The sequence below is a fragment of the Microbacterium candidum genome (genome assembly GCF_030315975.1).
Classification (GTDB): Bacteria; Actinomycetota; Actinomycetes; order Actinomycetales; family Microbacteriaceae; genus Microbacterium; species Microbacterium candidum.
In genome coordinates this window covers 1,140,980-1,256,322 of the sequence record NZ_JASXSZ010000001.1, presented here as the reverse complement: position 1 = coordinate 1,256,322, position 115,343 = coordinate 1,140,980, and the positions used below count along the sequence as shown (strand labels likewise).

Below are 115,343 nucleotides of genomic sequence, written 5' to 3'. Positions count from 1 at the left end.
TCGCCGACGAGCGCGACGACCTCGCCCGCGGCGACGTCGAACGAGACGCCGTCGACGGCGGTCCGCCGTCCGTCGCGGGTGGCGTAGGAGACGCGCAGGTCTTCGACCGAGAGGATGCGGGTCATCGTGTGCTCCGTCCGAGCGAATGGCTGATGCGGTTGGCGCTGAGGACGACGACGAGCACGACGAGCCCGGGCAGGGCCGTCAGCCACCACGACGTCGCGACATAGTTCCGGCCCTCGGCGATGAGCAGTCCCCACTCGGGGGTGGGCGGCGGAGCGCCGTAGCCGAGGAAGCCGAGAGTCGAGATCGCGAGCACCGCCGTGCCGAACTGCAGTGCCGCGAGCGCGACGACGGCGTTGAGCGAGTTCGGCAGGACGTGTCGGCGCAGGACGGCGAGGAAGCTCCCCCCGCTGCCGAACGCCGCCTCGACGTAGTCGGTGCGACGCACGCGCACGACCTCCGACCGGGAGAGCCGCGCGAACGCGGCGACCGACCCGATGCCGACGGCGATCGCCGCGTTCACGGTGCCGAAGCCGAGGAGGATGATCACGGACAGCGACAGCAGCAGTCCAGGGATCGACAGGAGCACGTCGACCACGCGCATGAGGATGTCGTCGACCGGTCCGCCGATCGCGCCCGCGATGACGCCCAGGAGCGTTCCGGCCGCAAGCCCGACCGTCACCGCGATGAGCGCTCCCGCAAGAGAGTTGACCGCGCCGTAGACGACCCGCGCGTACAGATCGCGCCCGATGGCATCGGTGCCGAACCAGTGCGCGGCGCTCGGCGGCTGCAACCGCTCGGCGGGAACCCCGGTCAGCGGGTCGTAGTGCGTGAAGAGGCCGGGCAGGAGCGCCCACACCACCGCGATCGACACGATCACGACAGCGAGGATCAGCGTCCACGACGCCCCGCGCGTCGCGAATCGTCGGCTTCGGGCCAGGAGGTTCGCCGCCGATGATCCCGGCGCGGGCTTCGCGGCGGGCTGCGGGGCGGGCGCTGCCGTATCCGACTGCGGGATGGGCGCTGCGGCGCCCGGATGCTGCGCCGAGGCCGCCGCATCCGTCGCCGCCGCATCGACGACGATCGCCGCGGCATCGCTCTCTTCGTCGTGGCGGGGTCGGGCATCGAGAGAAGTGCTCATGCGAGTGCCTCCACCGGGACGGATGCGGTCGCGCGCCGACGCGAAGGCTGTCGCAGGCGCGGGTCGAGAAGCGGGTAGAGCAGGTCGACGACGAGGTTCACGACGATGAACGTGAGGGCGACGAGGACGACGATCCCCTGAAGCACGGGGATGTCCTGCGCGGAGACGGCCTGTTCGGTCACGCGTCCGATGCCCTCGCGACCGAAGACGGTCTCGGTGACCACCGCTCCGCCGATGAGCTCGCCGAACAGCACCCCGGCGATCGTCAGCGTCGGCAGGAGCGCGTTCCGGGCGACCGACCGCCACAGCGCCCACGACTCGGAGGCCCCCTTCGCCCGGACGACCGTCACGAACGGCTGCAGCCGCACCTCGTCGATGCTGCGTACGAGGATCTGCGCGAGAGGAGCGGAGATCGGCACCGCGAGCGCGATGACCGGCAGGATGAGCGCCTGCACGGGGTCCGCCCCGACGATCGGCACCCAGCCCAGCCCGAACGAGAAGATCTGGATGAGGAGGATCCCGAGCCAGAAGACCGGCACCGATACGAACACGCCGGGGAGCGCCCGCAGAGCGGAGCGCAGCCACGCGAACGGCGACAGCGTCGAGAGGAAGGCGATCGCCACGGCGAGGATCGCCGCCAGCACGAAGCCGGAGATCGCGAGGGCCGCCGTCGACGGCAGCGCCGTGCCGATCAGCTGCACGACCGACGTGCCGTACTGCGACGAATAGCCGAAGTCGCCGTGCGCGTAGCCCGCGAGCGTGTGGAGGTACTGCTGCCACCACGGGACGTCTGCGCCGTACGCAGCACGGATCGCAGCGTACTGCTCCGGCGACAGCCCGAGGTCGGGGTTGTCGAACTTGATCAGCACCGCGTCGCCCGGCAGCAGCTGCAGGAGGATGAAGGTGGCCGTGAAGGCCGCGATCAGAACGATCGCGGCCTGCCCGGCGCGTCGGAGCGCGTAGCGCATGTCAGCCCTCGGTCACTTCTTCTTCGACAGCCACACGTCGTAGAACCACGGGCGCCCGACCGACTCCGCGGCGAAGCCGTGGACGTAGGGGGCCGCGCCGAACACCTGCGGCTCCTCGAACAGCGGGATCACGTACGCCTGCTCGGCGAGATAGTCCTGCACGGCCTGCGAGGCGGCGATCCGCTTGGCGGCGTCAGGCTGCGATGCCACGGCCTCCAGGAGGCTGTCGAGCTTCGCATCGTTCGAGAGCAGCGTGTTCCGGTTCTTCGTGTAGTAGTTGCTCTTGATGACGTCGAGGTCCGCGCGCCCGACCATCGAGTGCAGGAACGGGGTCTTCAGCGGGTCCTTGATGTCCTCCGCGTAGGTGCCCGCGTCCGACGACTTGACCTTGAGCTCGACGCCGATCTTCTTCAGCTGCTGAGCGACGAGTTCGAGCGTCTGCTTGGACTGCGGCTGGGGCTTCGACTCGTAGACCGCGAACGACAGCCGCTCGCCGCCCTTCTCGCGGATGCCGTCCGCCCCCGGCTTCCAGCCCGCGGCGTCCAGGAGCTGCTTCGCCTTCTTCGGGTCGTACCGGTAGCGGGCGGACTCGTTCTTGTAGCCGAGCGCGGTCGAGCTCAGGGTGGAGTTGGCGACCGGATAGTTCTTCGTGAAGAGCGTGTCGACGATCTCCTGCGCATCGACCCCGGCCACGAGGGCTTGACGCACGCGGAGGTCGCTCAGCAGCGGATTGGTGAATCGCAGGCTGATCGAGTTGTTCACGCCTCGCGTCTGCGGTGCGTACAGCTCGAAGCCCGACGACTCCACGCGCGACTCGTCGAACGCCTGAACCGGACGGATGACGTCCGCCTGCCCCGACAGGAGCGAGCCGATCCGCACGCTGTCCTCGGGCGTCACGATGACGTGCACGGCATCCACGTACGGCCTGCCCTGATGGCCGAGGCTCGGCGGAGCCGAGTCGTAGCCGGAGCGCGCCGTGAGCGTGAGCTCGGTGCCGAGCTTCTCGTCGGTGATCGTGAACGGCCCGGAGCCGACGATCTCGGCGGCGTGGCCGGCGCCAAAATCCTCGAGCTTGCGGTCGAGGGTCTTCGGAGACAGCAGGCCCGAGTTGATCGTCGACGTCGCCTGCAGGAAGCCGGGCGCGGGAGCCTTGAAGTGGAACGTCACGGTGTCCGCATCCACCACGGTGCTCGACGCGTAGTTGTTGATCGCCTCCGAGACCGTCAGGCCCAGGGCGGGGTCGCCGAGACCGTAGGTGTCGAAGTTCTTCGCGACGGCGGCCGCGTCGATCGGCGTGCCGTCGGAGAACGTGGCTCCCGGACGCAGATCGAACGTGTACTCGGTGGCATCCGCGTTGACCTTCCAGTCCTTCGCGATCCACGGCTCGATCTTGAGCGTCTTCGGGTCCTGGTAGGTCAGACGGGCCGTGATGTTGTCCACGATGCCGCCGTTCGGATAGAAGCCGGCCTGGGGCGGGTAGAGCGTCGTGTACGGCTGCTGGTCGAGATACGTGAGCGTGCCGCCGGAGACCGGCTTGGCGTTCGCGGCGGCGGACGCGGCGGGGGCGGCGCTCGCGCTCGACGCGCACGCCGACAGGCCCACCGCGAGGGCGAGCACGACGGCGCCTGCTGCGGCGCGGAGTGCGGGACGGTTCATGGTGTCTCCTGGTGTGTGCGGATGAGGTGTGCTGTCGAAGCTAGGGATGCGGCGGGCCCCGGCCCGAGCCGGGATGACACCGCCGTTCACCGCCGGACCGCGACGTTCACGGACGTTCACACGACGTCATAAACCTCGGCCGCGTCAGGCGCGCATGCCGTCCGGGGAGCACCGAGGCCGAGCCGATCGCGGAGGAGCGCACCACGGTCGGACGCGAGGAGCCCGCGCCGCCGCAGCTCCGGCACCGCGAGCCCGACGAAGGCCTCGAACTGGGCAGGCTGATAGGCGGAGAGGACGTTGAACCCGTCCGCGGCGCCGGCGTCGTGCCACTCCTCGATGTGGTCGGCGATGTCCGTGCCCGTCCCCACGACGAACGCCGTCGGGACGGCGTGCGCCGCGACGAGGTGGCGCCACGTGACGGCGTGATCGGTCTCGATCCTCCGGCCGGTGTGCGTCCGCACCGCGTCGAGGACGCGTGCGGCGCGCTCTGCGAAGACGGGGGCGAGCACAGCGGGCACGTCGTCCTCGAGCGACGCGCTCCGCACGGGGTGGTCTGCGGGAACCTCCGCGGTGTCGAGGAACGCGGCGAGCGTGCGGCCCGGCGGGAAGCCCTCCCGCAGCGGGGTGCGCCCGTCGTCGAGCGGGACGAGCCGCAGGAGATCGTCGACGATCGCGCGGGCCGCCGCATCCGTCTCCGCCACGATGGGGAGGACCGGGACGATGACCTTCAGGTCGTCCGGATCGCGCCCCGCCTCGGCGGCGGCGAGACGCAGCCCGGCGCGCTCGGCGGCGGCCGCGGCGATGCCGGGCGCGGCGATGAGGGCGAGGTCCGCCTCGGTCGCCGCGAGCGCACGCGACCGCGGCGACGTGCCGGCGTGCACGATCGGCGGGTGGACCTGCGGCGGGCGGGCGACGTTCAGCGGACCGCCGACACGCAGGGTCGACCCCTCGAACGCCGGCGCACGAAGGCGTGCGGCGTCGATGAGCACCCCCGACCCGCGGTCGGCGACCCAGGCGCCGTCGCCCCATGACTCCCACAGGAGCCGCAGCGCCCGGACGAACTCCTCGGCTCGGTCGTACCGGGTCGCGTTGTCGGCGTGCGCATCGCGGCCGTGGTTGGCCGCTGCACGCGGCTCCGCGCCGGTCACGAGATTCACCCCCGCCCGGCCTCCCGTGAGCACGTCGAGGGATGCGGTGGCCCGCGCGATCGCGTACGGATCTGCGTACGTCGTGTTCACGGTGGCGATCAACCCGATGCGCTCCGTCACACCCGCGAGGTACAGCACGGCGCTCAGGGGATCGATGCGGGCGAGGAGATACGGGTCGCCGAACTCGAGGTCGGGGCCCGTCGCGAGCCAGTCGCCGAAGAAGAGGTAGTCGAGCTCGGCGTCCTCCGCCACGCGCGCGATGCGGCGGAGGACCGCGGCATCCCCCGCCGGATCGGCGTGCGCCCCGGGCACGCGCCAGCCCGCGGGGTGGGCGCCGAGGGTGCGGACCATCGCGCCGAGGATGATGTGGTCGCTCATACCGGCAGCACCACCCGGGCGGGCGTCTGGCCGATGGCGGCGTACCGCCGTCGGCGCGACCATTCGCTCCACGAGCCGGGATACAGGACGACGTCGATGCCGGCGATCGCCCCGGCGAGAACGGTGTGGGATGCCGCGACCCCCGAGCCGCAATAGGCGGCGACCCGCGTGCCCTCGGCGGCGCCGGCCGCTGCGAACGTCGCACGGATCTCCTCCGGGCTGCGGAAGCGGCCCGCATCCAGGTGCACGGTGGTCGGCACATTCACCGCGCCGGGGATGTGCCCGGCCACCGGATCGAGCGGTTCGACGTCGCCGCGGTACCTGTCGGCGGCCCGGACATCCAGGAGGACGCCGCTGCGCGGCCACGCCTCCGCCTCGTCGATGCCGATCCGACTGCCGTCCGGGATCGGGTGGAGCTCGATCGTGCCGCGACGCGGCTGCACGTCGCCGAGGGCGAGCGGGAGCTCTTCGGCGATCCAGGCGCGCAGACCGCCGTCGAGCACACGGACGTCGGCCACCCCGCTGCGGGTGAGCAGCCACCAGGCGCGGGCCGCCGCGACGGACTGCACGTCGTCGTACGCGACGACGGTGTCGCCGGGATGCAGACCCCAGCGGCGGGCCGCCGCCTGCAGCTGCTCCCTCGTGGGGAGCGGGTGCCGTCCGCGTCGCGGGTCGCCGCGGTCCGCGAGCTCGTTGTCGAAGTCCACGTACACGGCCCCGGGCAGGTGCCCGTCGAGGTAGGCGGGCCGCCCTTCGGGACGATCGAGCCTCCAGCGGACGTCGAGGAGACGCACGGGGGCATCGATGAGCAGGTCGGACAGTTCTCTCGCGGCGATCAGATGGGACATGTCCCCCATTCGTCCACCGTGCACGTCGTCCGCGCGCGGAAAGCCGCAACACGGTGCGACGTTGCGCAACACGACGTGACGGGACGCAACACACGGTCATCGCGGGAACAGAACCCCGCCTTCGCACGGTTCACCGGTCCGCATCCGTCGTTCTGTACCCCCGAGACGACGAATCAGGGCGGGCGAGCCGCGACCCTTCACCCGGCCGAATCCGTCGCTTCCCACGGCGGACGCGACGATTCGGGACCGCGGAAGGCCTCCGCGGGCCCGCTCACACCGGCGGGTGCCGCGCGCCGGTCGCTGCAGAAAGGTGCTGCACGGCATCCCGCGCGTTCATCACCGCGACGAGGGCGTAGACGACAAGCGACGACTGCCGTGTGTCCGTCTCGACGTGGAGCTCGGCGTCGTTCTTCGCGAGGGTGAATCCGAAGTGGGTGAGGTCGCCGAGCGCCGTCCACGCGACGTGCGGGAGGCTCCCCTCCCCGTACGCCTCCGCGACCGGAAGCCCCGGATCGAGCGGCCGACGCACAGCGCGGGTCGTCACCCCGGCGGCGTGCGCGGCGGTGTCGATGTGGGCGAGGGCGGTCTCGCCGTGCTCGGCGAGGCGCGCCGCGAGCTGGTCGTAGAGCGCGGGCGGGATGCCGGCATCCTGCGCCTGCGCAAGCCGTTCGTGGTCCGCCGCGAACCGTCCGACGTCCGCGCGCAGCACCCGGGCGAACCGCTCGAGCCGCTGCTGCCGGGAGTCGGGGGCGAGCAGCCACGTGAGGGCGCCGGCGTTCTCGATCGCGCCGCGCAGAAGCGGCGGCAGCAGCACGAGGTCGAGCGACACCTCGCCGGGAGCCGTGCGCAGGGCGGATCGGTGCAGCTCGTCGAGATAGGTCGCCGCCGCCGCGGCACGCTGCTGCACGTACGAGGCGAACGCGAGCCGTCCCTCGGCGGTGCGTGTGGCGTCCTCGTCCTGGCGGAGCGGCGCCGCGGCGGGGATGGATGCGGCGGCCAGCCCCGCGAGCGCCTGCGCGAGCTCCCCGCATGTCGTGAACGCGCGGCGCAGCGCCGCCGTCAGGTCGCCGGCCGCGCCCGCCGATGCGTTCGGCACGACGGGCCGCTCGGCACGCGACGTGCCCTGCGGCTCGGAGGCTTCGGGCTGCGGCATCCGCTCAGTATGCCCTGCCGGATCCACTCCAGCGCGAGCCCGGGCTTGCGCTGGAGCGGATCCGGCTCTCGACGACGTCGTCCTCGTTCATCCCGCTCCGTTCCCGTGCTCTCGTTGCATGCGGGGCCCACGCTACTCGCGGCGACGACACCCTCGCGCCGGAGCCCCGGCGGACTTAGAGTGGCGCCGTGAGCAGTGGATTCGCGGGCTGGCCGCAGGCGGCGCTCGACTTCTACGCGGGACTCGAGGTCGACAACTCGAAGGCGTACTGGACGGCGCACCGGGCCGTCTACGACGAGCAGGTGCTGGCGCCCATGCAGGCGCTGCTCGCCGACCTCGAACCCGAGTTCGGCGAGGGCAGGATCTTCCGGCCGTACCGGGACGTGCGCTTCAGCTCCGACAAGTCCCCGTACAAGACCGCGATCGGCGCGATGCTCGGCAAGGGCGGATACGTGCGTCTGGCTTCGGACGGGCTCGCGATCGGCGCAGGAGCCCACATGATGACCACGGAGCAGCTCGCGCGCTACCGTGCGGCGGTCGCCGACCCCGCGATCGGCGACGACTTGGAGTCCGCGATCGCAGACCTCGCCGCCCACGACATCGGGGTCGTCGTCGAGGAGCAGCTGAAGACGCTCCCCCGCGGATTCGGGCCGGATGCCGCGCATCAGGAGCTCCTGCGCAACAAGGACATCGCCGCGTGGAAGGCGTTCCCAATCGAGCCATGGCTGCACAGCGCGGATGCGGCGGACCACGTCGCCGAGGCTCTGCGCGCAACGCGCCCGCTCACGGACTGGCTCGCCGCACACGTGGGCGGCCACGAGCCTGGCAGCAGCCGCAAAGGTCGCTGAACCCGGCGCATCACGGCCCGTCCGGTGGGACAATGGAGGGGTCGGGGATGCATCCCATGACAGCCGCCCCGGCCCACCGGGGAGGAGAACTGTCATGAGCTCACCCGCACATGCCGCCCACGGCCCGACTACGACGCACGGGCCGTGGGGCGCCGGTCACCCGCACCTGATCGTCTCGCAGGGCGGCACCCACCGCATCTTTCCGCTGGACCAGGACCTCGTGCGGATCGGCTCCGCACCGGCCTGCGAACTCCGGCTCGGCGGCATCGACGCCGTTCACGCCGAGGTGCGCCACGAGGAGCACGACGAATACGTGCTGATCCTGCACGGCCCGGCCACCACCAGCACGCCGCTGGTCCCCATCGAGTCCGTCCAGGCCGATGGCGAGGTGCTGCGCACCGGCGCGCGCTTCACGCTGGGCCCATGGGCCCTCGTCTTCGCGCGCGACGAGTTCGCGGACCACGGCCGCCCCTACGGCGGGCGCCAGGGCGGCGAGGGTGCGCACCAGCAGCGCCAGCCCCCGCGTCCCGACTACACAGGCCCGCATCCGGTCGTGCCGTAGGCCGCTTACGCGAGGAAGCCGCCGGAAGGGCCGACGGCCGTGCCCATCCGCGGCACGTACTGATCGAAGTACACGCGAGCGACGAGTTCGCGCCGGCTGCGCACGCCCGCCTTGTCGAAGATCGACTTCAAGTGGTCCTGGACGGTGTAGGCCGAGACGAACAGGCTCGCCGCGATCTCCTTCGTCTCGAAGCCCTGGAGGACGAGCCGGGTCACATCGCGCTCGCGTGCCGTGAGGCGGAACGCGGCCACCACGAGTTCGACGATCTCGGGCGGTCGCGCCTCCTCGATCGTCACGACCACATCGCCGGTGACGCCACCGCGTGACGCGAGCGGCGCCGCATGGATGACGAGCCATTGGCCGGATGCGGTGCGCACACGCGTGCGCGGCATCATCGTGCCGGGCGCGCTCGCGTGCCGACGGGCGGCGGCGACGAGCGCGAAGACGACGCCCATCGGATCGATGACGTTCGGCGAGGAGTGGAACTGGGCGAGCCTCTCCTCGGCGCCCACGCTGATCTGCGTCACCTCCCCCTCGCGGTCGACGATGATCACGGCGGGACCGCGGGTGCCCGCGTCCGCCCCATCCGACTCCGAGAGCCGCGCGAGGATGCCGCCGCGGACGCCCCGCGCGAGCGAATCCGAGAGGGATGCGAGGAACTCGACGTCCTCAGCGCTGAACTTCGGCGCATCCTCGTCCCGCATGATCGCCATGGCACCCCACGTGCCGACATCGTCCCGGAACAGGACGCGCGCCTCGTCGCCGAACCCGAAGATCGGTCTGATCAGGGTGTTCATGCGCTCGGATCGATCGACCTGGGCCGGCATCGTCTCGTGCATGCCGATCGCGGTCAGCTCGGTCTGCGCCAGCGCGCGGAACGACGACGGCTCCTGCATGGTGTACTCGAGCACCGCGAACAAGGCGTCCTCGGTGTCCATCCTCGCCAGCGCCCCGTACTTCCGGCCGCTCGTCAGGAGGAGCGACGCCGGGTCGAGCGTGCCGATGCAGATGCCTTCCCACGGCACGGCTCGATGCATGGTCTCGGTCATCTCGCCGAGGAACTCGTCGAGATCGAGGCCTGCACGCGAGAGCACGTCGACGTCCCCACGCACGCGCTCAGCAGTAAGTCCATTCCCCATATGAACAAGTATCGAGCGCAGGGCGACGGCGCGCCATCCCAGATATCTGGGAGGGGCGGCACCCCCGATCCGGGGATGCCGAATCCCCCGATCACCTGGGATTCACACCATGGACAGCGGCCCGCAGGCTGAGTTCGCCCACTCATCTGCGAAAGGCCGCTCATGTCCGCTTCCATCCTGTTCGACGCCGCCGTGCTGCGTTCGGTCCCGTGCATCGTGCTTCCCGACGAAGCCGGGTACGCCGAGGCATGCACCCCGTGGAACCTCGCGTTCCCGCTGCATCCCGCGGCCGTCGCCGTGCCGCGCTCGGTCGACGACGTGATCGCCGCCGTCACCGCGGCAGCCCGAGCCGGACTGCAGGTCGCGCCGATGAGCACGGGGCACCTGGCATCCACCATCGCCGGACGCCTCGACGAGGCGCTGCTCCTGCGCATGAGCGAGCTCACCGGAGTGAGCGTCGATCCGGTCGCCCGCACCGCCCGCGTGCTGGGCGGAACCCTCTGGCGCGACGTCGTCGCAGCCGCCGCCCCGCATGGGCTGACTGCGCCGCACGGCAGCGCCGGCGACGTCGCGGTCGCCGGCTACGTCCTCGGCGGCGGCATCTCGTTCTACGGCCGCCGGCACGGGCTCGCCAGCGCCTCGGTGCGCGCCTTCGAGATCGTCACCGCCGACGGCACCCTGGTCCGTGCGAGCGCCGACGAGCACCACGAGCTGTTCTGGGCGCTGCGCGGAGGCGGCGGCAGTTTCGGCACCGTCGTCGCGATCGAGCTCGACCTGCTGCCGGTCGCCGACGTCTTCGCCGGCATGCTCCTGTGGGACGTCGCACACGCGCCGACCGTCCTGCGCACGTGGGCGGCGTGGACGTCGCACGCCCCCGAGTCGGCGACGACGGCACTGCGGATCATGCGCTTCCCGGCGATCCCCGAGCTTCCGCCGTTCCTCAGCGGACGCAGCCTCGTCGTCATCGACGGCGTGATCCTGGACGACGACGCCACCGCGGCGAAGCTCCTCGCGCCCCTCCGCGCGCTCGCCCCCGAGCTCGACACGTTCACGCGGATGCCGGCCGCAGGCGTCCTGGACATCCACATGGACCCGCCCGCGCCGACACCCGGTGTCAGCGACCACGCGATGATGTCCGGCCTCCCCGAGGAGGCGATCGCCGTCCTGCTGTCAGTCGCCGGCCCCGGCGTCGAGACCCCGCTCATGGTCGCCGAGCTCCGGCACGTGGGCGGTGCGTTCGACCGGGAACAGGATGGCGCCCTCCGCCGGCTGCACGGCCGCTACGCGCTGTTCGTCCTCTGCGCCGCGCCGACGCCGGAGCTGTGCGCCCTCGGCGAGGACGTGACCTCCGAGATCGTCCAGCTGATGAGCCCATGGGCCAACGGGACGCTCTACAGCAACTTCGCGGAGGGTCGGGCCGATGCATCGGCCCTCTACGACCCCGCCGCGCGCGAACGGCTCGCGGCCGTGCGCGACCACTACGACCCCACACGCCTGTGGGTCGCCGCTCACGCGGTCTGAACAGCAACACGATCAGAGAGAACAAGAGAATGCGCACCATCACACGCACCGTCATCGGCGGCCTCGTCGCCGCGCTCGCCGTCGGAGCCGTCGCGCTCCCCGCACAGGCCGCCCCCGCGCCGGACTCGTCGTCGACCATGAACAAGCTCGTGGCTTCGACGCGGGCGGCAGTGGCGAGGTTCCAGCAGGTCGACGCCGCCCTCGCCGCGGGCTACATCCCGGTCAGCGAGTGCACCGAGAGCCCCGAGGGCGCCATGGGCATCCACTACATGAACCCCGCGCTCATCCACCCCGGGTTCGTCGACCCGGCGAACCCGCCGTTCCTCACATACGGACCGTCCGGCGATCTGTGGGCGGCGGAGTTCTTCGAGCCCGAGGTCGGCCAGCCGACCCCGATGTACGGCTCGCAGGCCTTCGACGGGCCGATGGCCGGCCACGGACCGGGGATGCCCACGCACTACGACCTGCACGTGTGGGTCGGCAAGCACAACCCCGCGGGCATGTTCGCGGAGTGGAACCCCAGCCTGCACTGCTGACCGAACTGCGAGAGGGGACGGTCGCCTACCCGGCGGCCGTCCCCGACGACGCAGGTCTTCCTCGATGGCGCAGGTCCGCGCTCGACCGTCCCGTGGGCCGGTCAGTGTCACAGCCGCAATTCGGCGCGTGTCGGCGGATCTGCACCGGGCCGCGACACGGTGATCGCCGCACTTTCGAGGGCGACTTGCAGCGCATGCGCCCACCCGTGGATCGGAGTTCCGCCGGCGACGACCTCCGCGGCCCCGGCCTCTTCCGCGATCGCGGCGAGCAGGCCCGACATGAACGCATCTCCGGATACGCGACACCGTGGATGATGTCGACGAGCGCCTCGCCGATGACCGCGACGCGCGTCACGCGACGCCTCCGAGATCACTCACCTCGAGGCTCTCCACGACCGCGTCGACGATCGCGACGTCGATGCCGCGGCGATCCCCGACGAAGACGAGATCCGTGAGCGCTGCGACCCCGGACTGGGCGAAGACCTCCACCGAGTAGGCGTCGACCAGGATCGTCAACTCCATGACATCGTCCGGGGCGGAGAGGCGCGCCGACTCTACGCCGGGAAAGAGAGGGGCGAACGTCCCGGCGGCCGTCCGGTCGAGGGACATCGCGTCGGGGGTGCACACGATCGACGCGCGACCCTCGTCGCCTGCGATCGTGAGGACGACCGACCCACCGTCGTCGATCCGCGCCCGCAGGTCGATCCGTGCGGCCACGGGCAGCGCGCCGTCCGCATCCACCGCCCGGCCGACTGGCAGCACCGGTAGCGACCGCAGGCGTGGACGACCGCCGGACGTCACGAGGCTCAGGCGCCGCGGGACGGTCATCGCACCACGCCACGGCGAGGTGGGGACCTCCCCACGCGCGTAGTCCCAGTTCCCCATCCACGCGATGAGCGTGCGCTCCTCCACGGGCAGGCCGCTGAACGTCACGCCCGCGTAGCAGTCGCGCCCGTAGTCGAGCCAATCGACGGACGCGAGGTCGTCGGGAACGGGCCGATCGGGCGTGAACGTCACGCCGTCGAACCGGCCCACGACGTACTGCGTGCCGGATCCGCCCGCGATCCCGCCGGGGTTGAGGCTGATGAGAAGCACCCACCGGACGTCCTCGGGGTCGCCGTCGACGAGGAGCGGGAAGAGGTCCGGGCATTCCCACACCCCGCCGACGGCGCCGGCGGGCCCGTACGACGAGAGGAAGGTCCACGTCCGGAGATCGTCCGAGCGATACAGGACGACCCGGTGCTCGGTGGCCTCGACCGCAGACATGACCCAGTAGTCGCCGGCATCCCCCGCATAACGGAAGACCTTCGGATCACGGAAGTTCTGCGATCCGCGATCGAGCACCGGGTTGCCGGCGTACTTCGTCCAGGTCATGCCGTCGTCGACGCTGTAGGCGAGCGACTGGGCTTCTCGCTCGGCGGTGTGCGAGGTGTAGACGGCGACGAGCGCGGAGTGCCCGAACCCGCTCGTGTTCTCCTCGTCGATCACGATCGACCCGGAGTAGATCTCTTCGTGCTCGTCGCACGGAATCGCGACGGGATGCTCCGTCCACTCCATGAGATCGGGGCTGGATGCATGACCCCAGCTCATGTGGGCATGGTCCGCACCGAACGGGTTGTGCTGGAAGAACAGGTGGTATCGGCCGCGGTGGAAGACGAGCCCGTTCGGGTCGTTCATCCAGTTCCGCGCAGGGGTGAAGTGGATTCGTGGGCGACCCGCCATCTACTTCACCGAGCCGGCGGTGAGGCCACGGACGAAGTACCGCTGCAGGGCGAAGAAGATCGCGAGCGGGACGACGACGGTGATGATCGATCCGGCAGCGACCCGCTGCCATCCCTGTCCGTACTGCCCGAGGAGGTCGTAGAGACCCTGCGTCAGCACGGCGTTCGGCCCTGTCCCGATGAAGATGTACGCGACGAGGAAGTCGTTCCACACCCACAAGAACTGGAAGATCGCGAAGGAGGCGAGCGCCGGCACCGACATCGGCACGACGAGCCGCCAGAAGATCGTGAAATGGCTCGCACCGTCCACGCGCGCCGCTTCGATGAGGGAGTTCGGCAGCGTCGACATGTAGTTGCGGAGGATGTAGATCGCCAGCGGCAGTGCGAACGCGGCGTGCACGATCCACGCCGCCGGGAACTCGCCGATGACCTGGATGCCGGTCACATTCTTCACCAGCACGAAGAACTGCAGGATCGGGATGATGGCGATCTGGACCGGCACGACCAGCAGCGCCAGGATCACGGAGAAGTAGATCTCCTTGCCCTTGAAATCCAGGAATGTGAACGCATACGCGGCCATCGCGGCGAACATGATGGGCAGCACCGTGGCCGGGATCACGACCGCGAGCGAGTTGAAGAACGCCGTCGGCAGGTTCAGTGCGTCGACGGCCTGTCCATAGCTCGACAGCGTCCACCCCGCGTTCGCCGGGTCGGTGAAGACGGTCCACCACGCGGTCGCGTTCGGTCCCTGCACCGCGTCGGAGGTGCGGAAGCTCGTGATCACGACCCCGAGCAGCGGGAAGAGCCAGGCGACGGCGACCACACCGAGGACGATCGTGAGGACGATGTGCGGCCGGCGCTTCTCCTCCGAGGCATCCCGGATGCGGCGCTTGCGCACACGCTCCGTGTCCACGGCGGGGGCGGTGATCTTCTCTGTCATGGTGCTCATCGCAGTTCCTCCTGCGCCTTGTAGCTGCGGACCTGGTAGATGATCACCGGGATCACGGCGACCATGAGGACGACCACGACAGCGGCCGCCTTGCCCGGGTTCTGGAAGCTGAACAGCTGGTTGTAGAACTCCACGGCGAGCACGCTCGTGTTGTACTGCCCGCCCGTCATCGCGTAGATGATGTCGAACAGCTTCATCACCGTCATGAGGATGGTGATGAACACCGCGATGATGGTCCCGCGGATCTGCGGCACGATCACATAGAAGAACGTCTTGCGCTCAGAGGCTCCGTCCAGGCGCGCGGCCTCGATCGTCTCCTCCGGGACGCCCTTGATCGCCGAGCCGAGCAGCACCATCGCGAACCCGGTCTGCAGCCAGATCACGATCGCCATGATGAGGAAGCTGTTGAGCCTTCCCGCGTCGATCGTGAGCCACGGGACCGGGTCGTTGCCCGTCAGCGCAGTGTAGATCGCGTTCAACAGGTAGATCTGCGGTTGGCCCTTCGGCGCTGCGCCGTAGATGAACCGCCATGCAACGGCCGCGGAGATCGCGGAGATCGCCATCGGCAGGAACACGATCGACTTGAATGTCTTCTCCCGTCGCGGTCCGACGCGGTCCGCGAGCGTCGCGATCAGCAATCCGAAGATGACCGCCAGGATCGGGACGAACAGCACCCACAGCAGGTTGTTCAGCAGAACCCCGAGGAAGTCCTGACTCGTGAACAGCGAGATGTAGTTGGCGAAGCCGACGAAACTGTCCCCCTCGCCGCGGCGCTGCCCGACCGTCATGAAGCTCGAGATGAATGTCCGAATGGACGGGTACACGAGGAACAACGCGATCAGCACCAGCACCGGGCCGAAGAAGACGTAGGGCAGCAGACGCGTCTTCCACTTGTGACCCGTCCGCTCGACGGCCCAGTTGAGGAGCCAGTAGATGAAGAACGTGATCGCGAGTCCCGCGACCACCGAGACCAGAGCACTGAGGATGGAGGCCATCGCCATACCGCCTGACTTCGCTGTGAGGGGTGGAAGGAGGTGTCGTCGAGGGGCGGCTCATGTGCGCCCGCCCCTCGACAAGCCGGATCAATCCGGTGGGGCTACTTCGACGGCCACGAGGCGTCGATCTGCTGGAACGCGCTGTCCATCGTGATCTGCCCGGCGAACCACTGCGTGAGGAACTTCCACTCCGTGCCGGAACCGACCTGCGCCGGCATCATGTCGGAGGCGTCGAAGCCGAACACGGTCGAGTTCTTCAGCAGGGTCTGTGCGTTCTTCTGCAGCACCGACGTGTACTTCGTCGAGTCGAACGTGTTGTGCGGCGAGAGGAAGATCGCCTGGCTCGCGTAGCCGTGCGTTCCGAACTCCTTCGACACGAGATAGTCGACGACCTTCGCCGTGTTCGAGTCCTTCGAGTACGCGCCGACGAGGTCGCCGCCGCCCTCCATCGAGTTCGCCTGGCCGGAAGCGCTCGGCACCTGGAAGAAGTTCACCTGGGACGTGTCGCCCTGCGCGATCTGCGCCTTGATGTTGTCGGGGAAGAAGTCGGCGATGAAGGAACCCTGCTTCATCATGAAGCACTGCCCCTTGTCCTTGCCGTCCGCCCACAGCTGGTTGCCCGCGGTCTGGAAGCTCGTCGTCGCTGCGGCCGCGCCACCGCCGTTGACCTGCCCCGCTGCGAGCAGCATCGACTGCACCTTCTGTCCGGCCGCCTTGATCGGGGCGTCGGAGAACTTGACGTCGCCGGCGATCCACTTCTTGTAGGTGTCCGCGCCGGCGTCCCGGAGGACGTACTCCTCGAGCCAGTCGGTGGCCGGCCAGCCGGTTGCCGCGCCGGACTCGATGCCGACGCACCACGGGTAGCCGAGCCCCTTGTCCGTGATCGTCTTCTCGAGAGCGGTCAGTTCATCGGCCGTCTTCGGAACGGTCAGGTTGTTCTTCTGGAACGCCGCCGGGTTGTACCAGACGAGGGACTTCACGTTGATGGAATAGGGCAGGCCATATGTCTTGCCGCCTGAGACTGCGATGTCGGCGAGCCCCTTCGCCTCGTCAGAGGTGACGCTCTTGACGTCGATGCCGAGATCCTCGAGGGGATACAGCGTCTTCTCCTGGCCGGCGAGCACGCCCGGCTGCGGGAAGATCGCGATGTCCGGCGGGTTGCCTGCGGCCGCCTTGGCGACGATCGCCGTCTGGAAGTCGGTGCTTCCGGAGTACTTCGCCTTCACGCCGCTCGACTTGGACCAGGCGTCGAGGTCGGCCTGGAACGCCTTCGCCTGGGCGTCGGTGAAGGCGCCCATGATCGTGACGGTGTGATTCGCGTCGCTCCCCGAGCTGCCAGAGCAGCCCGCCAACGCTGCCGCGGCGATGACCGCGACACCGCCCACCCCGAGCATCCGCTTGCGTTGCATCATGTTCGTTGTCCTTTCGCCATTGGAAGGTATCCAAAACGTTTTTCTTCTGTCAGAGTAGTGACTCGCATCTCTGATGCAAAACGTTTTTGATCACAGATTGGTAACGGTCGTCTCGACGGCCGGTCCTGTCGCCATCCGGGAGGAGAACGGCCTTGGGAGAGGTCCGCGTCTATCGCCACGCAGAGTGGCCCGAAACGATCCATCTGGCTGCCTCCGGCGTCGCCCTGGTCCTCGAGACCCCCGCCGACGCACTGCCGTGCGTCATCCACTGGGGCGCCGACCCGGGTCGTCGGCATGGTGCGGATCTGGCCGCCCTCGCCCACGCGAACCGGCCGCCGCGGTCGGCGAATGTGGTCGATGCGCCCCGGCGCGTGTCCCTTGTTCCCGAGTCATGGACCGGATGGCTCGGCACACCCGGCATCGCGGGTCACCGCGACACCATCGCCACCGCCACCGCCTGCGACGGGCGCGACCGTGCTGATTCGGCGTGGTCGCTTCGCCTGATGCCGCGCGAGCTGCGGCTCGAGGACCGAGGCACCGACGGCGGGAGTCTGCACGTGCACGCGGCAGACGCGGAGGCCGGCGTGCAGCTGGAACTGACGGTCGAGGTGCTGCCCTCCGGGATCGTGCGGCTCGGGTGCTCGCTGCAGAACGTGGGCGAGACCCCCTATCTCGTCGACGCCATCCGGCTCGCCGTACCGGTCCCCGAACGCGCGACCCTGCTGCACGATCTCGCCGGTCGCTGGGCCAAGGAGCGCGTACCGCAATCGGCGGCCTTCACGGTGGGTGCGCATGTGCGCGAAAGCCGGCATGGACGCCCGGGCGCTGATGCCGCGACCTTGCTGGTCGCCGCATCCTCCGACCTCGACTTCGACCGTGGCGAGGCGTGGGGCGTCCACGTGGCCTTCAGTGGAAATCACGCCGTCGCAGCAGAGCGCGCGTTCACGGGCGAGCGCCTGCTCATGGGCGGGGAACTGCTGCTTCCCGGCGAAGTGCGCCTCGCCCCGGGGGAACGGTACGCATCGCCCCTGATCTACGCCGCCTACGGTGTCGGCCATGACGGCGTGGCCGCGCGCTTCCACGACCACCTGCGCGCGCGACCCCGTCACCCGCGCGCGCCGCGTCCCGTCGTCATGAACGTCTGGGAGGCGGTCTACTTCGATCACGACCTCGATCGGATCTCGGAGCTCGTCGACCTCGCCGCGGAAGTCGGAGTCGAGCGCTTCGTCCTCGATGACGGGTGGTTCGGCGCCCGGCGCGACGACACGACGAGCCTCGGCGACTGGACCTTGTCGGAGGCGTGGCAGGACGGCCGATTCGGGGAACTGGTGGCTCGTGTGCGCGCACACGAGATGCAGTTCGGGCTGTGGTTCGAGCCGGAGATGGTCAATCCGGATTCGGATCTCGCACGAACGCATCCGGAATGGATCCTCCGGCTTCCGGGCCGCATGCCTCCCGAGGCACGGCACCAGCAGGTGCTCGATCTCACCCATCCCGACGCCTACGAGCACATCAGGGACCGGATCTCCACGCTTGTGCGCGAGTATCGGATCGACTTCGTGAAGTGGGACCACAACCGCGACCTCATCGAGGCAGGAAGCGGCCGAACGGGCGCGCCCGCGGTCCACGAGCAGACACTCGCCGTGTACCGGATGCTCGACGAGATCCGCGCTGCGCACCCGGGGTTGGAGATCGAATCCTGCGCATCCGGCGGCGCTCGCATCGACCTCGAGATCCTCGAACGGACCGACCGGGTATGGGCCTCCGACTGCATAGACGCGCGCGAACGTCAGCAGATCCAGCGATGGACAGCACAGCTGATCCCGCCTGAGCTCGTCGGAAGCCACGTCGGCGCCGATCGCGCCCACACGACCAATCGTCGTCTCGATCTCCGGTTCCGCGCCGCCACTGCCGTGTTCGGGCACTTCGGGATCGAATGGGACCTGTCGAGCGCCTCGACCGCGGAGCGAGAGGAGCTATCGGCCTGGATCGCGTACTACAAGGACGTGCGCGAGCTCATCCACACGGGAACCGTCGTGCGGCGTGACGCCGCCGACGGCGCTCTGTGGCTTCTCGGCGCGGTCCGCCCCGATGGTGGTGAGGCGCTCTTCATGATCACGTTGCGCGATCGTCCCGTCACCTGGCCTGTCGGCCCGGTCCGCCTGCCCGGTCTGCGGCGCGATGCGCGCTACGTCGTGGTCGCCGACGGCCCCGGAGCGCGGGACGAGGCGGATCCGAAGGTCGTACCGGCCTGGTGGCAGGACGGGGTCGTTCTGCCCGGGGCGATGCTGGCCGATGTCGGCATCTCGGTGCCGGCGCTGAATCCGGACAGCTGCGCACTCGTCCGCGTTCGCGCGGTCGAGTAGTCGGTCCGCACCGCCGCCGCGGGTTCAGCGCCGCGGCGGTGCGACCGACTCGCGGGTGACGAGGACGCCCGGCATCCGCGTGATTCCGGACACATGTGCTGCGGAGTCCTCACTCAGATTGGCGAGAGTGGCCTCGACGGCCCAGCGTCCCATCTCGTAATGCGGAAGCCCGACGGTGGTCAGCCCCGGCAGCAGTTCCGCGGACACCGGCTCGAAGTCGTCGACACCGACGACGGAGATGTCGGCCGGGATGCGCAAGCCCACCGCCTGCGCCGCCTGGTAGACACCCATGGCCATCTGGTCGTTGAAGCAGAAGATCGCGGTGGGAAGCTCGGCCGAGACGCTGCACAGTCGCTGGAAAGCCGTGCGACCGGTCGCCGCGATGCCGGGGTCGCCCCCTTCGACCACGACCGGCTGAAGTCCGTACTTCGCCATCGCGGAGCGGTAACCCTCGATCCGTCCGTTCACGGCGGGCCCCTGCGCATCCACGGTGACGTGGACGATCGAGCGATGTCCGGCTTCGTACAGGACCTCGGTCGCGAGTCGAGCGATCTGCTGTTCATCGGGGACGACGGATGCATGCATCCCGGTCGGATCGACGGTGTCCACGAGAACAGTCGGCACACCGTCGAGCGCCGGCGGCACGGTCGTCTCCCTGTGGAACATCCGCGCGTAGACGACCGCATCGACCTGCTGCGCGACAAGCGCCGCGATCTGTTTGCTCTCGACCGTCACGTCGTTGTTCGAGTTGACGAGGACGAGCAGTTGATCGTGCGCGGCCGCCGCATCCTGGGCTCCGAGGACGACCCGTCCCGCGTAAGGCGTCGTCGCGATGTCATCCGAGACGAACCCGACGATGTTGGAACGGCGGCTGCGTAAGGCGCTCGCGATGCGGTTCGGGGAGTATCCCAGCCGCGCGGCGACATCGTGCACGTGCGCACGCGTCCTCTCCGACACATGCCCCCGCCCGCTGAAGGCGTGGGACACGGTGGTGATCGAGACTCCGGCCTCTCGGGCGACATCGGCGATGCCGATGCGTACGCGCGGATCGGGTCTGGCCGACATGCGGTGTCCTCTCACCCAAAACGTTTCACCAATCGTAGCCCCCGGGCCCCGCGGCGAGTCGCGTCAGTCGAGGGCGGCTCCTCGATGGCGCCGCACCGGACGAGCGAGGCGAACAGCGCCGCATGTATGACGAGCACTGACCGGATGCGGAATACCCCCTGGGGGTATTGCCGTTGCCTCTGTCGAGACAATACCCCCTAGGGGTATCCGTACGAGGAAGGCCGAAGCATGACATCCACCATCCGAGACACCACGATCGTCCGCCGGCGGTGGTGGGGGCTCACACTCATCGCTGCGGCGCAGTTCGCGGTCATCATGGACACGTCGATCATCGGCGTCGCCCTGCCCGACATCCAGCTCGCCTTGGGCTTCACGCCCGAATCACTCTCGTGGGTGTTCAACGCGTACGTCGTCGCCTTCGGCGGTCTGCTGCTCCTCGGCGGACGCCTGGCCGACGTGTTCGGCGCCCGCCGCATGTTCGCCATCGGGTGGGCCGTGCTCCTCGTCGGATCGGTCGTCGCCGGCGCCGCAGGCGACGTCCCGATCGAGATCGCCGGTCGGGCCATCCAGGGCGCGGGCGCAGCGCTCATCGCCCCCGCTGCGCTCACGCTGCTGATGACGATGTTCGGCGGCACTTCCGAGCTTCCGCGGGCGTTCGCGGTGTACGGCGCCGCGGCGCCCATCGGCGGCTCGGTCGGCGTGTTCCTCGGGGGCGTCCTGACGCAGTGGGCCGGGTGGCCGTGGGTCTTCTATGCGACCGTCCCGCTCGCCGCCCTGGTGCTCGCGCTCACTCCCGCCCTGCTGCCGCCGGCCGCCGGCCGCCGCGCCCGGGTCGACGGCTGGGGAGCAGTGACGTCGACCGCCGGGCTCGGCCTGCTCGTCTTCGCGATCGTCCGCGCGCCGGAGGCCGGCTGGCTCACCGCCGCGACCCTCGTGCCGTTCGTCGCGGGCGTCCTCCTGCTCATCGCGTTCGTCGCGATCGAGCGGAGGGTGCGCGAGCCGCTGCTGCGGCTGTCGCTCCTGCGCCGACCGCTCCTGGGCGGCGCCAACGTCGCGCAGCTCCTTCTCGGTGCGACCTGGGTGTCGATGTGGTTCTTCCTCAACCTGCACCTGCAGAACGTCCTCCACGCGACGCCGTTCCTCGCGGGCGCCGCGCTCCTGCCGATGACCGCGCTCATCGTGGTCGGCATGACGACGGTCTCGCCGCGGCTCGCTGCGCGCTTCGGGACTCGAGCGATGGTGACATGGGGCTTCGTGCTCCTCGCCGTGGGCCTGGTCTGGCTCGCGTTCGCCCGCCCGGACGGCAGCTATGTCGTCGACGTGCTTCCGGCGACTCTGGTCGCGGCCTCGGGGATGGCGCTCGCGTTCGTGCCGTCGCTGAGCACCGCCATCTCGGCGGCCCCGCAGCAGGAGGCCGGCGTTGCCTCTGGTCTCGTCAACACGAGCTACCAGATCGGCTCCGCTCTCGGTCTCGCGGTCCTGACCGCGCTCGTCGCGTCGGTGACACCAGGCGCCGGGGCGGCGCCCTACACAGGCGGATTCCTGGGGGCCGCGATCGTGGCTGCGCTGGGCATCCTCGCCGGCTGGGGACTGCTGCGCGCCCCCGCGTCCCGCTTATCCGCGGGGCCGGCTGCCCGCTCGCGCGACTGACCCCTCGCGTCGACTTGCCGCAAGAGGCGGGATAGCCCGGGCTCGTAGCGACCATTTGTGGCAAGTCGGCGGCATGCGGGGCGCCCCCGCCGCCGACTCAGCCGAGGCCGAGGCCCAGGCGCGCGACGACCTCGTCCGCCTGGGCCTCCGGCGTGCCGGATCCATCCACGACGATCCCGCGCTCGTCCGGCTGCAGCGGCTCGAGCGTCGCGAGCTGCGAGTCGAGGAGGGATGCCGGCATGAAGTGCCCCGCCCGCGTGCCGAGCCGCCCCGACAGCACGCTGCGATCGCTCGCGAGGTGCACGAAGGCGACGTCGGGGCGGGCGAGGAGGTCGCGGTACGAGCGCTTGAGCGCCGAGCACGTGATGACCCCGTGCTCCCCCTCCGCCCTGTGGACGTCGATCCAGTCCGCGACGAGTCCGAGCCACGGCCAGCGGTCGTCGTCGGTGAGCGGGATGCCCGCCGCCATCTTCTCGACATTCGCACGAGGGTGCAGGTCGTCGCCTTCCTGCAGATCCCAGCCGAGCCGGTCGGCGAGCAGACGCGCGACGGTCGACTTGCCGCTGCCGGAGACGCCCATGACCACCAGCACCGACGGGCTGCCGGCATCCATCACATCACCAGCGGGCTCAGCGCCAGGACGCCCGCGAGGCCGACGATCGAGATGATGCACTCCATGATCGTCCACGATTTCAGAGTCTGCCCGATCGAGAGGCCGAAGTACTCCTTGATCAGCCAGAAGCCGGCGTCGTTGACGTGCGACAGGAAGAGCGAGCCCGCGCCGATCGCGAGCACCAGGAGGGATGCCGCGCCGCTGGAGAGGTGCATCTCGGACACGAGCGGCTCGAGGATGCCGGCCGCCGTGATCGTGGCGACCGTGGCGGAGCCGGTCGCGACGCGGATCAGCACCGCGACGAGCCAGGCGAGCGCGAGCACGATGGCGATCGAGCCGCCGAAGCCCGAGATGGCCTTCGCGATGACGGAGCCGATCGTGGAGTCCACGAGCACCTGCTTGAAGCCGCCACCGGCGCCGACGATGAGGAGGATGCCCGCCATCGGCGGAAGCGCGGCGGTCACGGAGCCCATCACCTGGCCGCGCGTCATCCCACCGCCGCGACCGAGCACGAACATGCCGACGATGACAGCGACGAGCAGGGCGATCACGGGCTTGCCGAGGAAGTCGATGACGAGCTTCACGGGATCCGTGCTCGTCGGCATGACGATGTCGACGACGGCGGCGATGAGCATGAGCGCGACCGGGAGCAGGATGCTGAACAGCGCGGCGCCGAACGAGGGGCGGCGCTTGGCCGACACGTCCTCACCGCGGTCCTCGTCGGTGACGAAGAGGTCGGGCACGGGCACCTTCACCCACCGTGCGGCGAGCTTGGAGAACAGCGGTCCCGCGACGATGACGGCCGGGATCGCGACGATCACGCCGAACAGCAGCGTGAGGCCGACGTTCGCGTGGATGAGGTCGATCGCCGCCAGCGGGCCCGGGTGCGGCGGCACGAAGCCGTGCATCGCGGAGAGACCCGCGAGGGTGGGGATCGCGATGCGGATGAGCGAGACGCCTGAGCGGCGCGCGACGAGGATGATGACCGGCACGAGGAGGACGAGGCCCACCTCGAAGAACATCGGCAGGCCGATGAGCGCTCCGACCAGCGCCATGATCCACGGCAGCGACTGCACGCTCGCCCGCGAGATCAGCGTGTCGACGATGCGGTCGGCGCCGCCCGAGTCCGCGAGCAGCTTGCCGTAGATCGCGCCGAGCGCGATCAGGACGCCGACGCCGCCCATCGTCGCACCGAAGCCGTTCGAGAAGCTCAGGATCGTCTGGGTCGCCGTCATCCCGGCCACGAGGCCCGTGGTCAACGAGCCCAGGATGAGGGCCAGGAACGGATGCAGCTTCACCGCCGTGATGAGCACGACGATGACGGCGATGCCCAGGACGGCGGCCAGGATGAGCTGCCATTCGGGGGCGGTCGTCGTCGGCGGAGCCGCGTCGGCGGCGTGCGCGAGCAGCGCGGGGACGGATGACGTCAGTGTCTGCATGGCCATGATCTTCCTCGGTCTGGCGGAGATGTATTGACGCCAGAATACGAATAAGTAGGACTTAATGCAAACAGAGCCTTAACACGCCCGCCATCTCCTCCCTCGAACCGAACGCACGCGGGCCATAATCGAGGCATGACGGAAACCGGGTCGGCGACGCCCTCGGCGCTCCACGAGCACATCCTCGACACGCTGGGCGAGGACATCGTGGCGGGGCGCCTCGCGCCGGGCAGCCGCATCCTGTCCGCCGACATCGCCGACCGGTTCGGCGCCTCGCGCTCCGCGGTCCGCGAGGTCGTGCGCGTCCTCGAGTCGATGGGACTCCTCGAGGTCCGCCGCAAGGCAGGACTCGAGGTGCTTCCGTCGGCGCGGTGGAATCCCTACGCGCCCCAGGTCATCCGCTGGAGGCTCGCCGCGCCGGACCGCCTCGAGTTTCTGCACGCCCTCAGCCAGCTGCGCTCGGCCGTCGAGCCGCTCGCCGCCCGGCTCGCCGCCGACAACGCCTCCCCCGCGCTGCGCGCCGCGCTCGTCGGATCGGTCATGGGGATGGTGGAGACCTCCCGCGAGGCCGACCAGGACGCCTATCTCGCCCACGACACCGCGTTCCACCGCTGCGTGCTCGAGTCGTCCGGCAACCCGCTGCTCGCGGGTCTCGCGGACGTCGTCGGCGAGGTGCTGCGCGGCCGCACGCGCCACTCGCTCATGCCTGCGGAGGCGAATCCCGAGGCGCTCCGCCTGCATCAGGAGGTCGCCGCGCGGATCACGGCGGGCGACGCGGCGGGCGCGGAGCGCGCCATGGCCGAGATCGTCACCGAGGCGGATGCCGCGGTCCAGATGCTCCGCGACGACTGAACCCATCGACGAAAGGCGGACGAATGCCCACTCCCCACATCGAGGCCGCCCCCGGCGACTTCGCTCCCGCTGTCCTCATGCCCGGCGACCCGCGACGCGCTCGCCGCATCGCTGAGACGCTGTTCGACGACGCCCGCCAGATCAACGAGGTCCGCAACATGTGGGCGTACACCGGGACGGTGCAGGGCCGGCCGATCTCGGTGATGGGGTCGGGGATGGGGATGCCCTCGATGACCCTGTATGCGACGGAGCTGTTCCGCTTCTTCGGCGTCGAGCGCATCGTGCGCGTCGGGACGTGCGGCGCCTACGCCGACGCGCTGAACGTCGGCGACATCGTCATCGCGAGCGCCGCGCACACGGATTCGGCGATCAACGACAAGCGCATCCCCGGCGTCCGGTTCGCTCCGGCAGCCTCCTTCCGGCTCGTGCGCGCCGCCGTCGGCGCGGCCGAGGCCCTCGACATCCCGGCGCATGTCGGTCCGGTCTTCTCGGGCGACCACTTCTACCTGATGGGCCAGGAGACCGTGGACGGCCTCCGCGACCACGGCACGCTCGCGGTCGACATGGAGACCGCCGCCCTCTACGGCGTGGCAGCGGCGGAGGGCGGCGAAGCCCTCACGGTGCTGACCGTCAGCGACCACATCTACCGTGACGAGGAGATGTCGTCCGAGGAACGAGAGCTGCGGGTGAAGGATGCCGCCTCCATCGCCATCGCGGCGGCCCTGAGCTGAGTCAGGACCGCCGTTCCGACGCGGCCGGCACGGTTCGGACCATCCGCGCTGGCCCCGACGTCTCTATCGGGCGTCGGCCAGCATCCGCCGGATCTCGACGATCCTGGACTCGGACTCCTCCAGCAGCTGCTCGAGCCGGGCGGTGTCGACAGAGGAAGCAGACTCGACTGCGACATCCCCCGGCGATGCACCGTCCGCGGGCTCGGCGGTCGCCCCGCTCTTGACCGCGCCCGAGACCCCGCCCGCGGCGACACCGCTCGATGCCGCCTGCGCGATGCCCTCGCGCGACCCGTCGACGAGGCCCTTCTTCCTCTTGTGGCGATGCTTCGCTTCCGTCTTCTCGGGCGAAGTCGCCTCCGCAGTGACGGAGACCGTGCCGTCGGCATCCGCATCCGCATCCTGAGCCGCGGGAGCAGGCTCCCCCTTGCCGGGGCCGAGGAACAGATTGGCGAGGTAACCGGTGAACGTTCCGAAGATGCCGACGCCGACGATGATGATGATCGTGCCGATCATGCGTCCCGTATTCGTCACGGGGTACTGGTCGCCGTAGCCGACGGTCGAGATCGTGACGATCGTGTACCAGAGCGCGTCGGACGCATTGACGATATTGGCGCCCTCCGCGTACTCCTCGACCTTGAGGATCATGAGGCTGCCGTACTGCATCACGATGACTCCCATGAGGAGCAGGGTCATCAGGGCGCTGTTCGCCCGGTCGCTGATCACCCGGTGGAAGATCGTGCGCGGACCGAGCTCGCGCATGAGCCGGAGCACCCGCAGCACGCGGAACAGACGCAGGATCTTGAGCTCGGCGAACGGCAGGCTCGCGAGGAGGTCCGCCCAGCCGAATCCGCGGAAGAAGTAGCCCGCGGCCGACGGCGCCGTGCAGATCCGGTACGTGAAGTCGATCAGGAAGATGATGCTGAACAGCCCGTTCATCACGAACAGGATCCCCTGCAGCTCCTGATCCTTCACGAGCCACTCGAGCGCGATGTTGACGATCGACATGATCGACAGCAGCCCGATGAAGATCTCGTACGAGATGTTCTTCAGCTCGCTGCGGGGCGGCTTGGGGGCGCGTGTTCTGGCCATGACTCCTCCGGTTCCGACGATCCGCCGTGCGGACGCGGGACCATTTTCCGGCATGGCCGGCCGGAATCAGTCGTCGTGCTTGCGGAAGATCCTCGGCGGGTCGTCGATCGAGGGCCGCTCGGCCACGACCGGGAAGGTGCCGGTATGCCCCTCGCGGGCCGCGGCGGCGGCCTCGATGCGCTTGCGGAACGAGAACCAGCCGATGATCAACAGCGGGATGATGATGACGAGCGATGCCAGCACCCAGCGCCCCGTCGGTGTGAACGCCATCGTCACCAGCACGAACGCCAGGAACGCGAGCGTCAGCCATGCGGTGAACGGCGCGCCGAACAGCCGGAAGGACGGCCTCTCGATCCGACCGTCGCGTGCCCAGCGGTGGAGCTTCATCTGGCAGAGGATGATCGTCCCCCAGCCGCCGATGATCCCGAGCGCCGACACGTTCAGCACGATCTCGAACGCCTCCTGCGGCACGATCGCGTTCAGCCCGACGCCGAGCAGCGTGATGCAGGACGTCAGCAGGATGCCGCCGTACGGCACGCCGTGCTTGCTCATCCGCATCGTGAACAGCGGTGCCGATCCGTTGACCGCCATCGAGCGCAGGATGCGGCCGGTGGAATACAGGCCCGCGTTCAGGCTCGAGAGCGCCGCGGTCAGCACGACGAAGTTCATGATGGATGCAGACACCTCCCCGGCCTGCGGCGACCCGATGTGGGAGAAGAACGTCACGAACGGCGACTCGTCGGCCGAGTAGGTGTTGTACGGGAGCAGGAGCGACAGGAGCAGGATCGAGCCGACGTAGAAGACCGCGATGCGGATCACGACGGTGTTCACGGCCCGCGGCATGATCTTCCTCGGCTCCGCCGTCTCCCCCGCCGCCGTGCCCACGAGCTCGATCGCCGCGTAGGCGAACACGACCCCGCTGATGGCCAGCAGCGGCGCGAACGCGCCCATCGGGAACATGCCGCCGTTGCTCGTGATGACGGTGATCCCGGTGGGGCCGACATCCGTGTGCCCCACGAAGACGAGGAAGATGATGCCGATGATGAGGAAGGCGATGAGCGCCGCCACCTTGATCATGGCGAACCAGAACTCCATCTCGCCGAACACCTTCACCGAGACGAGGTTGAGGCTCAGCACGATGATGAGCGCGACGAGGGCGATCGCCCACTGCGGCACCGTCTGCAGGAACGGCACGTACGGCGCCCAGAACTTCACGTAGAGGGCCACCGCCGTGACATCCACGATCGACGTGAACGCCCAGTTCAGGAAGTAGAGCCACCCCGCCGTGTACGCCATCTTCTCGCCGTAGAACTCGCGCGCGTAGGAGACGAACGACCCCGACGACGGACGGTGGAGGACGAGCTCCCCGAGCGCCCGCAGGATGAGGAACGCGAAGAACCCGCACACGGCGTAGACGAGGATGAGCGACGGCCCCGAGCTGGCCAGACGTCCGCCGGCGCCGAGGAACAGGCCCGTTCCGATCGCGCCCCCGATCGCGATCATCTGGATCTGCCGCGGCCGCAGGGTCTTGTGGTAGCCCTCCTCTTCGCTGGAGAAGTCCTGGGCCGCCAGCATGACGTCGCCGACGAGTTCCCTGCTGTTCTCGAGCTCCTGCTCCGGGTCGTGGGGATGCTGCTCGGTCGCACTCATGGCGCCTCCTCAGGGGCCCGCGGGCGCGCGACCCTGCTCCCCCGGTCTAGTGAATGCGGAGACGGTTGCGCAAGGGGTGTGCGGCGCTACAGCCCCATCGACTTGGCGATGATGGTCTTCATGATCTCGTTCGACCCGGCGTAGATCCGCGTCACGCGCGTGTCGGCGTACAGCCGCGCGATGGGGTACTCGTTCATGTATCCGTAGCCGCCGTGCAGCTGCAGACACCGGTCGACCACTCGCCCGGCCACCTCCGTCGCGAAGAGCTTGAGGCGCGCCGCATCCGCCGCATCCAGCTCTCCCGTCTCGAACAGCCTCGTCGCGCGGTCCAGCATCGCCTGCAGCGCCTCGACCTCCGCCGAGCACGCCGCCAGCTCGAACTTCGTGTTCTGGAACGACGCGATCGGCTGCCCGAACGCCTGACGCGACCGCGTGTACTCGAGCGCGAACCCGATGGCGGCGGCGGCCTGGGCATACGCGCCGGCGGCGCAGCCGAGCCGCTCCTGGACGAGATTGATCGCCAGGTAGCCGAACGCCTTCCCCTCCTCGCCGACCCGGTCGCCCACGGGGACCTTCACATCGACGAATGACAGCTCGCCGGTGTCGCTCGCATGCTGGCCGAGCTTGTCGAGGGCGCGGGAGACCGAGAAGCCCTCCGACGTCGTGTCGATGAACAGCAGCGTGAGCCCGCCGCGGCGGTCGCCCTCCGTCGCCGGCGACGTCCGGCAGACGGTGAGGATGCGGTCGGCCTGCACCCCGCCGGTGATGAACGTCTTCGCCCCGTTGACGACGTAGTGGGTGCCGTCCTCGGACAGCCTCGCGCTCGTGCGGATGCCGGCGACATCCGATCCCGTCCCTGGCTCCGTCATCGCGAGCGCCGTCATCATCTCGCCGCTCATGAACCCCGGCATCCATCGGTGCATCTGCTCGGGTGTCGCGAACGCCTTGAGATAGGGCAGAACCAGGTGCGTGTGGGTGCTCCACGCCCCGAGGATCACGCCCGCGCGACAGGACTCCTCCTCGATGACGAGCGCGTACGGCGGGCTGAACTCGCCCGCCCCGCCGTAGACCTCCGGCACATCGATCCCGAAGACGCCCAGCTCCCCCATGCCGAGATACAGCGACCGCGGCACTCTGCCTGCGCGCTCCCACTCGGGATAGGAGGGGGTGACCTCTCGCGCGATGAACTCGCGCATCGTCTGCCGGAAGGCCTCGTGCTCGGGTCCGTACACGTCGCGTCGCATGCGCGCATCCCTTCGTGGTCAGGCCTCACTGCCTGACGATTGCGAGGAGTATCCCACGCGAGGTCGTGATACGTCGGGCGGCTCTCAGCGCGTCCAGAGCGATCCGCCATAGGCTGAACCGTCCGACACAGCAGCCGGAGAGCTCCCTATGAAGACCAGCATCCCGAGTCCCCCGCCGGAATGGGCCCAGTTCCAGATCGGTCCGCTCACGATCCACACGTATGCGCTGTGCATCATCGCGGGGATCGTCGCCGCCGTGTGGATCACCGGCCGCCGCCTGGCCCGGCGCGGCGTCGACCCGGGCTTCGCGATCGACGCGGCGCTGTGGGCGGTGCCGCTCGGGATCATCTTCGCCCGGTTCTACCACGTGTTCACGCACGTCGGCGACTACTTCGGCCCCGGCAAGAACCTGTGGGACGTCTTCGCGATCTGGGACGGCGGCAACGCCCTGTACGGGTCGCTCATCGGCGGCGCGATCGGCATCTGGATCGCCTGCCGCCGCGCGGGCGTGCGCTTCTGGACGTTCGCGGACGCGCTGGCCCCCGCCCTCCTCGTCGCCCAGTCGCTCGGCCGGCTCGGCAACTACTTCAACCACGAGCTGTTCGGGCTGCCGACGACGCTGCCGTGGGGCCTGCAGATCGAGGCCACGAACCCGAAGTTCCCGCCGGGACTCGCTCCGGGGACGCTGTTCCACCCGCTGTTCCTCTACGAGATCATCTGGAACATGCTCGGCTTCGTCGTGCTGCTGCTGCTCGAGCGGCGCTTCACGCTGCAGTGGGGCCGCATGCTCGCGCTGTACCTCATCTGGTACGGCGCCGGGCGGAGCTTCCTCGAGTCGATCCGCATCGACCCGTCGAGCGACAGCTTCCTCGGCATCCCCGCGAACGTGTGGGCGTCCTTCGGCGCGGTCGCCATCGGTCTCGTCCTGCTGATCGTCCAGTCGCGCCGTCATCCCGGGGCCGAGCCGTCGCCGTTCACCCGGCCCGACTCCCGCGCCGTGCTGAAGAAGAAGGACGCGGACGCGGACACGGAGACGAAAGCGGCCGCCTGACGCGGAAGCGCGCATCCGCGCCAATATGATGTCCCTCATATCGAGCGGATGGAGGATGCCGTGGCCCGCGACACGCGCGACCTGATGGTTCTCGGCGCCATGGACCTGCTGGCGACGAACGGGCTGACCGGCACGTCGTTCTCCGACGTCCTCGAGGTCACCGGAGCGCCGCGCGGCTCGATCTACCACCACTTCCCGCAGGGCAAGGATCAGCTCATCGCCGCCGCGATCGACCTGACCGGCGAGCGCTACACCGCGTGGACGGAGCAGTTCGCCGGGTCCTCTCCGGAGCGCGTCATCGGCGGCTTCCTGCAGATCTGGCGGCACACGCTCGTCAACTCGGAGATGACGGCGGGATGCCCCGTCCTCGCGGTCACCGTCTCGACCGACGCCGAGGAGCTGATCGGCCGCGCACGCGCGGTCTTCCGCGCCTCGACCGAGCAGCTGGCGCGGATGCTGGGCCAGGCCGGCGTGCCCGCCGAGGAGGCGTCCTCCTTCGCCACGATCTCGGTCGCGGCCGCCGAGGGCGCCGTCGTGCTCGCGCGTGCGGAGCGCAGCATCCATCCGTTCGACACGGTCGCGACCCACCTCGTCGAGCAGGCCGCCCGGCTCCCCGTCTCCTGACGGCCGCCTTGCTGGCGGCTGTGCCTCACTCCCCGGCGAAGAACGAGCACGGGACGCGCGTCGACCAGCCGAGCGTCTCCCCGATCTCGACCGACGTCACCGTCGGGCGATCGCACTTCTGCTCGGCCGCGGCGATCTGCGGTCCCCAGGCCGGACCGTAGTCGCGACGGCTGAGGTTCTCGGGCGCCTGCACGAACACGGTCAGCACCACCGCCGCGATGAGGACGGATGCCGCGACCCGGCGCGGGCGCGACCGCGACCGAACCAGTGCGACCGCCGCCAGCGGCAGTTCGGCGAGCAGCATCATCGCGGGGATGACGCCGTATCGACTGAGCCACACATGGGTCAGCTCGGCCTGCGTGAACGTCGCGTACTGGTACCAGGGCGCCGGGTCGACGATCACGCCGGCGCACCAGATGAGGACCGAGTATCCGGCGAGGATCCAGGCGAGCGCGCGGTGCGCCGCGGTGCCGAAGAACGTCGTGACGGCGACGGCCGCCATCGGTACGAGGGCGAGGATCAGGATGACGGGCATCGACGCCGCGAGGATGTTGCCGAGTACAGGGATCGGCACCCATGACGTGAGGATCCCGTTGATGAACCATCCGTCGATGAGCGACGGGATGCCCACCGTGACCGGTTGGCCGGCACCGCGCGGCGCGAGGAGCTCTGCGAGGAACTGCCCGGCGACTCCGACGACGAGCGCGAGCTTGATCGGCCACGTGCGGCGATCGCGCCGGTTCCAGAGGAGCAGCGGCAGCAGGAAGACGGTCTGGATCTCGGTGAGGGCGGACACCAGAACGAAGAGTGCATACCCGATGCGGCCGGCGCGGGTGCGCGGGGCGGCGAGGAGCACCCAGAAGACGCCCCAGAACAGCAGGGTGTGCACGTTGGCGGCGTTGCCGAGCACTTCGCGTGGCAGGAGCGGCGTCAGCACCGTGAGTCCGGAGACGACCAGGCGCGGGGCGATCCCGGGTAGCAGGTCGCGGGATGCCACGAACACGACGACGGCCACGAGGCCCGCCACCGCGCAGCTGAGCGCCGTCATCGACAGCGCCCACCACTGCACCGGGACGAGGTCGACGGTCGTGATCGCCTCGAGCCGCGGCACCAGATGCAGGTAGCCGGCGTAGGGCGCGAACAGCGTCGTCCACTGCGCGTGGCCGGCCGCGGACTGCAGGAACAACGTGCCGTCCTCCGCCCACAGCGTGTCCCGCGCGGACGGCGCGAGGCGCAGCCACGCGAGCACCGCGAGCGCCAGTCCCCACGCGATAAGCAGCGGCCACGGGATGTCACGGCCCTCGTCCGCCCGGCTTTCGCCCGCGAACGACTCAGGGCCGGACAGCCCAGACACCGACGCCCCCGTGAACGCCGTCATGCGCAACAAGGTATGCGCCGGTCCTACGCACGGGCTGACAGTCCGCAAAGGACGCCTGGGACGGGTTCTCGCAGGGCCTGTCTCCGGCACCCTCATCCGGTGTCTACTTGAGGGGCGGCTCGCCCGGGGCGTGGGCCGCACGAGAACCGAAGGGACACACGCATGCGCGGAGTGATCATGTACGCACCGGGAGACGTCCGCGTCGAGGAGCGCGCCGATCCTGTCATCGAAGAGCCGACGGATGCCGTCATCCGCGTCACCGCCGCCTGCATCTGCGGATCCGACCTGTGGCCCTACCGCGGCACCGACACGCTCCGCGCACCCGCTCCGATGGGGCACGAGTACGTCGGCGTCGTCGAACAGGTGGGCGCCGACGTGAAGAGCATCACGGTGGGCGACTTCGTCGTCGGGTCGTTCATCGCCTCGGACGACACGTGCGAGATCTGCCGGGCCGGCTACCAGTCGCACTGCATCCACCGCGTCTCGATGGGCGCGATCGGCACGCAGGCGGAGCGCGTGCGCGTGCCGCTCGCCGATGGGACGCTCGTAGCGACATCGCGACAGCCCACGCCGCACCAGGTGCGCGGGCTCCTCGCGGCATCCGACGTCCTCGGGACGGGGTGGTTCGCCGCGGTCGCCGCGGAGGCGGGACCCGGGAAGACGGTCGCGGTCGTCGGCGACGGAGCGGTGGGACTCCTCGGGATCCTCGCCGCCCAGCGGCTCGGCGCGGAGCGGATCATCGCCATGAGCCGGCACGCCGACCGCCAGGCGCTCGCGCTCCGCTTCGGCGCCACCGACATCGTCGAAGAACGCGGCGACGAGGGCGTCGCGCGGATCAAGGAGCTGACGGGCGGACTCGGCGCCCACTCGGTCATCGAGGCGGTCGGCACGCAGGAGTCGATGATGCAGGCGATCCGCTCCACGCGGGCCGGCGGGCACATCGGCTACGTCGGCGTCTCGCACGACGTCGCCCTCCCCGGGCGAGAGCTCTTCTTCGCAGGCCAGCACCTGCACGGCGGGCCGGCACCCGTGCGGCGCTTCCTTCCCGAGCTCGTCGAGCTCATCATGAACGACGAGATCGACCCGGGTGCGGTGTTCGACCTCACCCTCCCGCTGGAGGATGCGGCCGAGGGCTACCGGGCGATGGACGAGCGCCGCGCCATCAAGGTGCTGCTGGAGACGGAGTCGGCATGAACATGCGCAAGGTCGTCGTCTACGAGCTGCTGTCCCTCGACGGCGTCGCCGAGGATCCGGACCGGTTCATCACGGACTGGGACGAGGCCCTGGATGCCAACCTCGCCGGCGTCATCGCGGCCCAGGATGCCGTCATCCTCGGCCGGCGCAGCTACGACGAATGGGCGCGGTTCTGGCCGACGAGCTCCATCCAGCCGTTCGCGGACTTCATCAACGGCGTCGCAAAGCACGTCGTGACCTCGACGCCGCTCGATGTCGAATGGGCGAACGCCGAGACTTCCGGCGATCTCGTCGAGACGGTGACGCGACTGAAGGAGCAGCCCGGCGGGGACATCGGCGTGCACGCCAGCATCTCGGTGGCGCGCGCCCTGCTCGCCGCGGGCCTCGTTGACGAACTGCGACTCGTGATCGGGCCGCACGTCGTCGGCGGCGGCTCCCGGCTCCTCGACGGGCTGTCTCCCATCCGGCTCGATCCCCTTCGCAGCGAGCTGTCGCCGAGCGGATGTCTCATGGTCGACTACCAGGTTGCGGGCTAGCGAATTCGGACCGGTTCACGCGATTCGCATGACGCTCCTCCGCGTCCCCGCCGCTTCGATGGTGTGCAGGGGAGTGACGGACGGCGTGCACTCCGCACGGAGGGAGTAGACATGACCGATGCCAGCGCTGATGAGGAGCTCGGCCCGATCGACTACATCGTGGTCGAACTGCCCGCAGGGCAGACCCAGCTGACGGGCGAGGCGCTCGCAGAGCTCGCCGCACTGGTCTCGGAGGGCACCGTGCGCGTCCTCGACCTGATGTTCGTGCACAAGGGCGAGGACGGCTCGATCGACGTCACCGAGATCGAGGACCTCGAGGAGCTCGGCGACCTCGGCATCATCGAGGCGACGCTCGCCGAGGTGCTCGCCGAGCAGGACCTGCTCGACATCGCCGTCGCGATGGAGCCGGGCAGCAGCGCAGCGGTCCTCGTGTGGGAGAACACGTGGGCGGCGCCCTTCGCCGTCGCCGTGCGGCGCAACGGCGGCCAGCTCGTCGCCTCGGGCCGCATCCCGACGCAGGCCCTCATCGCATCCATGACCAACGAAGGAGAATGACGATGCCCATGGGAATCGGACGCGTCGGACGCGTCGGAATGATCGGCGCCCCCGTCGCACGCACGGCTGCGGTCGTCGGCACGGCCAAGGTGGTCTCGAACGGCGTCGACCGTCGTCAGGACCGTCGCGAGGACCGTCGCGACCGCCGCTGAGCCACGGCGAACGGCGAAGACCGCACCACCGGAGCATCCGGGGGTGCGGTCATTCGCATCATCGGACGATCATCCGGGATGCACCCGGGGAGACTGGGAGGAAGACGACATGAGCAGCGACGACGTGAAGCCCGGATACAACACACCGATCCCGACCAAGATCACGACGCCCGACGTCGTGGAGACCCGGATCGGCGAGCTGCGCTTCGCCGACGGTGTCCCGACGAAGGAGACGACCGAGCAGCTGTACGACCACCTCGACTTCCTGCGCGGCGTGGAGGTGTTCCTGAACTGCGTCCCGGCCGCGTCGCTGGAGGCGATGCGGCGCGGCGTGGTCGAGGTCGCCGGCGATGCCGCGCACAAGGGGGCGATCACCGACAGGCTGCTCGATTCGAACCCGCTGTTCCTCACGGGCAACACCGATACGGTGTACGCGATCGCCGTGCTCGACATCGAACGCGACGGCCCGACCGTCATCGAGGTTCCGCCGGGCTCCGGCCCCGGGACCGTGGATGACGCGTGGTTCCGGTTCGTCGTGGACCTGGGCGCGCCGGGGCCTGACCGGGGCCAGGGCGGCACGTACCTCATCGTCCCGCCCGGCTACGACGGCGAACGCCCCGACGGATGGTTCATCGCCGAGTCGCCGAGCGCCACGAACCTCGTCATCCTGCGCGGGTTCCTCGTCGACGGCAAGCCCGATGCCGCCGTCCGGCTCTTCGAGGACGGCGTCAAGATCTACCCGCTCTCCGCCCGCGAGAATCCCCCGGCGATGGAATGGACGTCCGTGTCGGGCGCCGAGGTGAACACCGTCCACGCGAACGATGCGAGGTTCTACGAGGAGGTCGCCGACGTCCTCGCCAAGGAGCCGATCGACGTCATCGACCCCGAGACACGGGGGCTCCTCGCCTCGATCGGCATCACGAAGGATGTGCCCTTCGCGCCGGACGACCGGATGCGGAAGATCCTCACGGACGCGGCGGCCGTCGGCAACGGCACGGCGCGCGCGATGAGCTTCCGCTCGCGCGAGCGGGCCTTCTACCTGTACGACGACCGGCGCTGGGTGAACCCCTTCCCCGGGGGCGACTACCGATTCCTGCGCGACGGCGGCCGTGGTGGACGCTTCCAGGACGGCCGCACCACGTTCTTCTATATGGCGACGGTGAACACCCCGGCCATGGCGCTGAAGATGGTGGGCCGCGGATCGCAGTACGCGCTCGCCACCGTCGACGCGAACGAGGAGCCGCTGGACGGCGGCAAGACGTACCGCCTGCGGCTGCCCGCGGACGCGCCGGCCGCGGACTTCTGGTCGGTCGTCGCGTACGACCCGCAGACGCGGTCGGAGCTGCAGACCGGCCAGCCGCTGCCCAGCCGCAACAGCAAGCGCGACGCCCTCGTCTACAACGACGACGGCTCGGTCGACATCGTCTTCGGCCCGACGGAGCCTGCGACCCTCGCCACGAACTGGGTGCAGACCGTCGCCGGCAAGGGCTGGTTCGTGCTCCTCCGCCTGTACGGGCCGCTCGAGAGCTGGTTCGACGGGAGCTGGAAGCCCGGAGACATCGAAGAGGGATGACTCGTCGTCGGCCCGCCTCCACCGGGAGGCGGGCCGTCCTCGGGGTGTTGTACGCCCGGATACTTGTCGGTGTTTTGCTTGCGGGTGGCCCCGCCCCCCCGGGGGGGGGGCCCGACGTCGTATCAGCTCCTCGCTGTGACCGAGAACGCGTTGCCGTCGGGATCCCGGAACGCGAACATCTTCGGGATGCCGGGCCACGCCAGCATCTCGTCGACATCCACCCCGCGTCCGTCGAGCTCGGCGCGCGTCGCGTCGATGTCGTCACTCCAGAACCGGATGCCGATCGCCCCGCGCGTGACATCGGGACGCGCGGGTTCGAGCGTGAGGATCACGCCGCCCGCGACCGGCTCGAGCTCGATCCAGCGTCCGCCGTTCGGGGTGGGCGCATCGCGCAGCACGCTGAAGCCGAGGCGCCCGGTATAGAAGGCCAGGGCCGCATCCTGGTCGTCCACCGGGATGCTGACCGTGCGGACGCCTGTGATGTGGGTGTCGGTGCTCATGCTCGTCTCCTTCGTCGCGCCCGTCATGGGGCTCGTCGGTATGACGAATGACGCGCCGCTCGATCGACATCCGAGTGCCGCGCGACGAACTTCACGTCTCGTGGCGGAGAACCCGGTTCTCATTCAGCCGGAGACCACGGGCATGTGCGCCTCCTTCGCGGGGACGGTCACCGTCGACGGCTTCCGGGTCTGGACGGTGGTCCCGAGGGGGCCGTTCCCCTTGGCGGTCGCGGTGTCGGCGACGGACCCGAAGTTCAGATCCGCCTGCGTCGCCGTGTAGATCGCGGTGAACACCGCGGTCTGCCCGGGCGCCAGGGTGACGCTGGTTCCGCTGCATGCCGCGTTCGGTTCGGTGAGCTTCGCGCACGTGATCGCCGACAGGTCCGCCGGGCTGCTCGGCGCTGCGACGCTGTCCGTCACCGTGACGTCTTCAAGCGGGACGTTGCCGGTGTTGGTCACCGTGAACGTGTACGGGACCTGCTGGCCGACATGGGTCACAGTGGTCGTCGTGGTCGACTTCACGATGTCTACGGTCTGGATGACGCCGAAGTAGTGCGACGGGTCCTCCGCCGTCACCTTCGCTCCGGGCAACGTCTTGCCGTCGACGTCGGTCGTCTCCGGTCCGATGCCGGTGACCGTGCCCATGTTGGCGTACTGCCCCGCGGTCGCGGTCCCGGTCGCGGTGCACGTGAAGCTCGCGCCGGGTTCGAGCGGCCCCGGGATGACGTTCGATCCCGTCTCGTCACAGTCGATCTCGGATGCCTTGACCTTGTCGTCCGTGACCGTGACATCGGTCAGCGGGACCGTGCCGGTGTTCGTGACGACGTAGGTCCACGTGATGTCTCCGCCGACGGCGACGAGCGGACCGGGCGCCTCGTTCGCGTCCTCACCGTTCGTCGACTTCACGATGCTCACCTTCGGCTGGATGCCGAAGTAGTGCGACGGGTCCTCAGAGGTGACGGTCGAGCCGGGAACCGTGTTCCCGTCGACGTCTGTGGTCGTCGGCCCCGTGCCCACGACGGTTCCCATATTCGCGTACTGGCCGACGGTCGCCTTGCCGGTGGCGGTGCAGGTGACCGAGTCGCCGGCGGCGAGATTCGCGACGATGTTGCCGGCGACGCCCTCACAGACGATGTCGGAGGCAGCCACCTTGTCGTCGGTGACCGTGACATCCGTCAGCGGCACGTTGCCGGTGTTCTTCACGACGTACGTCCATCGCACATCGCTGCCGACGTTCACGATCGGGCCGGTGCCGGTGTCGGCGTCCTGACCGTTGGTCGCCTTCTTGATGGTGACCTGGGGCTGGATGCCGAAGTAGTGCGACGGATCCTCGTTCTGCACCGTGGCGCCCGGGACCGAGTTCCCATCGACGTCCGTGGTCTCAGGCCCGGTGCCGGTGACGCTGCCCGTGTTGGCGTACTGCCCGAGCGTCGCGGTGCCGTCGGCGGCGCATGTGAAGCTCGCCCCGGGCGTGAGCGGCCCTGCGATGACGTTCGAGCCGGTCCCCGAGCAGTCGATCGACGCGGCATCCACCTTGTCATCGGTGACGGTCACGTTCGTCAGCGGAGCGTTGCCGGTGTTGGTGACGACGTACGTCCAGCGCACGTCACCGCCGACGGTCACGTCAGGGCCGGTGCCCGTGTCCGCGTCCTGCCCGTTCGTGTACTTCTTGATGCCGACCGACGGCTCGATTCCGACGTAATGCGACGGGTTCTCTGCGGTGACCTTCTTGCCGGGGACCGTGCCCCCATTCACGTCGGTCGTCTCGGGACCTGTGCCTGTAACAGTCCCGAGGTTGGCGTACTGGCCGAGCATCGCCGTGCCGGTCGCGGTGCAGGTGAAGGTCTCCCCCGGCGCAAGAGGGCCGGCGACGATGTTCGACCCCGTGTTGAGGCAGTCGATGTCCGCGGCCGCCACCTTGTCGTCGGTGACCGTCACGTTCGTGAGCGGCACGTCGCCGGTGTTGGTGACGACATACGTCCAGCGGACATCGCCGCCCTTCGCGACGAGCGGCCCCGGCGCCTCGTCGGCGTCCTGACCGTTCGTCGACTTCACGATGCTCACCTGCGGCCGGATGCCGAGGTAGTGCGACGGATCCTCGTCGGTGACCGTCGCGCCGGGGACGGTGTTCCCGTCGACGTCGGTCGTCGTGGGGGCCGTGCCCACCACCGTGCCCACGTTCGCGTACTGGCCGACGGTCGCCGTCCCGTTCGCGGTGCACGTGAACGTCGCACCGGGCGCGAGCGGCCCCACGACGACGTTGCTCCCCGTTCCGCAGTCGATCTGAGAGGCGTCGACCTTGTCGTCGGTGACGGTGACATCCGTCAGCGGCACGTTGCCGGCGTTCTTCACGACATAGGTCCACCGGATGGCAGCGCCCTCATTCACGAGCGGCCCCGTTCCCGTGTCGGCATCCTGTCCGTTGGTCGCCTTCTTGATGGTGACGGCTGGCTGGACTCCGAAGTAGTGCGACGGGTCCGTGGCCGTGACGAACGTCGGAGCGAACGGGGTGCCGTCCAGCATGTACTTCTGCGGTTCGGTGCCTGACACCGTCCCCGTGTTCGCGTACTGCCCGACGGCCGCGGTGCCGGTGGCGATGCAGGTGAAGCTCGCACCGGGCGACACGGGCCCCGCGACGACGTTGCTCCCCGTCCCGCAGTCGATCTGCGAGGCGTCGACCTTGTCATCCGTGACGGTGACGCTCGTGAGATCCGTGCCGCCGGTGTTGGTGACGACGTACGTCCACTTCACCGGGCTGCCCACGGTCACGTTGGGGCCTGTGCCGGTGTCGGCATCTTGCCCGTTCGTGTACTTCTTGATCGCGATCCCGCTGACAGGAGCCATGGCGAGGTCGATCGTGTAGTCGGTGAACGACTCAGGCAGGTTCGCGGGGGTGAATCCCGCGACATCGTGGCCGGTGCCGGTGCCGCCGACGAGCCGGTTCGAGGCGTCACGCTGATACGCCAGCGTGATCGGCGAACTCGTCAGGCCCGTCAGGCTCGGCATGATCGTGGGCGTGTTGTTGTTCGAGACGTTCTCGTTCGCCCCGGCCGCATCGCCGTTGCGCGAGGGCGACGGGATCACGGACGCCAACGGACCACCGGCCTGGAACTCGGATGCGGGGATGCGCACCTTGTAGGTGCCCGCCGGGAGGTTGTCCTGATGCCAGCGACCGTTCGCATCGGTCGTGGTGGTCGCAACCACGGCGCCCGAATCGTCGAGCAGCTCGATCTTCACCCCGGCGATCCCAGGCTCCCCCGGCTGCTGCCGACCGTCGAGGTTCTTGTCCAGCCACACCAGATCGCCGAGCGAGAATCCGGGCACCAGCACGGTCGGCTCCGTCGACAGGAGCTGCTGATTCGCGACCGTACCGGAGTAGATCATCGCCCGGTTGACGTACAGGTTGCCGAGCTTCGCCTTCTTCGCGACCATCGGGACGGTCGCAGCCACCCGCGTCGTCACCGCGAGGGTCTCACCCGAGACGAATCGGATCGCGGTCACCGTCGAGAAATCGGTGATCTCGGCCTCGGTCAACCACAGGCCGCCGGGATCCGCCGGGTTGGCGTTGCTCGCGGATTTCGGGTTGGGGTCGATCGTCGCATACGGCGCTGTCGCGTAGTACCAGGTGCCCGGCACCACGCCGCTCTTGCCCTGCGTGTACGTCGGGGCCGGAAGCGCTCCGGTCAGCTCCGACGTGCCGTTGTAGTTCGAGGCGTACTGGTCGCGCTTCGAGAGCGCACCCGGCGCCGCGTCACCGTTCCACGGCAGCACGTCGATGACGTCGGGAGCGGCGAACTCGACCTGGCGGGAGGTGTTGACCCATTCGATCCGCCAGTTGTATGTCTCTCCAGACTCGATCAGCGGCTTGTCGACGGACTTGTCGATACCCAGCTGACCCGATCCCGACGCGCTGGTCGTCGCCTGCGCCGTGGGGTTGTTCTCAGAGCTCAGCGAGCTCGCTGACACCGTGTTGATGTACGACGTGCCAGGCTGCGCCGTCGTCGGGATCGTGGTGCAGAGCGAGAAGCTGTATACCCAGTAGTCGGTCTGCGCGACGGTGATGTCCGGAAGCGTGATGACCAGCTGCCGTGACACGGGGTTGTAGGACGTGGTGGAGCCTGCGGGGAGCGTCTGCTTCGTGCAGGCGTCGTTGTACGACAGCCCCGAGGGGATCGTGTCGACCACCTGAGGCCGCTCCATGAGAGCCCCGACCTGCCCCTTGTTGATGCCGAACTGGATGGTCCACTTCGCGTCGGAACCTGGGAGCCAGGTCGGCTGCTGTGCGGACTTCGCCACCGCCACGAGCATGCCCGTGTACAGGACCTGCTTCGTCACAGTCGACAGCGCGCGCGAGGTGTCGTTCTGCGGCCACGATCCGCTGTTCGTGATCCGCACACCGGTGAGGATCTTCTCCCCCGCGTTCGGACCGCCGTTGTAGACGCTGCGCACCGTCAGCGGAACGCCGATCGTCATCTCGAATCCGGCGTACTCGACGTAGCCCGTGGTCTTCGGGCGCATCCGCACCATGTTGACCTTGTCCTGCCAGTTCGCCCCGAGCGTCGTCGGGTCGGTGGTCCACTGATACGAGCTGTTGCGGCACGCGGCCGCGTCAACGGTCTGCGCGGTGGAGTCCACGGGGAAGTACCCGCCGGTCTTGGCGCCGGCCTGGGTGTTGACGGTGTTGGATCCCACGCCGTACTCGATGACGTAGTCGGACGGGACCTTCAGGTTGCTCTCGACGGCGATGCTGACCCGGGACAACTTCAGCGTCGACACGTCCCACGTGTCGCAGACCATCGGATCCGTGACCGGGAAGCCGCGGGTGTCCGCACCCTGCCCGCCGGCCGTCTGCACGCCCCATTGCGAGCCTGCACGCGCGGTGTTGGGCAGGTGAGGGCTGTCCGCGTTGAACGTCACGCGCGAGTACAGCTGCGTGCCCGGTGCGAACGTAGACCCGTCCGCCCAGAGACCGGCGCCCCACGGGTCGGTGCCGTACGTGTAGTCCTTCGCCCCGGACGTCGGGTGCGGCGGGCTGACCTGCCGCGCCTGGGTCACCCACTGGATGTTGCGGTTGGCGTCGTACTGCGGGAACGCCCCGACGTTGTTGAACTGGATGCCCACCGGGATCGTCTGTCCGGCGTTGGGCCCGCCGTTGTACTGCCAGCGCGCCTGGAGCGGCACGTACAGGCCCAGGGTGAACGGGCCCGCCTCGACCCGGGTCGGGTCCTTCGGCCGGACGCGCACCATATTGACCTGGTCGCGCCAGTTCGACCCGAAGGCGGTCGCCGGGTCCGCCGACCAGGGGCCCGGGTTGTCACGGCAGCCCGCCGCCTCGGTGGTGTTGATCGCCGCGTTCAGGCCGTTGCCCGTCCCGGTCTGGGTGTTCACGGAGTTCGTGCCCACCGCGTATTCGATGACGTAGTTGTTCAGATCGAAGTTCGGATTGGTGACGATCGCGTTGCCCGGCTGATTGACCGGGTTCTGCTGCAGATGCGGGTTCGTGCCGGTGTTGGTGACAGGGACGAGCGGATCGCCGACGGGCCGCCACACCGAGACGTCGAACACGTCGCACAGGCCGAGGTTCGGGGCGCCGACCGTCACGGGCTCTGCGGTCGCGGTCGTCCACACGTGCGAGTTGACGACGTCACCGGGGCTGAACTGGTTCCATGCGCCCAGGCCGCCCGCGATCCCCTCGTACTGCTTGTCGCCGGTCAGCGTGCCGCAGTTCTGCGTCGCCGTGTTGAAGCGGATGGACGCGGTGGTGATGTTGTTGCCTGTCGCCGGAGCCCCCGTCACCGGGTCCCACCCCGGCTCGAGTCCCGTGCGGTTGATCGGCCAGCCGCCGGCGGTCCAGCCTTCGGTGTCGCGCGCCTCGTTCGTGAAGTTGTAGGTCTTGTCCAGCGGGCTCGTGCACAGCGGAGGGAGCTCCGACACCGGGATGAAGAACTGCACGTCGAAGCTGCTGTTCTTCAGTGGCTGGGGGCTTTCGACGGCGAACCTGCCGGACATGTACCAGTCGTTCTGGTTCGGCTTCGCCGTGTAGGTCATCGCCGTCTGCCCGTTCGACGTCGCTCCACAGGTCAGGGTCCCGGCGTTGTGTGCCCCGGTCGTGTCGCCACAGCTGGTGAGGATCGCACCCTTCGTGAACCCGCCCACGTCGCTGAGAACGTCGGTGAAGTGCATGGAGTTGAGCGGGTCCGTGAGGATCGTGCCGTTCGACTCGGTGATCCCCAGGCGATATGTCACGAGGAAGCCGCGCACCGGCGGGGTCGCCGGGTTGAAGTCCGTGTCGCGCTCCTGATAGGCGGAACCCACCGTGGTCTTCGCGAGATCCCACTGCGGCTCGGTCAGCGTCATCGAGCTGGTCACGACGTTGTCGCCGGACGCGGTCGTGCCATCCCACCCGGGCTCGAATCCGGGTGCGGGCTGCGGGGTTCCGGTCGGATTGTTCAGCTGCCCGCCGATGAGGTGCCAGCCGTCGGTATCCGTGAGAGCGTTCTGCCAGTTCACCGTGCCCGACGGCGGCAGGTCACCCTGCTGCCATGACGGGTTCAGCTGGTGGTAGAAATCCGCCTGCGGGATCAGCACGTTGACCTGGAGCCGCACCCCGGCTGTGCTGCCGGACGCCTGACGGGAGAGCGACAGCGGCCAGCCCTTCGGGCCCTGGACCTGGTTCGTCGGGCACGACGTCGTCCACCCGCTCGCGCCGTTGACGGTCCCCAGGTCCAAGACGTAGCACGCCTCGATGATCGCGTTCGGGAATGCGGCGAGCCGGTCGTTGAACGTCGCGGGCCACTGCAGATCGGAGCCACCGCTCGTCGCCTTCTGGTTGGTGAGGTCGAGCCAGTACACCATCCGGATCCACGTGCCGTCGGCACGGTTCACGCGGTACGGGGCGTTCCATGGCGCGTCGGTGCGCTGCGTCTTCTTGATCTCCCACGCCGCAGTGCCCGTCACCGTGACCACCGGCCCCGTGACCTCCGGCGCCGGCGAGATCAGCGGGTCAGCCGTGTACGCCTTCGCGGTCACCTGCGCCGTCGCGGGGATGGGCGTGTCACCGGCGAACGCGTAGACGAGCTGCACCACAGCCACGTTCGACGACATCGTGCCCTGGTTGCAGACGACCGTGACAGACCCATCGGGGTTCGTCGTCTGGGAGGACGCCGGCGTGATCCCGGCACCGCTCAGGCATCCGTCCGGCATCCCGCCGCCCAGGGGGCCGGTCAGCTTGATCTTCGCCCCGTTCGTCGGGTGGATCGTGAACTCGAGGACGACATTCTTCGCGGACTGGCCGGCATCCAGACCCGTCAGCGACACCGAGTAGTTCTGGAAGACGGAGTCGTTGACCCGGACGATGCAGTTGCTTGAGCCCGAGTCCAGCCCCGGCCCGTCGGTCGCGTCGAACGGTGGCGTGCCCGTCTTCGCGAGCCCCTGGCAGGCGTTGTCCATCGGGAGCTGCTCGAGCACCAGCTGTCCACTCGCCGCATGTGCCGCCTGACCGCCGAGGGTCATCACGAGCGCCGTCACGACGGCGACGGCGGTGGCCGCCAGGAGACTGCGTCGCTCCTTCATGCGTGCCATGACCGCGGTACGGCGGATCTGGGTGCTCATGAAGTGGTCCTTTCGGTGTGCGTCGTCCGCTCATCTGCACATGTGCGGCGCGGCGTTTCGATCGGCTACGGAGTGATGGTGATCGGGGTGCCCAGAGGCAGGGCGTTGACTGCCTGGATCGCCGCGGCGGTGAGGCGGATGCAGCCGTGGGAGACGGCGCCGGAGTTCGTCGCGTTGTAGTGGATGCCGATCAGACCGCCGTCGCTCCCGCCATACGGCTCGTCGGCGGCGGACGAATGCAGCGAGGTCAGCTGGATCGGGTACTTCGTCTCGTTCTGCGCCGCGTCGAGGTAACGCTGCTGCAGATACCCCGTCACGTTCGTCGGGGTCGGGGTCTCGGGCGTGCCGACACCGACCGCATACTCGGCGACGGTCTTCCCGTCGGTGACGATGCGGAGCTTCTGATCGCCTGCGCTGATCAGGACCCGGTCGGGAAGCGCCTCCGCCTTGGTGAGTACTGCGGACCGCACCCAGGCGGCCGACTGAGCGGCAGCATTGCCGCCGGTCTTCGACGGCAGGCTCACACGCGCCGGCGTCAGGATGAGCGACCATCCGTTCTTGCGGTCCGCCACGACGACGACCGTGGTGGGCTGGCCGGAGAAGTCGGATGCGGCGAGCTTCGCGACGGCCGTCTTGTGGTCGACCCCATACAGGGCGATGGTGCGCGCAATCGTGTAGCGCACCCGGACCCCGTCCGCGCCTGCGGTGTACGGGATCAGCCCGCCGATCACTGCGTCGTAGCGTGCTTCGGGCAGTGACTCGAGGTTCGCGGGGTCCGCCGCCGCCGGCTCGACAGCGGCGGGTGCGACGAGCCTGTCCCTCGCGGACGCGACGTCACCCGACCGACCGGCGACGGAGATCGCCACCGCCCCGCCGGCGAGCACGAGCACTGCTGCGACCGCGACGGTCACCCACGCCAGGCGGCGCCGTGAGCGTGTCTCGGCGCTACGCCGCCGTGTGGGCGGCTGGGGGGCTGACTCCGGCTGTGTCTCTCCCATGGGTTTCTCTTCGGTTTGTTGTGGCTCCGCTCAGGTTAGAGATGACGCACGGGTCGGCGTATCACCCACATTCGGTGAAATCCTGCGATCGCGGATCGAGGCCGCCGGGCACGCTGAAGGCTCCATCCGCTGTTCGACGGCCCATCGACCGGCAGCTTCGCGGTCAGATCATCGAGCGGGTGGAGAATCCCCAGGCTCGGAGTGCCGCGACGATACGGGCGCACGGAGTCCAGGGCGCGCGAGACGGTGCCATCGCCGCCGGAACCGTCGCGGCCCACGCCTCAGGCCTGAAGGGAGGTGTCAGGCGGCGGCGCGATCCCAGAGGTCCCGGAGGGAGGCGGCGACGCGGTCCGGCTCGACCCGATGGGGCGGGTCGAAGTGGTGCCGGTCGGCGAACACCTCGAGCCGGAAGTCCGGGAAGACGGTGGCGAGGCGCTCCGCGATCTCGCCGTAATCATCCGGATTCGAGAGGCCGCCGAGCGCGAAGTAGACAGGGCGGGTGAAGCGGACCAGGGCATCGCGGTCGAGGTCGTAGGTCTCGAACGTGGCCAGGAAGGCACGGATGCCGGCCGGCCGCAGCGCCATCCACGGCGGCTGCTCTCCGGTCCTCACCGGCAGCCCCGCGGTCACTCCGGGGCGCACGCCGAGGCGCACGAACGCGTCCATGAACTGGTCCGGCGGAAGCCCGTCGAGCTCCCGATACCGCGCCCACAGCGCGCGGTGGGCGGGGCTCCATCCCCAGTCCCCCGCCCACGCGGGCTCGAGAAGAGCGAGGCTCTCGAGGCGTTCAGGATGCTTCGCGGTGAACGCGAGCGCGGACGCACCCCCGCCGGAATAGCCGACGAGATGGAACGTCTCCCAGCCGCTCTCGTCCGCGGTGCGCAGTACGCCGTCCACCTCGGTGTCGAGGCTGTAGTCCGCTGGCGGGACGGGGCCGGCGTACACCTCGAGGTCCTTCGCGACGGCATCGACATCGTCGCCGAGAGCGGCGATCAGCGCTCCGTATGCAGGAGCTGCCGGCAGCACGCTGCCCGGCAGCAGGATCACCCGACGTCTGTCCATGGCGTCATCCCCTCTTCCTCTCAGCGGTACTCGGGGTTCGCGTCGTAGCCCCAGCGCTCGCCGTCGTTCCAGGCCTGCCGCAGATTCCCGTAGGCGGGGATGCCGCCGGCATCCTTCAACCGCCGTGCCGTGTGCAGCAGGTTCCACGTCATGAACGTCGTGTTGCGGTTCGTGAAGTCGCTCTCCGGGCCGCCCGAGCCGGGATCGAGGTAACTGGGGCCAGGACCGATCGCGCCGATCCACCCCGCATCCGCGGCCGGCGGGATCGTGAACCCGATGTGCTGCAGGCTGTACAGGATCGACATCGCGGCGTGCTTCACGCCGTCCTCGTTGCCGGTGATGACCGCCCCGCCGACCTTGCCGTAATAGACGTACTGGCCCTTGTCGTTGTAGAGGCCGCTCATCGAATACAGCCGCTCGATGAGCTTGCGGGTGATGGATGCGTTGTCCCCGAGCCACAGCGGACCCCCGACGACGAGGATGTCGGCGGCGGCGATGGACGGCCAGATCTCGTCCGGCCACGCATCCGTCGCCCATCCGTGCTCGCGCATGTCCGGATAGACCCCGGTCGCGACGTCGTGATCGATGAACCGGACGTTCTCGACGTCGACCCCCTGCGACCGCATCAGCGCGATGCTGCGGTCCATGAGGCCTTGCGTGTGGCTGAGCTCCGGGCTCCGCTTGAGCGTGCAGTTGATGTACACGGCCCGCAGGTCGTCGTAGGTCGCCGGAGGCGCCTCCTCCGTCATGATCCGACTCCGTTCGTCTCGCTGATCTTCGCCGACTCGAGCTGCGCCAGCAGCCCGGCCATGTCCAGCTGCGCCCACCCCTCGACGCGGCGGCCCGCGACGACGCGGTCGATCGCGATGCCCGTGAACCGGACGTGGGCGCCGGTCGGCTCGATCCCGCGGAACGCGCCCTGATGGGTTCCCGTCGCGGACCATCGCGTAACGACGTGCTGGCCGTCGACGAGCATGTCGTCCACCGACATCGTCAGATCCGGGAACGCCGCCCGGAACGCGGCGATGCGCGTGAGGAACTCATCGCGCGACTCGTTCGCGTTCACGGGCGTGTGGTTCACGAAATCCGGGTCGAGCAGCGGACGCGCCTCTTCGTACCGACCTGCACTCCACGCCAGATCGATGAACCGGCGCGTCGCCGCCCGCGCATCGACGTCGCCGGCATCCATGTCGCCACCAGCCATGGCCTCTGTCCCCTCGTACTCGGCCGATCACATCCCCAGCACGAGGCAAGTGTCCCACCGCGGCGCGTCCGCAGGTCTTACAGATCGAGCACAGACGGGCGCCGGGATCCAGGCACGGGCGATACCGTCAGCCGATCCAGACGGTCTTGAGGTTCGTGAACTCGCGGATGCCCTCCACCGAGAGCTCCCGGCCGTAGCCGGACCGCTTGATTCCGCCGAACGGCAGCTCGGGGTACGAGATCGTCATGCCGTTCACGAAGACGGCACCCGCCTCGATCTCCCGCACCGCGCGGTCGATCTCCGCCTGGTCGGCGCTCCAGAACGCCGACCCGAGTCCGAACTCCGTGCCGTTCGCGATGGCGAGCGCTTCATCGAGTGACGCCGCGCGATAGAGGGATGCCACGGGCCCGAAGGCCTCCTCCGACCACAGCCTCATGTCGCGGGTGAGCCCCGCGACCACGGTCGGCTCGTAGAACCAGCCTCCATCGCGGTCTGGGCGTGCCCCACCGGTGAGGATCTCGGCGCCCTTGTCGCGCGCGTCTTCCACCAGCTCCTCGATGTCGCGGCGACCGCCTTCCGTGGCGAGCGGTCCGACTTCGGTGTGCGGCTCGGCGGGGTCGCCGATCACGAGCCGGCGCATCTGTTCCGCGAACTTCGCCGCGAAGGCGTCGTAGACGTCGGCGTGCACGATGAACCGCTTGGCGTTGATGCACGCCTGGCCGTTGTTCGTCGTTCGGGCGCGCACAGCCACCTCGACCGCCGCGTCGAGATCGGCGGACGGCATGACGATGAAGGGATCGGATCCGCCGAGCTCCAGCACGGCCTTCTTCAGCACGTCGCCCGCGGTCGCGGCGATGGAACGGCCCGCACCTTCGGAGCCGGTGAGCGTGACCGCGGCCACGCGGCGGTCGCGGATGACGTCGGCGACCCGCGCCGATCCGATGAGGAGCGTCGCGAACGACCCGTCCGGGAACCCGGCCCGCTCGAACAGCTCGCCGAGGTAGACCGCCGACTGCGGCACGTTCGACGCGTGCTTGAGGACTCCCGCGTTGCCCGCCATCAGCGCGGGCGCCGCGAACCGCACGACCTGCCAGATCGGGTAGTTCCACGGCATCACGGCGAGCACGACTCCGAGGGGGTCGTAGCGCGTGCGCGCCGCGGAGGCGCTCACCTCGGACGGATCCGCCAGCTCGCGACCATCGAGGAAGCTCCGCGCGTTCTCCGCGTAGAACCGCATCGCGTGCGCGGACTTCCCGACCTCTGCGCGCGACTGGGCGAGCGGCTTGCCCATCTCCGCGGTGATCATGGCGGCGACCGTGTGCACCTCGGATTCGAGGAGTGCGGCCGCCGCATTCATCCAGGCCGCACGCTGCTCCCACCCCGCGGCGGCGAGCTGCGGCACGGCGGCCGCGGCGGCGGCGAGCTTGGCCTCGACGACGGTGTCGTCGTCCTCTTCGAAGACGGCGAGCTGCTCGCCGGTGGCGGGGTTGATGCTGCGGATGGCGGCCATGTCGTTGTCCTTTGCGGGTTCAGATGAGGATGCTGAGCGGGTTCTCGATGCGGCGCTGGAACGCGGCGAGCCACTCGCCGGCGAGGGCGCCGTCGAGCACCCGGTGGTCGGCGGAGAGGGTCACGGTCATGACGGTTCCGACGTCCAGCTGTCCGTCCGCGCCGACGACCGGACGCCGCTGCGCCGCACCGACGGCGAGGATCCCGGACTGCGGCGGATTGAGGATCGCACTGAACTGCGTCGTCCCGTACATGCCGAGGTTCGACACCGAGAAGCTGCCGCCTTCGAGCTCGTGCTGCTTGAGCCGGCCTGCGCGGGCGCGTTCTGCGAGTTCCGCGATCGTGGCACTGACGACCGAGAGGGGCATCCGCTCGACGCCGCGGAGCACCGGGGTCGTCAGCCCGCCGTCGGTCGCGACCGCGACAGCGAGGTCGACCGACGCGAAGCGGCGGATGCTGTCGCCGTTCCAGATCGCGTTGGCCTCGGGTACGTCGACGAGCGCGGCCGCGACGGCTTTCAGGGTGAAGTCGTTGACCGAGATCTTCCGCGGTGCGCTCTCGTTCACCCGCGCGCGCAGCGCGAGCAGCTCGTCGACGCGGCAGTCCGCGACGAGATAGAAGTGCGGCACCGTGGATTTGCTCTCGGTGAGACGCCGCGCGATCGCGCGGCGCATCCGGTCGAGCGGGATGTCCTCGTACTCGGCTGCCGCCGGACCGGTCGTCGCGGCGACGATGGCCTCCGGCGCCGGAGGCGCAGGCACGGGCGGCGCGGGCACGACCGGCGCGGGCACGACCGGCGCGGGCCCGGCCGGCGCGGGCACGGATGCCGCCGCCTCGAGGTGCCGCTCCAGATCGCGACGCACGACCCTCCCGTTCGGGCCGGTGCCCGGAACGTCGGCGAGCGCGACCCCGTTCTGCGCCGCGAGCCGTCGGACGAGCGGGCTCGCGAACAGCCGGTCACCGGGATGCGGGACGGGCGCGGGCGCCGGGGGAACCGCGGGTGCCGTCGCGACGGATGCGACGTCACCCGCGGGCTGCGTCGACGGTGTGTCCGCGACGGCCTGGGGAACCGTCGCTTCCGTCGTCGCAGCGGGCGGCGCTGGGGCCGCCGGTACTGAGGCGGCGGCGGAGGATGCGAGGCCGCCCGCCGCGGCGAGTGCGGCATCCACCGCGCCCTCCTCCTCGCCCTCGGCGAGGAGGACGAGGATGGGGTCGCCGACGGTGACGCTGTCGCCCTCGGGGACGAGCAGGCGGCCGACGGTCCCGGCGAACTCGGCGGGGAACTCGACGATCGCCTTCTCGGTCTCGATCTCGGCGATCGTCTGCGCGACGGCGACGGACGCGCCGGGCTGGACGAGCCAGGTCTGGATGGCGGCCTCGGTCGCCCCGGCCATGACCTCCGGCATCCGGATGATCTCGGCCATGTCAGGCTCCGAATCCCGCGCGCACCGCTTCGAGGGCGGAGACGACCTCTTCGGTGCGGGCGATCGCCGCGCGCTCGAGGACGCGCGAGATGGACGGCGACGCCTCCTCGCCGGTGACGCGTGCGACCGGCTGGTCGAGCCAGTCGAAGTAGCGCCGCTGGATCTCGTCGGCGAGCCATCCGCCGTACGACGTCCCCCGCGCGCCCTGTTCGACGATGAGCACGGCGTTCGTCTTGCGGATGCTCGCGCCGATCGTGTCCCAGTCGATCGACGCGCGATCGAGCCAGCGCAGGTCGATGAGGTCGGCGTCGACGCCGGTCTGGTCGAGCGCCTCCTGGGCGCACTTCACCATCGACAGGTAGGAGATGACGGTCAGGTCCGATCCCGCTCGCAGGAGCGCGGCCGCGCCGGGCGGGATGACGTAGTCCAGCTCCCCCGCGGGCACCGCGTCGGCGGTGCCGTATAGGTCGACGTGCTCGATCACGAGCACCGGGTCCTGCAGCGCGAGGGCCGCGTTCATGAGCCCGACGTAGTCGGTCGCGTTCGACGGCGCGACGATCCGCCAGCCGGGCGCCGTGGCGAAGATGCCCGCCGGATCCATGAGGTGCTGCGACCCGTATCCGGAACCCATGGCGACTTTGGTGCGCAGCACGAGCGGAACCGCGTTGTCGCCCCCGAACATGTGCCGCGCCTTGCCGATCTGGTTGAAGACCTGATCGGCGGCCACCCACAGGAAGTCGGGGTACATGAACTCGACGACGGGACGGAAGCGTCCGTCGAGCGCGAGGCCGCCGGCGAGGCCGACGAACGCGTTCTCGCTGATCGGGGTGCCGAGGATCCGCCCCTCGCCGTACTTCTTCACGAGGCCCTTGGTCGCACCGTTCGTTCCGCCGTTCAGGTGGTGGACGTCTTCGCCCATCACGACGATGCGGGGGTCCGCATCCATCCGCCGGTCCATCACCTGCGCGACCGCGTCGACGAACTTCACGGCCCGCGTCTCGCCGCCCCGAGGCTGAAGGGGAAGACCGTCGAGCTCGCTCCCGTCGCCGCGCACGCCGACGTTGACGAAGTCGGTCTCCGGCCACAGTTCGGGGCGGATGCGGCGGGTACCCGCGTTGTCCGGATCCTGCTCGATGAGCTGGGAGACGGCGTCCGTCATCGCCCGCTGCACGCGCGCACGGAGAGCGTCCACCCCGGCCTGGTCGATGAGCCCGCGCTCGATCATCTTGCGGGCGACCAGGTCGAGCGGATCCCGCGCGCGCCACTGCGCCTCCTCCTCCTTCGACCGGTACCCGAACGCGCTCCCCGGGTACGAGCCGTTCTGGTGGAAGAAGCGGTAGACCTCCGCCTCGACGACGGCGGGTCCTTCACCCGAGCGGAGACGAGCCGCGACCTCTCCCATCGCAAGGTGCACGGCGAGCGGATCCATCCCGTCGACACGCCACGACGGGATGCCGAAGCCCTGCCCGCGCACGGAGAACCGGGTGTCCGCGGTGACCTCGTCGGCGCGCGTCGAGACGGCGTAGAGGTTGTTCTCGACGAAGAAGCAGACCGGCAGCCGCCACGCGGCGGCGAGGTTCATCGACTCGAGGACCGAGCCGATCTGCGCCGCCCCGTCGCCGAAGTAGTTGATCGTGAGATCCGTCGTGCCGCTGTGCTTCTGCGCCCACGCGTTGCCGGTCGCCATCGGCGCTCCGCCGCCCACGATCGCGTTCGTGCCCAGGGCGCCCGCCTCGAGCCACTGCAGGTGCATCGATCCACCCCGGCCGCCGGAGTAGCCCTGCGCGAGCCCGAGGATCTCGGCGAGCGTGCGCTGGAGGACGGTCTGGATGACGGGGGTCACCGGATCCGCGGGATCGATCGCTCCCCCGCTCGCGTGGGTGAGGGCCTTCGCGAGGAACTGGTGGTGTCCGCGGTGCGACCCGTTGACGCCGTCGGTGGAGCGCAGGCCGATGATCGATCCGACCGCGCCGCCCTCCTGGCCGATGCTCGAGTGCGCGGGGCCGTGCACGAGACCCTCCCCGGCCAGCTCCAGGACGGACTCCTCGAAGGCGCGGATGAGGTGCAGCTGACTGAGCATCGATCCGAGCAGAACGGGGTCGGCCGACTTCCAGTCCGCGTCCGTCGTGGACAGCTCGAACCAGTCGACGCCGGTCTGCAGTCGCTTCTTCCTGGGCATCCTCGCCACTCCCGCTCTCGAGCGACCTTGCGCCGCTGATTGGATCCAATATTAGATCCAATGTTCAACCCTGGGCAAGCTATTCCCCGATTCCTTATCCCCGCCGAGAGGTGGATGGATACAATCGAGGCGAGAAGGAGGCCTTATGAGCACACGCCAGACCGTCGGCATCCCCGGGATCCGTGGCACCGACCACATCGGATTCACCGTGCCGGACCTCGAGGAGGCGCACGCGTTCCTCGTCGACGTGATCGGGTGCGAGGAGATCTACACGCTCGGCGCGAAGCAGTCGGACGAGGACTGGATGCAGACCCACTTGGGCGTGCATCCGCGCACGGTCATCCGCGAGATCCGCTTCTATCGGCTGGGACACGGCGCCAACTTCGAGGTCTTCCTCTACGAGTCGGCCGACGGGCAGAATCCGCAGCCGCGCAACAGCGACATCGGCGGCTACCACATCGCGTTCTACGTCGACGACCTGGATGCCGCGGTCGCCTATCTCCGCGCGAACGGCGTCGAGGTCATGGGCGAACCGACCGCGAGCCGGCAGTCGGCCGAGGGCCAGCGCTGGATCTACTTCCGGAGCCCCTGGGGCCTCCAGTTCGAGCTCGTGAGCTTCCCGGGCGGCAAGGCGTACGAGGACGGCGCCGATCGGGTGCTGTGGCATCCCGCCCACCCCGCCCGGTGACCGCGATGAGGCAGACTTCGCTCATGGCGACACGCGCGACCACCCACGGCGACACCGGTGCACGGATCGCCGCCGACCTCCGCGATGCGATCCTCGCGGGCGAGTACGCGCCTGGCGAGCGGATCCGGCAGGACGAGCTCGCCGAGCGCGCCGGCGCCAGCCGGCTCCCCGTCCGGGAGGCGCTGCGGATGCTCGAGTCCGAAGGGCTGGTGACCCTCGTCGCGAACACCGGCGCCTGGGTCTCCTCGCTGAGCGTCGAGGAGTGCTACGAGCTCTACGAGATGCGCGAGCGGCTCGAGCCGCTCCTCCTGCGGATGAACACGCCGCTCGTCTCTCCGGCGGACGTCGCCCGGCTCGACGCGCTCGCCGACGCGATGGAGGAGACCGACGACGTCGAGCAGTTCCTCCGCCTCGACCGCGACTTCCACCTCTCCTGCCTCGAATCGGCGCCGACGATCGTCCTCGGCGACACCGTGCGGTCGCTGTGGAACCGCACCCAGCACTACCGCCGCGCGGTCACCCGCCGGTTCTTCGCGGATGGCGACCACAGCGTGCACCACGACCACCACCTCATCGTCGGCGCGCTGCGCCGGCACGACGAGGACGAGGCGGAGCAGGTGCTCGCCCGCCACATCCGCCGCAGCCGACTCGAGCTGCTGCAGCATCCCGAAGTCTTCGCCACCCGCTGAGCGCTCGCCGATGCCCACCGCCCTCGCCATCGCCGCCTTCAGCCCGTCCGTCCTCCTCGACGTCGCCACGACCGTCCGCGCGGCGGATCTGCGTGACTGGGACATCCGCACGGTTCCGGCGACCAGTTCGCCCCAGGTCTTCGGGGACCTCGCCGACGGGGCGGTGGATGCTGCCCTCACGAGCCCCGACAACGTCCTGCTCTACGCGGGCCCGGCGGACAACCCGCTCGGGCGCATGCTGGACCTCGTCGTACCGGTCACCGTCGACCGCGGTCTCGACCTGTCGCTGTGGGCGCGTCCGGGGCTCGGCGCTCTCGTCGATCTGGACGCCCCCGTGCTCGCGGTCGACGTCACCGCATCCGGCTACGCGCTCGCCGCCTTCGCACTGCTCGCACAGCGCGGGTGGACGCGCGACCGGCTCAACGTCGTCTCGCTCGGCGCGACGCCGAAGCGCCGGGCGGCGCTCATCGCCGGCGCGTGCGATCTCACGATCCTCAACGCGGGGAACGAGCTCCTCGCGCACGCCCAGGGGGCGACTCGGATCGCGTCCGTGGACGAACTCGGTCCCTACCTCGGATCGGTCCTCTGCCGCTCCGCACACCTCGACGGCGAGCGCGCCGGTGGCGTCGCTGCCGTCGGACAGGCCCTCACCGCGACGGCGTCAGAGATCCTCGCGGGCGAACACGACGACCTCGTGACTGCGTCCGCGCAGCGGCTCCTCGGACTCGCGCCGGCACTGGCCGACGCCTATCTCACCGTGCTCCGCTCCCCCGCGGCAGGGCTCGTCGGCGACGGCCGCGCCGACCCCGCAGCCGTTCGCACGCTCGTCGACCTCCGCGGCGCCTCCGACCTGCGACGCGGCGTCGACGTCCTGTCGGCAGCCGGCATCCACTGACGAGGAGGGGAGGATGCCGCGGCATCCTCCCCTCCTCGCGTCACCCGCTCGATCAGTCGATCGGCGGCCAGACCGGCACCTCTCCGCGTCCGGAGCGGAAACGGACGTTCTTCGTCCGCACGAACTCCCACAGCGTCTCGACGGCGTTCTCGCGCCCGAAGCCGCTGCCCTTCTGCCCGCCGAAGGGCGAGCCGAGGAAGGCGCGCCGCATGTAGTTGTTGACGAAGACCATGCCCGCCTCGAGCCGCGGGGCCAGGCGCCATGCGCGCTGCTCATCGGTCGTGCAGATCGCCGCGGTGAGCCCGTACGCCGTGCCGTTCGCGATCTCGATCGCCTCGTCGTCCGTCGAGAACCTCATGATCCCGGCGATCGGGCCGAAGACCTCCTCCTGGCCGAACGTCGAATCGGGGGTTACTCCCACGAGCACCGTCGGCGGCACCCAATACCCGCCCGCGAGTTCGGGCTCGTCGGGGATGCTCCCCTGGGCGGCGACCGTCGCTCCCTCGTCGAGCGCCGTCTGCAGGTACCCGAGCACGCGCGCCTGCTGGCGCGCATCCACCATCGCCCCGATGTCCGTCGCGGGATCGAGCCCGTCGCCGACCTTCAGTCGAAGGGCCCGCGCGCTGAACTCGGCGACGAACGCGTCGTAGAGAGTGTCGTGGACGAGGATGCGGGCCGTCGACGTGCACGCCTCGCCCTGGTTGTAGAACATGCCCTCGATCGCGACCTCGGCCGCCGCCTCGACATCCGCGTCGTCGAGCACGATGAGCGCGTTCTTGCCGCCGAGCTCCATCGTCGCGTACGTCAGGTTCTCCGCGGCCGCCTGCAGGACCTTCTTGCCGGTGGCCGTCGCCCCCGTGAACGTGATGCGCTGCACGCCGGAGTTCCCCGACAGTGCGGCGCCGGCCGTGATGCCCGGGACAGCGTTGAGGACTCCGGGCGGCAGGACCTCGTTCGCGATCTCCACGAGCCGCAGCACGGTGAGCGGCGCCTGCTCGCCCGGCTTGATCACGACCGCGTTGCCCGCCGCGAGCGCCGGCGCGGACTTCTTGGCGAAGTGGATCGGCGGCCAGTTGAACGGCAGGATGGCGGCGACCACGCCATAGGCCTCCGGGATGATGCGCGCCTCGATCGGCCCCTGGTCGAGCAGTTCGCCGTGCAGCGTGTCGGCGAGACCGCCGAAGTAGTCGAACGCGGCGTGACTGAAGGAGATGTCGAAGCGTCCGGCGTCGCGCTTGGGCTTCCCGACCTCGCGCGCCTCGAGCGTCGCGAGCTCGTCGGCGTGCTCGCGGATGCGTGCGGCCACGGCGCGCAGCATCGTTCCGCGCTCGCGCGGAGACAGTGCGGCCCAGCCGACCTGGGCTGCCGCGGCCGAAGCGACCGCGGCTTCCACCTCGGCATCCGTCGCGGGGACGACGCGGGCGAGGACGCGGCCCGTAGCGGGTTCGGTCACGCCGAACGCGTCGGCCTCGCGGGCGGATGCGTCCACGAAACGGCCGTCGATGAAGGAGGCCCACAGGGTCCTCGTGAGTGGTTCGGTCATTCGGATTCCCTCCACGGGTCAGTCTGCGTCGGCGAGGTCGCCGAGCATGACGGTGGCCGCATTGCGGCCCGGAGCGCCGGTGACCGACCCTCCCGGATAGGTGGTCGCGCCGGTCTGGTAGAGCCCCGGGATCGGGGTGCGGTACTGCGCCCAGCCCGGCACCGGGCGATTCGGCCCGGCGAACGTGATGCCGCGGTCACCGCCGTGCCACCCACCGCCGACCATCGCGGGGTTCGCCGCCTCGTACTCGCGCGGGCCCTTTACGAGCTGCGCGAGGATGGCGTCCTCGGTGAAGTTCGGGGCGATCCGCGCGGTGAGCGCCTTGATGTCCGCGGTCCGGCGGGCGACCGACTCCTCGTACGACCGACCGCGCAGGTCGGTGGCGCCGACCGTGTTGAGCATCTTCACCGTGTGGTGTCCGGGAACCGGTACGCGACTCTGGTCGACGAGCGTCGGGGTCGCCACGAGGAGGAACCCGATCTCGTCCCGCCACACCCCGTCGTACGCGGCGCGCGTGTGGGCGAGGATGTCCTCGGGCCACCCGGCGTATCCGGCCGAGACGGCGCTCACACCGTCCTCTCCGTCGTCGAAGACCGGCGGTCGATCCGCGCCCGCATAGACCGCGAAGCCGGGCGCGCCGTTGTCGTACGTCTCGACGCCGTACACCCAGTCCTCGCCCCACGCCTCACGCGGGGCCATGTCGAGCAGCGGCTTCACGTGGATCGTCGAGAGCACGGCCTTGTTCGCCCGGTACTCGCGGCCGTCGGTCGTCTCGACGCCGACCGCGCGGCCGCCTTCGAGGATGATGCGCGAGACCTTGGTGTCGACGACGATCCGCCCGCCGTGCGCCTCGAACACACCGACCAAGGCGTCGGTGAGCTTCCCCGAGCCCCCGACGGGAATGGACCAGCTCTGCTTCTGGCGACCGGCGATGATCGAGTACGCGAGTGGACCGCTGCCCGCCGCATCCGAGTGCACCATGGTCTGATAGGCCTGCCACAGCATGTACGACTGGACGTGGCGGTCCTCGAACTCGTACCGGATGATCTCCCACGCCGACATCGCGCGGCGACGGCGCCACGTGTTCGCGCGCGGGTGCGCGTCGAGGAGCGCGTCGAGGCTCGGCCCGAGGCCGAGCGGGGTGTTCGTGGCCTGGTTGAACAGCGGGGCGACCTCGGCCCACTCGTTCAGCATCCGCGCGTAGGCATCAGCGTCCCGCCGCGAGAACCGGGCGAACTCCTCGAGCGTGCGGTCGAGATCGAGATAGTGCGTGAGGTGCCGACCGTCGGGGAACTGCACATGGGCGACCGGGTCCGGCCACGCGTACTCGAGCCCGTAGTCGCGCATGAGGCCGAGCTCGTCGTCGGCCATCAGGGGATTGCTCTGGATGAGGGTGTGCCCGGTCGAGCACGAGTCGACGAGGTATCCCGGGCCGAGCAGCTCTTCGGTGGCGGCTCCGCCGCCGGGGATCGCGCGTGCGTCCAGCGCAATGACGCTGTAGCCCGCGCGGGCGAGGTAGGACGCGGTGATGAGGCTGTTGTGCCCCGCGCCCGCGACGATGATGTCCGCTGTCTGCACCGACATGGCGGCTCCTTCTGCTGTTGTGTGTCCGACGTCGGTGGCTTCAGTACGCGTTCGCGACCATGAGCTCCTGCGCCGGGAACCGGGTGAGGATCTCGGTGCCCGTCTCGGTGACGACGACCTCCTCCTCGATGCGAGCGGCGGAGATGCCGTCCGATGCCGGGCAGTACGTCTCCATCGCGAAAACCATCCCCGGGCGCAGCTCGATGGGATTGTCCAGGGAGTTCAGCCGGGAGATGATCGGCCGCTCGTGGAGGCCCAGCCCGAGACCGTGCGCGAACTGCAGGCCAAACGCCGACAGCTCGTCATCGAAGCCGAACTCATCCGCCCGCGGCAGCACTCGCGCGACGTCGTCGGTGCCGGCCCCGGGGCGGATCGCGGCGATCGCCCGATCCATCCAGTCCCGCGCCTGCGTGTACGCGTCGCGCTGGGCGACGGTCGCACTGCCGACCGCGAACGTGCGGTAGTAGCAGGTCCGATAGCCGTTGTACGAGTGGATGATGTCGAAGAACGCCTGGTCCCCGGGTCGGATGATGCGGTCGGTGAAGTTGTGGGGATGCGGGTTGCACCGCTCGCCGGAGATCGCGTTCACCGCCTCCACCTGGTCGCTGCCGAGTTCGTACAGCCGCTTGTTCGCGAGCGCGACGATCTCGTTCTCTCGGACGCCGGGCTTCAGCGCTTCGACGATGTCCTGGTAGACGCCGTCCACCATCGCCGCGGCCTGGTTGAGCAGCATGAGCTCATCCTGGGACTTGATGACGCGGGCGTCGAGCATGTGCTGCTGCGCGTCGACGACGGTGAGGCCCTGCGCCGCCATCTCGAAGAGGAACGGCGGCTCCACGATGTCGACGCCGACGGGCGCGTTCGCGACCCCGGCATCCTCGAGCAGGCCCTTGATCTCCCGCACGGCGTCGCGCATGAGGCCCGACGAGGGCGGCACGGCACCACGGAAGCCGAGGAAGCCCGCCCGCCAGTTCTCCTCCGGAAGCCACTTCGAGTAGAGCTTGTGGTGGCGCACCGCCGATCCGAAGTCCCACAGCACCGGCTCGCGATCGCGCACCAGCAGGCAGTATCGGATCATCTTGTCGCCGAGCGCCCCGCCGATCCACGTCTGGGTGGTGTAGCGGATGTTGTAGAAGTCGAAGAGCAGGAACGCCCCGCACTCGCTGGCCTCGAGGGCCGCCTTCGCCCTCGCCACCCGGTAGTTCCGCAGGCGATCGAAGTCGACGCGCTCCTCGTAGTCGACCCCCATGTGCCCGGGGGCGCCGATCGGCCTTCCGTTCATGCCACGACGACCTGCGGGGCGAGCCCGTCGTCGAACACGACGTTCTCGGACTCGGGTGTGTAGCCGGAGCGACGCGTCTGCTCGAGGAAGACGGAGGCGAAGTCGTCGGCGATGTGTCCGGCGCCGATCGCCTGCGCGACGGTCATGTCGGTGGCGGCGGCGATCGGCATCGGAACGCCGAGCTCCTTGCCCGCGGTGAGGCCGAGCTGCATGTCCTTGCGCATGAGGATGTTGGTGAACGTCGGCGTGAAGTCGAGGTTCACGAGCGCCGGCGACTTGTACCGCGTGAAGACCGACCCCATGACCGACTCGTTGAGGAAGGCGAGGAAATCGGCGCGCGAGACGCCTCCGCGCTCGACGAGGGCGACGATCTCGGACATCGACTGCGTGACGACGCCGAGGAAGACGTTGTGCGCGATCTTGACGAGCCGAGCGACATCCCCGTCTCCGACGTAGGTGACGGCGCGGCCCATGTGCTCGAGGATGTACTCGACCTCGCCGTAGGCGCCACGGGGTCCGGATGCGGCGACGGTCAGCTTGCCCGCCTCGATCACCTTCGCGTTGCCACTGACGGGAGCGGCGATGAGGCTCGCGCCGCGGGCCGCCGCAGCCTCGCGCATGCGGGCGGATGCCTCGGCCGAGACCGTCGACGAGTCGATGATGATGCGCGGTGCACGGTCGGGGTCGGTCAGCAGGCCGTTCGCGCCGGTCAGCACCTCCTCGAGGTCGGCGGACGTCGACACCATGACGAACACGACGTCACGGTCGGAGAGCTCCACGGGTCGATCGACGATCCCGCATCCGAGTCCGGTGAGCGGCTCCGCCTTCGCCCGCGTCCGGTTGTACACGGTGATGTCGTGGCCGAAGCCGCGCAGCCGGGAGGCGAGCGCGTAGCCCATCCGTCCGGTGCCGATCCAGCCGATGGTGTGCTCAGCCATGGTCCTTCTCCCTTCGCGACCGCAAATCATTGCAATCGATTGTGATGAAGGAAGTATGAAACGCAGGCCGAACGGCTGTCAAGCCTGTATCGTGTGGCTCGTGGCGGATCGGGTCGGAATCGCGGAGGTCGCGAAACTCGCGGGGGTGCACCCCGGCACCGTGTCCCGAGCCCTGAACCCGAAGACCGAGGATCAGGTCAACGTCGACACCCGCGCGCGCGTCCGGCGGGCCGCCAAGCAGCTCGGCTACACGGCGAACTCGATCGCCCGCGGACTGCGGACGAACTCGTCGATGACGATCGGGATCATCATCCCGGATCTCACGAACCCGATCTTCCCTCCGATCGTGCGCGGCGTGGAGAGCTGCCTCACCGGTCGCGGCTACTCGGCGTTCGTCGTGAACACCGACGGCGACGCGGGCATCGAGCGCACCGTCTTCGAGTCCCTGCTGCAGCGGCAGGTCGACGGCTTCATCTTCGGAACCGGTCACACCGGCCCGTCCGTCGCGGCCGATGCGTATGCGCGCGGCATCCACGCGGTGATGGTGAACCGGGATGCCGGCGGCGTCCCCTACCCCTCCGCCGTCGGCATGGATGCCGACGGGATCCAGGCCGCCGTCAGGCATCTTCACGATCTGGGGCACCGCTCGATCGCGCATTTCGCGGGCCCCGCCGCCTTCTCGACGAGCCGCGTCCGCGCCGACGCGTTCCGCGCGGCGTGCGATTCGCTCGGGCTCGAGCGAGTGATCATCGAGGCCGGGGCATACAGCGTCGAGGCCGGGAAGGCCGCATCCGCGGAGCTGCTCGCGATCGGGCCGCAATGCCCCACGGCCCTCGTCGCCGGCAACGACCTCCTGGCCCTCGGCGCGTATCACTCCGTGCGCGAGGCGGGCCTCGTCTGTCCCGACGACCTGTCGATCGTGGGCTTCAACGACATGCCGTTCGCGGAGGACTTCCTGCCGCCGCTGACGACGGTCCGCGTGCCGCTGTTCGACCTCGGAGTCGAGGCCGCTCAACTGCTGCTCGACCAGCTCGAGACGAAGACCATCCGCAACATCCAGGTGGCGCTGCCCGTCGAGCTCGTCGTGCGCGGCTCGACAGCCGTTCCGCGCCGCTGATCCCCTGCCGCCGATCCTTCGCATCCGCTGAACCCTTGACAAGGTCTGCAACATGTGCGAAATTCACTGCAATCGATTGTGGTACGCAGTCGAAAAGTCAGAGGAGCAATGATGCAACCACTACTTCCCCTCGGGCGATCCCGCGCCCGTCGCCTGCTCGTCGGCGCCGCCGTGGCATCCACCGTCGCCCTGGCCGTCACCGCCTGCTCGGGGACGGGATCCGGCACCGCGCCCGCGAGTTCGCCGCTCACGATCGGAATCTCGCTCTCGCTGTCCGGCGACTTCTCCGACTCGGGCAAGGCGGCTCAGCGCGGCTACGAGCTCTGGGAGAGCGACGTGAACGCCAAGGGCGGCGTTCTCGGGCGGAAGGTCCAGCTGAAGATCGTCGACGACGCCTCGAACCCGACCCAGGTCGTCTCGAACTACACGAACCTCATCAACCAGGACCACGTAGACCTCGTCTTCGGGCCGTTCTCGAGCCTGCTGACCGTTCCCGCGTCGCGCATCGCCGCGCGGTACAACTACGCCTTCATCGAGCCGGCCGGCGGCGGGCCCTCCGTGTTCGAGCAGAAGCTCGGGAACCTGTTCTTCGTGCAGCCGGCGCCATCCACACAGGGCGGCATGGTGTTCGCGGATTACATCCTGTCGCTTCCCGCCGACCGACGGCCGAAGACCGCGGCCTACGCCAAGCTGGACGACCCGTTCGCCGCCCCGATCGCCGAGGGCATCCAGAAGAAGTTCGAGGCCGCCGGAATCAAGACGGTCTACGACAAGACCTACCCCGCCGAGACCGCGGACATGACGCCCATCATCTCGGGCGTCGCGGCGGCGAACCCCGATGTGATCGTCGGCGGCACCCAGGAGGCGGATGCGTTCGCCCAGATCAAGGCGATGATCCAGCTGCACGTCAACCCGCAGTGGCTCTACGAGTCGAACGGCCCGAACTCGCCCGCGGACTTCCCCAAGGCCGTCGGCGAATCCAACACTGAGGACGTCTTCTCGAGCATCGACTGGTACCCCGGCTCGTCGCAGGCCGGCAGCGCGGAGTTCATCAAGAGCTATCTCGCGAAGTACGGCGGCGACGAGCTCTCCATCGACCCGACGTCGGCCGAGGCGTACAGCGCGGGCATGCTCGTCAGCGAGGTCGCCAAGAAGACCGGCAAGGTCGACAACCAGACGATCATCAAGACCCTGCACTCGGGGACGTGGCCGACGCTCGTCGGCGACCTCAGCTGGGATCAGTACGGAGCGCCGCAGGGAGAGTACAAGCTCATCCAGTGGATCGACGGCAAGATCCAGACGGTGTACCCGGCGCAGGGCGCCCAGCACGCGCCGGTCGCGCCGAAGCGCGCCTGGTCCGGACAGTAGGCCGACGATGCACGCACTCATCCAAGCCGTCATCCTCGGCATCCTGACCGGAGGCGTGTACGCGCTCATGGCCAGTGGCCAGACGCTGATCTTCGGCATCATGAAGATCGTCAACCTGGCGCAGGGCGCGCTCATCATGCTCGGCGCGTACCTGACCTACTCGCTGTTCACGTCGTTCGGCATCGACCCGTTCGTGTCGTTGCTGATCACGACGCCGCTGCTGTTCCTGCTGGGCGTCGGCCTGCAGTGGGCGCTCCTGCGCCCGCTGCACGGCGACGACGTATCGCAGCTGTCGCTGCTCGTGACCTTCGCGATCGCGCTCGGGCTGGAGGGCATCCTCTCGTTCGTGTACGGCGCGAACCTGACGAACATCCAGCCGAGCTACGCGAACGACAGCTGGACCCTCTTCGGGTTCCAGATCAGCGTCGTGCGCTTCTGGGCGTTCGCCATCTCGATCGCGCTGCTGGTCGTCCTCGGACTGATCCTGAAGCGGACGAAGTTCGGCCGGTCGGTGCGCGCCACGGTGCAGAATCCGATGTCGGCGGAGCTGCTGGGCGTCAGCGCCAAGCGGGTGTCCGCGATCGGATTCGGGCTGGGCTCCGCGACCGCAGCGGCCGGCGGTGCGGTGTTCGGGATGCTGAACTCCTTCAACCCGGGGAGCCACTACGACCTCATCAGCCGCATCCTGACGGTCGTCATCCTGGGCGGGCTCGGCAGCATCGGCGGCGCGATCTACGCCGCCGTGATCATGGGCGTCGTCTCCAGCGTGGTGTCGGCCGTCGCATCCCCGGTCTGGTCCGACTTCGCCTTCTTCGTCGTCCTGCTGCTCGTCCTGCTGGTACGGCCGCAGGGCCTGTTCGGCGCGAAAGTACGAGGTGCACTGTGAACCGTCTGCTCACCCGCGCAGGGATGCTGCGTGCCGGCATCTTCTTCGCCGCCCTCGTGGTCATCCCGTTCCTGGGCGGACCGTCGTGGCTGTTGAACATGCTTATCTTCACCGTGATGTACGCGGCGCTGTCGAGCTCCTGGAACATCGTCGGCGGCTTCGCGGGATATCCCTCGCTCGGTCACGCAGCGTTCTTCGGGATCGGCGCCTACTCGGTGGGCATCGCCTTCTCGAAGAGCGTCGGGGACGGCTACGCACCGTTCTTCGCCCTGCCGCTCATCGGTCTCGCCGTCGCCCTCGTCGCGGTTCCGATCGGCTGGGTGTCGATGCGCACGCGGCAGGACGTCTTCGCGATCGTGACGATCACCATCCTGTTCATGGCGCAGACCCTGGCATTCAACCTGACCGGCCTCACCGGGGGCGCCCAGGGCACCTCGGTGGCTCCGGCGCCCTTCCCGCCCCAGACGTACGCGTGGCCGTTCTACTTCGGCATGGTCGTGCTGCTGGCGATCTCGATGGGGTTCTCCTACCTGATCTCCAACTCGAAGTTCGGCCTGTCGCTCCTGACGATCCGCGCGGACGAGGACAAGGCGCATGGCATCGGCGTGCGCGTCACGGCCGCGAAGGTCACCGCGTTCGCGCTCAGCGCGGGACTCGTCGCCATGGTGGGCGGCGTGTGGGCGTACTACGTCGGCTTCATCTATCCGCAGTTCGCCATCGACCCGCTGGTCACGATCGGCATGGTGCTCATGACGTTCCTCGGCGGCAAGGGGACGATCTGGGGGCCTGTGCTCGGTGCCTTCATCCTGGTGCCCGCGCAGGAGTACTTCGCGCAGGCGTTCGGGGCGAATCAGCTCTACCTCCTGGCGTACGCGGCGGTGTTCATCGTGATCATGCTGTTCCTCCCGCGCGGCATCATCCCGTCCGTCACGGCGGCGAGGAGGCGACGTCAGGCGGCGGCGAAAGCGGGTCCGACCATCCCACCCGACACGGCCGCGGATGCGGGCACTCCGGCACCGGCGGCCATCGTGGAGGTGACCCGATGAGCGTCATGCTGCAGATCGACGGACTGGCGAAGCGGTTCGGCGGGGTGAAAGCGGTCGACTCCTGCTCGTTCGAAGTCGAAGAGGGCACGATCACCGCCCTCATCGGCCCGAACGGGTCGGGCAAGACGACGGCGTTCAACATGATCACGGGATATCTGAAGGCAGACGAGGGCCGCCTCGACTTCCGCGGCGAGACCGTGTCCCGGCCACGGCCGGCGCCACTGTACCGTCGCGGGCTGTCGCGGACGTTCCAGCAGGCGCGGATCTTCCCGGAGCTCACGGTCGAGGAGAACCTCGTCGTGGCCCGCGGGGGATCGTGGACGACCATGTTCCAGCGGCGTGTGAGCCGCAAGGACCACGAGCGCGCCATGAGGATGCTCGAGGAGTTCGGTCTCTCGGACCTCGCCGGGCTGCGTGCGGCCGACCTCTCCTACGGGCAGCGGAAGCTCCTCGAGTTCGCCTCCGTGCTCATGAGCGAGCCGAAGCTCGTCCTCCTCGACGAGCCGACCGCGGGCGTGAACCCCGTCATGATCGACACGATGGAGCGGCACATCCGCGAGCGGCACGCCGCGGGGACGACGTTCCTGATCGTCGAGCACGACATGCAGTTCGTCATGCGGCTGTGCGACCCGGTGATCGTCCTCGATCGCGGAGCGCCGATCGCGATGGGCACCCCGTCCGAGATCCAATCCGATCCGAAAGTGCTGGAGGCGTACCTTGGCTCCTGAACCGCTCCTCACGCTGTCCGGCGTCACTGCCGGATACGGCGCCGGCCTCATCCTGAAGGGCGTCGACCTCGAGGTCGAAGCGGGGAAGGTCGTCTGCCTCATCGGCCCGAACGGCGCCGGCAAGTCGACCGTCCTGAAGACGATCTCCGGTCTCCTCCGGCCGAAGTCCGGCACGGTCCGCTTCCGCGGGGAGGAGATCGGTCAGCTCCGCCCCCGCGAGCGACTGCTGCGCGGTGTCGTCCACGTCCCGCAGGATCGGAGTCTCTTCCCGGAGATGACGGTGTGGGAGAACCTCATCATGGGCGCGTTCAGCCTGAGCGACGGCGCCGTCGTCAAGCAGCGCGCGGAGGCGATCGCGGAGGACTTCCCGATCGTCACGAGCCGTCGGAACGCCCAGGCGGGATCTCTGTCTGGCGGCGAGCAGAAGCAGGTCGAGCTCGCCCGTTCGCTGATGCTCGATCCGGCGCTCATCCTCCTCGACGAGCCGTCGATCGGCCTCGACCCGAAGTCGCGCGTCTCCGTGTTCGAGAGCATCCGGACGCTCGCCGATGGCGGTCGCACCGTGCTCCTCGTCGAGCAGAACGCCCGCTCCGGCCTGCAGGCGGCTGACAAGGGCGTGGTGCTCGAGGCCGGACGCGTCGCGCTCACCGGAACCGGCGACGCCCTGCTGAACGACCCCGAGGTGGCGCGGCTCTACCTCGGCGCCGCGTCCCACGTCTCGCTCGAGCAGGTGGAGGTCGCCGACGGCGCCGCCTGAGAAGAGGGAGTTGATGCCCCGGCAGTCTCTTGGACTGTCGGGGCATCCTTGCGCTTCGAGGACCGCGCAACCCGCGTCATGAACTGCGGCATTCGCCGTCTTATGGATGGAGGTCCCCATGGAGACAAGCGAGAGCAGCAGCCCGATCTTCGACAGCATGAGCGCGACGACCGGCGTCGTGATCGTCGAGGTCGACGATGATCAGCCCGATGCCGAGCAGGCGACCGGCGACGATCAGCCGTGACCGTCCCGCGATCCGGGGAGACGTCGACCGGCTTCTGGGCCCGATTGGACGGTCGGCGCTTCCACTGGTTCCGGGGCGTCGAGCGCTTGAGCGCGTGCGGCAACCGGTACGCCGCCACGACCGACGGCTCGTCCGTGGATGAGGTGCCGCCGCTCATGCTCCAGTGCGCGAGGTGCGCGGACAGAGTGCGAGGTGGGCTGCAGGAATCGCCGTAGCGTACGACTACCGGGCGCTGGAGGGAACGGCCCATCCCGAGAAGCTCGTACAGCAGTCGCGCGCCCGTCTCGGTCACGTCTCCGTTTGTGGCATTAGGTTTGCCTAACCTATATTGGATGTGCGCCCGGCTCCGTGGCGCGAACGCCTGCCCGCCCGAAGGATTCCCGTGAACAGACGTACCCGTCCCCTGCTGACCATCGCCGCCGCGGTCGCTGCCGCCCTCGCGCTCACCTCCTGCAGCAGCAGCCCCGCCACATCCGCGTCAGGAGCATCGGGAAGCGACGAGACGATCACCGTCTACAACGCTCAGCACGAGGAACTCACCAAGGCCTGGGTCGACGCCTTCACCGCCGCGACCGGCATCAAGGTCGCGGTCCGCAACGGAGAAGACCCGGAGATGGCCCAGCAGCTCATCCAGGAGGGCAAGAACTCCCCCGCCGACGTGTTCCTCACGGAGAATTCGCCCGCGATGAGCGCCGTCGAGAATGCAGGGCTGCTCGCCGCGCCCGGCGCGGAGGCAGTGAAGAACGTCCCCGCGGAGTATGCGCCGTCATCGAAGAAGTGGGTCGGCATCGCGGCTCGTTCGACGGTGTTCGCGTATGACAAGTCGAAGCTCAGCGAGAAGGACCTCCCTGCTTCGCTTCTCGACCTGGCCAAGCCCGAGTGGAAGGGGCGGTGGGCGGCGTCGCCGACCGGCGCGGACTTCCAGGCCATCGTCTCCGCGCTCGTCGAGCTGAAGGGCGAGAAGGTCGCGTCCGAGTGGCTCGCCGCCATGAAGACGAACGCGCAGGCCTACAAGGGCAACTCCACCGCGATGAAGGCGGTGAATGCCGGTCAGGTCGATGGCGCCGTCATCTATCACTACTACTGGTACGGCGACCAGGCGGGCACCGGCGAGAACTCGAAGAACGTGGGACTGCACTTCTTCAAGAACCAGGACCCGGGCGCCTTCGTGTCCGTCTCCGGCGGCGGCGTGCTCGCCGCCAGCAAGCACCAGGCAGCCGCTCAGAAGTTCCTCGCCTTCATCACCGGCGTGGAGGGTCAGAAGATCCTCCAGAGCGGCTCGGTCTCGTTCGAGTACCCGGTCGGCTCCGCGGTCGCCGCGAATGAGAAGCTCCCCGCGCTCACCGACCTCGAGGCGCCGAAAGTCGACCCGGGCACGCTGAATTCCAAGCAGGTCACTCACCTCATGACCGCGGCGGGTCTGCTCTAACCAGTGACGCAGACGGCAGCACCCCGAACGGCGGTGCGGGGGCACTCCCTCCGCCCGCCGCTCGGCGTCGTGGTGCCCGCGGTCGTCGTCGCCGTGCTGTCGCTGCTGCCGCTCGGCTTCGTCGTCGCGACCACGATCCAGATCGGCTGGGATGCATCCATCGCTCTCCTGATGCGCCCGCGCGTCGGCGAGCTCCTGGGCAACACGCTCTTGCTGATGGCGATCACCGTGCCGCTGTGCGTCGTGATCGGCGTCGGTGCCGCATGGCTCGTCGAACGCACCTCGCTCGCGGGATCACCGCTGTGGGGGGTCGCCCTGGCGATGCCGCTGGCTATCCCGGCATTCGTCACGTCCTACGCATGGGTCTCCGTCATCCCATCTCTGTCCGGGATCTCAGCCGGCGTCCTGATCGCGACCCTGTCGTACTTCCCCTTCGTGTACATCCCGGTCAAGGCCGCGCTCGCACGCCTCGACCCGGCGCTCGAGCACGTCGCTGCGAGCCTCGGGCACGGGCCGGTGCGCGTGTTCTTCGGAACCGTCCTCCCGCAGCTCCGGCTGGCGCTGCTCGGTGGATCACTGCTCGTCGCGCTTCACCTGCTCTCCGAGTACGGCGCGTTCGCGATGATCCGGTTCGACACGTTCACGACCGTGATCATGGATCAGTACCGTTCCACCTTCAACGGCCCCGCCGGGAGCATGCTCGCCGGCGTGCTCATGGTCCTGTGTCTGCTGATCCTGGTGGTCGAAGCGGGCGCACGCGGCCGAGCCCGCTACGCCCGGATCGGCTCCGGCGTGGCGTCGGCTCCGACGAGGGCGCGCCTGGGATGGCGTCAGCTCCCCGCCCAGACGGTGCTGGCTGCGGTCGCCGTGCTTTCGCTCGGTGTGCCGCTCGCCGTCATCGCCGGGTGGTTGTTTCGCGGCGGAGCGAAGGCGTGGGATGCGTCGGAGATCGGTGGGGTCGTGGCACAGACGCTGGGTCTCGGCATCCTGGGGGCGATTGTCACCGTGCTCGCGGCGTTCCCGCTGGCGTGGCTCGCTGTCCGGTACCCCGGTGCCATCAGCCGGATCCTCGAGCGGACGAACTACACCACGAGCGCGATGCCTGGCATCGTGCTCGCGCTCTCGTTCGTGACGATCTCCCTGGCGCTGGTTCCTGCGCTGTACCAGACGACCGCGATGCTCGTGATCGCATACGCGCTCCTGTTCCTTCCCCGCGCGCTCGTCCCGCTTCAGGCGGGGATCGCGCAGGCTCCCCGCTGCCTCGAGGAGTCGGCCCAAGCATTGGGCCGCACACCCTCGGGCTCCTTCCTGTCGGTCACGCTGCGCCTCGTGGCGCCTGCGGCGGCCGCCGGCGGCGCCATGGTGTTCCTCGCGGTCGCGGGCGAGCTCACGGCGACGCTCCTCCTCTCACCCATCGGGGTGTCGACCCTCGCCACACGGTTCTGGAGCCTGTCTTCGGAGATCGACTACGCCGGTGCCGCACCGTATGCACTGCTCCTCGTTCTGATCTGTGCGCCGATGACCTATCTGCTGTTCCGCCAGTCCATGAAGGCAGCTGACCTATGACCGCACGAAACATCGGCTCCAACCGGTCGACGCCGGACGGGCCCGGACGCATCCGCCCGTCCCACCTCGAGATACGCGGGGTGTCCATGTCGTACGGCCGAACCCGCGTTCTCGACGACGTCGACCTCGCAGTTCCGCACGCCGGCATCACTGCGGTCGTGGGGGCATCCGGCTCCGGCAAGACGACACTCCTGCGCGTCATCGCCGGGTTCGAGCGCCCGGCGCAGGGCACGGTCGTCCTGGGCGACCAGACCGTCGCAGGCCCCGCCGCCTGGACCCCCGCGCATCGGCGTGGTGTCGGCTACGTCACCCAGGATGGCGGCCTCTTCCCCCATCTCAGCGTCGCGCGGAACATCCGGTTCGGGCTGCCGCGCGCCGACCGCACAGGACGGGATCGCCTGCGGGCCCGCGTCGACGAGCTCCTCGACCTTGTGGCGCTCCCGCGCAGCGTGGCCGATCGGCGACCCGACCAGCTCTCCGGCGGTCAGCAGCAGCGCGTCGCGATCGCCCGCGCGATGGCCCGCAAGCCCGCGATGATGCTGCTCGACGAGCCGTTCTCGGCCCTCGATACCGGGCTCCGCACGGCCACCCGGCAGGCGATCGCCGAGATCCTGACGGCGTCGCAGACGACCGCGGTGCTCGTCACGCACGACCAGGCCGAAGCGCTCAGTTTCGCGAACGAGGTGGCGGTGATGCGCGAGGGTCGTCTCGTGCAGGTCGGCGCCCCGATCGTCGTGTACACCCGGCCACGCGACCTCGGCGTCGCGAACCTGCTCGGCGACACGATCATCCTCGACGCGATGCTCGAGGGATCGCTCGCCTCCTGCGCCCTGGGCGTCGTGCCGGTGCGTCGGCCGACCGTGCAAGGCCGCGTGAAGCTGCTCCTCCGTCCGGAGCAGGTACACGTCGTCGTCGACTCTCCGATCCGCGCGACCGTCGAGGGCGCGGTCTACTTCGGCCCCGAATCGACCGTGCGGCTGCGGGTGGAGCCGCACGCCGACGCGGATCCCCGCTTCGTCGACGAGCCGACGGTGATCACGATCCGTCATTGGAACGCCGCGCTCGGCCGCGCCGGCGCCCAGATCGCGCTGCGTGTCGTGGGCGAAGGCGTCGCATTCCCAGCTGACCCGGTGGCCTGATCCCCTGCCCGGTGGGAAGGCGCGATCACCGACCCTCCCAGGCTGCCAGCGAGTAGTCACGATAATGGGCTCATGTCATCCTCCGTCGAACGACAGTCGAACCCGACAGCCTGGGCCGCGTTCTGGTTCGCGCTGGCAGGCCTCCTGCTCATGCCCATCCCCCTGTTCATCGGGCTGATCGCGGGCGGCGCGCTGTCGATCGTCGCGGCGATCCTCGCCGTGATCGGCCTCCTCAAGGGACTCGCCCGCAACGGCAAGGGCATCGCTCCCGTCGTGTTCGCCGCCATCTTCATCCTGCTCACGTGGGGCGGCTTCTCGATCGGCGGCGGCACCGTCTGGTAGAACGGCTGGCCGGGGGCACAGTGAATCCGCCTGAGCGTCATTCTGTAGCGGGTAGTGCTCCGACGGGCTCATGCAGCGGTCGAGCGAGGGCGCGGCGCGATTCACGGCGCCGGGCGCAGGCTCAGTCCGCAGACGCCTGCGCTGCTCACGACCGTTCCGGTCCTGATCCGCGCGCTGCGCGGAAGCGGTTCCGCTCCGGGCTGTTGCCGCCGCGCGCCATCGATCCGGTGAGCGCCGCCCGGCACCATGGCCGCTCACGCGGGTAGCCTCGATCCATGGCGGCGGCGGAGCCCGGATGGTATGACGACGGAACCGGTGCGATGCGCTGGTGGGACGGTTCGCGGTGGACCGAGCATTACGCGGACTTCGGGTTCGGGGTCGAGCTGCGCACGGGCGCCGTCCCGGCATCGTCCCCGACCGCTCCTGGCTGGTACGACGACGGCCGCGGTCGGACGCGCTGGTGGGACGGGCGCCGCTGGACGGCGCAGTCGCGATTCAGCGGCGGCGAGGACTCGTACGCCGGAGTCGTGGTCGACGGCCGGTGGATCCACCTCGGCGAGCTGAGTCAGCCCATCGCCGGCGTCGTCGCGGTCGTGGACAGCCTCGAGCGGATCGGGAAGAGGCCCGGCTTCTCACGCGCCGCGCATGCGAAGGCGCTGTTCGATCCGCGCGGCAGACTCACGTGGCACCAGTTCAGCCGCTTCGACGGTCGGGCCCTCGGTCTCGCGATCGAAAGCGCCGACCAGGCGTGGATCACCTTCCCCCCGCCCGGCGACGAGGCGAAAGCTCGCCAGTTCGCAGGCTGGATCACCGCGAGCGCGGAGCACTACCGCAACAGATGACGGATGCCGGGTGCGAGGCACGACCCGTGAGGACATGTGTGGCCGACCTGATCTCCGCGGGCCTGCAGGATCCTGCGTCTGAGGGAGTGGTCGCGCCCGGACTCACGTCGCCCAGGGCAGTCGCGGGGAGATCATGAAGAACAGCTGCGCCGAGGCGAGCGCCAGCACGGCGGCCGGCGGGCTGAGAAACGCGATTGCGGCGGCGATGGCGTAGAGGGTCTGTGCCAGCAGCAGGCGCCGCCAGATGAGCCGATAGGCGTCGGGATCGTTGAACAGCGCGGCTCGTCGGGCATGTACGATCTGCCACCCGATTCCGGCGCCGAGCATGAGCAGGTTGAGCCAATACAGGCCCACCGCGAGTCGCAGGTTCACGTGGCTCGCGAGGACGGATGCGGTGAAGGGAAGCGTGGTGACGAAGAACAGGAAGATCAAGGCCGCCCAGGTCTGGTGGCGGTCCGAGCCGTCGAGCTGCGCAAGCAGGGTGTGCTGCGCGAGCCAGAACGTGCCGAGCAGCGTGAAACTCAGCGCGTAGGCGACGAACTGCGGCAGCAATCCGCTCAGCTGCGACCACAACTGCACGTCGGTCCTCGCGGGAAGGATCGGCAGACGCAGATCAAGCACGAGCAGGGTCATCGCTACCGCGAACACCCCATCTGAAAGGACCCTGATCCGCTCGAGATCGCGTCCTGAGAACGAGTTGTACTCCGGCACGTGCCCAGCTTGCCCGAACACCGATGATGACGGATGGAATCCGCAGCGATCCGATCCCGGCACGTCTCCGAATGCTTCCTGAGCGGCGACTGCCGCGCGGAACAAGGAGGAAGCCATGCTGAGGTCCCCGAACCGTTTGATCGCCGTCATCTTCGGCGCCGTCTACCTCGTGGTGGGCCTGCTCGGGTTCACAGTGACGGGTGGCGTCTCGTTTCTCGCAAGCAGGGGCGGGATGCTGCTGGGTCTGTTCATGGTGAACCCGCTGCACAACGTGGCTCACCTTCTCATCGGCGCCGCCCTCCTGATCTCCGGGCTCGTCTCGGTGAAGACGGCCAAGATCACCAACACCGTGATCGGCGCGGCCTATCTGTTGCTGGGCGTCGTCGGGTTCTTCCTGGTGGGCACGGTCGCGAACGTCCTGGCACTCAATACGTTCGACCACTTCCTGCACCTGGCCAGCGCGATCGTGCTGCTGGCTTTCGGTCTGGGCGTCGAACGGGTGAGCAGTCCGCGCGTCGCGCTCGGATGACGGATGAGGACGATGTCCCGCAGCTGGCCGGCGCTGTTCGCCTGGGGCGCCGGCCTGCTGCACGTCGCCCTCGGCGCCGAGATCGGCGTGGCGAGCGCGGTCGCGATGGTCGCTCTCCTTCTCCAAGGTGCGGGCGAGTTCGCCTGGGGAATCGTCAGCCTTCGTTCCGAACGCGCCGTGGCGCGTCGCACGGCGCTCGCCGGCGCGATCACCGGAGTCGTCCTCGCCGCCGCGTCGGTCCCGTTCGGCGGCTCGCCGTTCGCGGTGGCGGCGACCATCGCGCTCGTCGTCCCGGCGGCCATGCTCGCCTCTCGCGGGGATGCGCGCCCGTCGACGCGCGGGCGGCCCTGGTCGCGGGCGGTCGGGGTCGTCACGGGGGGCGTGATCGTCGCCGGACTGCTCGGCCCAGCACTTTCGACGACGGCTGTGCCGCACCACGAGCACGGACACGTGGTCTCTCTGGACCCGCACGCCGGCCACTGAGACGGCCGGTCGCCACTCAGGATGTCGGGATGGTGAGGATGGGGTCCGTCGTGGGTCGACCGTTGGGCGAGCCGCCGGCCTGCTCGACCGTCACCCCGATCACGTCGCCCGGCTGCATCCCCGGTTTGAGCAGTGCGGAGGTCGAATCTCCGGTGGCGTCGAAGGTGCCGGCGGGGATGGCCGCAGTCCCTCGCATGTACCAGAGTTCGAACGTCTGCTGCCGCGATATCTCGGGCATCGCACCCGTCACGAGCACCGCCTTGCCGATGGACACAGACCAGTGCAGAGTGGCAGGTCCACCGCCCTGGACGTGACCGGATGCGTGCTGCGCGTCGGGAGCCCCTTCGATGCGGTTCAGCGCCACGATGCCTGCGGGCTGGCTCGTCTGCTGCACCACCATCACGGTCGCGGTGCCGACGCCGATCAGCAGGACGAGGGAAGCCGCGAGCGCGAACCAGCCCCGTCGCCCCCACCGCCGCCCCGATCCACCGGTCCGGCGTGGGTCGTCACGGCCGTCGGTGGGACCGTCCTCCGCGGGCGCGGCCATGTTCTCCAGGTGCACATCCGGCGACGCGGCGTCGATACGGGCGAGGATCTCATCGCGTATCTCCGGCGGAGGGAGGACCTCGCGTGCGAGACCGGCGAGAGCCGCGGCGGTGTCGGCATCCTCGTCCGCGATCGATGCCCACTGCGGGTGATCGGCGAGTGCCTGACGGTAGGCGCGCTGATCGTCGTCGCTCAGCGCCCCCAGAGCCGCACCGGCCGCGAGCAGCGCGAACTCCTCCTCGGTCACCGCGGCACCCCCATCTCCACGCGCAGACGCGTCAGGCCATCACGCATACGGGTCTTCACGGTGCCGAGCGGCGCGCCGGTCAGCACCGCGATCTCCGACTGCGAATAGCCCCCGTAGTACGCCAGCACGAGCGCCTCCCGCTGGACCTCGGGCAGCGTGCGAAGCGCACCCGCGACCCGTTCCGATTCGATCTTCAGAGCGACCTGGTCCGTGATGTCCCCGGATGGGGCCGCGAGCTCTCTCAAACCCGCCCGGACATCGCGATCGGTGCCGGCCTGCGAAGACCGGACGCGGTCGATCGCCCGGCGGTGCGCGATGGTCAGCAGCCACGTCCGCCCTTGTCCTCTGTTCGGAGCGAACCGATCGGCGGATTGCCAGACCTCGAGGAACACCTCCTGGAGGATCTCCTCACTCTGCGCCCGGTCGACGAGCACCCGGACGATGAGACCCAACACACGGGGCGCAAGCATGTCGTACAGCTGAGCGAACGCATCCCGGTCCCGCTGGGCGGTCCGCTGGATGAGGCCTCCGACGACGTCGACGGCGTCCGTGCCCTCGTCAGGCATGTCGACACCATCGATCACCACACCCACAGCATGCCCACCCGGTGCTGGTTCCGGCAATGCGCAGCAGGCACAAGCGGGATCAGGACCCATCCGATTCAGCCCCCGTTCCGAATACCCCGCATCGATGCCGGCGCCGGAGTCCGTGGTCGCTCGCCGCCGGACCGACGATCGTCACTCATCGGAGGCCGCGAATCCCGAAAGGGGAATGCTCGTGGACAAGTCAACAGACGGCCGGAAGCGCCGGATCGGGCTCGCGGCCTCGCTCTTCACGGGTGCGCTCGCCGCATCCCTCGCCATCGGCTCCGCCGCGTTCGCATCCGGCTCCGTCGTCCTGCCGGTCTCGTCGGCCCAGACTCCCGCGTGGACGAACGGTCAAACCGTCACGGTGCAGTACGCGCAGAACTTCTTCTGCGACACGAGCGTGGCATCCGGGGCCCCGAGCGGATGCGAAGTCGGAACGGATGCGAACCATGGACCGGTCGCGAACGCCGACCGATCCACGCTCTACGTGCTCGTGCCGCTTTTCGCCGACCCGAACCCCGCGCCGATGTGCGCGCTCGCCTCGTGCCCGAACCATCCGCTGACCATCGACCTCTCGCGCATCGCCGGTGCGCTCGGCGTTTCGCCGGACGCGGTCGCCGACGTGCCGCTTCCGGCTCACAGCCACATCCTGGACGGCCCGGCCGGCGGCTGGTGGGACGTGAAGATCGTCGCCGTGACCAACCAGAGGGCATGGTCGACGCTCGCCGCAGGCAAGTCCGAAGCCGTGATGAACAGCCTGATCGCCGATCCGTCGAGCGGCGTGCTCGGCCCGATCCCGACCAACCTGTACCTGTTCTTCAACGTCGTCGGATCACATCACTGAGCGACCAGAGTCGTCATCATGTCGTCTCACGCGCTCGCTCCCGCCGCATCACGGACCGTCGCGTCCGGGCTGCGGCGCACCCCCGTCCTCCGGAAGGTCATCGCGCTGGCGGCCATCGCGTCCGCCGTCGCACTCATGATCGTCGGAGGCCTTCTTCCGTGGATCGTGCTCTTCAACGGCATGACCCCCGTGCGCGGCTTCTCCCTCGACGGGGGATTCCTCGCCCTTCTCGTGCTCGCCGTGGTCGCGCTGCTGTTCGTCCAGGCACGGCACGGAAGTGCGCGCATCCTCCGCCCGATCGCCGTCGTCGCGGCATCCGCAGTCGTCGCCGACAGTCTGTACAGCGCGTGGCGGATCTCGCTCTACGTCGGCGCCCCTGGCCCGACCGGAGTCCTCACCGATCCGTCGGCGTGCGTGGGCCCTTACGTGTTCGCGGCTGCCGGCGCCGTCCTCGTCGCCGCCGCGCTCATCGCACCCGCGGCGCCGGGTCGAATGGGCCGGCGCGTCGCCGCCCGGCTCGCGCTGGCGCTCCTGCTCCTCGTCGCGGCGATCATCCATCTGATCCTCACGCCCGAGCATCTGGGAGTGTCCACGCTGCTCGGCGTCGGCTTCCTCCTCGCGGGCCTCGCCCAGCTCGCGCTGGCGGGGTTCGCCCTCAGCGCCCCCGATCGAGCGGAAGCGCTCGGGATGGACGTCGTCATCGTCGTCGACATCGCCCTGATCGTCATCTACATCTACGCCGTCGTGGCAGGTCTCCCCCTCGAGGCGGGTCATGCGGCCGACGACGCCCTCGGCCTGAGACTCGGCGCAGGCGAGCCCGTCGACGTGAAGGGCGGGATCGATCTCGTCGCGGAGGTCGCCGCCGTCGGCCTCGCGGCCGTTCTCGCGCTCAGGCCGCCTCGTCCTCTTCCGGGAGCACGAGCTCGCCGGCTTCATTGACCGTCACGCCCGTGTGGTCGGCATCGAGACGAACGCCGTGGGAGGCGCAGACGAGGAATTCTTCGATGACGCCGTTCCTGCGGGCGACCCACTCGTCGTCGCCCTCGGCGCGACACCCTCTCACGCGGCACATGCTCACCTTCGGGACGCTACGCCGACACCGACCCGTGGGCGGTGAACGGACACGCACGGTTCGGTGAACGCATGGCGACACCCGTGGACCCGTCGCAATCGCCCGGGCTTGCGACGTACCATACGGCCTGAGTCGGAAGCCGACGCACCGGTCGCGTCAGCGGAAGATCTTGACGACGCTTCGCACCGCGGATGTTCCGGCGATCGCGGCGGCCACGCTCATGACGATCGGTGTGGCCGCCAACACGAGGGCGATCGCATTCGGTTTGAAGACCGCCCCGCTCGCGCCTTGGACGTAAGCACCGATCGGCAGCGCGATCCCGCCGCCTCCGCCGCCCGAGACTTCCCCTTTGCCCTGGGCCAGCTTCTCAGGCAATGGTGTCTCACCGGACCCTTCCCCGGCGCCGAAGCCGAACACGACGACGGCGACGGGGACGATGTCCTCCGCTCCGATCGTCGACTTCTCTCCGTATGCGATCCGGGCGCCCCATGATGGGACGGACCCGGCGAGCTTCTCCACCACTCTGTCCGCCATGCTGCTGACGATATCCGCCATCGCCGCCCAGGACCAGCCTCGGACGGGTGAACACGCAGTGCCCCCGCGGGGAATCGTCTACTCGCGCGTGGTCAGCCGCCAGTAGTATCCGTCGGGGTCCAGCAGGCGAAAGTCGGTCAGCCCCCAGGGCTGCGTCGCGATCTCGTCGACGACGTTCCAACCGGCGTCGGCAATGCGGCGCCTTTCGGCCGGGAGGTCGTCGACTTCCAGAACGAGCTCCACTCCGACCGGCGGCCGGCGGTGTTCGACGGCAGACGTCGCCGCGCGCCGGGCAGCTCCAACCCGCACACTGCCGCGTTCAAGCGCCAGATACCCCCACTCCTGGTCGCGCCCGTCGCGCATGATCCGGAATCCGAGAACGCGTGTGTAGAAGTCGGCAGTGGCGTCGAGATCGGCGGCAAAGACTTCGCAGCGCAGGAACTCAGTCATGCTTCGGATCCAATGTTCCGCCGATCCAAGCAGTCGCCGCTCGAAGAGATCCTGGCTGAGAGCTTCTGGGCCGGCGACGATCCACGGGCGAGGCGCGTGGACTCGTGAAGGGGATGCTGGTTCCTTCGCGCAGCTTGTGGCGGAGACGGAGGGATTTGAACCCCGCCTTCGGGGTTGCGCCCAGGGGCGATCGGGGGCATTCACGTTGATTCCTTTCGGTTCGCGACCCCCGTCGACGACGTTCAGCGACGCTCGGAGTCGTTCAGATTTACGCGATTCGTACGCACGTCACGTGGCTCCTTATTGAGAACAGCACCTCCGGATCAGCCATTCGCGGGGTCCGGTGGACACCCTGATCATCGCCGAGGTATGCTTGTCGAGCGGCGGGCAGTAGCCCTCAGAGCCTGGCAGTCTTCCGGACGGTATGACGAGCCAGGCTCACGCATTTCTACAGCCGTGCGACGCGGCCCTCGACGATCGCTTCGACGCGTCGCACCCAGTCGCCGCCATTCGAGTAGCACCAGGCGACGGCGTCGCTCACCCAGAGTAGGGGTTGCTCGTGCGGCGCACAGTGCTCGTATCGCATTCCCGCCACATCAGTGCGGCGCAAGACCCCGGCGATCAGCTGCCTGTCGGCTCGCTCCAATGACGCGTCGCGCTCGATTATGAGCTGACTTGCGCCGGCCGTGGCAGCCTCCTCAACAAGAGCTTCAAGACACCTTGGGCGCGCCACTTTGTCTGGAAGACCGCGTACTCCCCAAACTGAAACTCGCACGTCGAGAGTGCTCATCGTGGACAAGATCAAGCGTCGCCGACTATCGCTCTCGCTCTTGAAATGGAGGCGATTCTGTCCAGGCTTCAGCAGCTCGCGCAGAAGCTTGTTCGTCGCGTGAATTGAGCCAAACGCAGTTGCGGTGGCGATGACGTAATACCCCCGGGCCTTCGATTCGTCGATGAAGATCCGGTCGTCTACCCGGAAGTTGGTTAGTCCCGGAGCTCCTCCTTCCTTGTTCGCGTGCGGAGCTTTAGCCATCGTCGCCTCGCCATTCGGCATCGGCGTCATGGCGCCGCGCTTCGGCTTGGTAGCTCTCGGCGATGCCGCGCAGTACGCGTGCGGTCCGCGGCCACTGCGACGCGATCTTGCTAGCCATTTGCCGGTAGTGCTCCTCGAGTTCTCGCTCCTGATCGCCTCCGTCGTACACACCGCGTGTTGTGATCCCGCGCTTGTTGGTTTTGCCGATCTGGAGGCCGGTATCGACTCGGGCATTGCCAATGCTCTCGACAAGCTCTCGTACCGCCTCGACCGGCCACACGCCGTCACTGCCAGTGGGGCTGGAGGCAAGCACCTGTCCAATCTGCTCGTCGCCAACGGGGCCGCGACCACTATCACTGAGCGCGAGGCGTGCCTGACGGACCCAATCCGTCAGATGTGCTTCATCAACGGTCCCGTCTTCACGCAGGCCAGGCAGCACATCCCACTCACGAAGCACACTCCAGGCGAGATGTCCCATCGCCTGATCCCTAGGCGACAATGCGCGCTTGGGTTCGTTGCCGGCCCGGTATACGCGGCTCACCAGGTCCACAAACTCGTTGGGATCAGCGCAGAGCAACCGATAAAGCGCTCTGGACGGCTTGTGATCATGCAGCAGATCGAAGAACGCGAATTCGTACCGCGGGAGATCCTCGTCGTCGGGGAGTTCGTGCTCCATGTATTCCAGGAGCGTGCCCACATAGAAGGAACTCATCGACGGGTCATCGATCGGACTAGACCCTGTGATCAGTGCGGTCAGGGTCGACTTGAGCTGCTCGACGGCGGGCTCCAATTGCTGCATCACCATGTCGCACAGGAGCCCTGCCGCAGCCCAGGGGCGCCCGTGCTGAAGCAAGAGCCGCACGCCGTCGACCCGGTCCTCGGTCGCAACACGGTAGTGAGCAACGCGTCGCCAGTATGCACTTTCAAGATCGCCACCCAGTTCGGCGACTGCCTCCCAGTACTGCTTGGTCGCGGGGATAGCGCCCATCAGACGGTCCCGCGCCTCTGGGTCGTTGACCTCTTCGCTCGCGAGCATGGCCACCATCCGTTCGACGCCGCCTATGTTCTGCAGGCGGTAGCTCACGAAGGACAGGGCTGCTTCGCGAAGTTTTGATTCACTGCTCGAAAGCCAGCGCAGGATGGCGTCATCGCCTACGGACGGCAGCTCCGCGAGACGGAGCCCGACAACCGTCGGCGTGTCAACGTCGAGAACGAGCTCTTCGATGGCGGCCATACCCTCCGCGAGTACCTCGGTGACAGCCGCGCGCTGTAGCGCGAGAAGGTCTTCATCGAAGCCTTCGTCACCGCGCTTCTTGCCAGGAACGACGCCCCGCCAGCTGAAGAGCTTTGAATAGCGCCGCGGATCTGTCGTCGGTGCAAGCTCAGCGGCGACGTCACGGTACAGGGCGACGTCCTCGGCAGGCATAGCCCAATCTGCGTCGGAGTACTCCTCATGTCGATCGGCTTCAGCGGTCAGTGATTCCCAGAGTCCGTACCGTTCATCCTCCCGCCAGCCTGCTCCGGAGATGCGCGCGCGGAGTGACGCCAAGACCTGCTCCCGGTCCGGCTTGGCGAGGTTGTCGAGACCCGGGATCAGCTCGACCCACCGGTCAGCCCGTTCGCCGGCGGCCTCGACGGCGAGGACAACAAGTCCATGGATGTAGCGCCCCCATTCCGCGTATGTGATGTTCGACCTCACCGGCGCCCAATCCCGGAACGTCGGTCTGTGCGGTTCGAAGGCGGTGGAGTGTCTGCTCGGCCAGACCCCGAGAATGACCTTCCACCCGACGTCCGGAACACGCTGAAGTGTCCGCTCGATGACGGCGATCTTGTCTTCGACGCTTCCGCCGCTGTTCGGAATCCAGCCCAGGACGGCGCGTTCCAGACTTTCGATGGGTCGGTTGCTCAGACGTCCACCGGGGTCGATCGCGGCGAGACTGGCGAGCAGGTCCGTCGCCCGACCGAAGTGTTCTGGTGACCATGTAAGGCTCTCCAGCGCCCAGAGGAGATTGGGATGCGGGGAGCTGGATCCGAAGAGGCCGCGGTCGGTCTCGTCTGTGAAGAGCGTTCGCAGAAGGGGGTTCGGCTGCTCAAGATCGTCCTGGATGGCATCCTCGAAGATCTCCGGGGCGGCCTCGGCGAGCGACGGGAGCGATGGAGCAATCGTTGCCCACACGGCGCCTGACTTTTCCTCCCTCGCACGCTCGAACAGCGCTCGCACGACTCGGTTCACCCGAGCCTGCATATGAAGTTCGGGCGGGACGTCATCAGATGCAGCGCCAGCAAGAGCGAGGCCCAGCGCGAGATGCTTCTTCAAAGTGTCCGAGTACATCGGTGCCGCGCCGGTCGCGCTCGCAGTAACGCGTGCGACCGCGTCCATACCGGCAAAGGGATCCTCGTCCAGGAGAACCCGCATGATGGCGTCCTGCCATCGAGCGAAGTCAGCTTCGCTGAGATCCCGAAAGAGCACGTAAGCGGCCTCCTGCGGGTCCGCAAGCCGCCAACGGCCTCCGGACTTGACGAACGGCGCTTCGGGCCGATCCGCGAGCGACCGCAGCAGTCGTTCAACCCTCTCGATGCTGCTCCCCGTCATCATCTCGATGATCGAACTGTCGCCCTCACGCGCGTCCCAGGACCCGACCAACGCCAGCGGCGACAGGATCGAAGTCTTATCCGTATCGCGAGCCCACTCCGGCATCTGAAGACGCGAGTCTCGCGCGAGGTACCGGAAGAGCGCAGGCATGCTTCGTCGGGCGAGGGCAACGATTCGCTCGGCCTCATGCGAATCGACGCTGAGGTCCTTAAGGACCTCAGCGGCCACGACTCGGTCCAACTTGGGCAGCTCAATCGCACGCTCACGTCGAACGACGTCGCCACTGTCGGCGATGAGCACCACACGGTGCCCGCGATCGAAGGCCACCTTCAGATCCGGAATCTCCTTAATCAGAGGGATGAGGACGAGGGGCTCCGCGCTATCTACGAGGCGATGCCAGGCCTCCACGGCAGTCACGACGACTGCCCGGCTCGCGAGCGTGAGACTCGGAGTCATTGCGGCAATCACGAATGCCAGCGCATCATCGGACCACCCCGCCCTCACGGCAATCGACGAACCCATGCCCTCCGCGGCCGTGAGCGCCGCGGTGAGCTCGTCCGCCTGCTTCAGGCGCCCTGCGAGAAAGAACGCCGGCGGGATGTCGAGCGTAACGCGCCCCACGAATGAGTCCCACCAGCGCTCGGGAGAACGTGCGTCCTGTGGACGATAGCCGAGGCGTTCAGAGATCCAATAGTGAACGGAGGGGACGGCGCGAAGCCATCCCTCGAGGACCTGCGCATCGATGGTCACGACTCCGGCGAACTCGCCCTCCGACTTTCGGTCCGCTGCCCAGGTCGCACTGTTGGCCCAGTTGCGAGGGGTGCAGAAGACGAAGACTTCATTCGAGCGCGTTGGTTCGGCCAGGCGCTTGTCGTAGTCCTTCTGCGCCTTGCCTTTCGTGTTCGCGTCTGTGCCGAACTCGAACCGCAGCTCACCCGCTGGGAGAAAGCTGCTACCGGTAGACGTTGCCTCACCATCCCACCCCGGCGCCGCAACGCCTTCACCGGTTCGAATCCTGATGTTGGTAACGCCGGGAGTGTTGGCCAGCAGCCGACGCATCAGCTCGGGAAAGACGGTCTTCGCGTCAGTGCGAGCTGCCCACGCGTGGAGCTCGACGGCGGTGACGAGTTCCGGGCCGTCGGTGCGAAGCTGCGGCCCGACCGAGGAGGCGGACTCGCCACGCTCGCGGAGCAGTCGCATCACTTCCTCGCGCGCGAAGCGGTGCTGCTTTGCGCCGGGAAGACGAGCAGTGAGTAGCGCGCCGGACTTCACCCAGTTTCTAACCGTGTTCTCGTGCACACCGAGGAGACGCGCGGTCTCGCCAACGCTAAGGAAGTCAGGCAAGCCCTCTCCACTACTCATACCAAGAGAATACATGATTGTGGCAATTGTGGACTTTCTCGGGCCCATGGTGTTCGCAACGGTGCCGCCAGCACGCTACCTGCCGGGGCCACTCGCACCTCCTCGCCCTGAGGACCATTACGTCAACGGCGTGCGGCGTGCGGCGTGCGGCGTGCGGCGTGCGGGTAATAGAGAGACCCGCCCCCACCACGGGTTCGTAGAGATCCGCAAGGAACAGAGGTCGGATCGACACGACCAGCAGCGCCATCCGTCTTCGCACTCCGCCCCGTGTTGCTCCCTTCAGGGACACCTGGAGCCGCAAGTCGGCGGGTTGGAATTCCGTCGGTCGGAGGAGGATCATGACGCGCGCGGATCCCCATCCCGCGGGTTGCGACCGTCCGGAGACCGAGGGACGGCCCTCGGGCCGATTACGCCGTGGGGGCCTTGGCTGAGGGCGATCCCGCGTGCCGGCCCGGTCCGCCAATGCTGGAAGTTCCCCGGAGCGCTTCGGCCGCCGCGTCCGCGACCCTGTTCAGCCGCGCAGGATCCAGCTTGTAGCAGGTGGCCGGGCGATCGGAACCTGGGACACGCGCGGTGAACTGTTGCAGCAGACCGAGGTCTTCCAGCACCTCGACGTGTCGCAGTAGCCCGTTGCGGGTCCATCCGAGATCCGCAGCGAGCGCTGGCAACGTTGCCCAGGCGCGCTGCTGAAGGAGGCGGATGATCTTCAGACGCACGCTCGGAATGCCCAAGTAGCCGGCGATGAAGACGGCATCGTCGATGCAGGAGAATCCTCCTCTCTTCACCAGAGCCGACCAGATTGTCCCGTCACGACCGCTGGACTCGGCGTCGTCCAAGTCCGCCAACCCAAATCCTGCCACCACCCTCACGCCTCCGCCTGCTGCAGAACTTCGTCGAGGACCTGAAGCACGTGGCGGTACTCGCGGCCCGTGGCCCGCGTCATGCCGAGCTCGCACGTGCGGTTCAGCGACGCGTGCGCGACGGATGCGGCCTGCTCGACGCCAGCCGCCTCCGGGGCCGTGGCGGACGCCGTCAGCTCGGGATGCAGCATCCCCCGGTCGCCCGCGAAGGCGCAGCAGCCCCAGTCGTCCGGGACGACCACCGTGTCGGCGGCGGCCGCGGCCACCCGGCCCAGCGCGCCGTCCAGACCGAGGTGGTGCGACGAGCACGTCGGGTGCAGCGTCAGCGACGCGATCCGGTTCGCGGCGGGGAGGCGGGGCAGGACGTGCTCGTCGACGAACGCGACGGCGTCGATGACGCGGATGCCCTCATCGCCCGCGGCCTCGAGGAGGATGGTGAGCCCCTCGGTGCACGAGGATGCGTCGCACACGACCGGCAGCCGTCCGCCGTCCGTCGCGCGGCGCAGCGCCGCCGACACACGGGCCTTCATCACGGCGTAGCCCTCGGTGAGGCCCTTCGACTTCCACGGCGTTCCGCAGCACAGCGAGGGCGGGCCCTCGGGCGTGGTCAGCGCGATCCCGGCCCGCTCGCAGAGCCGGGGGAACGACTCCGCGACGCCGTCGCCGCCGACGGGTCCGAACATCGTCGTGGTGCACGAGGAGAAGTACACGGCGACCGGGTCGGCTGCCGTGATCGTCCGGCGCCGCCTGCCGCCGCGCGGAAGGTCGTCCGTATAGAGAGGAACGGTGTCGGCGCCCAGCACGGCACGACCCGCCTTCGTGGCCGTCGCTGTGAGGGCGATCGGGAGGGCGTCCGCGACGGTCAGCGCGACGCCGCCCACGGAGCTGACGGCATCCCAGTGCTTCGCGGCCGTGCGCCACGCCGTCTGCGCGATCACGTTCTGCTCCTCGGCGCGCAGGCGACGCACGAGGTCGCCGGTGTTGATGAGGACGGGGCAGGCCGTCTGGCACATGCCGTCGACGGCGCAGGTCTCGACGCCGTCGTAGCGGTACTCATTCTCGATCGCGCGGACGACCTCGTCGTCGTCGCGCTCGCGCGCGGACTGCAGCTCGCGGCGCAGCACGATCCGCTCGCGCGGCGTCAGGGTGAGGTCGCGGGAGGGGCACACCGGCTCGCAGTACCCGCACTCGACGCAGCGATCGACCTCGCGTTCGACGGTGGGCGCGGGTTTGAGGTTCCGGACGTGGGTGTCGGGGTCCTCCGTCAGCAGCACCCCGGGGTTGAAGAGCATCCCCGGGTCGAGCAGCCGCTTGACCTCCCACATCACCGCGTAGAGCTCGTCGCCGTACTGCCGCCGCACGTAGGGCGCCATGATGCGCCCCGTGCCGTGCTCGGCCTTCAGCGTCCCGCCGAGCGACAGCACGAGCTCCACGAGGTCCTCGGTGAACGCCTCGTAGCGCACGAGCCGTTCCGGGTCGTCGAACCGCTCGTTGACGAGGAAGTGGATGTTGCCGTCCTTCGCGTGCCCGAAGATAACCGATCCCTCGTACGCGTACCGGCCGAACAGCTCCACGAGTCGCGCGGATGCCTCGTTCAGCCGGTCGACCGGCACCGCGATGTCCTCGAGGAGCGCGGTGGTCCCCGACGGCCGCGCCCCGGCGACGGCGGTGAACAGCCCCTTGCGGATGTGCCACAGCGCCGCGCGGGTCGCGGCGTCGGACGTCATGGTCGCCGGCGCGACCAGCGGCAGGCGGCGGAAGAGGTCGTGGGCGTTCTCGACCCGGGCGGCGAGGTCCGCAGCCGAGGGCTGCTGGTGCTCGACGAGCAGAGCAGCGTGGTCGACGACGGTCAGCTGTGCGAGCTCCGCGGGCGCCTCGGGATCCTGCTGCGCGACGCGGAGGGATCCGGCATCCATCAGCTCGATCGTCGCGAAGCCCGCATCGACGAGCGCAGGCAGGGCCGCCGTCGCCGCGGTGAGGTCGGCGAACACGAGCAGCGCCGTCGCGACCTCCGGGTGCACCGCCACCGTGCGGAAGGTGGCCTCCGCGATGAACGCCAGCGTGCCCTCGGAGCCGACCACCACATGCTCGAGGATCCGCAACGGCTCGTCGTGGTCGAGGAACGAGTTCAGCCCGTAGCCCATCGTGTTCTTGATCGCGTGCAGACGGCGCAGCGTCGCCACCGATTCGGCGTCGCCGCGGATGCGGTCGCGCAGCCGCTCCAGGCCGGCCACGATCGCCGGCTCGCTGCGGCGCAGTGTCTCCGCGGCGTCCGGACGCGCGGTGTCGATGACGGTGCCGCTCGGCAGCACGAGCACCGCGGACTCGAGCGTGCGGTACGAGTTCGCGTGGGTGCCGCACGACATGCCCGACGAGTTGTTGGCGACGACGCCGCCGATGGTGCAGGCGATCTCGGAGGCGGGGTCGGGTCCGAGCTTGCGTCCGTGGCGCGCGAGCCGGGCGTTCACCGCGCGCACCGTGGCGCCGGGCTGCGCGCGCACGCGCTCGCCGCCGTCCAGGACGTCGATGCGCCGGAAGCCGCGCCGGGTGTCGACGAGGATGGCGTCGCTCCCGGCCTGCCCGGACAGGCTCGTGCCGCCGGACCGGAAGGTCACGGGCACGCCGTGCGCTCGGCTGACCGCGAGGACGCCCGCGACGCCCGACGCGTCGGCGGGCACCACGACCGCCTGCGGCGTCAACAGGTAGTGCGAGGCGTCGTGGGCGCCCGCGAGGCGGTCGCTCACCCGCGTCCGCGTGTCGGCGCAGGCCTCCTCCAGCGCCCTGACGAGACCGTTGTCCACCGCTGCGAGACGAGGGGATGCACTCATGATGTCTCTTCCGGTAAATGGAATTTGCATTTGGTAAATGGAATAAGGCTACGATAGCGGGTGACCCGTCCCCTACGGCAATTCAACGAGGAATCGGAGGTGCGCATGAACGACGTCACCGCAGCGCCCGAACTCGGCACGCCGCGCGTCGCCACCGAGACCGGCCTGTTCCTCGCCGAAGGTCCGCTGTGGGACCCGGTGCGCGAACGCCTCCTGTGGGTCGACATCCTCGACGGCTGCGTCTATCGCGGCGTGCTCGCCGACGACGGGACGATCGAGGTGGAGGACCGCATCCGGTTCCCTGACACCGCGGGCACCGTCGCGGTCGCCGCGTCGGGCGAACTCGTCGTCGCCGGAACGCGACGCCTCTTCTTCCGGACCCCGGACGGGGCGATCAGCGCCGGTCCCGAGCTGATCTCGGGCGCGGACCGCAGATTCAACGACGGCAAGGCCGACCCCGCCGGGCGGCTGATCGTCGGCACGAAGGGCCCGGCCGGCACCCGGTCCGAGGTCTTCGTGCGCGTCGAGGACGACGGATCGGCCGCCGTGCTCGACGACGACCTCGCGCTCGCGAACGGCCTGGGCTGGACCGCGGACGGCCGCCGCTTCTACAGCGTCGACACCGGGGCGGGGGTCATCCACGTGCGCGCGTACGACCCCCGCACCGGCGCCGTGGGCGAGCGGCGCGTGTTCGCGACCGTCGGCGACGGCCACCCCGACGGACTGACGCTCGACGACGAGGACCACGTCTGGGTCGCCGTCTGGGGCGCCGGCCGCGTGCTGCGCTACTCCCCCGCGGGTGAGATCGTCGGACGGATCGAGGTGCCCGCGCCGCACACGTCGTCGGTCGCCTTCGCCGGCCCCGCGCTCGACATCCTCGTCATCACCACGGCGCAGGAAGGGCTCGGCGACGCCGAGCTCGCCGCGCATCCGCTCTCGGGCCGCCTGTTCACGCTCCGGCCCGGCTTCCGCGGCGGACCACCGCCGCTGTGGTCGGGTCGAGTGTGAGGCACCCGCATCCCCCATCGGAAGGATCAGAATGAAGCTGCTGCGCATCGGGCCGGCGGGACGCGAGAAGCCCGCCGCCCTCGTCGGTGACGACGAGGTCGTGGACGTGTCGGACATCGTGACCGACTTCGACGATTCGTTCTTCGGCTCCGGCGGCCTCGCGCGCATCGCTCCGATCGTCGCCGAGCGTGCGCGCACGGGCGAGCGGATCCCGCTGGCCGGCCGGCGCATCGGCGCCCCGATCGCCCGTCCCCACCAGATCATCTGCGTCGGCCTCAACTACAGCGACCACGCGAAGGAGACCGGGCAGGCGGTGCCCACCGAGCCGATCCTCTTCACGAAGTCGCCCAACACGCTCGTCGGCCCGAACGACGACGTCCGCATCCCGCGCGGCTCGACCAAGCCCGACTGGGAGGTGGAGCTCGGCATCGTGATCGGCGCGCGCACGAGCTACCTCGACAGCGTCGAGCAGGCGCGCGACCACATCGCCGGCTGGGTGCTCGTCAACGACGTCAGCGAGCGCGCGTTCCAGATGGAGCGCGGCGGACAGTGGCTCAAGGGGAAGTCCGCCGAGACGTTCAACCCCGCCGGCCCGTGGCTCGTGACGCCCGACGAGGTCGCCGACGTCACGGATCTCGGCATGTGGCTCGACGTGAACGGCGAGCGGCGCCAGACCGGCTCCACCGCCACGATGATCTTCGACCCCTTCGTGATCGTCCACTACATCAGCCAGTTCATGGTGCTCGAGCCCGGCGACCTCATCAACACCGGCACGCCGCCCGGTGTCGGCATGGGCTTCGTCCCGCCGGTCTGGCTGCGCGAGGGGGACACGATCGAGCTCGGCATCGACGGACTCGGCGCGCAGCGCCAGACCGTGATCGGCCCGCGATGAGAGCCCTCGTCATCACCGGCCCCGGCCGGGCCGAGGTCCAGGAGGTTCCCGCGCCGGAGGCCGTGCCGGGAGACGTCGTGGTCGACGTGCAGCGCGCGGGCGTGTGCGGCACCGACGTCGAGCTCTACACGGGCCACATGCAGTACCTCCACGACGGCGTCACAACCTACCCCGTGCGCATCGGACACGAGTGGATGGGCACGGTCTCGGCCGTCGGCGACGGGGTCGACCCGTCGTGGCTCGGCGCCCGGGTGACCGGCGACACCATGCTCGGCTGCGGGCGCTGCCGCCGCTGCCTCACCGGATACCAGCACGTCTGCGCGTTCCGCGGAGAGCTCGGCGTCCGCGACGGCCGCCCCGGCGCGCTCGCCGAGCAGGTCGCGGTGCCGGCCCGATCGCTCCACCGTCTGCCGGGCACCGTCGACGACGCGGCCGGCGCCCTCGTCGAGCCGGGCGGCAACGCCTTCCGGTCTGTCGAGGCCGCCGCCCTCGCACCCGGCGAGCGGCTGCTCGTCGCCGGGGCGGGGACGATCGGCCTGCTGGCCGCGATGTTCGCACGCGCCCGGGGCGTCGAAGTGCACCTCCTCGGTCGCAGCGCGCGCTCCTTGGCGTTCGCGCACTCGCTCGGGTTCGCGCAGACCTGGTCGGACGAGGACCTCCCCGACCTGCCGTGGGACGCCGTGATCGACGCCTCCAACTCCCCGCAGCTGCCCGCACGCGCAGTGCAGCTCGTCGAACCGGGGCGCCGCGTGGTGCTCGTCGGTCTCGCCGGCAGCCCGAGCCTCGTCGACACGCGCGATCTCGCCCTGGCCGACGTCACGGCCGTCGGCATCCTGAGCGCCTCGCCGGGACTCGCCGGCACCATCGACGCCTACGCCTCCGGCGCGGTCGATCCGTCGCCGCTCGTGGCCGCCGCCGTCGGCCTCGACGACGTCCCCGCGATCCTGGCGGGCGAACGGCCCGAGGGTGCGGGCCCCGGACCGAAGTTCCACATCGACACCCGTGCCCGCGGAGGAGAGACCCCATGACCCGTGCACTCGTCACCGGAGCGGCCAGCGGTCTCGGCGCTGCGACGGCCGCGCGACTGAGCTCCGACGGCATCGAGGTCGTGCGCGTCGACATCGCCGGAGACTGCGACGTCGTCCTCGACATCACCGACGAGGATGCGGTCGCCGACGCGGCCGCACGGATCGGCGCGGTCGACATCCTCGTCAACTCCGCCGGCATCGTCGGGCCGAACACCCCCCTTGTGTCGACCACGTCGGCGCAGTGGCGGACCGTGCTCGACGTCAACGTCATCGGCACGGTCGCCATGATGCGGGCGTTCCTGCCGGGCATGGTCGAGCGCGGCTGGGGCCGCGTCGTGAACATCGCGAGCATGGCCGGCAAGGACGGCAATCCCGGCCTCTCGGTCTACTCGGCGTCGAAGGCCGCGGTCATCGCGCTGACGAAGTCCGCGGGCAAGGAGCTGGCCACCACCGGCGTGCTCGTGAACGCGATCGCGCCGGCGGTCATCGCGACGCCGATGAACGACGACACGGCGCCCGACGTCCTCGCCCACATCACGAGCCTCATCCCGATGAAGCGGGTCGGCCGTGCCGAGGAGGTCGCCGAGCTGATCGCCTGGCTGACCTCGGACCGGGTGAGCTTCTCCACCGGCGCGGTGTACGACATCAGCGGCGGCCGGGCCACGTACTGAGGTCTCCGGGCGGCGGCCGATCGGGGGCTATAGGCTCCCGCGACCGGCGTCCGCGACGAGGCCGCGGATCTCGTCGGCCCGCGCGACGAGCTCCGCCAGCGGCAGCCGGAAGGCGAGCGCGCTGACGCTGACGGCGCCGGTCATCCCGGGATCGGCCGCGCCGACGCCGACGGGGACCGCGACGCAGTTCACGCCGACCTCGTTCTCCTGGTCGTCCACGGCGTACCCGCGTTCGCGCGTACGGCGCACCTCACCCCAGAGCTCGTCGAGCGTCGTGATCGTGTGCGGCGTGCGAGCCTCGAACGGCCCGGCGCCGACGATCTCGGCGAGCTCGCCGGCATCCCGCACCGCCTCGCTCAGGAGGAGCTTGCCCACCGCCGTCCGGTACGCCGGATTGCGTCCGCCCACGGTCGACGTGAGGCGGACGGACCCGGACGAGGGATCGACCTTCGCGCGGTAGACGATCTCGGCGCCGTCGCGGACGGCATAGTGCGCCGTCTCGCCGAACCGGTCGACCAGCGCGCGCAGGATGGGCTCGACTACGAGCCGGTCGGGGCGCTGGGCGTGATTCTCGAACGCCAGGCGCAGGAACTCGTCGCCGACGACGTACGTGCCGCGGCCGAGCTGGGTCGCGAGGCGGGCGCGCCGCAGCGATGACAGGGCGCGGTGCACGGTCGACTTGGGGCTGTCGACGGCGACGGCGAGCTCTTCGAGCGTCGCGCCCTGCGGACGCTCGGCCAGTTCGACGAGGACGGCGAGCACACGGTCCGAGCCGACGAGACGCCCGGGATCGGCCTCGGGGGAGGCTGCCATGAGATCACCTCCGGGAACGCGGGGTGCGTTCCATCCAGGTTATCGGATCGCTATTCCGATAGACGGGACTCCGCGGAACGGACGGCGCCGAGCGCGACGTGACCCGGGAGGGTGGAGAGCCGAGCGGCGCCCAGCAGGCGCATCGTCGCCGCGAGCTGGTCGGCCAGGAGCCGCAGCACGAGCGCGACCCCCGCCTCGCCACCGGCCATCAGGCCGTACAGCGCCGCGCGTCCGAGCCACACCGAGTCGGCGCCGAGCCCCACGGCTGCCGCGACGTCGGCACCGCTGCGCACGCCGCCGTCGAGGTGGACGGCCACGCCGTCCCCCACGGCGTCGCGCACCCGGGCGACGCACTCGAGCGCAGCCGGGGCCCGATCGAGCTGCCGCCCGCCGTGATTGCTCACCACGACCTCGTCGGCGCCGACGGCGACCGCCTCGCGCGCCGCCCGGGGCGTCAGCACCCCCTTGACGATGAGTCGGCCCGGCCACTGGCCCCGCAGCCGCTCGAGGGACGCCCGGTCCGCGCCGGGGTCGAACATCAGGTCGGCGACCTCGGCGATCGAGCGGCTCCCGCCGGGCGCGAGCGACACGAAGGCCGGCGGCCGGCGGAGGTAGCCGAGCGCCCACGCGGGGTGGAGCGCGCCGTCGACGACGAGGGGCAGGCTGATCCGCGGCGGCATGCTCAGCCCACGACGCAGATCGCGGCGCCGGGCGCCGCCCACCGCCATGTCGACGGTGACGACGAGGGCGTCCACGCGGTGCTCGATCGCCTCCGCGACCAGTGCGTCCTGGCGCGCACGGTCCTTCCAGAAGTACAGCTGGAAGAAGACGGCGGCGTCAGGGAGGTCCCCGCGCACCTCGGCGATCGTGCGGGTGCCCATCGTGGAGAGCGTGTACGGGATGCCGGCGGCCGCGGCCGCGCGCGACACCGCGCGTTCGCCGTCGGGATGCAGCAGCCCCGTGTAGCCCGTCGGACCGATGGCGATCGGCAGGGCGCTGGCCCGGCCGCCGATCGCGACGGCGGTGTCGACCGTCGCGACGTCGCGCAGGACGTCGGGGAGGAGCACGACCTCGTCGAACGCCCGGCGCGCGCGGGCCATCGTGATCTCGTCGTCTGCCCCGCCGTCGACGAAGTCGAAGACGGCGCGGGGCACGCGGCGGCGCGCGGCCCGGCGCACGTCGTCCACCGTCAGGGATGCGCGCAGCCCACGGGGCGGACGCTGCCCCGCCCCGTGGACGTTCATGCGATGCGGATGACCCGCGCGGCGAGGCCCTCGGGGAGCGTCACGACGAGATCGTCGCCGTCCCACGCGAGCGCCGTGGGCACATCCGCCGGGAACAGCACCTCGACCTCCGCCCCCGCGCGGTCGGCGAGCGGGAGCCGGATCGCCCCCGAGCCGGCACGACGCCAGACCGCGAGCAGGGCGCCGTCGTCGTCGGCGAGTCCCTGCGCGATGACGTCGTCGTACCAGCCGGGCAGCCCGATCGGCCAGATCGGCGTCATCCCGGGGATCCGGGCACGATAGGTGCGGTAGGCCGCCATCGCCTCCGCGACGGTCGCCAGCTGGGCGTCGTCGAGCTTCCACATCCCGCCGCTCAGCTGCGGACGCGTGAGCATGCCGTTCACGATCGCGAAGCGCAGCTCCTCGACGCCGAAGTCCGGCTGCGGGTACACCCACACCGCGGCCTGCTCGGGCGTCACACCGCTCGGCGCACCCGCCGCGATGGGCGCGTAGCGGATGTGGTCGGTCTGGTCGCTGGTGGACAGGATCGAGAACTCCGCCATCGACGCGTAGTCGATGCGTGCTCCGCCGCTCGAGCAGTTCTCGATCACGAGGTCCGGATGACGCTCGAACAGCCCGTGGATCCACCGGAGGAACGCCCGATGGTGCTCCAGGAGCGCGTCTCCGGCGCTGTCCGTGTCGACGTCCGACCCGATGCCGCCGTTGATGTTGTAGTCGAACTTCAGGTATCCGAGGCCGTAATCGGCGATGAGACGGTCGACGACCGCATCCATCCGCTCGATCACGGCGGGAGAGCGGAAGTCGAGCTGGTGACGGCCCTGGCTGTCGATGCGCGCGCCGTGGCGACGGAAGAACGCCGAGTCCGGGAGCTCGTTCGCGACGGGGCTCTCGACGCCGACCACGTCCGGCTCCAGCCACAGCCCGGGGATCATGCCGGCGTCGCGGATGAGGTCGAACATCCGGGCGAAGCCGTGCGGGAACCGCCGCGACGACTCCTGCCACTCCCCCACCGTGTTCCACCAGCCGGTCTCGTCCGCGTACCAGCCCGCGTCGATGCAGAAGTACTCGGCGCCGGCCGCCGCCGCGGCGGCGATCACGGGAGGCAGCTTCTCCTCGTCCGGGTCGGCGAGCAGCGAGTTCATGAAGTCGTTGAAGACGACCGGCAGCTCGACGTCGTCGCGGTTGGGCCGACGGATCAGACGCCGATACTCGGTGAGCGGGCGCAGCGCGTCCTCGAGGCGTCCCGGGGTGCACGCGATCGCGAGGGGCACGGCGTCGAACGCCTCGCCCGGCTCCAGGATGCGGTGCCAGTGGTGCTCCTGGTCGTTCGGGCCGCCCGCCGACAGGTAGACCGCCGCCAGGTGGTCGCCCACCTCCCACTGCCACGACCCGTTCGCCTCGATCTGCCACGCCCACGTGCGGTCGCGGCCGAGGTCCTCGAGGGCGCCCATCGGCAGGTACTCCGTCGTCGACTGCGTGCCGATGCTGGACACCGAGATCCGCGACTTCGACGAGTGGACGCCGTCCTCCGTGAAGCCGACGTCGACGATCCCGAGCGACGGGAGGGAGTGCTCGGTCCAGTTGAACTCGGCGAGCAGTGTGTTGTGGGGGATGCGCAGCCGCGCGCGGTCGCGCCAGTCGGCGTCGCGGAAGCGCGCGAACCCGTTGAGGGTCAGACTCGACACGTGCTCGAGCGTCACGGCGCGGTCGGACTCGTTGCGGACGGTCTGCTGCACGCGCACGACGGGGAGCTCGCCGAACGTCGTGAACGTCGAGTGCAGGACGATCCCCGCGGGCGTGCGCTGGACGAGCTCGAGCCGGGAGCCGGTCGATGACGAGGTGACGTCGTGGCTCACGTACTCGAGCTCGAGCGTCGTCCCGAGCGCGACGTGTCGCTGCCCCTGCGGCAGGCGGCCGCCGGCCACGAGCACCTCGGCGGGCGGCGTCGCCACCCGCGGGGGGATGTCGTCGGGCTCGCGCCCCGCGACGTCGAGGCCCACCACGACCGCACGGACGCCGTCGCGGACGACGCGCAGGCGCACCGCCGAGTTGCCCCAGTCGACGAGCTCGGTCATGCCGGTCGCTCCGCGGCCAGGATGCTGCGCTCGGCCATCCACGGCACGTCCTCGACGCGCAGCGTCGCGCCGGATCCGACCGCGTCGTTGATCGCGAGGCTCAGCAGCTGGTCGTGGCATCCGTCCGCCGCGGGGTAGGCCGGCTCGCCGCCTGCGGCGTAGACCGCCATGCGGTGCATGAGCTCGGCGACCGCGACCTCGTCGTCGTTGAGGCGGGCGCCGCGGAATCTGTTCTGCCACACGATGTCGTCGCCCCACGAGATCGCGTCGACGAACCATCCCTCGAGGTCGCCGTCCGCTCCCGTGGCGGTGCGCTGCAGCGTGCCGGTCGTCGCGTGGCGCGGGCCGACGACGTACGACACGTCGTCGTCGGCGATCTGACCGCGCGCGCCGTGGATCTCGATGCGGCGCGGCCGGATCGGCGAGAAGTACTGCTCGAAGTCGAACTCGTACAGTCCGGTGCGTCCCGCGAAATCGAGTCGCGCGAACGTGCGGTTCGAGGTGTACTCGACGGGCGAGTCGTTCCAGTCGTCGCGGCCGCGCGCGGAAACGACCGGCGACGCCGCGGCCCAGCCGCTCACGGACACCGGCTCGAATCCCGCGCCGAGGAACGCGCGGATGAGGCTCACACCGTGGTAGCCGTGAGCCACCGACATGCGCGCGAGCGACACGTCGCCGAGACGCCCCGACTGCGCGACGGCCAGCCGCGCGGCGTGGTGCGCCTGGAACCGGTACTGCTCGGCGACCTGCACGCGCAGGTCGCGGACATCCTCCCAGAACGCGAACAGGGCCTCCCGCGTCGGAGCCGGCGGCGTCTCGGTGAGCACCGCGTGCCCGTCTCGCGCGAGCGCGACCGTGACGTCGGGCGCGACGTCCGGCGGGGTCGCCACGACGATGAAGTCGTAGTCCCCCGCGCGGAAGTCGTCCAGGGACGTCGTCGTCGCGACGCCCCACTTCGCCGCGGCGCGCTCCGCGGAGGCGTCGGTCCGGGTGAGCAGCCGGGCGACCTCGAAGTGCTCGGGCAGCGTCGCCGCCGCACGCAGGAAGTACTCGCCGCGCCAGCTCGCGCCGACGATGCCGATCCGGGCCGCCATCAGAGCTCACGTCCGTTCCGGCCGCCGCCGACGCCCGCGTAGGGAGCGCCGGGGTTCCAGTCCTGCGGACGGTCGGGCTGCGCGCCGTCGATGGGCAGTACGACGGCCCCGTGAACGCGCGCCGACTCGTAGGCCGCCTCGACGATCTCGAGCGCCTGGAGGGACGAGTCGGGGATGCTGTAGTCCCGCGTGCCGTCGGCGATCTGCGCGGCGAGGTGCTCGAGGTGCCGCTGGTGCCCGCTCACCGCGAACTGCTCGACGTCGACGCGCACGCGCCGGTGGTCGGGGGTCACGAGCGTGTAGTACCCCTCGTACGCGCCGAACTCGATGAAGCCGTCGTCGCCGATGATCCGGAAGAGGGCCACCGTGTCGTTGCGCGACATCGCCACGTGGTCGCCCGTGTGCATGAGCACCCGCACCGCGGACGTCGTGCGCGCCATCGTGATCGCGTCGGTCTCGACCTGCATCCCGTCGCGGAAGGTCCGGGTCGAGGAGTCGGTCGCGGCGAGGACGAACTCGACCTGCTCGCCGCCGGTCAGCGCCACGAAGAACTGCAGCCAGTGGATGCCGGCGTTGATGATGTCCCAGTTCGTGCACTCGATCTCGACGACGCGCAGCGGCCCGATGTCGCCCGCGCGCACGCGCTGGACGATCTCGAGCGCCGCGGCCTGCGCCATGAGCCCGTGGGGGACGACGACGGGGAGGCCCGCCTCCTTGATGAGGGCGAGGATCTCGGTGCCCGCGGACGTCGTGTCGCCGAGCGGCTTCTCGACGAGCAGGCCCTTCAGGCCCGGGATGCCGAGGGCGGCCCGGGTCAGCGGGAGGTGGGTCGGCGCGTATGTCGAGACGCACACGACCTCGGCCGGGCTCGCCGCGAACATCTCCTCCGCGCTCGTGTAGGTCGCGATCGCCGAGTCCTTGGCGCGCACGCGTTCGAGTGCGGCCTCGCTCATGTCTGCGACGGCGACCAGCGTGAAGTCGTCGGAAGCAAGCAGCGCGTCGATGCTCAGAGTGCCCCCCGCGCCGGCCCCGATCACAGCGGCGGTCAGCGGTCGTCGGTCGCTCATTTCTCCTCCTCGAGAACAGGGTCTGGGAGTGCACTGTGCACCCCAGCCATCGACAACTCTATCTGATAGGTTGGAGACGTCAAGATACGAATGCCATCGCGCCCATCCGGCAAGGGGCACTACCTTTAGGGAAACTCGGACAGGGGATGCGAATGAGCCAGAACAGGTCGGCCGGCGACGACGGCGACGCCGCGACCAGTGCCATGGCGCGTGTGGTCGAACGCGTCGAGGAGCTGGTGTTCGACGAACTCGAGCCCGGCCACGAGCTGCCCTCCGAAGGCGCCCTCGCGCAGGACCTCGGCGTCAGCCGCCTCACGGTCCGGGAGGGGATGCGCCAGCTGTCGGCCCGCGGGCTCATCGAGGTGCACAACGGACGCAAGCCCGTCGTCGCCTCCCCCAACGGCAAGGGCGTGGGCGACTTCTTCCGCAACGCGATCCGCCGCGATCCGCGCGCACTGCTGGACCTCCTCGAGGTGCGGCAGGCGCTCGAGGTCCACATCGCCGTGCTGGCCGCCCGGAACGCCAGCCGCGCCAGCATCGGCGCCATGCAGTCGGCGATCGACGAGATGCGGCGCAACATCGAGACGCCGGCCGAGTTCAACGAGGCGGACGTCCACTTCCACGAGCTGCTCGCGGCCGCCACCGGCAACCAGCTCCTCACGATCCTGATCGAGGAGCTGTCGGACTCCCAGCGCTCCTCCCGCGTCCAGAGCGTGATCGGCCACGAACTGCTGGGCCGCCGTCTGGACGAGGTGCTCGAGCAGCACGCGAAGATCCTGGACTGCGTCGAGCGGCGCGATGAGAGCGGCGCGGCCGCGGCCATGCGCAGCCACCTGCGCAGCACCGAGAAGGACCTGGCGGCCGCCCTGCGCTGAGCCGCACCGGCCGGCGCACCCCCGCCCCGCCCCGACACCGCCTCCGTCCCCGCGACGGGGGCGGTTCGCCGTCTCTCGCCCGTCCCCGCACACCCGGACCGCGAAAGTTCTCAAACCTATTGTTGACTCGGCGAAAACCTATCTGATACTTTCGACCCAACCGCGCGGAACGGTCCGCTCGGTGCAACATGAGGTGAATCGATGAAGATTGCGCAGATCGTCACGACGGTCGTCGGCACCCCCTGGCGGGAGCTCACGTTCGTGGAACTCCTGACCGACGACGGCCGGGTGGGGGTCGGTGAGGTGCGGATGGTCAACAAGACCGAGACGCTCCTCGCCGCGATCCGCGAGCTGGGCGACCGGTACGTGATCGGCTCCGACCCGTTCGATCTGGAGCGGATCGCGTGGGGCGTGCTCTGGAAGGAGTACGGGCGCGCCGGCGAGGTGGCGCAATCGGCCCTCGCCGCGATCGACATCGCGTGCTGGGATCTCATCGGCCAGGCCTGCGGGCAGCCGGTGTGGCGTCTGATGGGCGGCCGGTTCCGCGACGTCGTGCCGGCGTACGCCAACGGCTGGTACCAGGGCGACCGCGACCCGGAGTCCATCGCGGCCCTCGCGCGGAACGTGAGCGACCGCGGCTACCGCGCCCTCAAGCTCGACCCGTTCGGTGCGGCGACCGCCGACCTCACGGCGTCCGAGCTCGCGCGCTCGGTGCGGATCGTCGACGCCGTCCGCGGCGCCGTGGGCGACGACACCCAGATCATGATCGAGATGCACGGCCGCTTCCGGTCGTCGACCGCGATCCGCGTCGCCGATGCGCTCGAGCACCTCTCCCCGACCTGGATCGAGGAGCCGGTCCCGCCGGGAAACATCCACGGCCTCCGCAACGTCCGTCGCTCCACGCCGATTCCCATCGCGACGGGCGAGCGGGTGCACGAGCTCGAAGAGCTGGCGCCGCTGCTCGAGGAGGGGCTCGTCGACACCCTCCAGGTCGACATGACCCACTTCGGCGGGCTGACCGGCATCCGTCGCGTCTCCTCGTGGGCCGCGGCCTACAACGTGCCGCTCGCGCCGCACAACGTGTGCGGTCCCGTGGGCACCGCCGCGAACGTGCACTTCGGCGTCGCGACGCCGAACTACCAGATCCTCGAGCACTTCAACGACTTCGCCGACTCGTGGGTCCTGGACCTCGTGGACGGCGCCATGACCGTGGATGCCGCGAGCGGCGGCTTCACCGTTCCCGACCGCCCCGGGCTCGGCGTGCGCCTCGACCGCGAGCTCGCGGCCGAGCACCCCAGCAACGGCGCGACCTTCAACCTCTTCGCCGTCGGGTGGGAGCGCCGCGAGGGCACCGCCCTGACGGCGGCGACCGCCGACTGAGCTTCTTCATCGAGTCGAGACACCCGCGCAACCCCTGCGCACCAAGAGAAATGAGAGTGGAAATGCAACGAAAGATGAGGCGGTCACTGGCGATCGCCGCCGTGGCCTCCGCCGTGTTCGGGCTCGCAGCGTGCTCCGGAGGAGCATCCGGCAGCCCGACGTCCGACGACGGGTCGATGACCGGCACCATCAAGGTCTGGGATCTGCTCGTGGGCGGAGACAAGAACTGGAAGGCCGTCATGGATCAGGTCGACGCCCAGTTCGAGAAGGACCACCCGGGTGCGAAGGTCGACCGCATCGCGCAGCCGGCCGACCCCGCGGCCATCCACCAGCTGATGCAGGCCGCGGCGCAGTCCAAGAGCGGCCCGGACCTCATCATGATCTGGGCCTGGGGCGACGTGCTGACCCTGAAGCCGTCCCTCGTGCCGATCGACAAGTACATCTCGAAGGAACAGCGCGCGAGCCTCAGCGGTTGGGAGGGCGTGACGTTCGACGACAAGACGTACGGCGTGCCCCTCGGGCTCCAGGGCCTCGGCCTCTCGTACAACACGAAGCTGTTCGAGCAGGCCGGACTCGACCCGAACAACCCGCCGAAGTCGGTCGACGACCTGCTGAAGGCGTGCACCGCGCTCAATGCCGCGGGCATCACCCCCATCGGCGGCGGGAACAAGGAGGGCTACCTCAGCGGCTGGACGACCTCCACCCTCTACGCCGGCACCGCGACCGCGGCGCAGGCGCAGAAGCAGGCCACCTACACCGCGCCCTTCAACCAGGCGCCGTTCGCCGACGCGTCGGCCGGGGTCATGAAGCTCGTCGACGGGAAGTGCTTCGACAAGAACATGCCCGCCACGCCGTGGTACCCGGACGGCTTCCAGGCCTTCCAGGACGGCAAGGCGGCGATGCAGTTCACGATCTACAGCCAGTTCGCGTACATGCAGGACCCGAAGATCGGCCCGGACGTGAAGTTCATCCCGTCGATCGCCAACACGCGCACGCCGGACTTCCTGCCCGCGGGAGCCATGAACGTGTGGGCGGTCACGAGCTTCTCGCAGCACAAGAAGCTGGCCGCCGAGCTCGCCCTCTTCCAGGAGAGCGCGAAGTACCAGCAGGAGCGGCTCGACAAGGCGAGCTACTTCCCGAACAACAGCGGCGTCACGTTCGACGAGTTCCTGAAGACCCACCAGGGCGCGACCCCGCTCGTGGACATGCTGAAGAATGGCGCCAAGACGTTCCTCCCCGTCCACAACATGCAGGACGCGAAGACGAACGACATCTATCAGACCCAGCTCGAGCTCGTCATGCTCGGGCAGACGAGCCTGAAGGACGCCCTGCAGGCCACCGAGGACTCGCGCAAGCAGCAGTACCCGGTGCTCATGGGCCCGCAGTAAGACGGAAGACAGGACGATGATGGGCACGCGCCGAATCAGGAAGTACTCGTCGATCGGAACGCTGCTGCTGTTCCTCGGACCGGCGTTGCTCATCATCGTCCTGCTCCGCATCTGGCCGGTGATCCAGGGGGCGTTCATCGCCTTCACGCAGTGGGACGGCATCCGCCCGCCGGTGTTCAACGGCCTGGACAACTTCACCAGGATGCTGAGCGACCCGATCCTGCTCACCGCCCTCGGCAACACCGGCAAGATCCTTCTCCTCGCCCCGGTCTGGATCCTGCTGCCGCTGCTGCTGGCCGCCGTCATCCAGGACCGCATCTTCGGAGCGTCGTTCTTCAAGATCTCCTACGTGCTGCCGGTACTCGTGTCCCCCGCGGTCATCGGCGTGCTGTTCGTGATCATCCTCGGTCCCGACGGCCCGCTGAACATCGCGCTGCGCTCCATCGGGCTCGGCGCCCTCACGAACAACTGGACCGTCGACACGACGCTCGTCATGTGGATCGTGGCGGGCATGCTGATCTGGTCGACGTTCGGGCTCGGCGTGCTGCTCTTCAGCGCCGGCCTCTCGTCGATCGACGAGAGCCTCTACGAGGCGGCGCGGATCGACGGCGCCAACTGGGGCCAGCGGTTCTGGTACGTGACCGTCCCGTCAGTGCGCGGCGTGCTCGAGTACTGGACGGTGATGGTGGTCATCATGGCCTTCTCGTCCGCCATCGTGCTCGGCTACGCGTTCTCCCAGGGCGGACCCGGCTACTCGTCGACCACCGTCGACCTCTTCATCTACAACCAGGCGTTCCGCTACGGCGCGCCCGGCTACGCCACCGCCATCGGCATCACGCTGTTCCTGCTGATCGGCATCCTCCTCGTGGTCTTCCTGCGGGTCTCGCGCCGCCGGGGAGAGCTCATGTTCGACGACTCAGGAACACCGCTGTGACCGCTCTGCTCTCTCCCGAAGTGCACGTCGAGGACGACGCGCCCAGCTACCGGCCGCGACGCCGGCGCCGCCGGCTCTCCCCCGCCCGGTTCACGGTCGTCGTCGTGTGCGCGGCGATCGCCGCCTCGACGATCTACCCGTTCGTCTTCATGGCCTTCACTTCGCTGAAGACCCCGCGCGACTACGTCGACAACAAGCTCGGCCTGCCCATCCCCGCGACCTTCGAGAACTTCGTCACGGCGCTGTCGGGCGACCTGGGCGTCTCGTTCGTGAACAGCGTGATCGTCGTGGGCGCGGGGACGATCCTCACCGTGATCCTCGGCTGCATGGCCGGGTTCGCGTTCGCGTTCCTGCGCTTTCTGTTCCGCGCGACGCTGCTGCGCCTGATCATGATCATCATGGTGCTGCCGGTGACGGTGCTGATCCCGCCGATCTTCAAGGTGGTGCTCGATCTCGGCCTCGTGAACACGTATCCCGGTCTCGTCCTGCTCTACGTGGGTCTCAGCCTCCCCGCCGGTGTCTACATGATGGCGACCTTCTTCATGGCCGTGCCGAAGGAGCTGGTCGAGTCGGCCCGCATCGACGGCGCCACGCCGTGGCGGGTCTTCCGCAGCATCGCCGTCCCCCTCGCCCGCCCCGCGTTCATCACGCTCGGCACCTTCACGTTCCTCGGATTGTGGAACGAGCTGCTGTTCGCCCTCCTGATCATGTCGTCGCCGGAGCAGCGCACGCTGCCGGTCGCGATCACGCTGCTGCGGCAGAGCGTGCAGAACCCGACGCTCGTCCAGGACGCGATCATCGCAGCAGGCCTGCTGATGTCGGCCGCGCTGCCGTTCCTCCTCTTCATCCTCTTCAACCGCCAGATCACCCAGGGAATGGTCGCGGGGGCGCTCAAGTGAACACGCATCCTCCTTTCGACGTCGAGCTGGCCGCCTTCCTCCCCGAGGGCGAGCCCGACCGCCCCTTCCTCGACGGCGTGGAGGGCGTCGAGCGCCTGCGCGCCGCGATGGCCGAGTACGAGGAGTCGGTGGACGACGTGCGGGCGGCGACCGGCGCCCGCATCGACGAGCGCACGGTCGACGGGGTTCCCGTGATCGTCATCCTGCCCGCCGGGGACCGGAGAGCGCGCGGAGCGATCCTCAACGTCCACGGCGGCGGCCTCGTCGCCGGCAGCCACCGCTCGGTGCTGACCGTCAACACGCGCATCGCGCTCGACCTCGACTGCGCGATGGTCGTCCCCGACTACCGCCTGGCCCCCGAGCACCCTTACCCGGCCGGTCTCGACGATGTACACACCGTCTGGCGGTGGCTGGCGGGCGGCGGCCTGTGGGCGGAGGTCGATCCGGACCGACTGGTCGTCATGGGCGGCAGTGCCGGGGGTCTGCTGTCGGCGGGGCTCATGGTGCGTCTGCTTGCGCGGCGCGAGACGCTGCCGTCGGCCCTGGCGCTCGTGCAGCCGCAGCTCGACGACCGCAACGCCCAGCCGTCGACGTACGAGATCGAGCACGCCCACTTCTGGGACCGGCCCTCGAACCTGCTCAGCTGGTCGATGTACCTCGCCGGCGTCGACGGCGTCCCGGACGAGGCCTCTCCCGCGCGGGTCGGCGACCTCCGCGGATTCCCGCCGACCTTCATCGAGATCGGGCAGGTCGACGTGTTCCGCGACGAGGAGCTCGACTTCGCGGCACGCCTCAGCCGCGCGGGCGTGCCAGTAGAGGCGCATCTGTGGGCGGGGGCATTCCACGGCTTCGACGGGCTGACCGAGACCCGCACCGCACAACGGGCCGTTGCGGCCCGCCTCGACTTCCTGCGCGGGTATCTATCTGATAGATAGACCGCCAAAGGACCACCTCGGTCTACCTTGCTCACCGATCGCACGGCGACTATCTCTCTCCGTGCAGCCCTTATATTCCGCAGATGTTCCCGGTTCTGCACGATCCGTGAAGCGCTGATTTGCCCTACCACATGATCAACCTATCTGATACATTTCGTACAGCTAGCTCAAGGAGGAGAAGCCATGAATCGAGACCACGTCGCAGATCAGCCCACGCCCGGCGCCACGGGGCGCCGGGCGTTCCTCGGCCGTGCGGCCGTCAGTGGCGTCGCCGCCGCCGCGGCTCTGCTGCCGGTCGTGGGGACCGCCGCCCCTGCTGTCGCGGCACAGCCGGCGGCCAAATCCACCGACCCAAAGGGAACGCATGCGGTGTACAACGTCCAGGACTTCGGCGCCAAGGGCAACGGCACGGCCGACGACACCACGGCGATCCAGAGCGCGATCAACGCCGCGCAGGCTGCCGGCGGCGGGACAGTGTACCTGCCGTCCGGGACCTATAAGACGACGGCGACGCTGATCGTCACCGGCGCGAAGATGACCGTGGAGGGCGAGGGCGCGTCGAGCATCATTGCGGGGGCGTTCGCCGTTGGAGACATCGTGCGCGTCGCCCGGCCGTCGGCATCCGCCCCGCTCGTCGCCAACGGCCTGTTCACAGACTTCGCGATAATCTCGACCATCAAGAAGACGGCGGGTGCGGCGCTGGCGATGGACGGCGTGCAGGACATGCGCATCTGCAACGTCCACGCCGTCTCGCGCGTCTACTCGGACCCGAACAACCTGTGGGACTCGTTCAGCTTCCACGACTTCACGATCGTGGTCGTCGAAAACTGCAAGATCCAGTCGCAGAACAAGGGCATCATCTGCTGGGGGAACCAAGTCGGCGCCGACATCTGGATCACCGGCGGCACGCTCTGCTCATTCACCCCCATCGGCGTGCACGTCGGCGGAGGCGTCGGCGGCGTCTACTTCGACGAGTTCCTGTGCTACCTCAACGGGACGAACGTTCTGATCGACGACGCGCTCGCCGGCAGCGCCAACCGCGAGATCTTCTTCAACGACGCCGTGCTCGACGGCTCATACCGGCACAACGTCGAGGTGAAGCAGAACGGCGTCTATCTCCTTGCGTTCCAGAACACGTGGTTCAGCAACTCCGGGTTCGACGGTAAGGCCGGCCATCCGGACGGATGCCTCCTCCGGGTGCACCCCGGCGCCATCCTGCACCCGTCGAACATCACCGTCGCGGGCTGCAAGATGTTCAACGGCTACGGATCCGGCATCTTCGCCGAGTCAGGATCGTGGACGATCACCGGCAGTGACATCAGCCTGAACGGGCAGGGGACGTCCGGCGGCTACGGCGTCCTGTTGTCAGGCGGCGCGACGGGCACAGTCATCAGCGGGAACTCGATGCGCACGAACGGCGCCTACCCCAGCGCCAAACCCACCGGCGTCGGGCTGAAGATCGCGCCGGATGTGAACGACTACATCGTCACCTCGAACAACCTGACGTCGAACGGCACCGCGGGCCTAGTCGACCAGGGCGGATCCTCAAAGGTCGTGGATCTCAATCTCGGCGCGTGACGCGCCAACGTGAGCCTGCGTCGCCATTGGCAACGCAGGCTCACGTTCAAGGGTGAGGTCGCAACAACGCGTTGCAAGAGGACTTTGCGGAGCAACTCTGAGGAAGAACGATGAGGCGGTCCGGTGCACAGCTACTCGAGCGTGCGCAGATCGGCAGCTGGCCACACCTCGCGAGCTCGGCAGGCATGCTCAGCCGCAACTCCGAAGGTGCCGTCGATTTTGACCGGCTCACACTGGTCTCTCATTCGCAAGCCGCACTGCACTACAAGACCGAGGGATGTTATCCCTCGGTCTTCTTTACGCAAGCCTTACGCACCTGAGCAATCTGCGGGCAGACACTCAACTGCCCTGACCACATCGCCAACGTATTCGCGATTGGGAATACCCCAGACCACGCGTGGAATCTGGGCGACCGTCTCTCAACGTGCGTGAACGTCGCCGAACGACGCTGAATCGCGGAGACGGAGAGATTTGAACCCCGCCGTGGGGGTTAAGCCCGGACTCGGTCGGGCGCGTACGCGTTGATTCAGCGCGGATCCCCGCGTTCTTCGGCGACGTTCAGCAACACTCGGGGTCGCTCAGGTTTACGCGATTCTTACGCGGGTCGAATACCCCTCCTTGGCCGCACGGCTCATCAACCCCTTGCCTGCATGAGCACGTTACCGTCAGCAGGATTCATGTCCACGACGATGTCGGCATCACGGCCTTCGACCGCATCATCGCGTGCGATGGATCTGTAAAGCTTCGGACTCTGCGCGGCCTACTGCGCGAGCTGCCGACCGAGCTGAACACAACGCGCGCCAATCACTGCGAGTCCCATTCGTCTCAGTCGTCCTCGCATCCCGGTAGCGACCTCGCCCCTGGAATCGGCGAGGCCGCACACCGAATCTCTAGGTCAACATGTCAACAGTCGGGCGGAGCAGACCCGCTCTTGGACCTCGCGTCACAGATCGAACGAGTAGACCGGCGACAACCCGTACGTCGCGATCGCGTCCTTGATCAACACCATCGCCCACAGCCCTTCCGCTGTCGACTCGCCGCCCGCGTCCGCTTTGCGTGCGGGCGTCGATGTCGTGCATGTGCCGCCGGAGAGGATGGGGTTCACTGTGATCTGGTCCAGGAATGCCCCCGATCCGCCCGGCGTGGACGATGAATCGGCGGTCTTTGCAGCCCACATCGGCCAGGTGATGTTCGGGCTGTTGTCGATGAGCGAGTTGTTCCCAATGAACCACGAGGCGGCGGCTCGCGCCTGCTCAAGGTAAGCATCCCGCCTCGTGGTCGCCGTTGTGCGCCCTGACTGCTCCCAGGCTTTGGCGAGTTCGATGAGTCCGGCCACTATCGAGGAGTTGTGGTAGACGATCTGCGTGTCGTTCGTCTGGAACTTCGCCGCCCAGCCGGTGATGCTCGGGATCCGCTCCCGCGTACGCCGATTGTTCCCTGTGACGTCTGCATAGTGGTACGCCTGCATGCCGTAGAAGTTGTCGGCAGAGTAGCTGATGATGTCGAGGAAGCTTCCCAGAGCCGCGTCGGTCTGTCCCAGATCACGCTTGAGCCGGTAGGCGCGCGCCAACGCATAGATCTGGACCTGGCCCCACGCCTGCCAATTGCCGCTGGTCGCATCATCGATGAAGATGCCGTTCCGCCAATCGCCTGAAGAGCCGACGAATTGGGTGGCGATCACGCGGTTGATGGCCTGATCGATCTTCGCGTACACGGCCGACTGCGTCGGCGGCCCGTCATAGCCGGTGGTCGTCGTTGCCAACGCCGAGTATGTCCCGTAGCCTGCCCCGATCCACCGGATGCGGAAGTACTCACTCAGCCCGGCAAGGAAGAAGCTCGCCAGCCGGGTGTCGAGAGTTCCCATGTCGTATTGGAGGCAGTTCGTGAGGACGCGATTGAGGTGGTTCTCCAGGAATGCGGCGAAGAACGCGTCGTCGGTGGTGAACACTCCGCCCGGGCTGGTCGCCTTGACCTTCTGCATCATCTGCAGGCCCATCGCGAGCGCCCAGAGCTGGCGAGCGTCCTTAGCACCGAGGTTGTGGGTGCTGGTGGTCCAGTCCTTCTTGATGTTCGTCAGGTACGACGTCGGTCCACTTGTCGCATCGGAATAGAGCGGACCGTTGTAGACCGCCGCCACGTCACTGCCGTTGGTCGCAATGAGGTCGTCCATGTAGATCGAGTAGGCCGGGTGGGAGACGAATGGCGGGGCCGGGATGGGGGCACCACCACTGGTGATGATTGCGGGGTCGGCAGGGTCGCACGGACCGGGCGCGGACTGCATCCACAGACTGCGATCGCCTCCAGGCGCGGCCGGATAGGCGGTTCGGCGATTGAACTCCGTGCGGTACATGTAGTGCGCGTTCTGGCCTTGCACCGCGGGATCCCACGTATAGATCGAGGGGGCGTCCAGCCAAGCGAAGTTGTATACCTTGCCTTCCATCGTGGTGAGGTGGCAGGTGAAGGTCAGGAGCGCTTTGGCGGCGGTGAGGGACGCGGTCGTGCCGTTGCGTAGGTAGTCGGTGGCCAGAGCGATCGCAGCACGCGCGGCGTCGTCGACGCAGGCCGCCCCTTCGGCCATGTCCTGGTAGACGTTCCACCCGCTGGTCTCCCAACCAGACTTCGCGACGGCGTAGAGCGCGAGCGCCTGCATCGGCCAGGCCGACACGGCCGCATAGCCCCCACTACCGAGGGTCGCGTCGTAGTACGACGGCACCGGCCAGGTCACACCGTGCTGGTCCGGGCGCTGGCCCGGACCAGTGCCGGAGCCGTACGTGAAACCACTCACGTGTCCCGACGCGTCGACCGAGCGCGCGGTCAGGAGCTGCCAGTTCAGGTGGCCGTACCGGTGAAGGTCGTAGTCGTCGAAACTCACCGATGTCGTCGTCGTCGCGTACGCGGCCAGCGGCCGCTGTGCCGCCACGGCCCCGAGGGCCGCGACGGATGCGGCTCCCATGATGAATGTCCGTCGGGTGAATACAATGCCCACGCGCGCTCCTCCTCATTGAGATAACGTTGTTTCGCCCACTAGCATGAGCCACGCGCGCTCGGAGATCAAGAGGGCGATCGCCGCGCTCGCGTCATTCCCCGACAATTGCGCCGAAAAGTTAAACAACGTTGTTCGTCTGATCGGGGACTTTTATGTACATCACCTCCTCAACCGGCGAGTTCCGGGTCGCCGTCTGTACCAGCGCCAGAGGGACGACGATCTCGGTCGACGTCAAGACGGCCGTCGGTGGATGGTCGTCGGCCACCGTGCCGGCGCCGATCCTTTCCGGCGAAGCCTTCGCGCTGACCACGCAGTCGCGCGGCGTCGAGGGTGCGACCGCGACTCTAAGCGGGGTTGGAACGAACCGACCCTTCGTCTGGCGCCTTGCCGTGGAGACCACCACCGGGTGGCTGGCGTTCGAGCTGACCATCGACTCCGACGGCTTCGATATCGGACACGATGCGCCGCAACCGGGAATCCAGTTCGATCTCGGGGCCCTCCCGCCGTACGAGCGCGGTAATCACTTCTGGTTCACGACGAACGTCTCCGCGCCGTCGACCTGGAACCGGAGCGCGGCGGGGAACGACTTCCCCGGCGCGTACTACTTCGACCCGTACCGCCGATGCGAGCTCGAGCTGTTCGTCGACCTCGGCGCATCCACTTGGTTCGGGGAGGACTCCGCACTCCGCCTCTACGAATACACGTGCGGCGTGGTTCGGTCATTCCGCCCGGAACCGTCTGCGGAGTTCGGCTTCATCGGCACGGCACCGGCGCGGATGCGAAGCTTCCCTCGCGGACGCCATGTCCTCCGCTGGTACGTCGCCGCCCGCCGGCGCGACGATCTCGGCGGCGTCTCCCCCACCGAGCAGGACGCCCTTCGGCAGTTGGTCGCGGACTGCCTGCGGCTGGTGGACACCCCGACCGATGAGTGGCACGGCTCGCCGGGCGCCTGGGCGGATGCCGCAGCGAGCGCGGCCGGCGAGCTCATGAGCGACGGCCTCGCATGGCGCAGCGACGACCTCGGCGACTATCTGCTCGCCTACGTCGACGCGCGCTCCGATGCCTGGTCCGCCGCCTTCGCCGCCAAGGGTGAGACCTGGAACGGCGACGGGCCGTGCCTCGATGCCGCCCTCTGGCTGCTCCGCCCGTTACAGCTCCTCCGCGCGACGACCGCGCAGTCAGAGCTCGCGAAGCTTACCGATCGGGTCGACGACTTCGCCACACGGGAGGCCGCCGATCCACGTTCCCGCATCCTCTCCGGCCGCCACGACGCGCAGACGGAGATGGGCACGTGGCAGTACGTGTATCTGCTCGCCGACACCTGGTATCTCTACGGGGAGTCGGAACTCCGCGAGCGGATCCTCGCCGAGATAGAGTCGGTGCTCATCCCGTTGGCACACCGCGTCGGATACAACTTCCCGCTCTCATTCGACAAGAGCGCACTCGCCAAGCTCGGACCAGGAGGCAACGCGGGATCAGCAGGGACGTACGCGATGCTCATGGCGAGCCTCGCAGCATCCGAGTCTGATCCCGAGCGCTACACCGAGGAGGCTAGGCGGGCGCTGCGCGCCCTCGCCAATCTGCACATCGACGACGTTCCGCAGGAGGCGGTCCTTGCGCCCCACGCGATGGTCGCTGCGGACGAGCTCGCGCGCCAGGAGCCCGGCGGAGAGTGGGCCGAGCTCCGCGAGTACTTCCTCGCGCAGACCCTCCGCGCCATGTACTGGTATGACGACCCGCTGCCCGTCGGCGCGGTGCGCGGGGCCCGGATCGGCATGTTCCAAGCTTGCACGGGCATCGTCTATCCCGCGTTCTTCGAGGATGTCGAGGTGGCGGTGCGCCTGGCGAGCGTTGTGGACCGCGAGCGCGACCCGCGCGGCCTCCTACGCGTGCTCGACCGCGCACGCCGCGTCAACGTCGGATTCCTCCCCGCGTTCGGGTCGGAACCGGACTCATTCACCCTCCCTCACATTCCGTTCGAGGAGCTCCCGATGCTGGACGGCGCGCGCTCGGGCGGTTCCATCGGGCAGGAGATTTACGGCGCGGGTTGGCTGTATTGGGCGCATCTTCTCTGGGATGCTCTTGCCGTGTCCGACAATCCGCAGGTCATGGTGCTGAACGCGGATCCGGATCCCGGCCGGGCCGGAACACCTGGCCGGTTCGTCGCCTACAACGGCACCGATGTGGCGCAGGAGGCGACGATCCGGTTCACCGGCGCAGGCACGACCGTCGACCTCCAGCTCGCTTCGGGCGCGTGGGAATGGCTGTCCGCCTCGGCCTGAGCTCAGGCCGCGTCGCGCACGGCGACGGCCAGCTCAAACTTGCGGTCGTCACCGGGCGTGAGAGCGTCGTCCGCTGGTGCTACGTCCGCGCCGAACATCGGGTGCGACGACGGCTCGATCCCTAGTGCCCACCGCCCTCGCGTGGGGAGGATCCACTGATGGAGGTACGGGAGTGTGTCCGCGCGCCAGCTCACCTCGACCTCGAGCCGTCCTCCGCTGACGGTGCAGCTGCTCCAACCGTCGTGCGACCGGGCGGGCTCGTCGTGCAGAACGACCGCCTCCGTGATGACGGAGGTCGGGTCGGGCATCCGGCTCCACTCGGGCACTTCGGCAACCGGCTGGCGGAAGACGTGCCGCCCGGCCTCCACGGCCACGCGGGTCCCCGGGAGGACCGCCGGGGCCCCAAGGTTCACGTGGTACAGGATCCGGACCGGCACCGGGACGGCGCCCGTGTTGACCGCTCGATCCGCGATGCGCAAGAATGCCGCGCCGTCCTCGCGCAGGCCGCTCGTGATGGTCCGTTCCAGCCGAACGGATGGGCCGAACACCGACGCAGCATCGATGTCCGCACTTAGCCGGGCAAGCGATCGGCCACGCGCCGGCTCGACCCGTATGTTTGAGGCCGGCCGGTGACCGATATCGCCGTGCAGAGGGTTCCCGCCTTCTTCACCTCCGATGTGCAGGAGACCACACGTGGCCACGAGGCCGCCAGTGAAGCGATCGATCCACGCGTTCCCCGCGGGCCGATCGAGCGGTCTCGCGTCGGCGACCGGAGAGACCCACCCGAGCGGGAGACCGGCGAACTCCGTCCGCCCGATGTCGAACCCGCGCGCGGGAAGCACGTCGAAGCGGAGCCCACCCGCCACAGCCGCGTCGAGCACCCGGACGTGATCGGCCGAGCCCGGGAGGCCGAGGCGCTCGACGACGGTCGCCACGGCGGTGTCGTGGGCGAGCAGCCCCTGCTCGCGCAGCTCGGCCAGCGACGGTGCGCCGCTCACTTCGGCGGCCTCGCCACGAGCACCTCGCCCGCGCCATGGAGGGACGGGCGCCGTACGCCGGCGGGAACCAGAACGGTGTCACCGGAGCGCAGCGCGAGGTCGGCGTTGCCGAACGAGGCGAGCGTGACCGCGCCGGCCGTGACGACGAGCACGGCGAACCCCTCGCCCAGCTCCACCTTGCCGTGCACATCCTGCGCCTCGAGCCGGAAGTAGGCGTCGGCGCCGCTCGGCAGCCCGGTGGCCGCGTCACCGGCCCGCCGGACCAGGAGCTCGAGTTCCGTCGCGGCCAGGGCGCTCCGGTCGACGGCGTCCAGCGCCCGATCGAAGCCCACGCCGAGGTGCCCGTCCCGCTCGCCGTCGATCGCGAAGCCCTGCCATTCGAGGAGGATCGAGAGGTCCTCCGGCTCTTGCACCTCGACGAGCAGGATGCCCTCGCCGATGGCATGGGCGAGCCGCGGCGGCACGAAGACCCGATCGCCTGCGGCGACGTCGACGGCGTGCATCATCCCGAGCAGCGTGCTGGTGTCCTGGGAAGCGACCAACTCCCCCAGTCGCTCGCGGTCCACATCCTCGGTGAACCCGAGGTGCACGCTCCCGCCCTCCAAGATGTGCCATGCCTCCGCCTTGCCATGGGCGGCGTCGACGGCGCGTTGCGCGAACTCGGCGTCGGGGTGCACATGTGCGGGGAGCCGCTGCCCGGCGTCGAGGAGCTTCACGAGCAGCTTGGGGTCGGCACCAAATCGCTCCACGTGGGCGTGGCCGAGCCACTCGCGCGGAGCCGACCGGACGGCTTCGTCCACCGACCGGCCGTTCACGAGAATGGCACGCCCATGCTCCTCCTGCCCCCGCACAGCTACCGTGGACCCGACCCAATCCTCGGGTGTGTACTCAGGAGCATCGGGCAGGCCGCGGAAAGCGGCGATCTTCGCGCCTCCTCGGTAGAAGCGCGCCGGCGGTCGGTTCGTCTCGAGGACCCAGGGCCTGTGAGCGTCGGCGTCGAAGACCGTCTCGGCGGCGGGTATCGCTGAGATATGAGCCGCAGAGCTCGACGCCGCCGCTTGGAGCGCCGCTGCCGGGCCCGCACCCATGGAGACTGCGTACAGGAGGCCGGCGGTTGAGGCGTCGCCTGCGCCGTTGGTCGTCCGGAGCGACGCCATCGGGGTGATCGGACCACGCAGCGCGGCGTCCGCCCATTGATCGGCGAGCGGGGCCAGCGCGCGCCCGGCGTCGCGGAGCCGTTCCGCCCCGGAGGTGCGCAGGGCGACGCCGAGCGATCCGCACGAGATCGCGACGACGCCGACACCCCACGAGATGAGTTCGTCGGCGAGCTGTTCGGCCAAGTCAAGATCGTTGGCGCGCGGAAGTCCGTACGCGGATGTGAGGTCATCGAGGCTCGGCGTGAGGATGTCGATTCCGGGTGCGACTGAGCGCAGCAGCGCGCGCCAGTCCACGGCGCCGGCATCCGAGGCGCGGTCGACGACGGCCAGGTCGACGGACGTCGTCACGGCGGCCGCCTTCGCCGTGCCCAGCAGCGCTGAGAGCGCAGTGCCGCCGTCGGCGATCAGCGGCGGGAGCAGGGACGGATACCCGACGTGCAGGAGGTCGAGGTTGTCGAGGACGATCTCTGATCCGCTCACCGCGGCGTTGGCGCCGAGGTGATGCCAGAAGACCCGGTCGACGCCGGGCTGCTCGATGACGAGCGAGTACGAAGTCGCGAGCGGAACGACCCGCAGGTGCGCGTCGATGAGGTCGGAGTCGGCCAGCTCGCGCCGCACGACACTGCCGAGATCGTCGTCACCGACGGTCGCGTAGACCACGACCGGGTGGCCGAGGCGCGTCATCGCCTGTGCCGTGTTCGCCACGCAGCCGCCCATCCCGATGGAGAGCGGGCCGACGTCGACGAGGCCTCCCGGTTCGACCACGGCGGGTCCTCCCAGGCCGGGGCTCAGGTCCACACAGATATGTCCTGCGATCGCAACTTTGCGCACGCGGACTCCTTTCACGACGCGATAGACAACGTTGTTTCTTCGCACTACTCTGTCACATGTCGTGAGCCTCGGGAAAGCCCCGGGCAGGTTATGAAGGAGTTATCGCAGTGACGCCCTACCGCTTGAACCGGTTGTTCAATCCCTTGTCCGGGCGCGCGCTCGACGTCGCCGTCGACCATGGCTTCTTCGGGGAGGCGAGTTTCATCGACGGCATTGAGAGCATGTCGCACGTCATCGACGTCCTGGTCGGAGCTGCGCCGGACGCGATCCAGCTGACTTTAGGTCAGTCGCGCAAACTGCAGGCCCGCCCGGGCAAGGACAAGCCGTCGCTAGTCATGCGGACGGATGTCGCCAACGTCTACGGCAATCCCCTCGACACCCATATCTTCAGCCATCATGTGCCGAATGCGATTGAGGAGGCCGTTCGCCTCGACGCCGTGGCCGTCTGTGTGAACCTTATGCAGCTGCCGGGTCACCCGGAGATCCGGGAGGCAAACATCCGCTCGATCATGGCCCTCCGTAAGGAGGCCACCCGCTACGGGATGCCACTGATGATCGAGCCACTCGTCATGCAGGACAACTCGCACGCAGGCGGGTACTCGGTGGACGGCGACATCGACAAGATCGTTGCGCTGGTCCGCCAGGCCGTCGAGCTCGGGGCGGACCTGATCAAGGCCGACCCCGCGGACGATCTGTCCGTGTACTCCCGCGTGATCGAAGTCGCCGACGGCATCCCGGTACTGGTCCGCGGCGGTGGCCGCGTCGACGACCGCACTCTGCTCGAGCGCACCGCACGGGTCCTCGACGCCGGTGCGTCGGGCATCGTGTACGGACGGAATATCGTCCAGCACCCCAACCCCGCCGGCATCACCGCTGCGCTCATGCGGATCCTCCACGAGGGCGCCTCGATCGACTCCGCTCTCGCGACGCTCGAGGAGGTCGCCCGATGACCGCGCAGAACGTGGGGATCGGAATCATCGGGGGCGGCCTGATGGGCCGCGAGATCGCCGCGGCCATCCAGCGCTGGCCGGCCCTCGTTGACCATCCCGTGCGCCCGCGCCTGACGGCCGTGTGCGACATCAATCCCGCCGCGCTGTCCTGGTTCGATCAGATCGACACCGTCTCCCAGACGACGACGGACTACGCCGAACTGCTCTCGAACCCGGACGTGGACGTCGTCTACGTGGCCGTACGGCACGATCTCCACGAGCAGATCTACACGGATGTCATCCGCGCGGGAAAGGATCTGCTCGCCGAGAAGCCCTTCGGAATCGACACCAAGGCCTCCGACTTGATCCTCAGCGCGTTGGCCGAGCACCCCGAGAGCTTCGTCCGATGCTCGAGCGAGATGCCGTTCTTCCCCGGCGCGCAGCGCGCAATCGACTATGTGCGCTCCGGCGCGGCCGGCCCGATCATCGAGGTCAGGAGCGCCTTCCTGCACTCCAGTGACCTCGACGAGAGCAAGCCGATCAACTGGAAGCGGCAGGCGAAGTACTGCGGCGAAGCCGGGGTCATGAACGACCTCGGCATGCACGCATGGCACGTCCCGCTGCGGCTGGGTTGGGAGCCCGAGTCGCTGACGGCGGTGCTTCAGAACCTCGTCCCGCAGAGACCTGGCCCAACGGGCGAGCTGGAGGAGTGCGATACATGGGAGAATGCGACGGTGTGGGGCTGGGTCGACGGTCCCGACGGCCGTTTCCCGCTCACGGTCGAGACCAAGCGGATCGCACCGGGCAACAAGAACACCTGGGTGTTCGAGGTGATCGGCAAGACCGGCGGTGTCCGGTTCGCGACCTCCAACCCGAAGCGCGTCGAGGTTCTGAGCGTCGCCGACGTGCCAGGCGTGGGCCGCGAACAGGGCTGGACGGCCATCGAAGCCGGGAGCCAGTCGGTGTGGCCGACCGTCACTGGTGGCATCTTCGAGACCGGATTCTCCGACGCCATCCTGCAGATGTGGGCGGTCTACCTGGCAGAGCGTTCCGGCGAGCTGGGCGACCGCTTCGGCGCCGCAACTCCGCAGGAGGCAGCACGCACCCACCGCCTGTACGACGCCGCGCTAGCGGCGGGAGAGAGCGGGCGGTGGACATCGGTGATCCGGTGACCGCGTGACGAAGGAACGTGCCAGGCAGCTCTGCAGGCACGCCCATAGAATCGGAAGTGGGGGGGGCCCCCCCCCCCCCCCCCCCCCCCCCGGGCCCCCCCCCGCGGGGGGGGGGGGA

Annotated in this window: 99 protein-coding genes (1 of these 99 cut by a window edge); 48 read left to right on the top strand and 51 right to left on the bottom strand. The window is 69.1% G+C overall.

Going from position 1 to position 115,343, the window contains the following annotated elements; genetic code table 11:
- The 7 genes from QSV35_RS05760 to QSV35_RS05730 form a co-directional block, all read right to left on the bottom strand.
- Nucleotides 1-125, bottom strand: partial view of a dipeptide ABC transporter ATP-binding protein gene (locus QSV35_RS05760; protein ID WP_286287575.1) — the beginning only. The gene continues 1,522 nt to the left of window position 1, outside the view; 125 of the gene's 1,647 nt are visible here — the first part of the coding sequence; it begins with the start codon at nt 123-125; the stop codon falls past the left edge of the window.
- On the bottom strand, nt 122-1,144 hold the full coding sequence (locus tag QSV35_RS05755) for an ABC transporter permease (protein ID WP_286287574.1): 1,023 nt from the start codon (nt 1,142-1,144) through the stop codon (nt 122-124). Before QSV35_RS05755 ends, QSV35_RS05760 begins: the two co-directional genes overlap by 4 nt.
- On the bottom strand, nt 1,141-2,112 hold the full coding sequence (locus QSV35_RS05750) for an ABC transporter permease (RefSeq protein ID WP_286287572.1): 972 nt from the start codon (nt 2,110-2,112) through the stop codon (nt 1,141-1,143). The genes QSV35_RS05755 and QSV35_RS05750 overlap by 4 nt, the downstream gene beginning before the upstream one ends.
- 12 nt (nt 2,113-2,124) lie before the next feature.
- Complete coding sequence (locus QSV35_RS05745; RefSeq protein WP_286287570.1) at nt 2,125-3,768, bottom strand: TIGR04028 family ABC transporter substrate-binding protein; 1,644 nt, start codon at nt 3,766-3,768, stop codon at nt 2,125-2,127.
- Between the two features lie 116 nt (nt 3,769-3,884).
- The gene (locus QSV35_RS05740) at nt 3,885-5,294 is read right to left on the bottom strand and encodes an NtaA/DmoA family FMN-dependent monooxygenase (protein ID WP_286287568.1); all 1,410 of its coding nucleotides are present in this window, start codon (nt 5,292-5,294) and stop codon (nt 3,885-3,887) included.
- Nucleotides 5,291-6,142: a sulfurtransferase gene (locus QSV35_RS05735; RefSeq protein WP_286287566.1), complete on the bottom strand. Its 852-nt coding sequence runs from the start codon at nt 6,140-6,142 to the stop codon at nt 5,291-5,293. The genes QSV35_RS05740 and QSV35_RS05735 overlap by 4 nt, the downstream gene beginning before the upstream one ends.
- Nucleotides 6,143-6,413: 271 nt before the next feature.
- Nucleotides 6,414-7,295: a hypothetical protein gene (locus QSV35_RS05730; protein WP_286287564.1), complete on the bottom strand. Its 882-nt coding sequence runs from the start codon at nt 7,293-7,295 to the stop codon at nt 6,414-6,416.
- A gap of 188 nt (nt 7,296-7,483) precedes the next feature.
- On the opposite strand from QSV35_RS05730, the gene QSV35_RS05725 reads away from it, so the two are divergent.
- Together QSV35_RS05725 and QSV35_RS05720 are read left to right on the top strand one after the other, a co-directional pair.
- Nucleotides 7,484-8,143: a DUF2461 domain-containing protein gene (locus QSV35_RS05725; protein ID WP_286287562.1), complete on the top strand. Its 660-nt coding sequence runs from the start codon at nt 7,484-7,486 to the stop codon at nt 8,141-8,143.
- 94 nt (nt 8,144-8,237) lie between these two features.
- On the top strand, nt 8,238-8,705 hold the full coding sequence (locus QSV35_RS05720; RefSeq protein ID WP_286287560.1) for an FHA domain-containing protein: 468 nt from the start codon (nt 8,238-8,240) through the stop codon (nt 8,703-8,705).
- A 5-nt stretch (nt 8,706-8,710) separates the two neighbouring features.
- On the opposite strand, the gene QSV35_RS05715 is transcribed toward QSV35_RS05720, so the two are convergent.
- A complete protein-coding gene (locus QSV35_RS05715) occupies nt 8,711-9,844 on the bottom strand; it encodes a helix-turn-helix transcriptional regulator (RefSeq protein WP_286287557.1) in 1,134 nt (377 codons plus the stop codon).
- 162 nt (nt 9,845-10,006) lie between these two features.
- Between QSV35_RS05715 and QSV35_RS05710 the strand changes: the two genes are divergently transcribed.
- Complete coding sequence (locus tag QSV35_RS05710; protein ID WP_286287555.1) at nt 10,007-11,365, top strand: FAD-binding oxidoreductase; 1,359 nt, start codon at nt 10,007-10,009, stop codon at nt 11,363-11,365.
- Between the two features lie 29 nt (nt 11,366-11,394).
- Nucleotides 11,395-11,901, top strand: a complete 507-nt coding sequence (locus tag QSV35_RS05705) for a hypothetical protein (protein ID WP_286287552.1) — start codon at nt 11,395-11,397, stop codon at nt 11,899-11,901.
- A 107-nt stretch (nt 11,902-12,008) separates the two neighbouring features.
- Here the strand turns inward: QSV35_RS05705 and QSV35_RS05700 are convergent, their stop codons facing one another.
- The 5 genes from QSV35_RS05700 to QSV35_RS05680 all read right to left on the bottom strand — a co-directional run bounded on the left by QSV35_RS05700 (nt 12,009) and on the right by QSV35_RS05680 (nt 16,978).
- Nucleotides 12,009-12,182, bottom strand: coding sequence for a hypothetical protein (locus QSV35_RS05700; RefSeq protein ID WP_286287551.1), 174 nt, complete (start codon nt 12,180-12,182; stop codon nt 12,009-12,011).
- Between the two features lie 70 nt (nt 12,183-12,252).
- Nucleotides 12,253-13,623, bottom strand: a complete 1,371-nt coding sequence (locus tag QSV35_RS05695) for a glycoside hydrolase family 32 protein (RefSeq protein ID WP_286287549.1) — start codon at nt 13,621-13,623, stop codon at nt 12,253-12,255.
- On the bottom strand, nt 13,624-14,571 hold the full coding sequence (locus QSV35_RS05690; RefSeq protein ID WP_286287547.1) for a carbohydrate ABC transporter permease: 948 nt from the start codon (nt 14,569-14,571) through the stop codon (nt 13,624-13,626).
- Nucleotides 14,568-15,566: a carbohydrate ABC transporter permease gene (locus QSV35_RS05685; protein ID WP_286287546.1), complete on the bottom strand. Its 999-nt coding sequence runs from the start codon at nt 15,564-15,566 to the stop codon at nt 14,568-14,570. Before QSV35_RS05685 ends, QSV35_RS05690 begins: the two co-directional genes overlap by 4 nt.
- A gap of 101 nt (nt 15,567-15,667) precedes the next feature.
- Complete coding sequence (locus tag QSV35_RS05680) at nt 15,668-16,978, bottom strand: ABC transporter substrate-binding protein (RefSeq protein ID WP_286287544.1); 1,311 nt, start codon at nt 16,976-16,978, stop codon at nt 15,668-15,670.
- 152 nt (nt 16,979-17,130) lie between these two features.
- Here QSV35_RS05680 and QSV35_RS05675 point away from each other — a divergent pair, with 152 nt between their 5' ends.
- Nucleotides 17,131-19,344 (top strand): alpha-galactosidase, encoded by a 2,214-nt coding sequence (locus tag QSV35_RS05675; RefSeq protein ID WP_286287542.1) that lies wholly within the window; start codon nt 17,131-17,133, stop codon nt 19,342-19,344.
- 24 nt (nt 19,345-19,368) lie between these two features.
- Here QSV35_RS05675 and QSV35_RS05670 read toward each other — a convergent pair whose 3' ends face one another.
- Nucleotides 19,369-20,409, bottom strand: a complete 1,041-nt coding sequence (locus QSV35_RS05670; protein ID WP_286287540.1) for a LacI family DNA-binding transcriptional regulator — start codon at nt 20,407-20,409, stop codon at nt 19,369-19,371.
- A 228-nt stretch (nt 20,410-20,637) separates the two neighbouring features.
- Here QSV35_RS05670 and QSV35_RS05665 point away from each other — a divergent pair, with 228 nt between their 5' ends.
- Nucleotides 20,638-22,059 carry an MFS transporter gene (locus QSV35_RS05665; protein WP_286287538.1) on the top strand — a complete coding sequence of 474 codons (1,422 nt, stop codon included), beginning with the start codon at nt 20,638-20,640 and terminating at the stop codon, nt 22,057-22,059.
- A 97-nt stretch (nt 22,060-22,156) separates the two neighbouring features.
- Here QSV35_RS05665 and QSV35_RS05660 read toward each other — a convergent pair whose 3' ends face one another.
- A complete protein-coding gene (locus QSV35_RS05660; RefSeq protein WP_286287536.1) occupies nt 22,157-22,672 on the bottom strand; it encodes a gluconokinase in 516 nt (171 codons plus the stop codon).
- On the bottom strand, nt 22,672-24,117 hold the full coding sequence (locus tag QSV35_RS05655) for a GntP family permease (RefSeq protein ID WP_286287534.1): 1,446 nt from the start codon (nt 24,115-24,117) through the stop codon (nt 22,672-22,674). Before QSV35_RS05655 ends, QSV35_RS05660 begins: the two co-directional genes overlap by 1 nt.
- A 129-nt stretch (nt 24,118-24,246) precedes the next feature.
- On the opposite strand from QSV35_RS05655, the gene QSV35_RS05650 reads away from it, so the two are divergent.
- A complete protein-coding gene (locus QSV35_RS05650; protein ID WP_286287532.1) occupies nt 24,247-24,963 on the top strand; it encodes a FadR/GntR family transcriptional regulator in 717 nt (238 codons plus the stop codon).
- 23 nt (nt 24,964-24,986) lie between these two features.
- Nucleotides 24,987-25,694, top strand: coding sequence for a purine-nucleoside phosphorylase (gene deoD / locus QSV35_RS05645; RefSeq protein ID WP_286287531.1), 708 nt, complete (start codon nt 24,987-24,989; stop codon nt 25,692-25,694).
- A gap of 63 nt (nt 25,695-25,757) precedes the next feature.
- Here the strand turns inward: deoD and QSV35_RS05640 are convergent, their stop codons facing one another.
- From QSV35_RS05640 to QSV35_RS05630, 3 genes are all read right to left on the bottom strand, one after another.
- Nucleotides 25,758-26,783 (bottom strand): ion transporter, encoded by a 1,026-nt coding sequence (locus QSV35_RS05640; protein WP_286287529.1) that lies wholly within the window; start codon nt 26,781-26,783, stop codon nt 25,758-25,760.
- Nucleotides 26,784-26,849: 66 nt separating this feature from the next.
- Nucleotides 26,850-28,433 carry an amino acid permease gene (locus QSV35_RS05635; RefSeq protein ID WP_419956814.1) on the bottom strand — a complete coding sequence of 528 codons (1,584 nt, stop codon included), beginning with the start codon at nt 28,431-28,433 and terminating at the stop codon, nt 26,850-26,852.
- Nucleotides 28,434-28,519: 86 nt separating this feature from the next.
- Nucleotides 28,520-29,677, bottom strand: a complete 1,158-nt coding sequence (locus QSV35_RS05630) for an acyl-CoA dehydrogenase family protein (protein WP_286287527.1) — start codon at nt 29,675-29,677, stop codon at nt 28,520-28,522.
- 148 nt (nt 29,678-29,825) lie between these two features.
- Here QSV35_RS05630 and lgt point away from each other — a divergent pair, with 148 nt between their 5' ends.
- Together lgt and QSV35_RS05620 are read left to right on the top strand one after the other, a co-directional pair.
- Nucleotides 29,826-30,728 carry a prolipoprotein diacylglyceryl transferase gene (gene lgt / locus QSV35_RS05625; RefSeq protein WP_286287525.1) on the top strand — a complete coding sequence of 301 codons (903 nt, stop codon included), beginning with the start codon at nt 29,826-29,828 and terminating at the stop codon, nt 30,726-30,728.
- Nucleotides 30,729-30,788: 60 nt separating this feature from the next.
- Complete coding sequence (locus QSV35_RS05620; protein WP_286287524.1) at nt 30,789-31,352, top strand: TetR/AcrR family transcriptional regulator; 564 nt, start codon at nt 30,789-30,791, stop codon at nt 31,350-31,352.
- Between the two features lie 25 nt (nt 31,353-31,377).
- On the opposite strand, the gene QSV35_RS05615 is transcribed toward QSV35_RS05620, so the two are convergent.
- On the bottom strand, nt 31,378-32,730 hold the full coding sequence (locus tag QSV35_RS05615; RefSeq protein WP_286287522.1) for a hypothetical protein: 1,353 nt from the start codon (nt 32,728-32,730) through the stop codon (nt 31,378-31,380).
- 162 nt (nt 32,731-32,892) lie between these two features.
- On the opposite strand from QSV35_RS05615, the gene QSV35_RS05610 reads away from it, so the two are divergent.
- The 5 genes from QSV35_RS05610 (at nt 32,893) to QSV35_RS05590 (ending at nt 36,740) form a co-directional block, all read left to right on the top strand.
- Nucleotides 32,893-33,924, top strand: a complete 1,032-nt coding sequence (locus tag QSV35_RS05610; RefSeq protein WP_286287520.1) for a zinc-dependent alcohol dehydrogenase family protein — start codon at nt 32,893-32,895, stop codon at nt 33,922-33,924.
- Nucleotides 33,921-34,460 (top strand): dihydrofolate reductase family protein, encoded by a 540-nt coding sequence (locus QSV35_RS05605; protein WP_286287518.1) that lies wholly within the window; start codon nt 33,921-33,923, stop codon nt 34,458-34,460. The genes QSV35_RS05610 and QSV35_RS05605 overlap by 4 nt, the downstream gene beginning before the upstream one ends.
- Before the next feature lie 111 nt (nt 34,461-34,571).
- Nucleotides 34,572-35,015, top strand: coding sequence for a DUF6325 family protein (locus QSV35_RS05600; protein WP_286287517.1), 444 nt, complete (start codon nt 34,572-34,574; stop codon nt 35,013-35,015).
- 2 nt (nt 35,016-35,017) lie between these two features.
- Nucleotides 35,018-35,167 (top strand): hypothetical protein, encoded by a 150-nt coding sequence (locus QSV35_RS05595; RefSeq protein WP_286287516.1) that lies wholly within the window; start codon nt 35,018-35,020, stop codon nt 35,165-35,167.
- 109 nt (nt 35,168-35,276) lie between these two features.
- Nucleotides 35,277-36,740 carry a DUF1254 domain-containing protein gene (locus tag QSV35_RS05590; RefSeq protein WP_286287515.1) on the top strand — a complete coding sequence of 488 codons (1,464 nt, stop codon included), beginning with the start codon at nt 35,277-35,279 and terminating at the stop codon, nt 36,738-36,740.
- Nucleotides 36,741-36,862: 122 nt separating this feature from the next.
- Here the strand turns inward: QSV35_RS05590 and QSV35_RS05585 are convergent, their stop codons facing one another.
- The 9 genes from QSV35_RS05585 to QSV35_RS05545 all read right to left on the bottom strand — a co-directional run bounded on the left by QSV35_RS05585 (nt 36,863) and on the right by QSV35_RS05545 (nt 53,227).
- Nucleotides 36,863-37,240 (bottom strand): VOC family protein, encoded by a 378-nt coding sequence (locus QSV35_RS05585; RefSeq protein WP_286287514.1) that lies wholly within the window; start codon nt 37,238-37,240, stop codon nt 36,863-36,865.
- 123 nt (nt 37,241-37,363) lie between these two features.
- Entirely contained in the window at nt 37,364-44,851 is a 7,488-nt protein-coding gene (locus tag QSV35_RS05580) for a DUF7507 domain-containing protein (protein WP_286287513.1), read from the bottom strand.
- Nucleotides 44,852-44,916: 65 nt separating this feature from the next.
- Complete coding sequence (locus tag QSV35_RS05575) at nt 44,917-45,762, bottom strand: L,D-transpeptidase (RefSeq protein ID WP_286287511.1); 846 nt, start codon at nt 45,760-45,762, stop codon at nt 44,917-44,919.
- A gap of 387 nt (nt 45,763-46,149) precedes the next feature.
- Nucleotides 46,150-46,911 carry an alpha/beta fold hydrolase gene (locus QSV35_RS05570; protein ID WP_286287510.1) on the bottom strand — a complete coding sequence of 254 codons (762 nt, stop codon included), beginning with the start codon at nt 46,909-46,911 and terminating at the stop codon, nt 46,150-46,152.
- Between the two features lie 20 nt (nt 46,912-46,931).
- Nucleotides 46,932-47,660 carry a flavodoxin family protein gene (locus QSV35_RS05565; protein WP_286287508.1) on the bottom strand — a complete coding sequence of 243 codons (729 nt, stop codon included), beginning with the start codon at nt 47,658-47,660 and terminating at the stop codon, nt 46,932-46,934.
- Entirely contained in the window at nt 47,657-48,115 is a 459-nt protein-coding gene (locus QSV35_RS05560) for an ester cyclase (protein WP_286287506.1), read from the bottom strand. The genes QSV35_RS05565 and QSV35_RS05560 overlap by 4 nt, the downstream gene beginning before the upstream one ends.
- 127 nt (nt 48,116-48,242) lie before the next feature.
- A complete protein-coding gene (locus QSV35_RS05555) occupies nt 48,243-49,625 on the bottom strand; it encodes an aldehyde dehydrogenase family protein (RefSeq protein ID WP_286287504.1) in 1,383 nt (460 codons plus the stop codon).
- A 19-nt stretch (nt 49,626-49,644) separates the two neighbouring features.
- Complete coding sequence (locus QSV35_RS05550; RefSeq protein WP_286287503.1) at nt 49,645-51,048, bottom strand: dihydrolipoamide acetyltransferase family protein; 1,404 nt, start codon at nt 51,046-51,048, stop codon at nt 49,645-49,647.
- 1 nt (nt 51,049) lies between these two features.
- Nucleotides 51,050-53,227, bottom strand: a complete 2,178-nt coding sequence (locus tag QSV35_RS05545) for an alpha-ketoacid dehydrogenase subunit alpha/beta (RefSeq protein WP_286287501.1) — start codon at nt 53,225-53,227, stop codon at nt 51,050-51,052.
- A 145-nt stretch (nt 53,228-53,372) separates the two neighbouring features.
- On the opposite strand from QSV35_RS05545, the gene QSV35_RS05540 reads away from it, so the two are divergent.
- From QSV35_RS05540 to QSV35_RS05530, 3 genes are read left to right on the top strand one after another with little or no spacing between them, the layout of a single operon-like run.
- A complete protein-coding gene (locus QSV35_RS05540) occupies nt 53,373-53,915 on the top strand; it encodes a VOC family protein (RefSeq protein WP_286287500.1) in 543 nt (180 codons plus the stop codon).
- Nucleotides 53,916-53,938: 23 nt separating this feature from the next.
- Entirely contained in the window at nt 53,939-54,604 is a 666-nt protein-coding gene (locus QSV35_RS05535) for a GntR family transcriptional regulator (RefSeq protein ID WP_286287498.1), read from the top strand.
- A 10-nt stretch (nt 54,605-54,614) separates the two neighbouring features.
- Complete coding sequence (locus tag QSV35_RS05530; protein ID WP_286287496.1) at nt 54,615-55,499, top strand: hypothetical protein; 885 nt, start codon at nt 54,615-54,617, stop codon at nt 55,497-55,499.
- Nucleotides 55,500-55,551: 52 nt separating this feature from the next.
- On the opposite strand, the gene QSV35_RS05525 is transcribed toward QSV35_RS05530, so the two are convergent.
- Genes QSV35_RS05525 through QSV35_RS05510 form a run of 4 tightly spaced genes read right to left on the bottom strand, consistent with a single transcriptional unit; the run spans nt 55,552 to nt 60,846 of the window.
- Entirely contained in the window at nt 55,552-57,042 is a 1,491-nt protein-coding gene (locus QSV35_RS05525) for an aldehyde dehydrogenase family protein (RefSeq protein WP_286287494.1), read from the bottom strand.
- Between the two features lie 18 nt (nt 57,043-57,060).
- Nucleotides 57,061-58,626 (bottom strand): phytoene desaturase family protein, encoded by a 1,566-nt coding sequence (locus QSV35_RS05520; protein ID WP_286287492.1) that lies wholly within the window; start codon nt 58,624-58,626, stop codon nt 57,061-57,063.
- Nucleotides 58,627-58,666: 40 nt separating this feature from the next.
- Nucleotides 58,667-59,908: a M24 family metallopeptidase gene (locus tag QSV35_RS05515; RefSeq protein WP_286287490.1), complete on the bottom strand. Its 1,242-nt coding sequence runs from the start codon at nt 59,906-59,908 to the stop codon at nt 58,667-58,669.
- On the bottom strand, nt 59,905-60,846 hold the full coding sequence (locus QSV35_RS05510; protein ID WP_286287489.1) for an NAD(P)-dependent oxidoreductase: 942 nt from the start codon (nt 60,844-60,846) through the stop codon (nt 59,905-59,907). Before QSV35_RS05510 ends, QSV35_RS05515 begins: the two co-directional genes overlap by 4 nt.
- A gap of 100 nt (nt 60,847-60,946) precedes the next feature.
- Between QSV35_RS05510 and QSV35_RS05505 the strand changes: the two genes are divergently transcribed.
- From QSV35_RS05505 to QSV35_RS05450, 12 genes are all read left to right on the top strand, one after another.
- Nucleotides 60,947-61,963 carry a LacI family DNA-binding transcriptional regulator gene (locus QSV35_RS05505; protein WP_286287488.1) on the top strand — a complete coding sequence of 339 codons (1,017 nt, stop codon included), beginning with the start codon at nt 60,947-60,949 and terminating at the stop codon, nt 61,961-61,963.
- A 108-nt stretch (nt 61,964-62,071) separates the two neighbouring features.
- Nucleotides 62,072-63,331, top strand: a complete 1,260-nt coding sequence (locus QSV35_RS05500; protein WP_286287486.1) for an amino acid ABC transporter substrate-binding protein — start codon at nt 62,072-62,074, stop codon at nt 63,329-63,331.
- A 7-nt stretch (nt 63,332-63,338) separates the two neighbouring features.
- Nucleotides 63,339-64,217: a branched-chain amino acid ABC transporter permease gene (locus QSV35_RS05495; protein WP_286287483.1), complete on the top strand. Its 879-nt coding sequence runs from the start codon at nt 63,339-63,341 to the stop codon at nt 64,215-64,217.
- On the top strand, nt 64,214-65,263 hold the full coding sequence (locus tag QSV35_RS05490; protein ID WP_286287481.1) for a branched-chain amino acid ABC transporter permease: 1,050 nt from the start codon (nt 64,214-64,216) through the stop codon (nt 65,261-65,263). The genes QSV35_RS05495 and QSV35_RS05490 overlap by 4 nt, the downstream gene beginning before the upstream one ends.
- Nucleotides 65,260-65,991, top strand: a complete 732-nt coding sequence (locus tag QSV35_RS05485; RefSeq protein WP_286287479.1) for an ABC transporter ATP-binding protein — start codon at nt 65,260-65,262, stop codon at nt 65,989-65,991. Before QSV35_RS05490 ends, QSV35_RS05485 begins: the two co-directional genes overlap by 4 nt.
- Nucleotides 65,981-66,748: an ABC transporter ATP-binding protein gene (locus QSV35_RS05480; protein ID WP_286287477.1), complete on the top strand. Its 768-nt coding sequence runs from the start codon at nt 65,981-65,983 to the stop codon at nt 66,746-66,748. Before QSV35_RS05485 ends, QSV35_RS05480 begins: the two co-directional genes overlap by 11 nt.
- A 118-nt stretch (nt 66,749-66,866) precedes the next feature.
- Complete coding sequence (locus tag QSV35_RS05475; RefSeq protein WP_286287475.1) at nt 66,867-66,992, top strand: hypothetical protein; 126 nt, start codon at nt 66,867-66,869, stop codon at nt 66,990-66,992.
- A 382-nt stretch (nt 66,993-67,374) separates the two neighbouring features.
- The gene (locus QSV35_RS05470; RefSeq protein ID WP_286287473.1) at nt 67,375-68,421 is read left to right on the top strand and encodes an iron ABC transporter substrate-binding protein; all 1,047 of its coding nucleotides are present in this window, start codon (nt 67,375-67,377) and stop codon (nt 68,419-68,421) included.
- Nucleotides 68,422-68,424: 3 nt separating this feature from the next.
- Entirely contained in the window at nt 68,425-69,987 is a 1,563-nt protein-coding gene (locus QSV35_RS05465) for an ABC transporter permease (protein ID WP_286287471.1), read from the top strand.
- Nucleotides 69,984-71,126 (top strand): ABC transporter ATP-binding protein, encoded by a 1,143-nt coding sequence (locus QSV35_RS05460; protein WP_286287469.1) that lies wholly within the window; start codon nt 69,984-69,986, stop codon nt 71,124-71,126. Before QSV35_RS05465 ends, QSV35_RS05460 begins: the two co-directional genes overlap by 4 nt.
- 72 nt (nt 71,127-71,198) lie before the next feature.
- Nucleotides 71,199-71,468, top strand: a complete 270-nt coding sequence (locus tag QSV35_RS05455) for a hypothetical protein (protein ID WP_286287467.1) — start codon at nt 71,199-71,201, stop codon at nt 71,466-71,468.
- A 275-nt stretch (nt 71,469-71,743) separates the two neighbouring features.
- Nucleotides 71,744-72,310, top strand: a complete 567-nt coding sequence (locus tag QSV35_RS05450; protein ID WP_286287465.1) for a DUF2510 domain-containing protein — start codon at nt 71,744-71,746, stop codon at nt 72,308-72,310.
- Nucleotides 72,311-72,412: 102 nt separating this feature from the next.
- Here QSV35_RS05450 and QSV35_RS05445 read toward each other — a convergent pair whose 3' ends face one another.
- The gene (locus QSV35_RS05445) at nt 72,413-73,171 is read right to left on the bottom strand and encodes a TMEM175 family protein (protein ID WP_286287462.1); all 759 of its coding nucleotides are present in this window, start codon (nt 73,169-73,171) and stop codon (nt 72,413-72,415) included.
- On the opposite strand from QSV35_RS05445, the gene QSV35_RS05440 reads away from it, so the two are divergent.
- Both QSV35_RS05440 and QSV35_RS05435 read left to right on the top strand, forming a co-directional pair.
- A complete protein-coding gene (locus QSV35_RS05440) occupies nt 73,137-73,550 on the top strand; it encodes a DUF4383 domain-containing protein (RefSeq protein WP_286287461.1) in 414 nt (137 codons plus the stop codon). The two genes, QSV35_RS05445 and QSV35_RS05440, sit on opposite strands and share 35 nt — an antisense overlap.
- Before the next feature lie 3 nt (nt 73,551-73,553).
- Nucleotides 73,554-74,033: a hypothetical protein gene (locus tag QSV35_RS05435; RefSeq protein WP_286287459.1), complete on the top strand. Its 480-nt coding sequence runs from the start codon at nt 73,554-73,556 to the stop codon at nt 74,031-74,033.
- 16 nt (nt 74,034-74,049) lie between these two features.
- Here the strand turns inward: QSV35_RS05435 and QSV35_RS05430 are convergent, their stop codons facing one another.
- The gene (locus tag QSV35_RS05430) at nt 74,050-74,826 is read right to left on the bottom strand and encodes an anti-sigma factor (RefSeq protein ID WP_286287457.1); all 777 of its coding nucleotides are present in this window, start codon (nt 74,824-74,826) and stop codon (nt 74,050-74,052) included.
- The gene (gene sigK, locus QSV35_RS05425; protein WP_286287455.1) at nt 74,823-75,392 is read right to left on the bottom strand and encodes an ECF RNA polymerase sigma factor SigK; all 570 of its coding nucleotides are present in this window, start codon (nt 75,390-75,392) and stop codon (nt 74,823-74,825) included. The genes QSV35_RS05430 and sigK overlap by 4 nt, the downstream gene beginning before the upstream one ends.
- A 211-nt stretch (nt 75,393-75,603) precedes the next feature.
- Between sigK and QSV35_RS05420 the strand changes: the two genes are divergently transcribed.
- On the top strand, nt 75,604-76,257 hold the full coding sequence (locus QSV35_RS05420) for a hypothetical protein (RefSeq protein ID WP_286287453.1): 654 nt from the start codon (nt 75,604-75,606) through the stop codon (nt 76,255-76,257).
- A gap of 18 nt (nt 76,258-76,275) precedes the next feature.
- A complete protein-coding gene (locus QSV35_RS05415; RefSeq protein WP_286287451.1) occupies nt 76,276-77,196 on the top strand; it encodes a hypothetical protein in 921 nt (306 codons plus the stop codon).
- On the opposite strand, the gene QSV35_RS05410 is transcribed toward QSV35_RS05415, so the two are convergent.
- From QSV35_RS05410 to QSV35_RS05380, 7 genes are all read right to left on the bottom strand, one after another.
- The gene (locus QSV35_RS05410; protein ID WP_286287449.1) at nt 77,147-77,320 is read right to left on the bottom strand and encodes a hypothetical protein; all 174 of its coding nucleotides are present in this window, start codon (nt 77,318-77,320) and stop codon (nt 77,147-77,149) included. The two genes, QSV35_RS05415 and QSV35_RS05410, sit on opposite strands and share 50 nt — an antisense overlap.
- Nucleotides 77,321-77,485: 165 nt before the next feature.
- On the bottom strand, nt 77,486-77,863 hold the full coding sequence (locus QSV35_RS05405; RefSeq protein WP_286287447.1) for a hypothetical protein: 378 nt from the start codon (nt 77,861-77,863) through the stop codon (nt 77,486-77,488).
- A 78-nt stretch (nt 77,864-77,941) separates the two neighbouring features.
- Nucleotides 77,942-78,313: a VOC family protein gene (locus QSV35_RS05400; RefSeq protein ID WP_286287445.1), complete on the bottom strand. Its 372-nt coding sequence runs from the start codon at nt 78,311-78,313 to the stop codon at nt 77,942-77,944.
- A gap of 448 nt (nt 78,314-78,761) precedes the next feature.
- A complete protein-coding gene (locus tag QSV35_RS05395; protein WP_286287443.1) occupies nt 78,762-79,376 on the bottom strand; it encodes a hypothetical protein in 615 nt (204 codons plus the stop codon).
- On the bottom strand, nt 79,339-83,301 hold the full coding sequence (locus QSV35_RS05390) for a helix-turn-helix domain-containing protein (protein WP_286287441.1): 3,963 nt from the start codon (nt 83,299-83,301) through the stop codon (nt 79,339-79,341). Before QSV35_RS05390 ends, QSV35_RS05395 begins: the two co-directional genes overlap by 38 nt.
- A gap of 407 nt (nt 83,302-83,708) precedes the next feature.
- Nucleotides 83,709-84,146 carry a helix-turn-helix domain-containing protein gene (locus tag QSV35_RS05385; RefSeq protein WP_286287440.1) on the bottom strand — a complete coding sequence of 146 codons (438 nt, stop codon included), beginning with the start codon at nt 84,144-84,146 and terminating at the stop codon, nt 83,709-83,711.
- 20 nt (nt 84,147-84,166) lie between these two features.
- Nucleotides 84,167-86,989, bottom strand: coding sequence for an FAD-binding and (Fe-S)-binding domain-containing protein (locus QSV35_RS05380; protein WP_286287438.1), 2,823 nt, complete (start codon nt 86,987-86,989; stop codon nt 84,167-84,169).
- A 105-nt stretch (nt 86,990-87,094) separates the two neighbouring features.
- On the opposite strand from QSV35_RS05380, the gene QSV35_RS05375 reads away from it, so the two are divergent.
- The 4 genes from QSV35_RS05375 to QSV35_RS05360 are packed head-to-tail and all read left to right on the top strand — an operon-like array spanning nt 87,095 to nt 90,588.
- A complete protein-coding gene (locus QSV35_RS05375) occupies nt 87,095-87,997 on the top strand; it encodes an SMP-30/gluconolactonase/LRE family protein (RefSeq protein ID WP_286287436.1) in 903 nt (300 codons plus the stop codon).
- A 31-nt stretch (nt 87,998-88,028) separates the two neighbouring features.
- Nucleotides 88,029-88,889 (top strand): fumarylacetoacetate hydrolase family protein, encoded by an 861-nt coding sequence (locus QSV35_RS05370; RefSeq protein WP_286287434.1) that lies wholly within the window; start codon nt 88,029-88,031, stop codon nt 88,887-88,889.
- Nucleotides 88,886-89,917, top strand: coding sequence for a zinc-dependent alcohol dehydrogenase (locus QSV35_RS05365; protein WP_286287433.1), 1,032 nt, complete (start codon nt 88,886-88,888; stop codon nt 89,915-89,917). The genes QSV35_RS05370 and QSV35_RS05365 overlap by 4 nt, the downstream gene beginning before the upstream one ends.
- Nucleotides 89,914-90,588: an SDR family NAD(P)-dependent oxidoreductase gene (locus QSV35_RS05360; protein WP_286287431.1), complete on the top strand. Its 675-nt coding sequence runs from the start codon at nt 89,914-89,916 to the stop codon at nt 90,586-90,588. Before QSV35_RS05365 ends, QSV35_RS05360 begins: the two co-directional genes overlap by 4 nt.
- Nucleotides 90,589-90,615: 27 nt before the next feature.
- Here the strand turns inward: QSV35_RS05360 and QSV35_RS05355 are convergent, their stop codons facing one another.
- From QSV35_RS05355 to QSV35_RS05335, 5 genes are read right to left on the bottom strand one after another with little or no spacing between them, the layout of a single operon-like run.
- Complete coding sequence (locus QSV35_RS05355) at nt 90,616-91,401, bottom strand: IclR family transcriptional regulator (RefSeq protein ID WP_286287430.1); 786 nt, start codon at nt 91,399-91,401, stop codon at nt 90,616-90,618.
- A 50-nt stretch (nt 91,402-91,451) separates the two neighbouring features.
- A complete protein-coding gene (locus QSV35_RS05350) occupies nt 91,452-92,645 on the bottom strand; it encodes an alpha-hydroxy acid oxidase (protein ID WP_286287428.1) in 1,194 nt (397 codons plus the stop codon).
- Entirely contained in the window at nt 92,642-94,720 is a 2,079-nt protein-coding gene (locus QSV35_RS05345) for a glycoside hydrolase family 36 protein (protein ID WP_286287427.1), read from the bottom strand. The genes QSV35_RS05350 and QSV35_RS05345 overlap by 4 nt, the downstream gene beginning before the upstream one ends.
- Nucleotides 94,717-95,814 (bottom strand): Gfo/Idh/MocA family protein, encoded by a 1,098-nt coding sequence (locus tag QSV35_RS05340; protein ID WP_286287424.1) that lies wholly within the window; start codon nt 95,812-95,814, stop codon nt 94,717-94,719. The genes QSV35_RS05345 and QSV35_RS05340 overlap by 4 nt, the downstream gene beginning before the upstream one ends.
- Nucleotides 95,814-96,881: a Gfo/Idh/MocA family protein gene (locus tag QSV35_RS05335; RefSeq protein ID WP_286287423.1), complete on the bottom strand. Its 1,068-nt coding sequence runs from the start codon at nt 96,879-96,881 to the stop codon at nt 95,814-95,816. Before QSV35_RS05335 ends, QSV35_RS05340 begins: the two co-directional genes overlap by 1 nt.
- A 152-nt stretch (nt 96,882-97,033) precedes the next feature.
- Here QSV35_RS05335 and QSV35_RS05330 point away from each other — a divergent pair, with 152 nt between their 5' ends.
- The 7 genes from QSV35_RS05330 (at nt 97,034) to QSV35_RS05300 (ending at nt 104,870) form a co-directional block, all read left to right on the top strand.
- Nucleotides 97,034-97,756, top strand: coding sequence for a FadR/GntR family transcriptional regulator (locus QSV35_RS05330; RefSeq protein WP_286287420.1), 723 nt, complete (start codon nt 97,034-97,036; stop codon nt 97,754-97,756).
- 201 nt (nt 97,757-97,957) lie between these two features.
- Nucleotides 97,958-99,136 carry a mandelate racemase/muconate lactonizing enzyme family protein gene (locus QSV35_RS05325; RefSeq protein WP_286287418.1) on the top strand — a complete coding sequence of 393 codons (1,179 nt, stop codon included), beginning with the start codon at nt 97,958-97,960 and terminating at the stop codon, nt 99,134-99,136.
- A 74-nt stretch (nt 99,137-99,210) separates the two neighbouring features.
- Nucleotides 99,211-100,524, top strand: a complete 1,314-nt coding sequence (locus QSV35_RS05320) for an ABC transporter substrate-binding protein (protein ID WP_286287417.1) — start codon at nt 99,211-99,213, stop codon at nt 100,522-100,524.
- Nucleotides 100,525-100,540: 16 nt separating this feature from the next.
- Nucleotides 100,541-101,458, top strand: coding sequence for a carbohydrate ABC transporter permease (locus QSV35_RS05315; protein ID WP_286287416.1), 918 nt, complete (start codon nt 100,541-100,543; stop codon nt 101,456-101,458).
- On the top strand, nt 101,455-102,357 hold the full coding sequence (locus tag QSV35_RS05310; protein ID WP_286287414.1) for a carbohydrate ABC transporter permease: 903 nt from the start codon (nt 101,455-101,457) through the stop codon (nt 102,355-102,357). The genes QSV35_RS05315 and QSV35_RS05310 overlap by 4 nt, the downstream gene beginning before the upstream one ends.
- Nucleotides 102,354-103,292: an alpha/beta hydrolase gene (locus tag QSV35_RS05305; protein ID WP_286287412.1), complete on the top strand. Its 939-nt coding sequence runs from the start codon at nt 102,354-102,356 to the stop codon at nt 103,290-103,292. Before QSV35_RS05310 ends, QSV35_RS05305 begins: the two co-directional genes overlap by 4 nt.
- Nucleotides 103,293-103,475: 183 nt before the next feature.
- Complete coding sequence (locus tag QSV35_RS05300; protein WP_286287410.1) at nt 103,476-104,870, top strand: glycosyl hydrolase family 28-related protein; 1,395 nt, start codon at nt 103,476-103,478, stop codon at nt 104,868-104,870.
- A gap of 943 nt (nt 104,871-105,813) precedes the next feature.
- Here the strand turns inward: QSV35_RS05300 and QSV35_RS05295 are convergent.
- Nucleotides 105,814-107,790 (bottom strand): hypothetical protein, encoded by a 1,977-nt coding sequence (locus tag QSV35_RS05295; protein ID WP_286287408.1) that lies wholly within the window; start codon nt 107,788-107,790, stop codon nt 105,814-105,816.
- A 218-nt stretch (nt 107,791-108,008) separates the two neighbouring features.
- Between QSV35_RS05295 and QSV35_RS05290 the strand changes: the two genes are divergently transcribed.
- On the top strand, nt 108,009-110,138 hold the full coding sequence (locus QSV35_RS05290) for a hypothetical protein (protein WP_286287406.1): 2,130 nt from the start codon (nt 108,009-108,011) through the stop codon (nt 110,136-110,138).
- Between the two features lie 2 nt (nt 110,139-110,140).
- Here the strand turns inward: QSV35_RS05290 and QSV35_RS05285 are convergent, their stop codons facing one another.
- A complete protein-coding gene (locus tag QSV35_RS05285) occupies nt 110,141-111,136 on the bottom strand; it encodes a DUF4432 family protein (protein ID WP_286287404.1) in 996 nt (331 codons plus the stop codon).
- Complete coding sequence (locus tag QSV35_RS05280; protein WP_286287402.1) at nt 111,133-113,124, bottom strand: PfkB family carbohydrate kinase; 1,992 nt, start codon at nt 113,122-113,124, stop codon at nt 111,133-111,135. Before QSV35_RS05280 ends, QSV35_RS05285 begins: the two co-directional genes overlap by 4 nt.
- 107 nt (nt 113,125-113,231) lie before the next feature.
- On the opposite strand from QSV35_RS05280, the gene QSV35_RS05275 reads away from it, so the two are divergent.
- Both QSV35_RS05275 and QSV35_RS05270 read left to right on the top strand, forming a co-directional pair.
- On the top strand, nt 113,232-114,074 hold the full coding sequence (locus QSV35_RS05275; protein ID WP_286287401.1) for a class I fructose-bisphosphate aldolase: 843 nt from the start codon (nt 113,232-113,234) through the stop codon (nt 114,072-114,074).
- The gene (locus QSV35_RS05270) at nt 114,071-115,225 is read left to right on the top strand and encodes a Gfo/Idh/MocA family protein (RefSeq protein WP_286287399.1); all 1,155 of its coding nucleotides are present in this window, start codon (nt 114,071-114,073) and stop codon (nt 115,223-115,225) included. The genes QSV35_RS05275 and QSV35_RS05270 overlap by 4 nt, the downstream gene beginning before the upstream one ends.
- The last annotated feature ends 118 nt before the right edge of the window (nt 115,226-115,343 follow it).

Bases quoted from the DNA above. Each gene is read 5' to 3' on its own strand.
- QSV35_RS05685 (WP_286287546.1), bottom strand. From the start codon at position 15,566: ATGGCCTCCATCCTCAGTGCTCTGGTCTCGGTGGTCGCGGGACTCGCG.
- QSV35_RS05660 (WP_286287536.1), bottom strand. From the start codon at position 22,672: ATGGATGCCGGCAGCCCGTCGGTGCTGGTGGTCATGGGCGTCTCCGGC.
- QSV35_RS05355 (WP_286287430.1), bottom strand. From the start codon at position 91,401: ATGGCAGCCTCCCCCGAGGCCGATCCCGGGCGTCTCGTCGGCTCGGAC.
- QSV35_RS05705 (WP_286287552.1), top strand. From the start codon at position 11,395: ATGCGCACCATCACACGCACCGTCATCGGCGGCCTCGTCGCCGCGCTC.
- QSV35_RS05450 (WP_286287465.1), top strand. From the start codon at position 71,744: ATGGCGGCGGCGGAGCCCGGATGGTATGACGACGGAACCGGTGCGATG.
- QSV35_RS05495 (WP_286287483.1), top strand. From the start codon at position 63,339: ATGCACGCACTCATCCAAGCCGTCATCCTCGGCATCCTGACCGGAGGC.
- QSV35_RS05695 (WP_286287549.1), bottom strand. From the start codon at position 13,623: ATGGCGGGTCGCCCACGAATCCACTTCACCCCTGCGCGGAACTGGATG.
- QSV35_RS05735 (WP_286287566.1), bottom strand. From the start codon at position 6,142: ATGTCCCATCTGATCGCCGCGAGAGAACTGTCCGACCTGCTCATCGAT.
- QSV35_RS05610 (WP_286287520.1), top strand. From the start codon at position 32,893: ATGCGCGGAGTGATCATGTACGCACCGGGAGACGTCCGCGTCGAGGAG.
- QSV35_RS05560 (WP_286287506.1), bottom strand. From the start codon at position 48,115: ATGGCTGGTGGCGACATGGATGCCGGCGACGTCGATGCGCGGGCGGCG.
- QSV35_RS05335 (WP_286287423.1), bottom strand. From the start codon at position 96,881: ATGAGCGACCGACGACCGCTGACCGCCGCTGTGATCGGGGCCGGCGCG.
- QSV35_RS05600 (WP_286287517.1), top strand. From the start codon at position 34,572: ATGACCGATGCCAGCGCTGATGAGGAGCTCGGCCCGATCGACTACATC.
- QSV35_RS05290 (WP_286287406.1), top strand. From the start codon at position 108,009: ATGTACATCACCTCCTCAACCGGCGAGTTCCGGGTCGCCGTCTGTACC.
- QSV35_RS05330 (WP_286287420.1), top strand. From the start codon at position 97,034: ATGAGCCAGAACAGGTCGGCCGGCGACGACGGCGACGCCGCGACCAGT.
- QSV35_RS05350 (WP_286287428.1), bottom strand. From the start codon at position 92,645: ATGAACGTCCACGGGGCGGGGCAGCGTCCGCCCCGTGGGCTGCGCGCA.
- QSV35_RS05715 (WP_286287557.1), bottom strand. From the start codon at position 9,844: ATGGGGAATGGACTTACTGCTGAGCGCGTGCGTGGGGACGTCGACGTG.
- QSV35_RS05315 (WP_286287416.1), top strand. From the start codon at position 100,541: ATGATGGGCACGCGCCGAATCAGGAAGTACTCGTCGATCGGAACGCTG.
- QSV35_RS05700 (WP_286287551.1), bottom strand. From the start codon at position 12,182: ATGTCGGGCCTGCTCGCCGCGATCGCGGAAGAGGCCGGGGCCGCGGAG.
- QSV35_RS05455 (WP_286287467.1), top strand. From the start codon at position 71,199: ATGTCATCCTCCGTCGAACGACAGTCGAACCCGACAGCCTGGGCCGCG.
- QSV35_RS05300 (WP_286287410.1), top strand. From the start codon at position 103,476: ATGAATCGAGACCACGTCGCAGATCAGCCCACGCCCGGCGCCACGGGG.
- QSV35_RS05525 (WP_286287494.1), bottom strand. From the start codon at position 57,042: ATGACCGAACCACTCACGAGGACCCTGTGGGCCTCCTTCATCGACGGC.
- QSV35_RS05535 (WP_286287498.1), top strand. From the start codon at position 53,939: ATGGCGACACGCGCGACCACCCACGGCGACACCGGTGCACGGATCGCC.
- QSV35_RS05665 (WP_286287538.1), top strand. From the start codon at position 20,638: ATGACATCCACCATCCGAGACACCACGATCGTCCGCCGGCGGTGGTGG.
- QSV35_RS05530 (WP_286287496.1), top strand. From the start codon at position 54,615: ATGCCCACCGCCCTCGCCATCGCCGCCTTCAGCCCGTCCGTCCTCCTC.
- QSV35_RS05340 (WP_286287424.1), bottom strand. From the start codon at position 95,814: ATGGCGGCCCGGATCGGCATCGTCGGCGCGAGCTGGCGCGGCGAGTAC.
- QSV35_RS05680 (WP_286287544.1), bottom strand. From the start codon at position 16,978: ATGATGCAACGCAAGCGGATGCTCGGGGTGGGCGGTGTCGCGGTCATC.
- QSV35_RS05720 (WP_286287560.1), top strand. From the start codon at position 8,238: ATGAGCTCACCCGCACATGCCGCCCACGGCCCGACTACGACGCACGGG.
- QSV35_RS05740 (WP_286287568.1), bottom strand. From the start codon at position 5,294: ATGAGCGACCACATCATCCTCGGCGCGATGGTCCGCACCCTCGGCGCC.
- QSV35_RS05500 (WP_286287486.1), top strand. From the start codon at position 62,072: ATGATGCAACCACTACTTCCCCTCGGGCGATCCCGCGCCCGTCGCCTG.
- QSV35_RS05365 (WP_286287433.1), top strand. From the start codon at position 88,886: ATGAGAGCCCTCGTCATCACCGGCCCCGGCCGGGCCGAGGTCCAGGAG.
- QSV35_RS05630 (WP_286287527.1), bottom strand. From the start codon at position 29,677: ATGCGACGCGACGTGTACGGACCCGAGCACGAGGCCTTCCGGCAGACG.
- QSV35_RS05690 (WP_286287547.1), bottom strand. From the start codon at position 14,571: ATGAGCACCATGACAGAGAAGATCACCGCCCCCGCCGTGGACACGGAG.
- QSV35_RS05445 (WP_286287462.1), bottom strand. From the start codon at position 73,171: ATGACGGCGATCAAACGGTTCGGGGACCTCAGCATGGCTTCCTCCTTG.
- QSV35_RS05320 (WP_286287417.1), top strand. From the start codon at position 99,211: ATGAGGCGGTCACTGGCGATCGCCGCCGTGGCCTCCGCCGTGTTCGGG.
- QSV35_RS05400 (WP_286287445.1), bottom strand. From the start codon at position 78,313: ATGACTGAGTTCCTGCGCTGCGAAGTCTTTGCCGCCGATCTCGACGCC.
- QSV35_RS05270 (WP_286287399.1), top strand. From the start codon at position 114,071: ATGACCGCGCAGAACGTGGGGATCGGAATCATCGGGGGCGGCCTGATG.
- QSV35_RS05520 (WP_286287492.1), bottom strand. From the start codon at position 58,626: ATGTCGGTGCAGACAGCGGACATCATCGTCGCGGGCGCGGGGCACAAC.
- QSV35_RS05345 (WP_286287427.1), bottom strand. From the start codon at position 94,720: ATGACCGAGCTCGTCGACTGGGGCAACTCGGCGGTGCGCCTGCGCGTC.
- QSV35_RS05595 (WP_286287516.1), top strand. From the start codon at position 35,018: ATGCCCATGGGAATCGGACGCGTCGGACGCGTCGGAATGATCGGCGCC.
- sigK (WP_286287455.1), bottom strand. From the start codon at position 75,392: ATGCCTGACGAGGGCACGGACGCCGTCGACGTCGTCGGAGGCCTCATC.
- QSV35_RS05360 (WP_286287431.1), top strand. From the start codon at position 89,914: ATGACCCGTGCACTCGTCACCGGAGCGGCCAGCGGTCTCGGCGCTGCG.
- QSV35_RS05640 (WP_286287529.1), bottom strand. From the start codon at position 26,783: ATGGCCAGAACACGCGCCCCCAAGCCGCCCCGCAGCGAGCTGAAGAAC.
- QSV35_RS05380 (WP_286287438.1), bottom strand. From the start codon at position 86,989: ATGAGTGCATCCCCTCGTCTCGCAGCGGTGGACAACGGTCTCGTCAGG.
- QSV35_RS05405 (WP_286287447.1), bottom strand. From the start codon at position 77,863: ATGGCGGACAGAGTGGTGGAGAAGCTCGCCGGGTCCGTCCCATCATGG.
- QSV35_RS05590 (WP_286287515.1), top strand. From the start codon at position 35,277: ATGAGCAGCGACGACGTGAAGCCCGGATACAACACACCGATCCCGACC.
- QSV35_RS05440 (WP_286287461.1), top strand. From the start codon at position 73,137: ATGCTGAGGTCCCCGAACCGTTTGATCGCCGTCATCTTCGGCGCCGTC.
- QSV35_RS05325 (WP_286287418.1), top strand. From the start codon at position 97,958: ATGAAGATTGCGCAGATCGTCACGACGGTCGTCGGCACCCCCTGGCGG.
- QSV35_RS05515 (WP_286287490.1), bottom strand. From the start codon at position 59,908: ATGAACGGAAGGCCGATCGGCGCCCCCGGGCACATGGGGGTCGACTAC.
- QSV35_RS05390 (WP_286287441.1), bottom strand. From the start codon at position 83,301: ATGAGTAGTGGAGAGGGCTTGCCTGACTTCCTTAGCGTTGGCGAGACC.
- QSV35_RS05475 (WP_286287475.1), top strand. From the start codon at position 66,867: ATGGAGACAAGCGAGAGCAGCAGCCCGATCTTCGACAGCATGAGCGCG.
- QSV35_RS05670 (WP_286287540.1), bottom strand. From the start codon at position 20,409: ATGTCGGCCAGACCCGATCCGCGCGTACGCATCGGCATCGCCGATGTC.
- QSV35_RS05605 (WP_286287518.1), top strand. From the start codon at position 33,921: ATGAACATGCGCAAGGTCGTCGTCTACGAGCTGCTGTCCCTCGACGGC.
- QSV35_RS05565 (WP_286287508.1), bottom strand. From the start codon at position 47,660: ATGACGGAGGAGGCGCCTCCGGCGACCTACGACGACCTGCGGGCCGTG.
- QSV35_RS05615 (WP_286287522.1), bottom strand. From the start codon at position 32,730: ATGACGGCGTTCACGGGGGCGTCGGTGTCTGGGCTGTCCGGCCCTGAG.
- QSV35_RS05510 (WP_286287489.1), bottom strand. From the start codon at position 60,846: ATGGCTGAGCACACCATCGGCTGGATCGGCACCGGACGGATGGGCTAC.
- QSV35_RS05755 (WP_286287574.1), bottom strand. From the start codon at position 1,144: ATGAGCACTTCTCTCGATGCCCGACCCCGCCACGACGAAGAGAGCGAT.
- QSV35_RS05745 (WP_286287570.1), bottom strand. From the start codon at position 3,768: ATGAACCGTCCCGCACTCCGCGCCGCAGCAGGCGCCGTCGTGCTCGCC.
- QSV35_RS05585 (WP_286287514.1), bottom strand. From the start codon at position 37,240: ATGAGCACCGACACCCACATCACAGGCGTCCGCACGGTCAGCATCCCG.
- QSV35_RS05550 (WP_286287503.1), bottom strand. From the start codon at position 51,048: ATGGCCGAGATCATCCGGATGCCGGAGGTCATGGCCGGGGCGACCGAG.
- QSV35_RS05540 (WP_286287500.1), top strand. From the start codon at position 53,373: ATGAGCACACGCCAGACCGTCGGCATCCCCGGGATCCGTGGCACCGAC.
- QSV35_RS05730 (WP_286287564.1), bottom strand. From the start codon at position 7,295: ATGCCGCAGCCCGAAGCCTCCGAGCCGCAGGGCACGTCGCGTGCCGAG.
- QSV35_RS05635 (WP_419956814.1), bottom strand. From the start codon at position 28,433: ATGAGTGCGACCGAGCAGCATCCCCACGACCCGGAGCAGGAGCTCGAG.
- QSV35_RS05710 (WP_286287555.1), top strand. From the start codon at position 10,007: ATGTCCGCTTCCATCCTGTTCGACGCCGCCGTGCTGCGTTCGGTCCCG.
- QSV35_RS05370 (WP_286287434.1), top strand. From the start codon at position 88,029: ATGAAGCTGCTGCGCATCGGGCCGGCGGGACGCGAGAAGCCCGCCGCC.
- QSV35_RS05545 (WP_286287501.1), bottom strand. From the start codon at position 53,227: ATGCCCAGGAAGAAGCGACTGCAGACCGGCGTCGACTGGTTCGAGCTG.
- QSV35_RS05395 (WP_286287443.1), bottom strand. From the start codon at position 79,376: ATGACGCCGATGCCGAATGGCGAGGCGACGATGGCTAAAGCTCCGCAC.
- QSV35_RS05435 (WP_286287459.1), top strand. From the start codon at position 73,554: ATGAGGACGATGTCCCGCAGCTGGCCGGCGCTGTTCGCCTGGGGCGCC.
- QSV35_RS05555 (WP_286287504.1), bottom strand. From the start codon at position 49,625: ATGGCCGCCATCCGCAGCATCAACCCCGCCACCGGCGAGCAGCTCGCC.
- QSV35_RS05375 (WP_286287436.1), top strand. From the start codon at position 87,095: ATGAACGACGTCACCGCAGCGCCCGAACTCGGCACGCCGCGCGTCGCC.
- QSV35_RS05750 (WP_286287572.1), bottom strand. From the start codon at position 2,112: ATGCGCTACGCGCTCCGACGCGCCGGGCAGGCCGCGATCGTTCTGATC.
- QSV35_RS05485 (WP_286287479.1), top strand. From the start codon at position 65,260: ATGAGCGTCATGCTGCAGATCGACGGACTGGCGAAGCGGTTCGGCGGG.
- QSV35_RS05570 (WP_286287510.1), bottom strand. From the start codon at position 46,911: ATGGACAGACGTCGGGTGATCCTGCTGCCGGGCAGCGTGCTGCCGGCA.
- deoD (WP_286287531.1), top strand. From the start codon at position 24,987: ATGCCCACTCCCCACATCGAGGCCGCCCCCGGCGACTTCGCTCCCGCT.
- lgt (WP_286287525.1), top strand. From the start codon at position 29,826: ATGAAGACCAGCATCCCGAGTCCCCCGCCGGAATGGGCCCAGTTCCAG.
- QSV35_RS05655 (WP_286287534.1), bottom strand. From the start codon at position 24,117: ATGGCCATGCAGACACTGACGTCATCCGTCCCCGCGCTGCTCGCGCAC.
- QSV35_RS05580 (WP_286287513.1), bottom strand. From the start codon at position 44,851: ATGAGCACCCAGATCCGCCGTACCGCGGTCATGGCACGCATGAAGGAG.
- QSV35_RS05460 (WP_286287469.1), top strand. From the start codon at position 69,984: ATGACCGCACGAAACATCGGCTCCAACCGGTCGACGCCGGACGGGCCC.
- QSV35_RS05650 (WP_286287532.1), top strand. From the start codon at position 24,247: ATGACGGAAACCGGGTCGGCGACGCCCTCGGCGCTCCACGAGCACATC.
- QSV35_RS05415 (WP_286287451.1), top strand. From the start codon at position 76,276: ATGTCGTCTCACGCGCTCGCTCCCGCCGCATCACGGACCGTCGCGTCC.